At 64.4% G+C, this 113,210-nt stretch carries 108 protein-coding genes and 1 riboswitch (2 of these 109 running past the window's edge); of the genes, 61 read left to right on the forward strand and 47 right to left on the reverse strand.

Annotated features, from left to right (window positions below; translation table 11 throughout):
- Positions 1-1,356, reverse strand: partial view of a sugar ABC transporter ATP-binding protein gene (locus ACVJNE_RS08200; RefSeq protein ID WP_499564557.1) — the 5' portion only. 150 nt of this gene lie to the left of the window's left edge; the window shows 1,356 of its 1,506 coding nt (coding positions 1-1,356); its start codon is at positions 1,354-1,356; the stop codon falls past the left edge of the window.
- 162 nt (positions 1,357-1,518) lie between these two features.
- Here ACVJNE_RS08200 and mtnK point away from each other — a divergent pair, with 162 nt between their 5' ends.
- The 8 genes from mtnK (at position 1,519) to ACVJNE_RS08240 (ending at position 11,448) form a co-directional block, all read left to right on the forward strand.
- Positions 1,519-2,787, forward strand: a complete 1,269-nt coding sequence (gene mtnK / locus ACVJNE_RS08205; RefSeq protein WP_499564559.1) for an S-methyl-5-thioribose kinase — start codon at positions 1,519-1,521, stop codon at positions 2,785-2,787.
- On the forward strand, positions 2,784-3,875 hold the full coding sequence (gene mtnA / locus ACVJNE_RS08210; protein ID WP_499564561.1) for an S-methyl-5-thioribose-1-phosphate isomerase: 1,092 nt from the start codon (positions 2,784-2,786) through the stop codon (positions 3,873-3,875). Before mtnK ends, mtnA begins: the two co-directional genes overlap by 4 nt.
- Positions 3,876-3,955: 80 nt before the next feature.
- Positions 3,956-5,176 (forward strand): alpha-hydroxy acid oxidase, encoded by a 1,221-nt coding sequence (locus tag ACVJNE_RS08215; protein WP_499564562.1) that lies wholly within the window; start codon positions 3,956-3,958, stop codon positions 5,174-5,176.
- A 121-nt stretch (positions 5,177-5,297) separates the two neighbouring features.
- Positions 5,298-6,434, forward strand: coding sequence for an alpha-hydroxy acid oxidase (locus ACVJNE_RS08220; protein WP_499564564.1), 1,137 nt, complete (start codon positions 5,298-5,300; stop codon positions 6,432-6,434).
- Between the two features lie 76 nt (positions 6,435-6,510).
- Positions 6,511-7,773 carry an imelysin family protein gene (locus ACVJNE_RS08225; protein WP_499564566.1) on the forward strand — a complete coding sequence of 421 codons (1,263 nt, stop codon included), beginning with the start codon at positions 6,511-6,513 and terminating at the stop codon, positions 7,771-7,773.
- Positions 7,774-7,797: 24 nt separating this feature from the next.
- Complete coding sequence (locus tag ACVJNE_RS08230) at positions 7,798-9,306, forward strand: di-heme oxidoreductase family protein (RefSeq protein ID WP_499564568.1); 1,509 nt, start codon at positions 7,798-7,800, stop codon at positions 9,304-9,306.
- Positions 9,303-10,361, forward strand: a complete 1,059-nt coding sequence (locus tag ACVJNE_RS08235; RefSeq protein WP_499564570.1) for an imelysin family protein — start codon at positions 9,303-9,305, stop codon at positions 10,359-10,361. The genes ACVJNE_RS08230 and ACVJNE_RS08235 overlap by 4 nt, the downstream gene beginning before the upstream one ends.
- A gap of 13 nt (positions 10,362-10,374) precedes the next feature.
- Positions 10,375-11,448 carry a DUF1513 domain-containing protein gene (locus ACVJNE_RS08240; protein WP_499564572.1) on the forward strand — a complete coding sequence of 358 codons (1,074 nt, stop codon included), beginning with the start codon at positions 10,375-10,377 and terminating at the stop codon, positions 11,446-11,448.
- On the opposite strand, the gene ocd is transcribed toward ACVJNE_RS08240, so the two are convergent.
- The 3 genes from ocd to ACVJNE_RS08255 are packed head-to-tail and all read right to left on the reverse strand — an operon-like array spanning position 11,445 to position 14,740.
- Positions 11,445-12,503 carry an ornithine cyclodeaminase gene (gene ocd, locus ACVJNE_RS08245; protein ID WP_499564574.1) on the reverse strand — a complete coding sequence of 353 codons (1,059 nt, stop codon included), beginning with the start codon at positions 12,501-12,503 and terminating at the stop codon, positions 11,445-11,447. The two genes, ACVJNE_RS08240 and ocd, sit on opposite strands and share 4 nt — an antisense overlap.
- A 31-nt stretch (positions 12,504-12,534) precedes the next feature.
- The gene (locus tag ACVJNE_RS08250) at positions 12,535-13,848 is read right to left on the reverse strand and encodes a glutamine synthetase family protein (RefSeq protein WP_499564576.1); all 1,314 of its coding nucleotides are present in this window, start codon (positions 13,846-13,848) and stop codon (positions 12,535-12,537) included.
- Positions 13,838-14,740 carry a MurR/RpiR family transcriptional regulator gene (locus tag ACVJNE_RS08255; RefSeq protein WP_499564578.1) on the reverse strand — a complete coding sequence of 301 codons (903 nt, stop codon included), beginning with the start codon at positions 14,738-14,740 and terminating at the stop codon, positions 13,838-13,840. The genes ACVJNE_RS08250 and ACVJNE_RS08255 overlap by 11 nt, the downstream gene beginning before the upstream one ends.
- A 207-nt stretch (positions 14,741-14,947) precedes the next feature.
- Between ACVJNE_RS08255 and ACVJNE_RS08260 the strand changes: the two genes are divergently transcribed.
- From ACVJNE_RS08260 to ACVJNE_RS08330, 15 genes are all read left to right on the forward strand, one after another.
- Positions 14,948-15,769, forward strand: a complete 822-nt coding sequence (locus ACVJNE_RS08260) for an N-formylglutamate amidohydrolase (RefSeq protein WP_499564580.1) — start codon at positions 14,948-14,950, stop codon at positions 15,767-15,769.
- The gene (locus ACVJNE_RS08265; protein WP_444727034.1) at positions 15,759-16,403 is read left to right on the forward strand and encodes a cysteine hydrolase family protein; all 645 of its coding nucleotides are present in this window, start codon (positions 15,759-15,761) and stop codon (positions 16,401-16,403) included. Before ACVJNE_RS08260 ends, ACVJNE_RS08265 begins: the two co-directional genes overlap by 11 nt.
- A 64-nt stretch (positions 16,404-16,467) precedes the next feature.
- Complete coding sequence (locus tag ACVJNE_RS08270) at positions 16,468-17,784, forward strand: M20 family metallopeptidase (protein ID WP_368801601.1); 1,317 nt, start codon at positions 16,468-16,470, stop codon at positions 17,782-17,784.
- A gap of 35 nt (positions 17,785-17,819) precedes the next feature.
- Positions 17,820-19,055, forward strand: coding sequence for an ABC transporter substrate-binding protein (locus ACVJNE_RS08275; protein WP_499564582.1), 1,236 nt, complete (start codon positions 17,820-17,822; stop codon positions 19,053-19,055).
- 71 nt (positions 19,056-19,126) lie between these two features.
- Complete coding sequence (locus ACVJNE_RS08280) at positions 19,127-19,882, forward strand: ABC transporter ATP-binding protein (protein ID WP_173188233.1); 756 nt, start codon at positions 19,127-19,129, stop codon at positions 19,880-19,882.
- A complete protein-coding gene (locus tag ACVJNE_RS08285) occupies positions 19,879-20,613 on the forward strand; it encodes an ABC transporter ATP-binding protein (RefSeq protein ID WP_499564584.1) in 735 nt (244 codons plus the stop codon). Before ACVJNE_RS08280 ends, ACVJNE_RS08285 begins: the two co-directional genes overlap by 4 nt.
- A gap of 2 nt (positions 20,614-20,615) precedes the next feature.
- Complete coding sequence (locus tag ACVJNE_RS08290) at positions 20,616-21,491, forward strand: branched-chain amino acid ABC transporter permease (protein WP_499564586.1); 876 nt, start codon at positions 20,616-20,618, stop codon at positions 21,489-21,491.
- Entirely contained in the window at positions 21,491-22,453 is a 963-nt protein-coding gene (locus ACVJNE_RS08295; RefSeq protein ID WP_499564588.1) for a branched-chain amino acid ABC transporter permease, read from the forward strand. The genes ACVJNE_RS08290 and ACVJNE_RS08295 overlap by 1 nt, the downstream gene beginning before the upstream one ends.
- A gap of 161 nt (positions 22,454-22,614) precedes the next feature.
- Positions 22,615-23,337 carry a TetR/AcrR family transcriptional regulator gene (locus tag ACVJNE_RS08300; RefSeq protein WP_499564590.1) on the forward strand — a complete coding sequence of 241 codons (723 nt, stop codon included), beginning with the start codon at positions 22,615-22,617 and terminating at the stop codon, positions 23,335-23,337.
- Between the two features lie 30 nt (positions 23,338-23,367).
- Positions 23,368-24,438, forward strand: coding sequence for a C4-dicarboxylate TRAP transporter substrate-binding protein (locus ACVJNE_RS08305; protein WP_499564592.1), 1,071 nt, complete (start codon positions 23,368-23,370; stop codon positions 24,436-24,438).
- An 8-nt stretch (positions 24,439-24,446) separates the two neighbouring features.
- A complete protein-coding gene (locus ACVJNE_RS08310) occupies positions 24,447-25,019 on the forward strand; it encodes a TRAP transporter small permease (protein ID WP_499564594.1) in 573 nt (190 codons plus the stop codon).
- Complete coding sequence (locus ACVJNE_RS08315; RefSeq protein WP_499564596.1) at positions 25,016-26,335, forward strand: TRAP transporter large permease; 1,320 nt, start codon at positions 25,016-25,018, stop codon at positions 26,333-26,335. Before ACVJNE_RS08310 ends, ACVJNE_RS08315 begins: the two co-directional genes overlap by 4 nt.
- Positions 26,336-26,356: 21 nt before the next feature.
- A complete protein-coding gene (locus tag ACVJNE_RS08320) occupies positions 26,357-27,355 on the forward strand; it encodes an MBL fold metallo-hydrolase (RefSeq protein ID WP_499564598.1) in 999 nt (332 codons plus the stop codon).
- A gap of 8 nt (positions 27,356-27,363) precedes the next feature.
- The gene (locus tag ACVJNE_RS08325) at positions 27,364-28,113 is read left to right on the forward strand and encodes a glutathione S-transferase family protein (RefSeq protein WP_499564600.1); all 750 of its coding nucleotides are present in this window, start codon (positions 27,364-27,366) and stop codon (positions 28,111-28,113) included.
- The gene (locus ACVJNE_RS08330; protein WP_499564602.1) at positions 28,110-29,057 is read left to right on the forward strand and encodes a fumarylacetoacetate hydrolase family protein; all 948 of its coding nucleotides are present in this window, start codon (positions 28,110-28,112) and stop codon (positions 29,055-29,057) included. Before ACVJNE_RS08325 ends, ACVJNE_RS08330 begins: the two co-directional genes overlap by 4 nt.
- Positions 29,058-29,079: 22 nt before the next feature.
- On the opposite strand, the gene ACVJNE_RS08335 is transcribed toward ACVJNE_RS08330, so the two are convergent.
- On the reverse strand, positions 29,080-30,192 hold the full coding sequence (locus tag ACVJNE_RS08335; protein ID WP_499564604.1) for a Gfo/Idh/MocA family protein: 1,113 nt from the start codon (positions 30,190-30,192) through the stop codon (positions 29,080-29,082).
- Between the two features lie 8 nt (positions 30,193-30,200).
- Positions 30,201-30,902 carry a GntR family transcriptional regulator gene (locus ACVJNE_RS08340; RefSeq protein ID WP_499564606.1) on the reverse strand — a complete coding sequence of 234 codons (702 nt, stop codon included), beginning with the start codon at positions 30,900-30,902 and terminating at the stop codon, positions 30,201-30,203.
- A gap of 126 nt (positions 30,903-31,028) precedes the next feature.
- On the opposite strand from ACVJNE_RS08340, the gene ACVJNE_RS08345 reads away from it, so the two are divergent.
- Genes ACVJNE_RS08345 through ACVJNE_RS08355 form a run of 3 tightly spaced genes read left to right on the forward strand, consistent with a single transcriptional unit; the run spans position 31,029 to position 33,609 of the window.
- The gene (locus tag ACVJNE_RS08345) at positions 31,029-32,186 is read left to right on the forward strand and encodes an LLM class flavin-dependent oxidoreductase (protein WP_499564608.1); all 1,158 of its coding nucleotides are present in this window, start codon (positions 31,029-31,031) and stop codon (positions 32,184-32,186) included.
- Positions 32,186-33,079, forward strand: a complete 894-nt coding sequence (locus ACVJNE_RS08350) for an aldo/keto reductase (RefSeq protein WP_499564610.1) — start codon at positions 32,186-32,188, stop codon at positions 33,077-33,079. The genes ACVJNE_RS08345 and ACVJNE_RS08350 overlap by 1 nt, the downstream gene beginning before the upstream one ends.
- Positions 33,079-33,609: a flavin reductase family protein gene (locus ACVJNE_RS08355; RefSeq protein ID WP_499564612.1), complete on the forward strand. Its 531-nt coding sequence runs from the start codon at positions 33,079-33,081 to the stop codon at positions 33,607-33,609. Before ACVJNE_RS08350 ends, ACVJNE_RS08355 begins: the two co-directional genes overlap by 1 nt.
- On the opposite strand, the gene ACVJNE_RS08360 is transcribed toward ACVJNE_RS08355, so the two are convergent.
- On the reverse strand, positions 33,582-34,676 hold the full coding sequence (locus tag ACVJNE_RS08360) for a LacI family DNA-binding transcriptional regulator (protein WP_499564613.1): 1,095 nt from the start codon (positions 34,674-34,676) through the stop codon (positions 33,582-33,584). The two genes, ACVJNE_RS08355 and ACVJNE_RS08360, sit on opposite strands and share 28 nt — an antisense overlap.
- 117 nt (positions 34,677-34,793) lie before the next feature.
- On the opposite strand from ACVJNE_RS08360, the gene bglB reads away from it, so the two are divergent.
- From bglB to ACVJNE_RS08395, 7 genes are all read left to right on the forward strand, one after another.
- Positions 34,794-35,900, forward strand: a complete 1,107-nt coding sequence (gene bglB / locus ACVJNE_RS08365; RefSeq protein WP_499564615.1) for a beta-galactosidase BglB — start codon at positions 34,794-34,796, stop codon at positions 35,898-35,900.
- Complete coding sequence (kduI, locus tag ACVJNE_RS08370; protein WP_499564617.1) at positions 35,897-36,733, forward strand: 5-dehydro-4-deoxy-D-glucuronate isomerase; 837 nt, start codon at positions 35,897-35,899, stop codon at positions 36,731-36,733. Before bglB ends, kduI begins: the two co-directional genes overlap by 4 nt.
- Positions 36,730-39,267, forward strand: a complete 2,538-nt coding sequence (locus tag ACVJNE_RS08375; RefSeq protein WP_499564619.1) for a hypothetical protein — start codon at positions 36,730-36,732, stop codon at positions 39,265-39,267. The genes kduI and ACVJNE_RS08375 overlap by 4 nt, the downstream gene beginning before the upstream one ends.
- A 37-nt stretch (positions 39,268-39,304) precedes the next feature.
- A complete protein-coding gene (locus ACVJNE_RS08380) occupies positions 39,305-40,570 on the forward strand; it encodes an ABC transporter substrate-binding protein (protein ID WP_444727055.1) in 1,266 nt (421 codons plus the stop codon).
- 62 nt (positions 40,571-40,632) lie between these two features.
- Positions 40,633-41,607, forward strand: a complete 975-nt coding sequence (locus ACVJNE_RS08385) for a carbohydrate ABC transporter permease (RefSeq protein ID WP_499564925.1) — start codon at positions 40,633-40,635, stop codon at positions 41,605-41,607.
- Positions 41,607-42,659, forward strand: coding sequence for a carbohydrate ABC transporter permease (locus ACVJNE_RS08390; protein WP_499564621.1), 1,053 nt, complete (start codon positions 41,607-41,609; stop codon positions 42,657-42,659). The genes ACVJNE_RS08385 and ACVJNE_RS08390 overlap by 1 nt, the downstream gene beginning before the upstream one ends.
- Before the next feature lie 8 nt (positions 42,660-42,667).
- Positions 42,668-43,753 carry an ABC transporter ATP-binding protein gene (locus ACVJNE_RS08395; RefSeq protein ID WP_499564623.1) on the forward strand — a complete coding sequence of 362 codons (1,086 nt, stop codon included), beginning with the start codon at positions 42,668-42,670 and terminating at the stop codon, positions 43,751-43,753.
- On the opposite strand, the gene ACVJNE_RS08400 is transcribed toward ACVJNE_RS08395, so the two are convergent.
- Together ACVJNE_RS08400 and ACVJNE_RS08405 are read right to left on the reverse strand one after the other, a co-directional pair.
- Positions 43,735-44,628, reverse strand: a complete 894-nt coding sequence (locus tag ACVJNE_RS08400) for an alpha/beta hydrolase family protein (RefSeq protein ID WP_499564625.1) — start codon at positions 44,626-44,628, stop codon at positions 43,735-43,737. The two genes, ACVJNE_RS08395 and ACVJNE_RS08400, sit on opposite strands and share 19 nt — an antisense overlap.
- 77 nt (positions 44,629-44,705) lie before the next feature.
- Positions 44,706-45,590 (reverse strand): LysR substrate-binding domain-containing protein, encoded by an 885-nt coding sequence (locus ACVJNE_RS08405; RefSeq protein ID WP_499564627.1) that lies wholly within the window; start codon positions 45,588-45,590, stop codon positions 44,706-44,708.
- Between the two features lie 103 nt (positions 45,591-45,693).
- Between ACVJNE_RS08405 and ACVJNE_RS08410 the strand changes: the two genes are divergently transcribed.
- The 4 genes from ACVJNE_RS08410 to ACVJNE_RS08425 all read left to right on the forward strand — a co-directional run bounded on the left by ACVJNE_RS08410 (position 45,694) and on the right by ACVJNE_RS08425 (position 49,327).
- The gene (locus ACVJNE_RS08410) at positions 45,694-46,674 is read left to right on the forward strand and encodes an NAD(P)-dependent oxidoreductase (protein WP_499564629.1); all 981 of its coding nucleotides are present in this window, start codon (positions 45,694-45,696) and stop codon (positions 46,672-46,674) included.
- Between the two features lie 133 nt (positions 46,675-46,807).
- A complete protein-coding gene (locus ACVJNE_RS08415) occupies positions 46,808-47,335 on the forward strand; it encodes a Spy/CpxP family protein refolding chaperone (protein WP_499564631.1) in 528 nt (175 codons plus the stop codon).
- A gap of 41 nt (positions 47,336-47,376) precedes the next feature.
- Positions 47,377-48,075: a response regulator gene (locus ACVJNE_RS08420; protein ID WP_499564633.1), complete on the forward strand. Its 699-nt coding sequence runs from the start codon at positions 47,377-47,379 to the stop codon at positions 48,073-48,075.
- Positions 48,076-48,082: 7 nt separating this feature from the next.
- A complete protein-coding gene (locus ACVJNE_RS08425) occupies positions 48,083-49,327 on the forward strand; it encodes a sensor histidine kinase (protein WP_499564635.1) in 1,245 nt (414 codons plus the stop codon).
- On the opposite strand, the gene phnN is transcribed toward ACVJNE_RS08425, so the two are convergent.
- The 14 genes from phnN to phnG form a co-directional block, all read right to left on the reverse strand.
- Complete coding sequence (gene phnN / locus ACVJNE_RS08430; protein ID WP_499564637.1) at positions 49,280-49,903, reverse strand: phosphonate metabolism protein/1,5-bisphosphokinase (PRPP-forming) PhnN; 624 nt, start codon at positions 49,901-49,903, stop codon at positions 49,280-49,282. The two genes, ACVJNE_RS08425 and phnN, sit on opposite strands and share 48 nt — an antisense overlap.
- On the reverse strand, positions 49,900-51,039 hold the full coding sequence (locus ACVJNE_RS08435) for an alpha-D-ribose 1-methylphosphonate 5-triphosphate diphosphatase (protein ID WP_499564639.1): 1,140 nt from the start codon (positions 51,037-51,039) through the stop codon (positions 49,900-49,902). Before ACVJNE_RS08435 ends, phnN begins: the two co-directional genes overlap by 4 nt.
- 2 nt (positions 51,040-51,041) lie before the next feature.
- Entirely contained in the window at positions 51,042-51,761 is a 720-nt protein-coding gene (locus ACVJNE_RS08440) for a DUF1045 domain-containing protein (RefSeq protein ID WP_499564641.1), read from the reverse strand.
- A 77-nt stretch (positions 51,762-51,838) separates the two neighbouring features.
- The gene (gene phnE, locus ACVJNE_RS08445; RefSeq protein WP_173188186.1) at positions 51,839-52,696 is read right to left on the reverse strand and encodes a phosphonate ABC transporter, permease protein PhnE; all 858 of its coding nucleotides are present in this window, start codon (positions 52,694-52,696) and stop codon (positions 51,839-51,841) included.
- Positions 52,693-53,607 (reverse strand): phosphonate ABC transporter, permease protein PhnE, encoded by a 915-nt coding sequence (gene phnE / locus ACVJNE_RS08450; protein WP_499564644.1) that lies wholly within the window; start codon positions 53,605-53,607, stop codon positions 52,693-52,695. Before phnE (ACVJNE_RS08450) ends, phnE (ACVJNE_RS08445) begins: the two co-directional genes overlap by 4 nt.
- Before the next feature lie 4 nt (positions 53,608-53,611).
- Positions 53,612-54,463, reverse strand: coding sequence for a phosphonate ABC transporter ATP-binding protein (gene phnC / locus ACVJNE_RS08455; RefSeq protein ID WP_499564646.1), 852 nt, complete (start codon positions 54,461-54,463; stop codon positions 53,612-53,614).
- A 77-nt stretch (positions 54,464-54,540) separates the two neighbouring features.
- Positions 54,541-55,470 carry a phosphonate ABC transporter substrate-binding protein gene (gene phnD, locus ACVJNE_RS08460; protein WP_499564648.1) on the reverse strand — a complete coding sequence of 310 codons (930 nt, stop codon included), beginning with the start codon at positions 55,468-55,470 and terminating at the stop codon, positions 54,541-54,543.
- A gap of 174 nt (positions 55,471-55,644) precedes the next feature.
- Entirely contained in the window at positions 55,645-56,259 is a 615-nt protein-coding gene (locus tag ACVJNE_RS08465; RefSeq protein ID WP_499564650.1) for a DapH/DapD/GlmU-related protein, read from the reverse strand.
- On the reverse strand, positions 56,256-56,963 hold the full coding sequence (phnL, locus tag ACVJNE_RS08470; RefSeq protein ID WP_499564652.1) for a phosphonate C-P lyase system protein PhnL: 708 nt from the start codon (positions 56,961-56,963) through the stop codon (positions 56,256-56,258). The genes ACVJNE_RS08465 and phnL overlap by 4 nt, the downstream gene beginning before the upstream one ends.
- A 2-nt stretch (positions 56,964-56,965) precedes the next feature.
- On the reverse strand, positions 56,966-57,757 hold the full coding sequence (gene phnK, locus ACVJNE_RS08475) for a phosphonate C-P lyase system protein PhnK (RefSeq protein WP_499564654.1): 792 nt from the start codon (positions 57,755-57,757) through the stop codon (positions 56,966-56,968).
- The gene (locus tag ACVJNE_RS08480) at positions 57,747-58,598 is read right to left on the reverse strand and encodes an alpha-D-ribose 1-methylphosphonate 5-phosphate C-P-lyase PhnJ (RefSeq protein WP_499564655.1); all 852 of its coding nucleotides are present in this window, start codon (positions 58,596-58,598) and stop codon (positions 57,747-57,749) included. The genes phnK and ACVJNE_RS08480 overlap by 11 nt, the downstream gene beginning before the upstream one ends.
- Before the next feature lie 277 nt (positions 58,599-58,875).
- Complete coding sequence (locus tag ACVJNE_RS08485; protein WP_499564657.1) at positions 58,876-59,973, reverse strand: carbon-phosphorus lyase complex subunit; 1,098 nt, start codon at positions 59,971-59,973, stop codon at positions 58,876-58,878.
- Positions 59,974-59,977: 4 nt separating this feature from the next.
- On the reverse strand, positions 59,978-60,583 hold the full coding sequence (gene phnH / locus ACVJNE_RS08490) for a phosphonate C-P lyase system protein PhnH (protein WP_499564659.1): 606 nt from the start codon (positions 60,581-60,583) through the stop codon (positions 59,978-59,980).
- Positions 60,583-61,050: a phosphonate C-P lyase system protein PhnG gene (gene phnG / locus ACVJNE_RS08495; RefSeq protein WP_499564661.1), complete on the reverse strand. Its 468-nt coding sequence runs from the start codon at positions 61,048-61,050 to the stop codon at positions 60,583-60,585. The genes phnH and phnG overlap by 1 nt, the downstream gene beginning before the upstream one ends.
- A gap of 83 nt (positions 61,051-61,133) precedes the next feature.
- Here phnG and phnF point away from each other — a divergent pair, with 83 nt between their 5' ends.
- Positions 61,134-61,898, forward strand: a complete 765-nt coding sequence (gene phnF, locus ACVJNE_RS08500) for a phosphonate metabolism transcriptional regulator PhnF (protein WP_499564663.1) — start codon at positions 61,134-61,136, stop codon at positions 61,896-61,898.
- On the opposite strand, the gene ACVJNE_RS08505 is transcribed toward phnF, so the two are convergent.
- Positions 61,895-62,824, reverse strand: coding sequence for a sugar phosphate isomerase/epimerase family protein (locus ACVJNE_RS08505; RefSeq protein WP_499564665.1), 930 nt, complete (start codon positions 62,822-62,824; stop codon positions 61,895-61,897). The two genes, phnF and ACVJNE_RS08505, sit on opposite strands and share 4 nt — an antisense overlap.
- Before the next feature lie 230 nt (positions 62,825-63,054).
- Here ACVJNE_RS08505 and ACVJNE_RS08510 point away from each other — a divergent pair, with 230 nt between their 5' ends.
- From ACVJNE_RS08510 to ACVJNE_RS08550, 9 genes are all read left to right on the forward strand, one after another.
- The gene (locus tag ACVJNE_RS08510; protein WP_499564667.1) at positions 63,055-63,417 is read left to right on the forward strand and encodes a hypothetical protein; all 363 of its coding nucleotides are present in this window, start codon (positions 63,055-63,057) and stop codon (positions 63,415-63,417) included.
- A 122-nt stretch (positions 63,418-63,539) separates the two neighbouring features.
- Positions 63,540-64,877, forward strand: coding sequence for an extracellular solute-binding protein (locus ACVJNE_RS08515; protein ID WP_499564668.1), 1,338 nt, complete (start codon positions 63,540-63,542; stop codon positions 64,875-64,877).
- Positions 64,878-64,965: 88 nt separating this feature from the next.
- The gene (locus ACVJNE_RS08520) at positions 64,966-65,850 is read left to right on the forward strand and encodes a carbohydrate ABC transporter permease (RefSeq protein ID WP_421928198.1); all 885 of its coding nucleotides are present in this window, start codon (positions 64,966-64,968) and stop codon (positions 65,848-65,850) included.
- Positions 65,851-65,864: 14 nt separating this feature from the next.
- Positions 65,865-66,761 carry a sn-glycerol-3-phosphate ABC transporter permease UgpE gene (gene ugpE / locus ACVJNE_RS08525; RefSeq protein ID WP_499564671.1) on the forward strand — a complete coding sequence of 299 codons (897 nt, stop codon included), beginning with the start codon at positions 65,865-65,867 and terminating at the stop codon, positions 66,759-66,761.
- 13 nt (positions 66,762-66,774) lie between these two features.
- Positions 66,775-67,902 carry an ABC transporter ATP-binding protein gene (locus ACVJNE_RS08530; RefSeq protein ID WP_499564673.1) on the forward strand — a complete coding sequence of 376 codons (1,128 nt, stop codon included), beginning with the start codon at positions 66,775-66,777 and terminating at the stop codon, positions 67,900-67,902.
- A gap of 48 nt (positions 67,903-67,950) precedes the next feature.
- Complete coding sequence (locus ACVJNE_RS08535; RefSeq protein ID WP_499564675.1) at positions 67,951-68,787, forward strand: UDP-2,3-diacylglucosamine diphosphatase; 837 nt, start codon at positions 67,951-67,953, stop codon at positions 68,785-68,787.
- Between the two features lie 11 nt (positions 68,788-68,798).
- Complete coding sequence (locus ACVJNE_RS08540; RefSeq protein ID WP_499564677.1) at positions 68,799-69,860, forward strand: glycosyltransferase family 4 protein; 1,062 nt, start codon at positions 68,799-68,801, stop codon at positions 69,858-69,860.
- On the forward strand, positions 69,857-71,113 hold the full coding sequence (locus tag ACVJNE_RS08545; protein WP_499564679.1) for a BtaA family protein: 1,257 nt from the start codon (positions 69,857-69,859) through the stop codon (positions 71,111-71,113). The genes ACVJNE_RS08540 and ACVJNE_RS08545 overlap by 4 nt, the downstream gene beginning before the upstream one ends.
- A gap of 5 nt (positions 71,114-71,118) precedes the next feature.
- On the forward strand, positions 71,119-71,787 hold the full coding sequence (locus ACVJNE_RS08550) for a class I SAM-dependent methyltransferase (RefSeq protein ID WP_499564681.1): 669 nt from the start codon (positions 71,119-71,121) through the stop codon (positions 71,785-71,787).
- 3 nt (positions 71,788-71,790) lie between these two features.
- Here ACVJNE_RS08550 and ACVJNE_RS08555 read toward each other — a convergent pair whose 3' ends face one another.
- The 3 genes from ACVJNE_RS08555 to ACVJNE_RS08565 all read right to left on the reverse strand — a co-directional run bounded on the left by ACVJNE_RS08555 (position 71,791) and on the right by ACVJNE_RS08565 (position 74,664).
- On the reverse strand, positions 71,791-72,606 hold the full coding sequence (locus tag ACVJNE_RS08555; RefSeq protein WP_499564683.1) for an ABC transporter permease: 816 nt from the start codon (positions 72,604-72,606) through the stop codon (positions 71,791-71,793).
- The gene (locus tag ACVJNE_RS08560; protein WP_499564685.1) at positions 72,603-73,613 is read right to left on the reverse strand and encodes an ATP-binding cassette domain-containing protein; all 1,011 of its coding nucleotides are present in this window, start codon (positions 73,611-73,613) and stop codon (positions 72,603-72,605) included. Before ACVJNE_RS08560 ends, ACVJNE_RS08555 begins: the two co-directional genes overlap by 4 nt.
- Before the next feature lie 154 nt (positions 73,614-73,767).
- Entirely contained in the window at positions 73,768-74,664 is an 897-nt protein-coding gene (locus ACVJNE_RS08565; RefSeq protein WP_499564687.1) for a LysR substrate-binding domain-containing protein, read from the reverse strand.
- Positions 74,665-74,765: 101 nt separating this feature from the next.
- Here ACVJNE_RS08565 and ACVJNE_RS08570 point away from each other — a divergent pair, with 101 nt between their 5' ends.
- Entirely contained in the window at positions 74,766-76,631 is a 1,866-nt protein-coding gene (locus ACVJNE_RS08570) for an adenine deaminase (RefSeq protein ID WP_499564689.1), read from the forward strand.
- A 6-nt stretch (positions 76,632-76,637) separates the two neighbouring features.
- On the opposite strand, the gene ACVJNE_RS08575 is transcribed toward ACVJNE_RS08570, so the two are convergent.
- The gene (locus ACVJNE_RS08575) at positions 76,638-78,524 is read right to left on the reverse strand and encodes a bifunctional sugar phosphate isomerase/epimerase/4-hydroxyphenylpyruvate dioxygenase family protein (protein ID WP_499564690.1); all 1,887 of its coding nucleotides are present in this window, start codon (positions 78,522-78,524) and stop codon (positions 76,638-76,640) included.
- 116 nt (positions 78,525-78,640) lie between these two features.
- Positions 78,641-79,327 carry a TetR/AcrR family transcriptional regulator gene (locus ACVJNE_RS08580; RefSeq protein WP_499564692.1) on the reverse strand — a complete coding sequence of 229 codons (687 nt, stop codon included), beginning with the start codon at positions 79,325-79,327 and terminating at the stop codon, positions 78,641-78,643.
- Between the two features lie 125 nt (positions 79,328-79,452).
- Here ACVJNE_RS08580 and ACVJNE_RS08585 point away from each other — a divergent pair, with 125 nt between their 5' ends.
- Genes ACVJNE_RS08585 through ACVJNE_RS08610 form a run of 6 tightly spaced genes read left to right on the forward strand, consistent with a single transcriptional unit; the run spans position 79,453 to position 85,730 of the window.
- The gene (locus ACVJNE_RS08585) at positions 79,453-80,502 is read left to right on the forward strand and encodes an ABC transporter ATP-binding protein (RefSeq protein WP_499564694.1); all 1,050 of its coding nucleotides are present in this window, start codon (positions 79,453-79,455) and stop codon (positions 80,500-80,502) included.
- Between the two features lie 46 nt (positions 80,503-80,548).
- Positions 80,549-81,598: an ABC transporter substrate-binding protein gene (locus tag ACVJNE_RS08590; protein ID WP_499564696.1), complete on the forward strand. Its 1,050-nt coding sequence runs from the start codon at positions 80,549-80,551 to the stop codon at positions 81,596-81,598.
- Between the two features lie 22 nt (positions 81,599-81,620).
- Entirely contained in the window at positions 81,621-82,457 is an 837-nt protein-coding gene (locus ACVJNE_RS08595; RefSeq protein ID WP_499564698.1) for an ABC transporter permease, read from the forward strand.
- The gene (locus tag ACVJNE_RS08600) at positions 82,454-83,251 is read left to right on the forward strand and encodes an ABC transporter permease (RefSeq protein WP_499564700.1); all 798 of its coding nucleotides are present in this window, start codon (positions 82,454-82,456) and stop codon (positions 83,249-83,251) included. Before ACVJNE_RS08595 ends, ACVJNE_RS08600 begins: the two co-directional genes overlap by 4 nt.
- A gap of 1 nt (position 83,252) precedes the next feature.
- Positions 83,253-84,914, forward strand: coding sequence for an AMP-binding protein (locus tag ACVJNE_RS08605; protein WP_499564702.1), 1,662 nt, complete (start codon positions 83,253-83,255; stop codon positions 84,912-84,914).
- An 18-nt stretch (positions 84,915-84,932) separates the two neighbouring features.
- A complete protein-coding gene (locus tag ACVJNE_RS08610) occupies positions 84,933-85,730 on the forward strand; it encodes an enoyl-CoA hydratase/isomerase family protein (RefSeq protein ID WP_173188140.1) in 798 nt (265 codons plus the stop codon).
- A 67-nt stretch (positions 85,731-85,797) separates the two neighbouring features.
- Here ACVJNE_RS08610 and ACVJNE_RS08615 read toward each other — a convergent pair whose 3' ends face one another.
- The gene (locus ACVJNE_RS08615; protein WP_499564704.1) at positions 85,798-86,841 is read right to left on the reverse strand and encodes a class I SAM-dependent methyltransferase; all 1,044 of its coding nucleotides are present in this window, start codon (positions 86,839-86,841) and stop codon (positions 85,798-85,800) included.
- Positions 86,842-87,089: 248 nt separating this feature from the next.
- On the opposite strand from ACVJNE_RS08615, the gene ACVJNE_RS08620 reads away from it, so the two are divergent.
- Complete coding sequence (locus ACVJNE_RS08620) at positions 87,090-89,069, forward strand: putative bifunctional diguanylate cyclase/phosphodiesterase (RefSeq protein ID WP_499564706.1); 1,980 nt, start codon at positions 87,090-87,092, stop codon at positions 89,067-89,069.
- Positions 89,070-89,087: 18 nt separating this feature from the next.
- Here the strand turns inward: ACVJNE_RS08620 and ACVJNE_RS08625 are convergent, their stop codons facing one another.
- The 16 genes from ACVJNE_RS08625 to ACVJNE_RS08700 form a co-directional block, all read right to left on the reverse strand.
- The gene (locus ACVJNE_RS08625; protein WP_499564708.1) at positions 89,088-90,074 is read right to left on the reverse strand and encodes a TRAP transporter substrate-binding protein; all 987 of its coding nucleotides are present in this window, start codon (positions 90,072-90,074) and stop codon (positions 89,088-89,090) included.
- 12 nt (positions 90,075-90,086) lie between these two features.
- Positions 90,087-91,877, reverse strand: coding sequence for a TRAP transporter large permease subunit (locus tag ACVJNE_RS08630; RefSeq protein WP_499564710.1), 1,791 nt, complete (start codon positions 91,875-91,877; stop codon positions 90,087-90,089).
- Entirely contained in the window at positions 91,874-92,677 is an 804-nt protein-coding gene (gene thiD, locus ACVJNE_RS08635; protein WP_499564712.1) for a bifunctional hydroxymethylpyrimidine kinase/phosphomethylpyrimidine kinase, read from the reverse strand. The genes ACVJNE_RS08630 and thiD overlap by 4 nt, the downstream gene beginning before the upstream one ends.
- Positions 92,674-93,336 (reverse strand): thiamine phosphate synthase, encoded by a 663-nt coding sequence (gene thiE / locus ACVJNE_RS08640; protein WP_499564714.1) that lies wholly within the window; start codon positions 93,334-93,336, stop codon positions 92,674-92,676. Before thiE ends, thiD begins: the two co-directional genes overlap by 4 nt.
- On the reverse strand, positions 93,323-94,054 hold the full coding sequence (locus ACVJNE_RS08645; protein ID WP_499564716.1) for a hydroxyethylthiazole kinase: 732 nt from the start codon (positions 94,052-94,054) through the stop codon (positions 93,323-93,325). The genes thiE and ACVJNE_RS08645 overlap by 14 nt, the downstream gene beginning before the upstream one ends.
- Positions 94,051-94,989, reverse strand: coding sequence for an ABC transporter substrate-binding protein (locus ACVJNE_RS08650; RefSeq protein ID WP_499564718.1), 939 nt, complete (start codon positions 94,987-94,989; stop codon positions 94,051-94,053). The genes ACVJNE_RS08645 and ACVJNE_RS08650 overlap by 4 nt, the downstream gene beginning before the upstream one ends.
- A gap of 29 nt (positions 94,990-95,018) precedes the next feature.
- On the reverse strand, positions 95,019-95,762 hold the full coding sequence (locus ACVJNE_RS08655; RefSeq protein ID WP_499564720.1) for an ABC transporter permease: 744 nt from the start codon (positions 95,760-95,762) through the stop codon (positions 95,019-95,021).
- A gap of 125 nt (positions 95,763-95,887) precedes the next feature.
- A riboswitch (TPP riboswitch) is annotated at positions 95,888-95,990 on the reverse strand.
- Between the two features lie 137 nt (positions 95,991-96,127).
- On the reverse strand, positions 96,128-98,176 hold the full coding sequence (locus ACVJNE_RS08660; RefSeq protein WP_499564722.1) for a TonB-dependent receptor domain-containing protein: 2,049 nt from the start codon (positions 98,174-98,176) through the stop codon (positions 96,128-96,130).
- Between the two features lie 204 nt (positions 98,177-98,380).
- Complete coding sequence (locus ACVJNE_RS08665; protein ID WP_499564724.1) at positions 98,381-99,139, reverse strand: iron ABC transporter ATP-binding protein; 759 nt, start codon at positions 99,137-99,139, stop codon at positions 98,381-98,383.
- On the reverse strand, positions 99,136-100,119 hold the full coding sequence (locus tag ACVJNE_RS08670; RefSeq protein WP_499564726.1) for an iron chelate uptake ABC transporter family permease subunit: 984 nt from the start codon (positions 100,117-100,119) through the stop codon (positions 99,136-99,138). The genes ACVJNE_RS08665 and ACVJNE_RS08670 overlap by 4 nt, the downstream gene beginning before the upstream one ends.
- A complete protein-coding gene (locus tag ACVJNE_RS08675) occupies positions 100,112-101,089 on the reverse strand; it encodes an ABC transporter permease (protein WP_499564728.1) in 978 nt (325 codons plus the stop codon). Before ACVJNE_RS08675 ends, ACVJNE_RS08670 begins: the two co-directional genes overlap by 8 nt.
- Positions 101,086-101,985 (reverse strand): siderophore ABC transporter substrate-binding protein, encoded by a 900-nt coding sequence (locus ACVJNE_RS08680; protein ID WP_499564729.1) that lies wholly within the window; start codon positions 101,983-101,985, stop codon positions 101,086-101,088. The genes ACVJNE_RS08675 and ACVJNE_RS08680 overlap by 4 nt, the downstream gene beginning before the upstream one ends.
- Positions 101,985-102,275 (reverse strand): DUF2218 domain-containing protein, encoded by a 291-nt coding sequence (locus tag ACVJNE_RS08685; protein ID WP_499564731.1) that lies wholly within the window; start codon positions 102,273-102,275, stop codon positions 101,985-101,987. The genes ACVJNE_RS08680 and ACVJNE_RS08685 overlap by 1 nt, the downstream gene beginning before the upstream one ends.
- 101 nt (positions 102,276-102,376) lie before the next feature.
- Complete coding sequence (locus tag ACVJNE_RS08690) at positions 102,377-103,249, reverse strand: glucosamine kinase nucleotide-binding domain-containing protein (protein WP_499564733.1); 873 nt, start codon at positions 103,247-103,249, stop codon at positions 102,377-102,379.
- Between the two features lie 74 nt (positions 103,250-103,323).
- The gene (locus tag ACVJNE_RS08695) at positions 103,324-105,099 is read right to left on the reverse strand and encodes an NAD(P)-binding domain-containing protein (RefSeq protein ID WP_499564735.1); all 1,776 of its coding nucleotides are present in this window, start codon (positions 105,097-105,099) and stop codon (positions 103,324-103,326) included.
- Between the two features lie 40 nt (positions 105,100-105,139).
- On the reverse strand, positions 105,140-106,108 hold the full coding sequence (locus ACVJNE_RS08700; protein WP_499564737.1) for a MurR/RpiR family transcriptional regulator: 969 nt from the start codon (positions 106,106-106,108) through the stop codon (positions 105,140-105,142).
- A gap of 263 nt (positions 106,109-106,371) precedes the next feature.
- Here ACVJNE_RS08700 and ACVJNE_RS08705 point away from each other — a divergent pair, with 263 nt between their 5' ends.
- The 5 genes from ACVJNE_RS08705 (at position 106,372) to ACVJNE_RS08725 (ending at position 111,725) form a co-directional block, all read left to right on the forward strand.
- Entirely contained in the window at positions 106,372-107,205 is an 834-nt protein-coding gene (locus ACVJNE_RS08705; protein ID WP_499564739.1) for an ABC transporter ATP-binding protein, read from the forward strand.
- 7 nt (positions 107,206-107,212) lie between these two features.
- Positions 107,213-108,058 (forward strand): ABC transporter permease, encoded by an 846-nt coding sequence (locus tag ACVJNE_RS08710; RefSeq protein WP_444728351.1) that lies wholly within the window; start codon positions 107,213-107,215, stop codon positions 108,056-108,058.
- 73 nt (positions 108,059-108,131) lie between these two features.
- Entirely contained in the window at positions 108,132-109,295 is a 1,164-nt protein-coding gene (locus ACVJNE_RS08715; protein ID WP_173188118.1) for an ABC transporter substrate-binding protein, read from the forward strand.
- A 75-nt stretch (positions 109,296-109,370) separates the two neighbouring features.
- The gene (locus ACVJNE_RS08720; RefSeq protein ID WP_499564741.1) at positions 109,371-110,456 is read left to right on the forward strand and encodes a Gfo/Idh/MocA family protein; all 1,086 of its coding nucleotides are present in this window, start codon (positions 109,371-109,373) and stop codon (positions 110,454-110,456) included.
- A 57-nt stretch (positions 110,457-110,513) separates the two neighbouring features.
- On the forward strand, positions 110,514-111,725 hold the full coding sequence (locus ACVJNE_RS08725) for an amidohydrolase/deacetylase family metallohydrolase (protein WP_499564743.1): 1,212 nt from the start codon (positions 110,514-110,516) through the stop codon (positions 111,723-111,725).
- A 15-nt stretch (positions 111,726-111,740) separates the two neighbouring features.
- Here the strand turns inward: ACVJNE_RS08725 and ACVJNE_RS08730 are convergent, their stop codons facing one another.
- Positions 111,741-112,469, reverse strand: a complete 729-nt coding sequence (locus tag ACVJNE_RS08730; RefSeq protein ID WP_499564745.1) for a class I SAM-dependent methyltransferase — start codon at positions 112,467-112,469, stop codon at positions 111,741-111,743.
- Between the two features lie 195 nt (positions 112,470-112,664).
- Here ACVJNE_RS08730 and ACVJNE_RS08735 point away from each other — a divergent pair, with 195 nt between their 5' ends.
- Positions 112,665-113,210: the 5' portion of an SDR family oxidoreductase gene (locus ACVJNE_RS08735; RefSeq protein ID WP_368801683.1), read on the forward strand. 213 nt of this gene lie beyond the right edge of the window; the window shows 546 of its 759 coding nt (coding positions 1-546); its start codon is at positions 112,665-112,667; its stop codon lies beyond the right edge, outside the window.

A 113,210-nucleotide genomic window follows, 5' to 3' on the forward strand; every position in this document is an offset into this window, starting at 1 on the left:
GAACAGGAGCGTCGCCCTGCCCGCCGCGCCGGCGCGCAGCTTCGCCGCAATGTCGCGCCTTGCGGCGATGTCGACGCCCTGGAACGGCTCGTCGAGGATCAGCAGCGAGGAAGGCTGCGCAGTCCAGCGTGCTACCATCACCTTTTGCTGATTGCCGCCGGAAAGGGTCTGCATCCGGTCGCGCTCGCCACGGCAGACGATGCCGAGTTCCTCGATCTGCCGGCGGGCGATTGCGCGCTCGGCGCGCGGCTGCGACACGCCCAACCGGGCAAGGCGACGCAGGAACGGCAGGCTCACGTTCTTGTAGAGATTGAAATCGGCGACGATGCCGCTTTCCGCACGATCCTTGGCGACGAGAAAGACGCCTTCTTCTATGGCGTCGGCCGGCGAACGAGGGCGATACTCGCGCCCCTCCAGCGTCATCGTCCCGCCGAGCGGCCGGCGCACCCCGAAAAGCATCTCGGCAAGCGCCGTCTTGCCGACGCCGACAAGCCCGGTGATCGCGACCACCTCGCCGTCGCCGAGCGCAAGCGAAAAGGGTCTGGCCTGGTTTGCGATGCGCAGGTCCTTGGCTTCGAAGACCGTTCGCGTCGCGTCCTTCACCGATACCGTCGATAGATCCATAGCCCGGCCGAGCATCGCGTCGACCGCGCCCTCGTAGTCGAGCGGCTTGTCGGCAAAGACGCCCGCGATGACGCCGTCCCGCAGCGCGACGATGCGGTCCGCGATGCGGCGGATGTCGGACATGCGGTGCGAGATGTAGAGGATGGCGACGCCATGCTCGCGCAGCCGCTCGACCACCGCGAACAGCCGGTTGGCTTCCGCGCTCGACAGCGACGATGTCGGCTCGTCGAGGATCATAACCTTGGGCTCGTGCGCCATGGCGCGCGCGATGGCCACCATCTGCCGGTCGGCGAGCGAAAGCTCGGAGATGCTGGCGGAAAGGTTGACCTGCAGCCCAAGCCGGTCGGCGACCGCCTGCGCCTCGCGCCTGACGCGGCGCGGATTGAAAAGCAGCGGCGCGCCCTTGCCGGTGAGCCTGTCCATGGTCAGGTTCGTGGCGACGTCGAGGGCGGCCACCACGCCGTCATTGATGTTCTGGTGAACCGTCACCACCCCGGCGCGGATTGCCTCGGCGGGTGAGGCGGGGTCGAATGGCTCGCCCGAAAGGTGCATCGTGCCGCGGTCGCGCGCATGCACGCCGCTGATCACCTTCACCAGCGTCGACTTGCCGGCGCCGTTGGCTCCCATCAGTACGGTGACTTCGCCTGCGCGCAACTCGAGATCGACGTCGCTCAGCACCCGAATGGGGCCAAACGCCTTCTCCAGACCCGCAATGCGGAACATGGCTTCCATGGCCGCCAACTCCTCCCTGGCACCGGACGCTACGGCACTGTATCGGCAATTGTCAACATGATTGACAATTGCCAGTCTCGTCTCTAGCGTTTTCCCTCAGAGGCGGAGAACCGGCGTATCAAGACCGTATCCGCAACCATGCGCAGTGACGGGAGGAGTTGCATGGACGCCGCATCTTTCGAGGCGCTGAATGCCGAAACGCTGGGCCCGAGGCTGGGTGGGCTGGAGGCGCTGCGCGCCCGTCTCGGAGACGATTCGTCCGCATGGCGCGTCCGCGAGGTCGGTGATGGCAACCTCAACCTGGTGTTCATCGTCGACGGCGACAAAGGCAGCGTGATCGTCAAGCAGGCCCTGCCCTATGTGCGCCTTGTCGGGGAAAGCTGGCCGCTGCCGCTTAAGCGATCCTTCTTCGAATACCATACGCTGACGCGCCAGGCTGCCCGCGCGCCCGGCCAGGTGCCGGAGATCTTCCATTTCGAGGAGCAGCAGGCGCTGATCGTCATGGAGTTTCTGTCGCCGCACGTGATCCTACGCCGCGCGCTGATCGACAGCCGGATGCTGCCGCGCATTGCCGACGACCTGGCACTGTTCATGGCGCGCACGCTTTTCCGCGGGTCGGACCTTTCCATGCAGACCCGGGAGCGCAAGGCCGATCTGGCGCTCTTTGCCGACAATGTCGAACTGTGCGACATCACCGAGAACCTGGTTTTCTCCGACCCCTATTTCGACGCGGAGATGAACTCGCACACCTCACCGCAGCTCGACGGTCTGGTGGCCGAGTTGCGTGCCGACCGCGACCTCAAGGTTGCCGCGCAGCGCATGAAACACATCTTTGCCGCACGGGCGGAGACGCTCGTGCATGGCGACCTGCACACCGGCTCGATCATGGTCACGGAGACGGACACCAGGGTCATCGATCCCGAATTCGCCTTCTATGGCCCGATGGCCTTCGATGTCGGCATGCTCTTCGCCAATTTCTGGATGTCCTATTTCTCCCAGTCGGGTCATGAGCAGGAGGGCAATCGCGACGCGATGCGCGCCTACCTTCTGGATGTGCTGGAGCGCTGCTGGAACGGCTTCGTGGTCGAGTTTTCGCGCCTGTGGCGCACCGAGCGGAACGGCATCCTCTACCAGAAGAGCCTGTTCGAAGCGCAGGACGACCCGCTCGGCGCGGAGCAGGCGCTGGGCGAAGTGCTGCGCGAGATGTGGGTCGACCTGCTCGGTTTCGCCGGCATCGAGATTCACCGCCGCATCCTCGGTCTCGCGCACAACGCCGACTTCGAGACGATCGAGGATTCTGACATGCGGGCGCGATGTGAGGCGAAAGCGCTCAAGTTCGGACGGCAGATCGCCGTCAACCGTGCCCATCTGAACGGCATGAAGGAAGCCAATGCGCTTGCAGCGCTGATAGAGACGGGAGCGGTGGCGTGAGGGTCGGTGACAAGCATTTCCGTACTATCTGGCTCAACGACGATGGCAGAGCGGTCGACATCATCGACCAGCGTTGGCTGCCGCACGAGTTTCGGATCGTCAGCCTGTCGAGCGTCGAGGGCGTCGCAACCGCAATCCGCGACATGTGGGTGCGTGGCGCGCCGCTGATCGGGGTCACTGCGGCCTACGGCGTCGCCATCGCCATGCGCGCCGATCCGTCCGACGAAGCGCTGGAAGCGGTATGGCATACGCTTCACGAGACACGTCCGACGGCGATCAACCTGCGCTGGGCGCTTGATGAGATGACGCGGCTCCTGAAGCCGCTGCCCGTGGCTGAACGCGCCGACGCCGCCTATGCGCGCGCTGCCGAGATCGCCGACGAGGACGTCGAGCTCAACCGGTCGATCGGCTCGCACGGCCTGACGCTGATCCGCCAGATCGCCGCGTCGAAGAAGCCGGGTGAGAGCGTCAACATCCTCACCCATTGCAATGCCGGCTGGCTGGCGACCGTCGACTACGGCACCGCCACCGCGCCGATCTACATGGCCACGGAAGAGGGCATTCCCGTCCACGTCTACGTTGACGAAACACGGCCGCGAAATCAGGGCGCGCAGCTCACCGCATGGGAGATGGCTGGCCACGGCGTTCCGCACACGCTGGTCGTCGACAATGCCGGCGGCCATCTCATGCAGCGCGGCCAGGTCGACATGGTGATCGTCGGCACCGACCGCACCACGGCCAATGGCGACGTCTGCAACAAGATCGGCACCTATCTGAAGGCGCTGGCCGCGCGCGACAACGGCGTTCCGTTCTACGTCGCCCTGCCGTCGCCAACCATCGACTGGACGGTGAAGGATGGCCTCGCCGAAATCCCGATCGAGGAGCGTTCGGGCGACGAGGTGTCTCTGGTCTGGGGCCGCGCGCCCTCCGGCGAGGTGGTGCAGGTTCGCATATCGCCGGACGAGACCGAGGCGGCGAATCCCGCCTTCGACGTGACGCCGGCGCGGCTCGTGACCGGCCTCATCACAGAGCGCGGTATCGCCGAAGCCTCAGCCGAAGGGCTGAAGGGGCTGTTTCCCGAAAGCTGATCCGCCAGCAGGCCTTTTGCAGTTGCGGGGTGCGTCCGCCGGCGCGAAGATGGTTTTCCTGTCGTCGGGGGAAGAACTGCATGAGCGTGAAATATGACGGGACGCCCGCAACGGCCCCGCGCCGGTTGCGCAACATTCTGGCGCTCGACGATTTCGAGGTGGCGGCGCGCCGGCATCTGCCGAGACCGGTCTTCGGTTACGTCTCGGGTGCCGCCGAAACCAACGCGTCGCTGCACGACAACCGCGCGGCCTTTGCCGAGTTCGGTTTCCTGCCCCGCGCGCTGATCGACGTTTCCAGGCGCTCGCAGACGCGGGAGCTTTTCGGCACGACCTATGCCGCACCCTTCGGCATCGCGCCTGTCGGTCTTAGCGCGCTTTCCGCCTATCGCGGCGATCTGGTTTTGGCGCAGGCTGCCGCCGCCAGCGGCATCCCGATGATCATGAGCGGCACGTCGCTGATCCGGCTGGAGGAGATCGTCGCTGCCAATCCGCAGGCGTGGTTTCAGGCCTACGTGCCCGGAGAGGAGCGTTGGATGCTGGCGCTCGTCGATCGTGTCGCGCAGGCAGGGTTCGGTACGCTCGTGCTGACGGTGGACACGCCGGTCATGGCCAATCGCGAGAACAACATCCGCAACGGCTTCTCGACGCCCATGCGGCCGACGCCACGACTGTTCTGGGATGGCATGGTGCGGCCGCGCTGGAGCCTTGGAACCTTCCTGCGGACGATCGTCAGGCACGGCATGCCGCATTTCGAGAATGCGTCGGTCGAGCGCGGATCGGCGATCCTGTCGCGCAATGTCGTGCGCCAGTTCGGACCCAAGGACAGGCTGAGCTGGGATCATTTCGACCTCATCCGCAAGCGGTGGAAGGGGCGTTTCATCGTCAAGGGCATCATGACGCGCGAGGATGCGCGCATCGCGCTCGATCGCGGCGCCGACGGCGTGATCCTGTCCAACCATGGCGGCCGGCAGCTCGACGGCACGGCATCTCCGCTGCGTGTCCTGCCTGCGGTCGCCGAGGAGATCGGCGGCCGTATCCCGGTGATGATCGACGGCGGTTTCCGGCGCGGAACGGACGTGTTGAAGGCGCTGGCGCTCGGCGCATCGTTCGTCTTTCTGGGGAGGCCGTTCATCTATGCCGCAGCCATCGGCGGTGAGCCCGGCGTGCGCCACGCCTTTTCCATCCTTCACGACGAGATCGACCGGAACATGGCGCTGCTGGGCATCAACACACTGGACGAGTTGCATCCCCGCATGCTGATCCGGCTTGCGCGATCGGCGGAATCAGACGCTTCGGCATAGAGAAGACTTGCAGAGCGGGGCATCCGCAGGCATTTGGTTTCTTTGCCGGGGGCAAAAATTCCGGCATCCGAAATGCCAGCCGGCCGCAAGGCCAGATGTTCATCCGCATGCAGGCCACGCAATGTCCCATCTCCTCACCATCGCCGACCTGAAGGAACTCGCCAGGCGGCGCGTGCCGACCATGTTCTTCGACTACGCCGATTCCGGCGCGTGGACCGAAGGCACCTATCGCGCCAACGAGGAGGACTTCGCCGACATCAAGCTGCGCCAGCGTGTGCTGGTTGACATGACCGACCGCTCGCTGGAAACGACAATGATCGGCGAGAAGGTATCGATGCCCGTGGCCTTGGCGCCCACCGGACTTACTGGCATGCAGCATGCAGACGGCGAGATGCTGGCCGCGCAGGCGGCCGAGGCGGCCGGCGTTCCTTTCACGCTGTCGACGATGAGCATCTGCTCGATCGAGGATGTGGCGTCGGTGACGACGAAGCCGTTCTGGTTCCAGCTCTACGTGATGCGCGACCGCGACTTCGTGCGCAATCTGATCGACCGGGCCAAGGCTGCGAATTGCTCCGCCCTCGTGCTCACCGCCGACCTGCAGATCCTCGGCCAGCGCCACAAGGACGTCCGCAACGGCCTGTCGGCCCCGCCCAAGCTGACGCTTGCCAACCTGTTCGACATGGCGCTGCGCCCGCGCTGGTGTGCTGCGATGCTGGGTACGCAGCGGCGCACTTTCCGCAACATCGTCGGCCATGCAAAGGGCGTGGGCGACTTGTCGTCCCTATCGTCCTGGACCGCCGAGCAGTTCGACCCGAAGCTTTCATGGGACGACGTCGCCTGGATCAAGGAGCATTGGGGCGGCAAGCTCATCATCAAGGGTATTCTGGACGAGGAGGATGCCCGCATGGCGACGAAGACGGGCGCCGACGCGATCATCGTCTCCAATCACGGCGGCCGCCAGCTTGACGGCGCAAGGTCTTCGATCTCGATGCTGCCGCGTATCGTCGAGGCCGTCGACGGACGGATCGAGGTTCATGTCGACGGCGGCATACGCTCCGGTCAGGATGTCCTGAAGGCCATCGCCCTTGGTGCGCAGGGCACCTATATCGGCCGCCCGTTCCTCTACGGGCTCGGGGCCATGGGCCGCGAAGGCGTGACGCTGGCACTGGAAATCATCCGCAAGGAGCTGGACATCACCATGGCACTGTGCGGCAAGCGACGCATCACCGACGTCGACGGCTCGGTACTGGCGCGCTAGGAAACGCTTCATAAGCTGACCTTGATATTCATGTTTTAGCGTGAGATATAGCGGGCAACCACGGAGGATTACTGCCATGTCGTTCGCCCGCATTCTGCTTCTGACTGCTGCTCCGCTGGCGCTATGCGCGCAGGCGCAGGCCGCCGAGCCTGCCGCCATTCTGGATACCTATGCCGACATCGCGCTGGCCGGCTACGAAGACAGTCTGAACACGGCGCAGCAGCTGGACGCCGCGATCGAGGCGCTGGCCGCCGACCCGACCGAAGGCAATCTGACGGCCGCGCGTGAAGCCTGGCTTGCCGCCCGCGTGCCTTACCAGCAGACGGAGGCGTTCCGCTTCGGCAATCCCATCGTCGACGAGTGGGAGGGCCGCGTGAATGCGTGGCCGCTCGATGAAGGCCTCATCGACTATGTCGACCCAAGCTACGGCATGGAGAGCGACACCAACCAGTTCTACGCCGTCAACATCATTGCCAACGCCTCCGTCAGCGCCGCCGGCGAGTCCGTCGACGCCTCGGAGATCACGCCGGAACTGCTCCAGTCGCTTCAGGAGATCGGCGGCATCGAGGCGAATGTCGCGACCGGCTACCACGCGATCGAGTTCCTGCTCTGGGGACAGGACCTCAACGGCACGGACGCTGGCGCCGGCGCGCGGCCTGCCGCTGATTTCGACACTGCCAATTGCAGCAACGGCAATTGCGACCGTCGCGCGGCCTACCTGGCATCTGCCTCTGACCTGCTGATCGCCGATCTCGAGGAAATGGTCGCCAACTGGCAGACGGATGGCGCGGCGCGTGCGGCCTTGACCGGGGAGTCGCCCGAAGCCGGGCTGTCCGCCATCCTCACGGGTCTCGGCTCGCTGTCCTACGGCGAGCTGGCAGGCGAGCGCATGAAGCTTGGTCTGCTGTTGCATGACCCGGAGGAGGAGCATGACTGCTTCTCCGACAACACCCACAATTCGCACTACTATGACGTGCTGGGCATCTCGAACGTCTATCACGGCAGCTACAAGCGCGTGGACGGTTCCACTGTGTCGGGTGCCTCCCTGGCCGAATTCGTGCGCGAGAAGGATGCGGCGGTCGCCGACGAGATCGAGGCTGATCTTGCAGCGACCGTGGAAGCTGCGGCCGCGCTCAAGACGCGCGCGGAAGCCGGCGAGGCTTACGACCAGATGATCGGCGAGGGCAACGAGGAGGGCAATGCGGTGGTGCAGGCCGTCATCGACGGGCTGGTCAAGCAGACCCGCTCGCTCGAACGCGTGATCGCAGCGCTTGACCTTGGCGGTGTCACCATCGAAGGTTCCGACAGCCTCGACAATCCCGACGCCGTCTTCGAATAAGGCGCGGTTCGTAACCGCGGGACCATGCCAAGCTTTTCCGCCAGGGTCCTGACCGTCGCACTGCTGCTCATGCCAGCAACCGTCGCGGCGGCGCAGTCGTCCCGCGACGACCTTTCCGAGGCCGACCGCGCACGCGTCGAGGCCGTGACACGTCCTGCGACGGATTTCTCCCGGCCGGAGCCGTTCGAGCTGATGCAGGGCGGGGCAGGCACCACCAAGCGCGTCTCCGACGCCAACGCGCTTTCTCATCCCGGTGAGAATCTCGTTTTCGAGGATGAGCAGCGTTTTCTGGTCGGCAACGGACTTTTCCGCAAGGACTGGGTCACCGCGCCGTCGTCGACCATCGCTTCGGACGGGCTGGGCCCGCTTTTCAATGCACGCGCCTGCCAGGCCTGCCACATCAAGGACGGTCGGGGCCACGCACCGTTGGAGCCGGAAGGCAATGCGACATCGCTGCTCGTTCGGTTGTCGGTGGCGCCCGACGCCGGACAGCGGGAGCGGATAGAAAAGGGATTGCAGCCGGCCGCGCCGCATCCGGTGCTGGGTTTCCAGCTTCAGGACAACGCCGCCGCCGGACTGAACCCGGAGGGCAGGATTCGCATCGACTACAGCGAGGAACTCGTAAAGCTCGAAGGCGGCGAGATCGTCGCGCTGCGCCGCCCCCAGCTTTCGATAGTGGACAGGTCTCCCGACGCCGATCTGGACGGATTGAAGATGTCGGCCCGCGTGTCACCGCCAATGAGCGGCATGGGGCTGCTGGAGGCGATCCACGACGCCGATATTCTGGCTCTTGCCGATCCGGACGACATCGATGGCGACGGTATCTCCGGACGCCCCAACATGGTCGGCGACGGCAAGGGCGGGCTGGTGCTTGGCCGGTTCGGCTGGAAGGCCGTCGAGCCGACGGTCGAGCGCCAGACCGCGCATGCCTTTGCCGGCGACATGGGGCTTTCGACGCCGATCGCGTCCGACCATTGGGGCGATTGCACCGAACGTCAGCCCGAGTGCCGGTCGCTGCCACACGGGGCGCAATCGCAATTCGGCGACGAGGAGGTACCTCGGGAGCTGCTCGATCTCGTGGTGTTCTATTCCCGCAATCTGGCAGTGCCCGTAAGACGGCAGATCGACGCGCCACAGGTTCTGGCCGGCAAGAAGGCCTTTTACGAAGCCGGCTGCGCAAGCTGTCACGTGCCGAAATTCGTGACGAGCCGCAACGCCGGGCACAAGGCGCACCGGTTCCAGCTGATCTGGCCGTACACAGACCTTTTGCTTCACGACATGGGTGAAGGGCTGGCCGACAACCGCGAGGAAGGTTTGGCGGACGGGCGCGAATGGCGCACGCCACCGCTTTGGGGCATCGGGCTCGCGCATCAGGTGAGCGCCGAAGCGGGCTTTCTCCACGATGGGCGCGCCCGATCGCTGGTGGAGGCAATCCTGTGGCATGGTGGCGAGGCCCAGACTTCTCGCGATGCTTTCGCAAAGATGGAGAAGGCTGAGCGCGACGCCCTGATCGCCTTCCTGGAGTCGTTATGAGACGCGTTATTCTCCTGATGTTCCTGCTGTTGCCCGGTTTCGCCGCGCAGGCTGCCGATGGCGCAGGGACGCGGATCGCCGATCAGTTCGCGCGACCGACCTTGCAGGCGCTGGTGGATGCGGCCGAACGCAACAGCATTGCTGTCGATGCCCTGTGCGCCGAACCCGGCGTGGAAAGGCTGGAGGCTGCGCGGGAGACTTTCGACACGCTCGTCACCGGTTTCGGCCGTGCGAGCGTTCTGCGCTTTGGACCGTTGGCGGCCGAAAGCCGGATCGAGCGCCTTTTCTTCTGGCCCGACCCGCGCGGAATCGCGCTCAGGCAGGTGCAGAGCATTCTCGCGAAGGCGGATGACACTGCTGCCCGGCAGGAAACGCTTGCCGAAAAGAGCGCTGCCTTGCAGGGTATTCCGGCGCTCGAGTTCGTGCTGTTCGGCAGTGGCTCAGAGCAGCTTGCGAGCAGCCATGGCGCGTTCCGGTGTGCCTATGCCGCCGCTATTTCCCGCAATATCGGCGTGATCGCCGAGGAAACGCTGGACGGCTGGTCGCCGGATACCGCCTTTGCCCGGTCGTTCACCGCACCGTCCGCCGATGCCGAAATCTACCGGTCGGCACAGGAAGTGGACGGCGAGATCGTCAAGGCGATGTCGACGGCGTTGCAGTTTCTCGGCGCGGCGGAACTGCGTCCGCCGCTTGGCGAAACGCCGGAAAAGGCCAATGGCCGCCGCGCCCCGCTGTGGCGTAGTGACCTGACCTTCGCTCTGGCACGGGCACGCGTTGGCGGCGTGCAGGCGCTGCTCGACGCGAGCGGCTATGCCGAAACCGTTCCGTCGGACCAGGCCTATGCGCTCGACTCGCTGCGCTTCGAGCTGAACACGGCTTCTACGCAGCTTGGCGAGATCGGGTTGCCGGCGGAAGCGGCTTTCGCCGACGAGGCGGCGCGGGGCCACATGACCGTGGCGCTGCTGGCGCTCGACCACGCGCGGGACATTGTCTCCGAGGACCTTTCGGCGGCGCTCGGGCTGACCATGGGGTTCAATGCGCTCGATGGAGATTGACCGCAGACGATTGATGGCGCTGTTCGGCGGACTTCTGGTTGCGCCGGCAAACGTTCTTGCGGCACACGAAAGCGAGCCGCTTTTCCTCGCCGCCCGCACTGAAGCCGGCCGCCACGCCATCGCGGTATTTGACAGTGGCGGCTCGGAACTTTTCTCCATCCCCGTCGATGCGCGTGGTCATTCCTTCGCGATCGATGCGCGCAACCGGATGGCGGTCGCGTTCGACCGCGCGCCCGGCACCCACGCCGTGCTTTTCGACGTCGACAATCGCAAGGACCCGCTGCCGTTGGTGGCGGCGCCCGGGCGCCATTTCTTCGGACACGGCATCTTCTCGAGCGACGGCAAGTTGCTGCTCGCCTCGGAGAACGATTATGATGGAGGCCGCGGCGTACTTGGGGTCTACGACGTTGCGGCCGGCTGCCGCCGCATCGGCGAGTTCGCGAGCGGCGGGGTCGGTCCTCACGATTTGGTGCTGATGCCGGACGGGCGCACGCTGTGCGTCGCCAATGGCGGCATCCTTACCCATCCCGATTATGACGGCATCAAGCTCAATCTCGACGAGATGACGCCGAGCCTCGCCTATGTCGACCTGCACAGTGGCGAATTGGTCGAAGAGGTCCGGCTGGCGCCCGAACTGCACCGTCTTTCGATCCGCCACCTCGTGGTCGATGCCTTCGGTGCCGTCTGGTTCGGCTGCCAGTATGAGGGCGAAGCTGCCGACAGGCCACCTCTGGTCGGGCGTCACCGGCGCGGCGAGGAGCCTGTGCTGTTTGCAGGCCCGACCGAAACCCTGCGCGCGCTCGACAACTATGTCGGCTCGCTGGCCGTGGATCTGTCCGGCGAGATCGTCGCGACTTCGTCGCCGCTCGGCGGACTGATCACCTATTGGGACGCGGCCACCGGCCGCAATCTAGGGCAGACCCCACTCGCGGACGGTTGCGGTATCGCGCCGCTGCAAGACGGCGGCATCCTTGCGACCAGCGGGCGGGGCACGATTGCAGCGGTCGACATTGCGAAAAGCCGGCTTCGATCCATCGCGGAACAGCCTGCCGTCGGCTGGGACAATCACCTGCGCCGCATCGGCTAGAGGCGCGCAGCGGCTCGCTGAAGCATGCCGAAAAGGTCGCGCGGATCGTCGGGGTCGGCGAGCATGTCGAGTTCCTCGTAGAGCCCGGTCGGCCCAACGAGGTCGCGCACGTAACGCAGGCTCGAGAAATCCTCGATGGCAAAGCCGACGGAATCGAACAGCGTGATGTCACGTTCGCCGCGCCGGCCGTCGGCGGTGCCTGCAAGGACCTGCCAGAACTCGGTGACCGGATAGTCCGCGTCGAGCTGCTGTATCTCGCCCTCGATCCGCGTCTGCGGTGTGAACTCGGTGAAGATGCTGGACCGGAGAAGAATGTCACGGTGCAGCTCGGTCTTGCCGGGGCAGTCGCCACCCACGGCGTTGATGTGCACACCCGGCCCGACCATGTTGTCGGTCAGGATCGTGGCGTTGCGCTTGTCGGCCGTGGCGGTGGTGATGATGTCGGCTCCTTCCACCGCCTCTTCGCCGCTCCGGAAGATTTCGATCTCGAAGCCGAGCGGGGAAAGATTGGCCTTGCACTTCTCGCTCGCAGCCGGATCGACGTCGTAGAGCCGCAACCGCTCGATGCCGAGCAGGGACCGGAAGGCCAGCGCCTGGAACTCGGATTGGGCGCCGTTGCCGATCAGCGCCATCGTGTGAGATCCCTTGGGCGCGAGATGGCTTGCGACCAGCGCCGAGGTCGCGGCGGTGCGCAGCGCGGTCAGCAGCGTCATTTCGGTAATCAGCATGGGGTAGCCGTTGCCGAGATCGGCAAGCACCCCGAACGCCGTCACGGTCTGGCGACCGTCGCGCGTGTTCTTCGGATGGCCGTTGACATATTTGAAGCCGTAGAGCTCGCCGTCGCTCGTAGGCATCAGCTCGATGACGCCTTCATGGCCGTAGGAACCGACACGCGGCGTCTTGTCGAACTTCTCCCAGCGCCCGAAATCATCCCGGACATAGCCCGCCAGCTCCTGGATGAAACGCTCCGTTCCCGTTTTCAGAACCAGCTTCATCATGTCTTCGACACTGACGAAGGGCACCATGTTCAGGTTTCTGGCGACAAGCCCACTCATGCTTCACCTCGTTTCCGAATGCAGTTCAGGCTCAGTAGACCGTCTCATAGGCGGCGCAGATCTCCGCCTCGCTCTTGTCGTCCAGAAAGGCCATCTCGCTGCGCTTGTGCTTGGTGTAGACGTCGACGAAGCGCGGCGTGAACCAGCTCTTGACCACGTCGTTTCCAGTGAAGCGTTCGAGCGCTTCCTGCAGCGTCGTCGGCAGCCGGCTCAATCCGCGCGCCGCGAGCTCGCTTGCCGGCAGGAGGGACAGGTCTTCCTCCGTCGCATCCGGCACGTCGAGCTCTTCCTCGATGCCCTGCACGCCGGCATTGACGATTGCTGCGAGTTGCAGATGCGGACTTGCGGTGGCGTCGGCCGCGCGGAATTCGAAGTTGAACTGCCGTGCCCTGTCGATGTCACTCATCGCCGACACCGGGCAGATGCGCACCGATGCTTCGCGGTCCTGAAGACCGAGATTGTTGTAGGCCGCACTCCAGCGATGCGGGGTGAGGCGGCCATACGAGATGACGCTCGGCGCGACCAGCGCCAGATAGCTGTCGAGATATTTCAGCAGGCCCGCGACGAACTGGCCAGCCGGCTTGCTCAGCCTGTGGCGCCCCGACGGATCGTAGGTGGCGGGCTTCCCGTCGGCGTCGAGGAAGCTCATGTGGATGTGAACGCCATTGCCAACGCCGGCCGGATCGCGCAGCGGCGTGAACGTCACCTCCTCGCCGGCCTCGACTGCCACCGCCTGGATCAGCTCGCGGAGCGTTGCCGAATGGTCCGCGCTGGTGACGCCGCGCTGCGGCCCCATCGTGACCTCATACTGGTCCGCGCCGTATTCCTTCATGATCGTGTCGGGGTCGAGGCCTGCCGCGCGCATGGCGGCAATCAGCTTTTCCGCGAAGGCGCGCCGCTGACGGAAGCCCGCCATGGTGTAGGCGGTGCCCATCGGCATCGTCTTGCCCTTGAACTGGAACTCGTGCTCGAAGGCGCTGACCAGCGTGAGCCCGGCAGCCTTTTCCAGCCGTGCCAAAGCGGCCTTGAGGATGGAGCGCGTGCAGCAATCCCATGGCGTGCCGTCGGTATGGCGGATGTCGCCGAACACGAAGTCTTCCGAAAGACCGCTTTCTTCCGACCGCACGCTGACGCGCGTGGCGGCATCGGGGATGAGCACCATGTCGCCGAGCGAGCCGAAGGGGCTTTCCGCGATGGCGTCGAAGCAGGTGATCTGAACGTTTGTCGGCGCCCAGCCGATGCCGCGCTTCAGCCGTTTCTCGAACTCCGCGGCGGGAAACCCCTTGCCGCGCACCTTGCCCGCGATATCGGTCGCGCAGGCGTAGATCACATGCTCATTCTGCATCGGGTTCCGTACCTCCCCCTTCTTTCAGTGCATCCTGCAGCGAGAAGCGGATGCGGTCCCAGGATTCGATACGCTTGCGGGTCGCCGCCCAGTCCATCTCGGAGACGCGAACGATGATCGCCTCGACGAGGGTGACGAGGCACACCTGCGTGTCCCATGCTGTTTCAAGTTCGATCGGCACGGCGAAGACGTGCCGCGCATAGCTCGCAACCGGCGACATCCACTTGTCGGTGATGGCGACGATGGTGGATTGGCGCTGCTCCGAAATGAGATGGGCGAGTTGCGCGAGCTGGGGCTGGTAGCGGCGTACGTCGAAGACAATGACGATGTCCTGCTTCCGCATGCGCAGCACATATTCGGGCCAGAGTTCGGGGTTTCCGGGCATGTGATAGATGCGGCTGCGCATCTGGCGCAGATGGATCGACAGGAGCTGGGCGATGCTGTCTGTGACGCGGCCGCCGATAATGAAAACGTTGCGACTAGGGTCGGCGATGAGCTCGCAGACCTCGTCGAACTGCCGCTGGGGCATGTTCTCCGCCATATACGTCATCTGCCGTATCAGGCGGCGGGTATAGTCGGTCAGAAGGTGCGCGCCTTCGGGCGGCGCCTCGGTGATCTTCAGCTCGATCGGCGAGAGTTCGCGCTGCTTGAGCTCGCTGATGAGCTGGCGCTGGAAATCCTGGTAGCCGGCACAGCCGATCTTGGCGATGAAGCGCGTGATCGACGGTGCACTGACGCGTGTGCGTCGCGCAAGCTCCTGAATGGTCTCCAGCCCCCCATACGGGTAGTCGGCAAGGACGACGTTGGCGATCTTGCGCTCACTTGCCGTGAGCTGCTCCATCTCCGCGTTGATCCTGTCCTTCAGGCTGCCTGTTCCGGTGCCCTCGGTCATCGGCCCTCCTCATGGCCCCTCTGTCGCCGACTATAGGCATTTCGAAAATAATTTATCAATCCGAAAATTCTGATTGACTTTGACGAACTATTTTCGTTCCAATCCCGGTCATGTGATGCCCCGACCCATGCGTGGCGGCGGCCGGGAACTTGTCGTCCCGGCCGAGGGCGAAGCCTTGGTCGAAGTGACGGGATTGAACGAAGGCGCATGCTGCAGACTGGAAATACGGATGCCAGGGCGGATGGGAAATTGCTGGGTCCAGACGATCCGGTTCCCTTCGAAATCGCCAATGGCGAAGGCGCCAGCCGTGTCGTGTTGTTGTGCGAGCATGCGGGACGACAGGTTCCTGGCAAGCTCGGCGACCTTGGCATTTCCCAGAACGAGTTCGAGCGGCATATCGCCTACGACATCGGCGCCGAGGGGGTCGCAAGAGGTCTTTCGGTGGCTCTCGACGCGCCGCTTGTCCTCCAGCGCTACAGCCGGTTGGTCGTGGATTGCAATCGAGCCTTCGACTCAGTGGACTGCATGCCGTCCACGAGCGATACGACCCTAATTCCCGGCAATCGGGCTCTTTCGAAGGTTGAGAGGCTGGCCCGGTATGAGGAAATCCACGTTCCTTTCCATAGAGAGGTTAGCCGGCTTCTGGATCGGCATGGGCGCCGGCATAGAACGGCGCTGGTGTCCGTACACAGCTTTACGCCTCGGTTGATGAAAGACGGCATAGAGCGCCCGTGGCAGATCGGCCTGCTCTACAATCGAGACGACCGTCTGGCCCGCAAGCTGATGACCGCGATTGTCGGTCTGGACGACACCGTCAACGCGGCGTTCAACGAGCCTTACACCGGCAACGACCTGACCGACTACGCCATCCCTGTGCATGGCGAGAAGCGCGGCATCGAGCATGTTCTGATCGAGATACGCAACGATCTGATTGCCGATGCGGCCGGGCAGGCGCGATGGGCGGAATTTCTGGCGGTCGCCATTCGCGCTGCCGTGTCGATCAAGGGAGAGGCTGGAAATGCAGGATAATCTGACCCGCGAGGTGCCGCTTGTGCCGGCACAGTCGGCCATCCTTTTCATCGACGTTCAGAATTTTTCCGCGCGCCGCGACGGTGGCGAGTTCAGCGACGTGCCCGCCGAAGAGATGGAAGCCCGGTACGGCTACTATTTCAACCGGCTGGACAAGATCGCGATGCCCAACATGCGCAAGCTTCAGGCGGGCTTTCGCGCCGCCGGCATCGAGGTCATGTACACGACGATCGAAAGCCTGACGCTCGACGGTCGCGACCGCAGCCTCGACTACAAGATCACCGGGTTCAACGTCCCGCGCGGATCGTGGGACGGCAAGGTGGTCGACGAGCTTGCGCCGGGCGCGGACGAGATCGTGCTGCCCAAGAGCTCGTCCAGCGTCTTCGTCTCCACGCATATCGATTACATCCTGCGCAATCTGGGGGTCCGTCAGCTCGTGCTTTGCGGGCTTTTGACCGACCAGTGCGTGGAGTCGGCGGTCCGGGACGCCTGCGACCTCGGCTACCTGGTCACGCTCGTTCCCGACGCATGCGGGACCTACACGCAGGAACGACACGATTTTTCGCTGCGCGCCATCAAGGGCTACTGCCGCCAGATCAGCACCGACGAACTGCTCGCGGAGATCGCTGGCTGAACCAATCACCATGCCCGGAGGAAGTGCCGGACCCGTCGCCGAACGAAAGAAGAAGGGGAATAGGATGGCCGACAAGGAAACCGCAATCGAGAAAGTCTGGAAGCTCCTGGACGAGGAGGCCGACTACGTCGTCAAGCTGACACAGGACATCGTCCGCATTCCCTCGGTGAACCCGCGCTTCGTGACGGACGCCGAGCAGAACCGCGAAGCAGCCGTCCAGGATCGGCTCCAGCAGGAAACCGAAGCACTCGGCTTCAAGTCCGACCGTTGGGAAGTGTTTCCCGACCGCCCGAACCTCGTCGCCGACCTTCCCGGCGACGAAGACAAGAGCCTCATCCTTTGCGGCCATGTCGATGTCGTGCCGATCGGCGAGCGGTCGGAATGGACCGTCGAGCCCTTCGGCGGGCAGATCGCCGACGGCAAGCTTTATGGCCGTGGCGCCGTCGACATGAAGAGCGGTGTCGCAGCCTGCATCGCGGCGGCGCGCGCCCTGAACAAGGCGGGCGTCGATCTTCAGGGCCGGTTGTCGATCCACACCGTCGTGGACGAAGAGGCTGGCGGCTTCGGCGCAATGGACGCGGTCGCCAAGGGCAAGCTTGCCAAGGCGGCAATCGTTGCGGAGCCGACCTGGGGCGACGTCATCCCTTCAGAGGGCGGGCTTTTCTGGACCCGCGTCACGATCAAGGGCCGGCAGGGTCACGCGGGCCTGCGTTTCAACGAGGTATGGCCGCAGCGCGATCTTCCCGGCCGCACGCTTCCGGGCGTCAACGCGGTGGAGCTCTCGACGCGCTTCCTCGCCGCACTGCGCGAGTTTGAAAGTATCCGCTGCCGCACCAGCTATCATCCGCTGGTGCCGCCCGGCCTCAACACCATCAATCCGGGTGTCATTCGTGGCGGCGCGGGCCTCGGCGAAGACGGACTGCCGATCATCCTGACCAACCCGGCCATCATACCGGACGTGGTCGTCATCGATCTCGACTACAAGTTCCTGCCGAACGAAGACCCGGCCGAGGTGAAGAAGGAATTCGAGAGCTTCGTGCATCATTTCTGCCAGCAGGATCGCTGGCTGCGCGAGCACCCGATCACCGTCGACTGGGACTATTCGGGCCTGTACTTCCCGCCGATGGATACCGACGCGAACCATCCGGTCATCCAGTCGCTCGTCACCCACAAGACAAGGCTCGGCAAGGCCCCGGTTATCAAGGGGTTCGAAGCGGTCACAGATGCCGCCCACTATGCGGGCGCCGGCGTCGCGAGCGTCATCTTCGGGCCCAGCGGCGATGGCTTCCACGGCTACGACGAATACGTGGACATCGCATCGTTGCAGGAAGCCACCAAGACCATCGCGGCCGCCATCATCGACTGGTGCGACGTCCGCTGATTGCACAACGACAACACCAAACAGGGGAAATGGACATGAACACGATACGCAAGTTGGGACTGGCATTACTGGCCGCCTCCGCGCTTTCGGTGGCGTCGGCCCAGGCGCAGGACAAGGTGGCGAAGATCGGCGTTCTCGCGCCGATGACGGGCGGCGCGGCTGCCGACGGCAATGAGATGGTCAACGGCGCACGCCTTGCCGTCGAGGAGATCAACGCCGCCGGCGGCATTGCCGGCTACACCTTCGAGGTCGTTGTCGGCGACACGCAGGACCAGGCTGCCGACACGGTGACGAGCGCATTCGAGCGCCTTGCGGGCGACCGCGATGTCAATGTGATGGTGACCGGCTACGCCAGCGGCAGCAATTTCGAGATCGAGCTGATGGCGGAGCAGGAGATGCCCTACATCATCTCGGCCAACGCCGCGCAGACGCGCGACATCATCGCGCCGAGCCCGGACGACTTCCCGACCGTCTGGTCGATCTCGCCGTCCTACGATGCCTACGAGACGGCGATGGTGCCGGTTATCCAGCAACTGCTCGATGGCGGCGCACTGGAGTTGCCGAACAAGAAGGTCGCGCTGATCTCGTCCGACAATCCCTATTCCAAGACGATCATGGAAGGGCTGCAGAAGAACTTCGAGGAAGCCGGCTGGGAAGTCACTTCGGCCGATCTTCTGCCCTTCGGCGAGATCAACGACTGGCGTGCCTTCCTCGCTGGCGTGCGCCAGGCTGCCCCGTCGATCATCATCAACACCGACTACCTGCCGGGCAATGCTGCAACCTTCATGACGCAGTTCCTGGAACAGCCGACCGACAGCCTCGTCTTCATCCAGTATGCGCCGTCGGTCCCCGAGTTCCTCGACCTGACCAAGGACCGCGCCACGGGCGTCGTCTACAACATGCTTGGCGGCGTGCTGGATACGCCGCAGAACCCGCGCGCCGCCGAAGTGGTCGGCAAGTACGAGGCCAAGTATGGCGCCGTACCCGGCGTCTATGGGCCCGCACTCTACGAGCAGGTCTACCTTTACGCCGATGCGCTCGCCAAGGTCGGCGATCCGACCGACCGGCTGGCGATCGGCCAGGCGATCGGCGAGACCGAAAAGCAGATCGCGGCCGGCATGCTGCGCTTCGATCCGGAGACCCATCTGGCCGTGCAGGGCGAAGACGCGATCCCGATCCAGTTCTTCCAGATCTGGGATGGCAAGCGCGAGCTCTTCTACCCGGCTCGGTACGCCACCGAGGAATTCCAGACCCCGCCCTGGATGAAGTAGTTCATTCGGATGCGGCCGCGCGGGAAAAACCGCGCGGCCGCGGCGCTGAATTCCCCGGGAAGGAGGAACAGGTGGCTCAATCCACGCACGAGGCCCCCTTGCTCGAAGTGCGCAATGTCGAACGGCGCTTCGGCGCGCTGGTGGCTGTCAACGATGTGTCCTTTACCGTGCCGGCGGGGCAGGTCTTCGGCATCGCCGGCCCGAACGGCAGCGGCAAGAGCACGCTCTTCAACGTCATGACGGGCATTCCGTTCGGACCGAGCGGCGGCAAGGTGCTGCTCGAAGGCCGCGAGATCCAGCATCTGCGTCCGCACGAGATCAGCCGGGCGGGCATCGCGCGCACCTTCCAGAAGGACGCCGAGTTCGCGACACTGAGCGCTTTCGAGAACGCCTATGCCGGGGCGGTCTATTGTGCGGGCCTTTCGGGCGCTCAGGCGCGCGACGAGGCAGCCAAGGCGCTGGACGATGTTGGCCTGGGCGAGGAACGGCGCGACAAGGCAGCCGGAGATCTGACGGTCTTTGAACGCAAGCAGCTCATGATCGCTTCGGCGATAGCCGGGCGGCCGCGCATCCTGCTGCTGGACGAGCCGGCTGCCGGCCTCACCCGGCCGGAGGTCAGTGCGCTGGCCGAGCTGATCCGCACCGTCAACGGCCGCGGCGTTACAGTTCTTCTGATCGAGCATGTGCTGCCGCTGCTTCTTTCGGTGTCGCAGCATCTGATGATCCTCAACCACGGTTCGGTGATCGCATCGGGCAAACCGGCCGAGGTGGTGCGCGACCCACAGGTCGTCGAGGCCTATCTGGGCAAGAGGGAGGCAGCACTTTGACGAACATTCAAAGAGCCCTCGAGGTTGAGAACCTGCGCGCCGGTTACGATGCCTTCGACGTGCTGCAGGGCATGAGCCTGCATGTCGGCGTCGGCGAGCGTGTCGGGCTGTTCGGCCCCAATGGCCACGGCAAGACCACCCTTCTCAATGCCGTTTCCAAGCTCATCCAGCCGCGGTCCGGTTCGGTGCGTTTCATGGGCGAGTCGCTGGAGGCGCGCTCCGCACAGGAGATCGTCGCCATGGGTCTCGTCCACGTGTCGCAGGCCAACCGCATGTTCCCGGACATGGAAATCATGGAGACGCTGGAGCTCGCGGCCTACACGCCGCGCGCCCGGAAGGATCGCAAGGCCAACCTGGAGCATGTTCTTGAGCTTTTCCCGCGCCTTGCGGAGCGGCGGCGGCAGGAGGCCAAGACGCTTTCGGGCGGCGAGCGTCAGATGCTCTCGATCGGCGTTGGCCTGATGTGCGCGCCGCGCATGCTGATGCTCGACGAGCCGACGCTCGGCCTCTCGCCCAAGCTCAAGGACGAACTGGCCGAGGCGATCGGCAAGATCTCGGCAGACGGGATTCCGCTGCTGCTCATTGAGCAGGACATCGCCTTCGTGCTCTCGCTGGTCGACCGGATGTACCTCATCGACCACGGAGAGATCACGCGCGAAGTCGCGCGCGGCGGCGACGTCGACCATGACGAGATCATGGACATGTATTTCGGGGGGCACGTGTCGACATGACGATGGATATGATCAGCGCAATTCTTGTCAGCGGGCTGGTGCTGGGGTCGGTCTACGCCCTCATGGCCAGCGGCCTGTCACTGGTGTGGACGACGCTCGGCATCTTCAATTTCGCCCATGGCAGCCTGATGGCGCTGGGCGCTTATTTCGCCTGGACGATGACAGACGCGGCCGGCCTGAATCTTTGGCTCGGCGCTGGCGTCGCGATCGCCGTCGCCGGCATGGTCGGCGTCGGCATCCTGATCGAGCGAACCGTCATCCGCCCCTTCTACGACGACAAGGACATCCTGCTCATCACCGTCATGACCACGCTTGCGGTGATGATCTTCCTGGAGAAGGGCATCCAGTTCATGTGGGGAGCGCGGCTGAAGCAGCTCGAACCGCTGGTGCCGGGGCAGGTGAACCTGATCGGCACGACCATTTCGGCGCAGGAGGCGTTGATCATCGTGCTGGCGCCACTGCTGCTGGGCGCGCTGTGGGCGTTCCTGCGTTATTCCAACACCGGTCGCGGCATCCGCGCGGTCGGCCAGAACCCGGCCGCAGCGAAGCTGATCGGCGTGGATGTGTCGAAGCTTTTCATTCTGACCTTCGCCCTGTCTGCCGCGCTTGCCGGCCTCACCGGCATATTGCTTGGCTCGGTGCGTTTCATCACGCCTACCTTCGGCGCGGAGCCGCTGGTCAAGGCGCTGATCATCGTCATCTTCGGCGGGCTCGGTTCGCTCAGCGGCACCATCGCCGCCGCCTATATCATCGGCGTCGTCGAGGCTGCCTTGATCTTCTTCGTCGGCATCTACTGGGCGCCTTCCATGCTCTTCGCGCTCCTCATCGCGGTACTGATGCTTCGGCCGCAGGGCCTCTTCGGAAAGACGGTGCGCTGATGCCTGTCGCCTTCAACATGAAAACGCTCGCGGTCGCCGCTGTCCTGATCCTCGGCCTTCTGGTGCCTGTATTTGTCGAGGACACCTATGTCCGCCACCTGTTCATCATAGCGTTCATCTACGCGATCGTCGCCGCGAGCTGGGATCTGAGCCTCGGCTATGCCGGCATCTTCAACTTCGGCCACGTCGCCTTCTTCGGCATCGGCGTCTACGCGACAGGCCTGTGCGCCAAGCTGCTCGGCATCGATCCGTGGATCGCGATGCTGATCGGCGGAGTGGTGGCGTCGGTGGCTGCTGCCATCGTTGCCCTGCCGGTCGTGCGATTGCAGGGCATCTATGTCGTGCTCGTCACCTTCGCCTTCAGCCAGCTCGTGCTCCAGTTCGTCATCAGCCAGTCGCAGATCACCGGCGGAACGCAGGGTCTGGTTCGCGTGCCGACGATCGAGCTGTTCGGCTATAATTTCCTGCGCGACTACAAGTTCGGCTACTACTACGTCGCCTTTGCGCTGCTGGTGATTTCGACCCTGTGCCTGCGGTTCATCACCAGGACGGATTTCGGACTGTCGATCCGCGCCTTGCGCGACAATGAGGATTATGGGCTGGCGCGCGGCATCCCAATCGGATTGCAGCGCCTGAAGGTACTGGTGGCGAGCGCATTTTTCGCTGGCATCGCGGGCGGCTTCTTCGCCATCTACCTGCGCGTCGCCTCGCCGGAGGTCTTCAACTTCTCGACCATGGCTCTCATCCTGAGCATGGTTCTGGTCGGCGGCACGTCGAGCATCTACGGCCCCGTCATCGCGGCTCTGGCGTTGACCTTCATTTCCGAAGGGCTCGCCAATGTCGATGGCCTCGCGGAAGGCCGTTTCATGCTGGTCGCTATTGCCATGGTGCTGGTGCTGCTGTTCTTCCCCAAGGGGCTCGTTTCGGTCTTCGGCAAGCGGGCCGGAAAGTCGGGCGCCTGAAGACCGGAATTTCGGAATTCCTCTGACGACAGAGCTGCCGTGCGGATCGATTTCCGCCGGCGGTGAAATCGTTTCACCCGTCGCTCTGCGCTTTCTCGCCTTCGCGTACACGAAGGCCGTTGACTTGCGTCAAAATTCAAACATATGTTTGAAACATGGAATTGAAACAGTCGTTGGGCAAATCCGAGAACACGCGCTCCCGCATCCTCGATGCGGCAGCCTCGATGTTCGCCAAGAACGGCGTGGCCAACACGACGCTGCGGGAGATCACCCGCGCGGCCAAGGTCAACATGGCCGCGGTCAACTACCATTTCGGCAGCAAGGAAGCGCTTGCCAACGCGGTGTTCCGCGATCTGGCCGAGCGCGTCAACACCAAGCGGCGCGAGGAAATCGCAAGGTGTATCGAAGCTGCTGAGGCGGCGGGCAGTCTTCCGGGCGTCGACGATCTCGTCGATATTTTCCTGGAGCCTTATGTGGGCAGGGAAGAGCCGTGGACCTCCATGCTGCTCGTGCATCTGGTCATGCTGCATCGGGTGGAGCCGACGCAGTGGACGCGTGAGATCATCGCCAGCCAGTTCGATCCGCTCGCGCGCGAATTCGTCGACGCGCTGCATCTGGCGCTGCCGGACCGCGACAAGTCGGAGCTTTACTGGCGCTATTATTTCATGCCGGGAACGGTGATCTTCGCACTCTCGGATGCACCGCGCTCGAAGCGCCTGCTCAGCCTGTCGCAGGGCGAATGCGACACGGCCCAGGCCGACGTTCTGGCCGTGCAATTGCGCCGGGTGCTCATCAACATGCTGTCGGGGCCGCCGGGCGAGCCGGTCGCGCCGGGCCTGCAGGAGGCAGGTTCGGTCCGCGTGGGAGAGGCCGACCGCAACTGAAATCACGAACCAACTCTACGGGAGGAAGACATGAGAACTATTGCTGCCGTTTCGGCAGCCGCTGTCATGGCGGCTGCAGCGTCGTGGCCACAGGGCGCGGCCGCTGATGACTTTTCGTTCACCGTTGTGGCGGGTCACCCGCCGATCACGGCCGGCGTCGCCGCAATCCGCGACTTCTTCATCCCCGAGGTGAACCGTCGTCTCGAGGAAGCGGGCGGCAACCACACAATCACCTGGAACGAAGCCTACGCCGGCGCGCTTGCCGACGTGCAGGGCGTTCTGGAAGCTGTCGAAGGCGGCGTCGGTGATTTCGGTTACGTTCCGCACCTGTTCGAAGCCGACAAGCTTCCGCTCGAGCAGATCACCTATGTCACGCCATTTGGCTCGGCGGACCTGAAGACCATGATGCGCCTCGTTCGCGACCTGCACGACGAGGTTCCCGAGATGGCGCAGGCCTGGCGGGACAACAACCAGCTCATGCTCGCCGCCGTCGGCGTCGACACCTATCACCTGGCCACGACCTTTCCGGTCGAGTCCGTCGAGGACATCAGCGGGCGCAAGCTGTCCACCGCGGGGCTGCAGACCAACTGGCTGCGCGGTACGGGCGCTGTGCCGGTCGCCGGCGCGCTGCCGGACTACTACAACGCCATCCAGACCGGTCTGACCGAAGGAACCGTGACGTTCGGGTCGGCGATGGCGCCCTACAAGTTCTTCGAGGTCGCACCGCACATCACCAAGGTGAATTTCGGCGCCCAGTCGGCATCGGCGCTCACCGTCAATCTCGATGTCTGGGAGAGCCTGCCCGACGACCTCAAGGAGATCATCCAGCAGGTTGCGATCGAATATCAGGACTACGCCGCTGACAACTACACCAACAGCGCCGAAAAGAGCCTGAACATCGCCGCCGAGGGCGGTGCCGAGATCAAGGAAGCGTCCGACGAGATGCGCGCCGGTTTCGCCAATGCCATGCCGAACATCGCGCTTGAATGGGCGAAGTCGCTCGACGATCGCGGCGTTCCCGGCACCAAGGCGCTGGAAGCCTATCTGCGCCTGTCGGAGGAAGCCGGCATCAGCTTCTCCCGCGACTGGCTGGCTGAATAGGCATCGACATGAACAAGGATCTGTTCGCGGAGGACCCCTCCGCGACGGGTTCGCCTTTGCGGCGAACCTCACCTTTGGGTCGGGTAACCGAGGCGTTTTCGGCAGTCGGAACATTGATGATCGTGGGCATCATGGTCCTCATCAATTCCGACGTGGCGATGCGCTATCTCTTGAACCAGCCGATACCCGGCGTGGCCGAGATCGTTTCAGCCTCCATCGTCACCATCATCTTCCTGCAGCTCCCCGACTGCATCCGCAGTGATCGCATGATCCGTTCCGATATGTGGATCGAGCGGCTGACCCGCCAGCGTCCCGGTGTAGCCATGGCGATGGAGATGCTCTTCAACGCCGCCGGCACGCTGATGCTCGCCCTGCTTGTCTATTACGTCTATCCCAAGGTCGCGCGCGCCTACACGGCCGGTCACACGATCGGCGTCTACGGGGTCTTTCTGGCTCCCGTCTGGCCATTCTACGCGGGCGTCCTGTTCGGTGCGGCTCTGGCGACCGTGGAATATGCGGTGAAGACCATCCATTGCATGCGGCGGCTGATCTCCGGTCCGGCCTCGGGAGGCGCAGCATGAGCAATCTTCAGATTGGCCTGATGTCGATCGTCCTCATCCTCGTCCTGATCCAGTCCGGCCTGCATGTGGCGATCGCGCTGGCTGCAGTCTCCTTTTTCAGCGTTGCGCTCATCCGCGGCAATTTCGACGTGGCGGGAACCTTTCTGTCATTGGCCGCGCTCGAAAGTGTGGCGCGCTACTCGTTCGGGGTCATTCCGCTCTTCGTCCTGATGGGACTTCTGGTCGGCATTTCTGGTTTGGGCCGCGATGTCTTCGAGGTCGCCGGGCAACTGTTCCGGAGGCTGACGGGCGGGCTCGGCATTGCCACCGTTTTCGCCAATGCGATCTTCGCCGCGGTCAACGGGACTAGCATCGCGTCGGCTTCCGTATTCACGCGCATCGCCGTGCCGGAACTTCTGCGGTCGGGTTACACGCGCCGCTTCTCCGTCGGCGTGGTTGCCGGGTCGTCGGTGCTTGGCATGCTGATTCCGCCGAGCCTGCTGCTGATCCTCTACGGCATCATCGCAGAGGTCTCGATCGGCGATCTCTTCACCGCCGGCATCCTGCCGGGCATCGTCCTTTCCCTGCTCTTCGTGGCGACGATCCTGCTTCTGGCGAAATTCAGGCCAGGCTTCGTACTGGCCAAGCCTGAGGAAGGCGCCAGAAGCCTCGTCGCCGACGATCTTTCGCCATCGCAGATGATCGGCAAATCGGCGCCGGTCGTGCTTTTGATCGTCATCGTGCTCGGCGGCATCTATGGCGGGGTCTTCACGCCGACGGAGGCGGGCGCTGTAGGCGCGCTGGCGGCACTCGTCATCAGCGTCACGCGTCGCAGCCTGGGCTGGCGGCAGTTCTGGGGGCTGCTCGTCGAAACCGGCAGGGTAACGGCGGCAATCACCTTCCTGATCGTTGCCGCTCACATGTATGCCAGGCTGCTGGCGCTTTCCGGCCTGCCCAGCCAGATGAATGCGCTGATCCAGCATTACGAGCTGGGCCTGTTCGCGGTGATGGCACTATATCTGCTGGCCATCATAGCGCTTGGCACTATTCTCGATTCGTCGTCGATCATGCTGATCGTGCTGCCGCTGATCCTGCCGGTCATGACGGCATTCCAGGTGGACCTGATCTGGTTCGGCATCCTGACCATCATCGCCGTCGAGGTCGGCCTGCTCACGCCGCCGCTTGGCATCGCCTGCTTCGTCATCAAGGCCAATCTGGAAAAGCTCGACATCCCTCTCAACGTCATCTTCGCCGGCGCGTTTCCGTTCGTCGTCGCGATGCTCGTCATGATCGGTCTGGTGCTGCTGATGCCGCAGCTTGCGACCGCTCTTCTGTAAAAATACGAAAAGGCAATTCGCATGTCGCAACGCGCATTTCGCAAGGGTGTGGAGGATCTCGGCAACGGTCTCCTCGCCTATGTCCAGCCTGATGGTTCCTGGGGCTGGAGCAACGCTGGCCTCATCACCGACGGCGACCGCAGCCTGCTGGTGGATACGCTGTTCACGCTCGATCTCACGCGGGAGATGCTCGACGCCTTCCGCGACGCCACGCCGGCAGCCAGGCATATCGACACGCTGGTCAACACCCACGCCAATGGCGATCACACCTTCGGCAATCAGCTTGTCGAGGGCGCGCGCATCGTCGCCTCGGCCGCCTGCCTCGAAGAGATGCGGGAGCGTCCGCCGGAGCAGTTTCGCGACACCATGCAACGGTGGCGCGAGAACGGCGAGGCCGGCCGCTTCATGCATGAGGTGATGGGCGCCCATTTCGATTTCTCCGGCATCGTCTTCACGCCGCCGGACACGACCTTCAGTGGCCGGACGGATGTGATGGTCGGCGACACGCAGGTGGAGCTGCACGAATTCGGCCCGGCCCACACGCGTGGCGATATCGTCGCCTACATGCCGTCGGCGAAGACGGTGTTCACCGGCGACCTGCTGTTCTCCGAGGGGCATCCCATCCTGTGGGCAGGACCGGTCGGCAACTGGATCGATGCGTGCGAGGCGATACTCGGCTGGGATGTCGACATCGTCGTGCCAGGCCACGGCCCTGTCGGCGACAAGCAGGCGCTGCGCGCAATGCGCGACTATCTCGTCTACACCCGCGACGCGGCCAAGGCGCGTTATGAGGCCGGCATGAACTATGCCGACGCGGCCTGGGACATCGCGTTCGATGCATATGACAGTTGGCTCGACCGCGAACGTGTCGTGGTCAATGTCGCGCAGATCTATCGCGAGCTCTCCGGCGGCCGCATTTCTCCCGAGCGATCCGAGCTGCAGAAACTGATGGGACGGTATCGCGCCGGCGCTCGGTCCCCGAACGAGGCCCCCGCCTGCAACTGCGGCCACGACCACTAGGTGCATCGATGATCGAGCTTCTCAACAACGCCTATTCGACCTGCAGTCAGAAGGTGCGCCTGTGCCTTCACGAGAAGGGACTGCCCTTCACGGATACGCAGATCGACTTCCGCAAGAACGAGCATCTGGCGCCGGACTACCTCGCGCTCAACCCGAACGGTGTCGTGCCGACCCTCGTCCATGACGGGCAACCCATCCTCGATTCATCGGTCATCATGGAGTATCTCGATGAGGTATACCCGCAGGTGCCGCTGTCGCCTGACGGTCCGGTCGGTCGCGCCGACATGCGGGCTTGGCTGCGCTATTTCGAGGAAGTGCCGACGGCGGCGATCCGGGTGCCGTCGTTCTCACAGGTCTTCGTGCGCCACTTCGCCGACCTGACGGACGAGCAGTTCGGTGCCGAAGCCAAGGCGCGGCCTCTGCGCACTCACTTCTACCAGAAGATGGGCCGCACAGGTTTCTCAGACCAGGAGGTCGAGGCGTCCTTCAATGCGCTCGCGCAGACGATCGCGCGCATGCAAAAGCGGCTTGCCGGCAATGTATGGCTTTGCGGCGACGCGCTGACGCTCGCCGACATCTGCGTCTATCCGACCTTCGATCGCATGGCCGATCTCGGCCACGCGGCGATGTGGTCGGAGGCCTCTGACGTTGGTCGCTGGTTCGCCGCCATGCGCGCGCGGCCAGCTAACGCGGCAACCTATTACCAGGGAAGCCGCCTCTCACACCGTTATCCCGAATTGCAGGACGTGGCGCTATGAAGCTGGTTACCTTCAATCTCCCCGGTGAAGAACGCCAGCGCATCGGCGCGGTGCTCGATGAAAGCGGAGCCGTCTGCGAATTTGCCGCGTCAGCCGCTCCTCATTTCGGCTCCATGCTTGCGCTGATCGACGCTGGCGAGCGTGGGCTCGAGGAAGCTCGGGGGGTACTTTCGAAGCGGGAAAACGTTCACGAAGCCGGTGCAGTGCGCCTGCTCGCACCCGTCCCCGAACCTCGCCAGATGCGCGACGCCTTGTGCTTCGAAAAGCACCTCCGGCAGGCGCGCGCCAACCGCCACCTCTTCGGCTTCGAAGGGTTTCCGCGCGATCCGGCCAAGGTCGACGTGCCGGCGGTCTGGTACGAGCAGCCGATCTACTACAAGGCAAACCGCTTCTCGGTCGTGGGACCAGAGGTGGACGTGATCGTGCCCCGCGGCGAGACGCGCTTCGACTACGAACTTGAACTCGGCGTGTTCCTCTCACGCAAGGGCAAGGACATCCGCCCCGAGGACGCGTACGACCACATTTTCGGCTACTGCATCTTCAATGACTTCACCGCCCGTACCGCGCAGCTTCGCGAAATGACGGGCCAGCTCGGCCCGGCGAAGGGCAAGGATTTCGATACCGGCAATGCGATGGGTCCTTGGCTCGTCACGGCCGACGAGATCGAAGACCCGCACAATCTGACGATGGTCGCGCGGATCAACGGCGAGGAGTGGTCGCGCGGCAACTCCGGCGAAATGCACCACAAGTTTCCTGCCGTGCTGGCGCACATATCGAGCGATGAGACGCTTTATGCCGGCGAATTCATCGGTTCGGGAACCGTCGGCAGCGGTTGCGGGCTAGAGCTCGGCCGGTTTCTGAAGCATGGAGACTTGGTCGAACTCGAGATCGAGGGGTTGGGCATCCTCAGAAACAGGGTGGTCGATCGCAGCGCCGGAGTCTGACGTCTGCCGGCCTGCCAGGTAATCAGGACAACCGCGGGGCCAACGGATCGGCTACCGCGATGCCCTCGCGGGCCGAACGCTGCGCAGCCATGCCCATGGCCACGGCGCGCCAGCCGTCATCCAGCGTCACCTCGACACGACCCTCGCCCCGCAGCGCCGCGCAGAAACGCTGGTGCTGGTAGAAGGTCGAGCCGTTGTGGTCGCCTGCTTCCAGCAGAGTAGGGTCGACTGGCAATTCGAACGTGTAGGGCGTGTCAGGCCGGCGGGGGCTAACCGTAACCAGCGGCACAGGGGCAGGCCCGGCCTGCGGCGGCCAGAAGCGGGTTGGTCCGGGTACCAGGCATTCGATCTTGCCTCCCGCGCCCACCGCGCAAATCTCCTCCTGATAGCGGCTGCCATCCGCGAACATGCACAATTCCAGCATCGCGCGTGCGCCGCTTGCGAAGTCGACCAGCACATAGCCGTTGTCCCATATGTCCGGCACGTCGTCGCCATAGCGCTCGTCGAGATGGTTCACCGCCTGCCCGGCGGACGCCATTACCCGCACCGGCTCGGAGCGCAGGATGAGACGCATCAGGTCAAAAAAATGGCAGCATTTTTCGACGAAGGTTCCGCCCGAGGTCCGGTTGAACCGGTTCCAGGCACCCACCTTCTCCAGGAAAGGATAGCGGTGTTCCCGGATCGTCAGCATGCGGATGCCGCCGGTCGCAGTCTCAGCCTCGGCGATGAACTTGGCCACCGGCGGCATGTAGCGGTACTCCATCGCGACCCACACGGGCGCCGGATAGCTGGTGGCGAAAGCCCGCATGGCTTCGGCCTCGTCCTGATCGATAAAGAGCGGCTTTTCGACCATCAGCGGCAGCGCCCTCGTTGCGGCGATCTCACGCAACTGTGCCGAATGCAAATGGTTGGGGCTTGCAATGAGCACGCAGTCGAGTTCCGGACGAGCGAGCAGTTCCGGCAGCGAGCTGACAAGCACTGCCTTGGGTGCGAGCGAGGCGGCGACGGCGCGCATTGCCGCATCCGGCTCGAAAATCGCAACCACGTCGGCATCCGGCAGCAGCGCGATGTTGCGCAGATGCTCTCGCCCCATCATGCCGCATCCGACGACGCCGTATGAGATATGCCGGCCCATGCTTGTTCCTATCGCAGCCGCGCGACATAGCGCGCCTTGGTATGGTCGAACCAGGTTCGTGAAAATTCCGCGCTCGTGCCGTCTTGGGTCCAGCCGATGCGTTCAATGAAGCCAGCCGGCGCCCCGGCGGCCAGCCCGAACTCCGCCGGAGCCCATGGCGGCACGGCGTCGACGCCGACGCGATCTTCCGCGCGCGAAATCCAGATACCCAGCGCCTGCCGGTAGAACAGGTAGAGTGAATCGGAGAGGTCTTCCGCCACGATCGTCTCGACGCAGTCGCCATCGAGCCAGATTTCCTCGACCGCCGCCGGCCTGCTGCCGAGGCTCCGTAGCCGGCGGATTCGATGCGCCTCGCTACTCGTGCCGAAACGCGGCATGTCGGCGGTCTTTGCCAGCCGCTCGACCGAAATAACGCGCGCTGTCGGCAGTCCGCCGCCTTCGGTCAGTTCAAGCCGGAAGAGCGCATAGATGCTGTCGACGTCCGGTCGCGAGCGGACATAGTTGCCCGAACCCTGCACGCGCTCCAGCAGACCCTTGGCATGCAGGTCGGCGAGCGACTTGCGCAGCGTTCCGACGGCGACGTTGAGGTTTGCCGCCATCTCGCGCTCGGGTGCGAGCTTTTCCCCGTCGATCATGCGCCCGGCCGCGATCTCGCGGATCAGCATTTCGCTGATCTGCTGGTGAAGCGGCAAGGCGTAGCGGTCGGACATGGCAGCACAGCAAAAATTGATACACTATTGATTTACATCAATGTGAGTGTTACGCAATAGGAAATTGCAGCCGATCGCAAAGCAGCCTCAACGCTCGGTCCTTCGCTGCAGGAAAGGGATGAGACGATGACCGTCGTGCCGGTGACATCCGCCGATCTCGAAGCTTCTGAAGTTTCCTGGTTCTCGGCGCTCTGCTCGGACGATTATCGCTATCTGGGCGTTCCCGACGGCAGCCTGCGGTCGAGCTGGGAACATTGCTCCACGATCGTCACCCGTGCCGAGGCGCTGGGTTTCCGCAACATTCTGTGTCCCTCGTCCTATCAGGTGGGGCAGGACACGCTTTCCTTCGTCGCCGGCTGCGCACCCATCACCTCGAAGATCAACCTGCTTGCGGCCATCCGCTGTGGCGAGATGCAACCGATCATGCTGGCGCGCACGGTGGCGACGCTCGACCACATGCTGAAGGGTCGGCTAACGCTCAACATCATCTCGTCAGACTTTCCCGGCGAGACTGCCGACAGCAGCTTCCGCTACCAGCGTTCGCGCGAGGTGGTGCAAATCCTCAAGCAGGCCTGGACGCGCGACGAGATCGACCATCAAGGCGAGGTCTACGATCTGGCCAAGGTTTCGGCCGATCCCGCCAGGCCCTATCAGCAGAACGGCGGCCCGCTGCTCTATTTCGGCGGCTATTCACCCGACGCCCTCGAACTCTGCGCCGAGCACTGCGATGTCTATCTGATGTGGCCCGAAACGAAGGAGCAGCTTGCCGGACGCATGCGCGCCGTCAACGAGCGTGCCGCAGCGCATGGCCGTACGCTCGATTACGGGCTGCGTGTCCACATGATCGTGCGCGACACCGAGGCCGAGGCGCGGGAATATGCCCGTGAACTGGTCTCGAAACTGGATGACGAGCAGGGAACCGCCATCCGCTCGCGCGCGCTCGACTCGACATCGCTGGGCGTGGCGCATCAGGCGAAGAACCGCGATGCGGCGGATGCGGAAGGCTTCATTGAGCCACATCTGTGGACGGGCGTGGGGCGCGCCCGCTCGGGCTGCGGCGCGGCTCTCGTCGGTTCTGCGGATCAGGTACTCTCGGAAATCGAGGCCTATCGCAAGATGGGCATCCGCGCCTTCATCTTCTCCGGCTATCCGCATCTCAAAGAATGCGAGGCGTTCGGCAGGCTGGTTCTGCCGCATCTGGAAACCTGCTCGCTGCCGCATGTCTACGACCGCGTGCCGGCCGATGTGCCGGCAACGCCGCTCGGAACGGGGGAGCGCCGCTGATGGAACGGGTGAAACTGGGCGAAGGGCTGGAACTGTCGCGCATCGTCTACGGCATGTGGCGGCTGGGCGACGACCGCGATACCTCGCCGGCGCGCGTTCAGGCCAAGATAGAAGCTTGCCTGAAGCAGGGCATCACCACCATAGACCAGGCCGACATCTATGGTGGCTATACGGCGGAGGGTCTGCTGGGCGCCTGCCTGAAAGCGGCACCCGCGCTGCGGGACCGGCTGGAGATCGTCACCAAATGCGGCATCGTCGCGCCGATGGGCCGCTACGCCGACAGGCGCGTGAAACACTACGATACGTCGGCTAATCACATCCGGCAGTCCATTGACGAATCGCTTCGCGCGATGGGCATCGAGCGCATCGATTTGCTGCTTGTTCATCGGCCGGACCCGTTCATGGATCATCACGAGACCGGGGCAGCGCTCGACGAGGCCGTTCGCTCGGGCAAGGTCCGTGCGGTGGGCGTGTCGAACTTCCGCCCGCACGACTGGACTCTGCTCCAGTCGGCGATGAAGGTGCCGCTGGTCACGAACCAGATCGAACTGTCGCTCGTTGCCCATGATGCCTTCGTCAACGGCGACGTGGCGTTCCTGCAGGAGCGGGGCATCGCGCCGATGGCATGGTCGCCTCTCGGTGGCGGCCGGCTGGTGCGCGAGACGCAGGGTCCGCTTGCGGAACTGCTGGCCGGGCTCGGCGAAAAATTCGGCGTCGATGCGGGTGCGGTCGCGGTTGCCTGGCTGCTCGCCCATCCGGCGCGGGTCCTTCCGGTGCTCGGCACCAACGATCCGGCCCGCATCGCACGGCTTGCCGATGCCCTCACCGTTCCGATGGACCGCGAAACCTGGTTTGAACTCTACACCGCCGCGCTCGGCAGGGAGGTTGCCTGATGTATCACTTCGCCGACAGCGATCACGGCCGACCGATGAAAAGCTTTGTCCCCGGCCCGGAACGCCAGCGTGAATTCAGGGATGCGCTTGGCCGCTTCGCGACCGGAGTAACCGTGGTGACGACGGACACGCCGGAGGGTCCGGTCGGCATTACCGCCAACAGCTTTTCTTCCGTGTCGCTCGACCCGCCGATCGTGTTGTGGTCGATCGGTCGCCATTCGCGGCGCTTCCCGGCCTTCGCTCAATGCCGCGACTTTGCCGTTCACGTGCTGGGCGCGGACCAGCTTGAGCTTAGCCGCCGCTTCGCGCGTGCTGGCGAGGCGTTTGCCGGGCTCGACCATGACCGCAGCGAGGCGGGCGTACCGCTGTTGAAAGGGTGCCTCTCCCGGTTCGAATGCGCCCGGCTGGCAACGCATGACGGAGGCGACCATGCGATCGTCGTGGCGCGGGTCGTCGCCGCCAGCTTCGCGGAAGGCGAACCGCTTCTTTTTGCAGGCGGTGGCTACGGCCGGTTTGACCGGTTCGCGTGATGCTTCGCGCCGCCCCAAGTGTCGGCACCGGCAGGGGCAGGCCCCGTCGATTGACGCTCGACGATGTGGCAGGCGAATTCGATGCGGCGGGGTGGCGTGCGCTGGCTGCCGAGGTCGTCAAGCAGCAGGTCCAGCGCTGCAGCGCCGATCTCACGCATGGGAATGTGCATCGTCGACAATGGCGGGTTGTGAAATGCGGCCTGTGGCAGGTCGTCCATGCCCATCACCGAGACATCGCCCGGCACGCCCAGGCCCGCACTTTCAAGCCCCATCATCGCCCCGACCGCGAGGCTGTCGCCGGCGGCAAGGATCGCGGTGAAGTCGCGTCCGCCGCCTGCGATGCGTTGCGTGATCGCCTCGGCCGCGAGTTCTGGCAGCCAGTCGGGTACATCGACGACGAGATCGGCGGAAGCCTCCAGCCCGTGCGCGCGCAGCGCGTCCTGCCATCCCTCGTATCGCCGCTCGATCGTGCGACGGCCGCGCCGCATCAGGAACAGGATACGTTCGTGCCCCCGGGCAATCAGGTGTTCCGTCGCCAGCCGCGCCGCCGACCTGTTGCAGGGCGTGACGCTCGAGTGTCGCATCTCGGGATCGTCACCGTTGACGAGCACGATGGGCTTGTCGAAATCGCTGGCGAGCGTCAGCACGGATTCGTCGTCGAGCGTCAGGAACAGGCAGCCGACTACTCCGTCATCCGCCCTGGCATCGGCGAGCAATGCGGCTTCCTCCGCCGTGTTGGCTATGGCCCGCGAGACCACTTCCACGCCCAGGGACTTGGCCCGCTCTGCCAGTCCCTCCAGCACATAGAACGTGAACTGGTTGCGCACATAGTCGAGCATGGCCGCGCTGGAGGCCGCGAGAATGACCTTGCGGCCGGCAATCGAGGTCGGAACCGTGTAGTTGAGCCGGCGCGCCGTCTCAAGGATGGTCGCGCGCAGGTTCGGGCGCACGCCCTTGGCATTCGCGAGCGCGCGCGATGCGGTGCTGACCGAAACGCCGCATTGGGCGGCAACGTCTTCGAGGCGCACCCGCCGGCTGGGCGTTCCACGTTTTCCCTCCGACACCATCGCGGTACGCGCTCCACTGCTCCAAGAAGGTTTCACTGTGCAAATAATTTTCAGATTGCGCAAGTCTTTGCAATGTGGAACCTCTGTCGCGGGTTCCGCAAGCATTCGGGAGGAGCAGTGGCCCCCTCGGCAGGATTGATACGTTCGCATCTGGAGCGGCTGGTGGGCGGCATGACGGCGCTGCGCCACGACGGACGCTTTGACGAGCCGAATCTCGACGGTAGCGCGGGCGATTACATCTCCTTCAATTCGTGGGAATGGCCGCAGGGTGTCGGGCTCTACGGCATCGTGCGCCTGTGGATGCACACGCAGGACCCTGCGCTGCGCTCCATCGTCGAGGACTGGTATTCAAGGCAGATCGAGCAAGGCCTGCCGCCGCTTAACGTCAATACGACCGCGCCTATGCTGGCATTGTCCCTGCTGTGGCGCGAGACCCGCGACCCGCGATGGGAGAAACCGCTGGCCGCCTGGGCGGACGAGGTGGTGAGCCGCCTGCCGCGCACGCCGGAAGCGGGTTTCCAGCACGACGTTTCCGACAGGATCAACGATGACGAGCTGTGGGACGACACGCTTTTCATGGTCGCTCTTTTCCTGGCTTCCTACGGCCAAGCGGCCGGCAAGCCCCATTTGGTGGTCGAGGCGCAGCGTCAGTTTCTCATCCATGCGCGCTATCTGGCCGACCCGCACAGCGGGCTCTGGTTCCACGGCTGGACGTTTGCCGGCCGGCACAATTTTGCCCGCGCGTTGTGGGCGCGGGGTAATGCCTGGATCACGGTCGGCATTCTCGACTTGATCGAACTCGGCGGCATCGACGAGCCCGTCCGCTCCTACCTGCTCGGCGTCCTGACCACCCAGATCGAGGCGCTGCTGAACTTGCAGGCGCCTTCCGGTGCGTGGCGCACCTTGCTGGACGACGCCTCGTCGTATGAGGAAATGTCGGCGACGGCGGGTTTCGGCTACGGCCTGCTCAAGGCGGCGCGCCTTGGTCTCGGCCCGCGCGGCTGCGGCGAGGCGGGATTGCGTGCGCTAGGCGCAGTACTCTCGAACATTGACGACGATGGCGTGCTCGGCAACGTGTCCTATGGCACGCGCATGGGGCATGATCTTCAGTTCTATCGCGACATCCCGATCCAGCCGACGGGCTACGGGCAGGCGCTGGCGATTCTCTGTCTGACGGAGGGTGTCATCCATTACGAAGCAGAGAAAGAAGGCAGGGCGGCATGAACATGCGCGTACTCTACGGCGCCGGTCCCGGTGACATCGATGGCTACGGCACGGAGCGGCTGCGTGCCGAATTCCTGATCGAAAATCTGTTCATTCCGGGCGAGATCGCCTTCGCCTATACCCATGTGGACCGCATGATCGTCGGCGGCGCCGTGCCGCGTGAGGCGCCGATTTCATTCGGCGACGGTGCCGAAGTCGGTACGCCGCTCTTCTTCACCGCCCGCGAAATGGGCATCGCCAATCTCGGCGGAAACGGCACCGTCACGATCGACCGCAAGCGCTTCGATGTCGGCAACCGCGACATCGTTTATGTCGGTCGCGGCGCGCAGGAAGTGGTGCTGGAAAGCGCCGATTCAGCCCAGCCTGCATGGTTCTACATGAACTCGGTTCCCGCTGGCGCCGACATCGAGCATCGCCTGATCCGCAAGGAAGAAGCCAAGCCACTGGAACTGGGCGACGAGAACCGTGCCAACAAGCGGCGCCTGGCAATGTATATCCATCCGGAGGTCTCGCCCTCCTGCCTCCTTCTGATGGGCATCACCGACCTTGCGCCCGGCAGCGTCTGGAACACCATGCCCCCGCACCTGCACGAGCGGCGTATGGAAGCCTATCTCTATTTCGATATGGCGTCGGAGGACCGCGTCATCCACTTGATGGGCCGGCCTGACAATACGCGCCACCTCATCGTTGCCAATGGCGACTGCGTAATCTCGCCCGCATGGTCGATTCACATGGGCAGCGGTACCGGCCCCTATGCGTTCGTTTGGGGCATGACTGGCGAGAACCAGGCCTACAACGACGTCAATCCGGTCCCCGTGGAGATGCTGCGATGAACGCACCGGGGCATGTCGGAGGCGATTTTGCCCTGCGCCGGCCGCTCGAGGCCGGGTCCCCTGTCGTCTACTGGCAGCTCGGCAATACGGCCGAGCAGCGCTACGACGTGCCCGACCAGCCCATGAAGGGGGAGATGGACCCCTTCTTCTTCCTGACCAAGCACAAGAACTTCATCCCGCACGAATATCCCTGCCGCGCGCAATTCGCCGCCGAGCGCCGTGGCACACGTCCGCTTCCCGTCGGAGCGTTCGACGCGGCGCGCACTTGGCTTCCGTTCGGTTCGCCGCGTGTCGATCTTTCAGGTTTCTGGTTCCGCCCCACCGTAATCGGCACATGGGCGTGCACGGCGCTTGCGGCTTCCACTCCCGGCCGCGCCCGGCTGCGCCTGCGCACCTGCGGTGGGGCGGTTCTTTTCGTCAACGGAACGGAAATCGGCTGGATGGCGCCCTACGGCCGCAACCTGGAGGCCGAAGCCGATTTCGAGGCCGATCTCGTTGCCGGCGACAACGAGATCCGCATCTGGTTCGACGATCTGGCCGAGCGCGATGCACGCTATTATTTCCAGCTCGACTATCTGCAAGGTCCGGCGGCCGAACAGGCCCTGCCCGTCGCCGTCGAAGGTACGCTCGCCGCGGCCATCGAACATGCGTTGGCAACGATGCATTTCGAGCGCCCCACCTACACGGGTGGCGAGGTTGCATTGATAACTCCCGCGTCTCTGCCGGTGGCAGCGGATGTCTCGATCACGGTCGAAGGCGACTTCATGTCGATCGAAGAACCGGTGTCGTTCGCGCGCCGCATGGAGACAGGCGAGACCCGGCTGGCCGTCGCCGGGACGGACGAATTGCCCGCAGATTTCCGCCATTTCACCGTCGCGCTTTCCGTCGGCGGGTTCAGCGCGTCACGGGTTTTCGGTGTCGAGATTTGCCACGCGGACCGGCAAGGCGCCGCCCCAGCCGCGCTGTCGGGCCGGGTCGACGAGGCGCTGGACGAGGTGGCCGAACGGGCTGAGGCCGACACGGTTCGGGCGCTCGCGCGCCTTGCGACGGGACGAGGCGGGCCCGAAACCGAAGCGATGATAGCCGCAGCACTGCCTGCGATCGAGGATTGCCACGACTGCGCCGATTTCATTCTCGTCCCGCTTCTGTGGTGTCGCCATTCATTTGCCGACCAACTGTCGGACGACCTGTGCGGCCGCATCGATAGCGCCATTCTTGGCTATCGCTACTGGATGGACGAACCGGGCAACGACGTTCAGTGGTATTTTTCCGAAAACCACGCGCTGCTCTTCCACACGGCGGCCTATCTTGCCGGCCACATGATGCAGTCTGAGCGCTTCGTTCGTTCGGGGCGCACCGGGGTGGAGCAATCGGCGGTCGGTCTTTCGCGCGTGCGTGCCTGGCTCGACCATTTCGAACAGTGGGAAATGGCCGAGTTCAATTCGGCTCCTTATTTCCCCATCGATCTGAAGGGCCTGACGATTCTCTACGCGCTCGCGCCCGACAAGGGCGTTCGCAGCCGCGCCGGCGCTGCGATCCTGCGCCTTCTGGAAATCGTCGCGCGCTCGGCGCATCGGGGCGTGCTGACCGGCGCCCAGGGCCGATCCTACGAGCACACCTTGCGCGCCGCACGGTCACTGGAATTGTCTGGTATCGCGCGCATGCTGTGGGGTCATGGCAACTACGGCATGCGGTTCCACGCCTTGCCGCAACTGGCGCTTTGCATCCGCGATCATGGCCTGGTGGTTCCGGAGTCCCTTGCCGCCATCGCCTGTTTCGAGCGCGACGATGATCAGGAATGGTGTTTCGCGCAGGGTCAGGATCGCATCGCCAAACTCTACCACTACAAGACTAGCGCATGGGCCATGGGCACGGCGGCGGCCTATCGCTGGAACGAGTGGGGCTATCAGGAAACGGTGCTGCATCTGCGGATGGGCGGCAACCCGGACGCGCAGGTCTGGATCAACCATCCTGGGGAGACGATCCATTCCGGTTATGGACGCCCGTCCTACTGGGGCGGCTCGGGAACCTTGCCGCGCGTGCAGCAATATCGCGGCCTCGCCGTTATGCTTTTCGATTGCGCGGCCGAACAGCCGGATTTCACCCATGCCTGGTTTCCCGGAGCCGCGTTCGACGAGGCGTGGGTGGATGGCGGGCGCGCGCTTGCGCGCGGCGGCGACGGCCTGCTCCAATTGAAAACCGACACTGGGCTGCACATCGTCGAGAGCGGACCGACTGCCGGCAACGAACTGCGCGCGGACGGCCGCAAGACGGTATGGATCGTGCGGCTGGGAGATGTCGGCAGGCATGGCGCGCTCGAGACCTTCGGAAAACGCTTTTCCACTTTGCAGCTTCGTCGTGAAACCGACGGCCTGCTGCTGGTTGACGATCCGGAGTATGGTGAGGTCCGATTCCATCGGGATGGACGGGTGGGGGCGGAGGGCCGGATCGTCTACCCGGCAGAATGGACTGTTAAGGGAGAAGCCGCCTTCCATGAGGCCGGGGCGCTGCCGGGCGCAGCTATAGACAAGTAAACGCGGATAGGGAGCCGCACCAAAGGAGGAGACTACGATGCAGAGCAGAAAGATTGTGCTGGCCCTGACGGCAGGCCTTATGTCGTCGACGGTCGCATTTGCCGGCGACGTGCGCGTCATGTGGTATTCTGACGGCGTGGAAGGCGAGGTCATCCAGGACCTGCTCAACCGCTTCATGGAGCAAAACCCCGACATCAACGTCATCCTGGACAACGTCGCCTATCAGGTGATCCAGGAACAGCTTCCGATAGAGCTGGAAGCGGGTCGTGGCCCCGACATCGCCCGTGTCACCAATATCAAGACGCTGGCCGATCACTGGCTCGACCTGACGCCCTATCTGGCGGACCCCGAATACTGGCGCACCAACCTCGGCGCTCAGTTCGACTGGATGCGGCCGGATGGCTCCGAGATCATCCCGGGCTTCATGACGCAGCTAACCCTGACCGGCGGCTTTGCCAACAAGACGCTGTTCGAGCAGGCGGGCGTCGAGATCCCCGGACCGGAAGCGACGTGGGACGAGTGGGTCGAGGCGGCCGGCAAGGTGCAGGACAGCCAGCAGCTCAACGCGGCCTTCGCAATCGACCGAAGCGGCCACCGCATATCGGCGCCCAACGTGTCCTACGGTGCCAACTATATTGGGCCAGACCGGCTTCCGGCCCCGGTCGATGAAGGCACCAAGACTTTTGCGCGCAAGCTGGTCGAGTGGACCGAAAGCGGCCGCATGAACAAGGACGTCTGGGTGTCCGCTGCCGGTACGACCTACCGGGCGGCAGCCGACGACTTCATCAACGCCCAGATAGCCTACTACTATTCGGGTAGCTGGCAGGTCGCCAACCTGTCGACGAAGATCGGCGATGCGTTCGATTGGGTGGCGACCGGCTCGCCCTGCGGCACGGTTGCCTGCTCCGGCCTGCCCGGTGGTGCCGCCCTCGTCGGGATCAAATACACCAAGAACCCCGAGGAAGTCGGAAAGGTGATGGATTACCTCGCCAGCGAGGACGTTGTGCGCGAGTTCACCGAGCGCACGCTGTTCCTGCCGGCTCACAAGGGCGTCATCGCCGGCGAGATCGACTTCCAGAGCGACGATCCCAACGTCAAGGCCGCGCTGACCGCTTTCGTCAAGGCAACCGGCCAGGTGCATGAAAACGCCAACGCGCTGCCGGCCTGGAAGTGGGGTACGCCGGTCTATGGCGCACTGGTGACACGCATCAGCCAGGCGATGGCGGGCGAACTGTCGATCGACGATGCCTTCACCCGCATCGACGAAGACATCAAGGCGCAGGTCGCCGAAGCGTCGAAGTAGCGAGAGCCATCGTGACGGCGAAGGCCAGCACGACGATCGCAAGAAGGGCCGGCGCCATCATCATGGCGCCGGTAGCCCTGCTTGCGCGCGCCTTCGATCCACCGTTGCGCGGCCTGCAGAAGCTTGGCGGCACCAATGCGATGGCCGCCTTCTTCCTTGCCCCGAACATGCTGATCTTCGGCGTGTTCGTGCTGTTTCCCCTTGCCGTCAACATCGCCTATTCCATGACCGGCGGAAACGCGCTGTTCCTGACGAACCGAGAATTCGTCGGGCTGGACCAGTATGAGCGCCTTTTCGACTGCGGCAACTATCTCGACCGGCAGACCTGCCGGGAAGACCTGTTCTGGACTGCGGTCTGGAACACTTCGGCCTTCGTCGTCCTGCAGGTCTCGCTGATGGTCGGCGTGGCGCTGGTCACCGCGCTGGTGCTCAATCGCGACCTCAAGGCGCGCAGCTTCTGGCGCGCCGTCTTCTTCTTTCCGGTGCTGCTGTCGCCGGTGGTGGTGGGCCTGATCTGGCGCTGGATCCTGCAGCGTCAGGGTCTGCTGAATTTCGGCCTCTACGAACTGGGCTTCGAGCCGGTCAACTGGCTGGTGGAGCGCAACTGGGCCTTCGCGGCTGCCGTCGGCGTATCGGTGTGGGCGCATGTGGGCTTCTATGCGCTCATTCTGCTCGCCGGGCTGCAGGCCATCCCCAAGGAACTCTATGAAGCCGCCGAGATGGATGGCACCAGGCCGGGCCGTGTGTTCTGGCGCATTACCCTGCCATTGCTGATGCCGAACCTGCTTGTCGTGCTGGTGCTGACATTGATCCGCGCCGTGCAGATATTCGACGAGGTCTACGTGCTGACGGGCGGCGGCCCGGGGACGAGTACGCTGTTTCTTACCCAATATATCTACGAGGTCGGTTTCGCCTCGCATCTGCGCAATCCCGGCCTGGCTTCCGCCGCCTCGATCCTCATGGGGCTGGTGCTGATCGTGCTGACGCTGTTCCAGCTCGGCATCGTGCGTCGCAACGACAGGCGGGGAGGCAAGTGATGAGCAGGGTCTCGAGCTTCCTTCTCCGCCGGCGGGGCGGCACCCGCTGGGACTGGACCGACGTCTTCACCTGGTTCTGGCTGATCGGCGGCTTCATCCTGATGTTCGGCCCGGCCGCCTGGCTGGTGAACTCCTCTTTCAAGACGCCTGCCGCGCTGGCGGAATTTCCACCCACGCTGCTGCCCTATGTCACCGAACTCGTCCAGGTCGACGGCTACGACAATGCGCTGCCGCTCTATGAAGTGACGGACGAGAACGGCGATGCGCGCGTGCTGGCCGAGGTGCGGCGCATCGGCATCGTGGCGCAGATGGTCGATCCCGCCAACCCGCAGGAAATCATCAAGGTCAATATCCAGGACAGGACACCCAGGCGCACGGTCTCCTTTGCGACCGAAAACTACGTCGAGCCGCTCGTGGCCAACGACTTCCTCCGCTATCTCTGGAATTCGGTGTTCGTGACGGTGATGGCGACGATAATCACGCTGTTGACCAATTCGATGGCGGCCTTTGCCCTGTCGAAATATCAGTTTCGCGGACGCTCGACGGTGATGATGCTGATCGTGGCCACGCTGATGGTGCCGCTCTCCGTTATCATCGTGCCGCTCTATTCGGTCATCTCGGCGATGGGCCTGTTCAACTCGCTCTGGGGTGTCATCCTGCCGACGGTGGCCACGCCGACCGGCGTGTTCATGCTGCGGCAATATATGCTCACCATTCCGGACGAGCTGATCGATGCGGCGCGCATGGACAAGGCCTCCGAATGGCAGATCTACTGGCGCATCGTGCTGCCGCTGACCGCACCGGCGCTGGCGGTGCTCGCCATCTTTTCCGTGGTCTGGCGCTGGAACGATTTCCTTTGGCCGCTGATAGTGCTGTCGCGGCGCGAGCTCTACACGCTGCAGGTCGGCCTCAACACCTATGCGGGCGAACTCAACGTCCAATGGCACTTCATTCTCGCCATGACGGTGGTGACGATGATCCCCGTCGTTCTGGTGTTCATCTTCCTGCAGCGTTTCATCACCACCGGCATTGCCGGCGCCGGCCTGAAGTAGGAGGGCTCATGAGCCGTATCACCCTAACCGGCGTATCGAGGTCCTTCGGGCAGGTGCAGGTGCTGCACGACATCGATCTCGACATTCGCGACGGCGAACTGGTCGTCTTCGTCGGCCCGTCCGGTTGTGGAAAGTCGACCCTTTTGCGTCTGATCGCCGGGCTCGATCGGCCCACCAAAGGCACCATCGCGATCAACGACGAGGACGTTACGCGCGTGGCGGCGGCCGATCGCGGACTGGCAATGGTGTTCCAGTCCTACGCGCTCTATCCGCATATGAGCGTGCGCCAGAACCTTGCCTTCGGGCTGGAGAACGCCCGCATGCCGCGCGCCGAGATCGATCAGCGCATCACGGAAGCAGCCCGCATGCTCGAAATCGCCCCCTATCTCGACCGCCGCCCCGGCCAACTCTCCGGCGGCCAGCGCCAGCGTGTCGCCATCGGCCGGGCGATCGTGCGCAACCCGACCGCGTTCCTGCTCGACGAACCGCTGTCCAATCTCGACGCCGAACTGCGCATTTCCACGCGCGCCGAGCTTGCCGCGTTGCATGAGCGGTTGTCGGCGACGATGATCTACGTCACCCACGATCAGACCGAGGCGATGACGCTCGCCGACCGCATCGTTGTCCTGCGCGCAGGCCGGATCGAGCAGGTCGGCACCCCGCTCGAGCTTTATAATCGTCCGGCCAACCTGTTCGTCGCTGGTTTCATCGGCGCGCCGCGCATGAATTTTTTGCCGGCGAAAATAGGTGGGACGAAAGACGGTCGCACGCGGCTGAATCTCGAAGGCGCCGGTTCGCTCGAGGTGGAAGCGGTTGCGGCTTCGGCTGGCGACGAAATAACGCTGGGGCTTCGCCCGCATCAGCTGCGGCTGGTGGACGGTGGCGAGGGCATGACGGCCGAAGTGTCGCTGGTCGAGGCCCTAGGCTCCGAGACGGTGGTGCACACGCGCACGGCGGGTGGCGAAAGCCTGCTTGCGGTTCTGTCGGGCCAGCACCAGGTGGAAGCAGGCGAGACGGTCCGCTTCAGCCTCGATTCGACCGACCTGCACCTTTTCGACAAGGATGGCGTCAGGCTTCAGCCGGCCGCGAACTGATCGGCGAAGAAGGCAAGGACCGCCGCGCGCATAGCCGGGCTCTCGCAATGCCCGGTTTCCGGTTCGCGGTGCAGGCTCAATCTGTCGGAAGCACCGGCGGCGGCATACGCCGCGCGAGTTTGTGCCAGCGCGATGTCGACTGCCGCCGGCGGCGTCAGCGGGTCCTGGTCGCCGATGCAGATCAGTTGCGGGCGGGGTGCAACAAGCCCGGCGATCTCTCCATTGGAGGCCTGCCCCAGCAGGCCGGGGACGGTCAGGTAGATGCCGTGCAGGTCGTGCGCTCCGGTCTCGATCAGCGCGCCGAAGTCGGCATAGCAGCACAGATGCGCCACGCAGGCGATGCGCGGATCCACAGCGGCCAGCCAGTAGCCGAAGGTAGCGCCCATCGAGATGCCGAATGCGCCGATGCGCCGCGCGTCGACGTCCGCGCGGGCGGCCAGCCAGTCGAGCGCGGCCGCCTGCTCGCCAAGCATCTGCCCGGCCAGCGACTTGCCCTGCCACAGCAACGCTTTCGATAGTGCGCTTTCGGTGACGGTCGCGCGCTCGCCGAAGCACGGCATGTCGATCGCCAGCGTCACGAACCCCATAGCGGCAAGCGCCGGGCCGAGCGGCGATTGCAGGGCAGGCCGCCCGTCCAGCAGTTCATCCGCGCCGATGCCGTAGCGCCCACCATGGGCGTGGAGATAGAGTATGGCTGGCGCATGCACGGCGTCCGGTGGCCGCGTCACCAGTCCGCGCACCGCTTCGCCGGCATGCGTCTCGAAGACGACGTTCTCGACGAAGAATCCGTCCGCCTTGGATGTCTCTCGCGACACCTCGCGCAATCCATGCTGTCCGATCTCGAACGATCGTTTCAACGCGTCTATGTCGGCCAAGAATATGCCTCTGCCCTCGTCCCCGTAGATTCAACCACGTACCACCGTTTCCGGCGACTGAAATCGTGAGGGCGGGCTCATATTGTCAGCTTCTCGATGAGGAAATCCGCGACGGTACGCACGGAAGGCAACTGGCCGCGCCGGTGCGGCATCAGCAGTGTCGTGGTGACACCCGGCGTACTCCAGCGCGGCAGCACGCGTTCTAGCCGACCTTGCTCGACGCTCTGCCGGCAAAGCTTGGTCGGCAGGCATGCGATGCCGAGACCTGCCGCTGCGGCTTCCAGCAGGATCATCGATTCGTCTGCGAAGAAACGTGCCTGCGGCAAGGCCTCTGCCGCTCCGTCTTCGCCCTCGAGTTGCCATGAGGGTTGGGAAGGGACTGTAAGCAGCCCGTCATGCCGGCTGATCTCGTCCGGGGTTCCCGGTCTGCCGCGCGCGTCGAGATAGGCAGGAGAAGCGACCAGCCATCCCGGATCGGTCCCGAGCTTCCGCTGCACCAGGCCGGAATCCGGCAATGGCGAAAAATGCGAGCGCAACGCGATGTCGAAGCCTTCCTGCACGATGTCGACAAACCGGTCTGTCGCCGAGGCGAGGATCGTGATCCGCGGGTAGGCCCGCGCGAGATCCGGCAGCACGGGAGCTAGCGAAATCTGCGCCGTCGGCACCGAGGCGGTGATGCGCACGGTTCCGCTCGGCTCGGCCATCCGCCCGCGCACCAGCCCTTCGGCTGTTTCCGCCTCGATCACCATTGCGGACGCGTGCCGATAGAGGTCCTGCCCGAGTTCGGTCACCGTGAACGAGCGCGAGGTGCGCTGGATGAGCCTGACACCGAGGCTCCTTTCCAGCTCGCCCACCCGCTTGGAGAGCGTCGATTTCGGCAGGCCCAGCGCACGCCCCGCCGCAGCGAAGCTGCCGTGGTCGACGACACGGACAAACAGATGGAGATCGTTGAGATTGAGCATCGGCGTCCACGGATATGCACGGTTGGTCCATGAATAGCGGACTGGCGCTCTATCGTCCACAAAACCATGTTGCAGACTACGACAACCTTTCAGGAGCCGGACGATGTTTGAACCTCATGACGATCATTCGACTGCAACGCCCAACCCGCCAGATCCGGAGCCTGCCGATACTGGACCGGGCCAAGGTCACGGTAGGTCAGGGCACGGGATTTCAGTGCTCGGCCTTGGCGCGATGGGTGCGGCGCTCGCAGAAGCCGTCCTCGGGGCCGGGCGAAAAGTCACGGTCTGGAACCGCTCTGCCGAAAAGGCCGCCCCGCTGGCCCGCCGCGGCGCGGAGGTCGCCGGTTCAGCCGCCGAGGCGATTGGCGCAGCACCTTTGGTCATAATCTGCCTTCTCGACTATGCCGCCGTTCGCGATGTGCTGTCGGGCGCGGCAGTGCAACTGGCCGGGCGCACGATCGTCAATCTCACCAACGGCACTCCGCAGGAGGCGCGTGAGATGGCTGCCTGGGTCGAGGATCAAGGCACGAGCTACATCGACGGTGGCATCATGGCGGTACCGCCGATGATCGGCAGCCGCGACGCATTTATTCTCTACAGCGGCACCGCAGAAGCGTTCGACGACTATCGTCAGACACTGGAGATCCTGGGGACTGCGCAGTTTCTTGGGCCGGATGCAGGCCTCGCGCCGCTTTACGATCTGGCGCTGCTGTCGGCCATGTACGGCCTGTTCGGCGGCTTCCTTCACGCCACCGCGCTGGTTGGCAGCGAAAAGGTTGAAGCGGGCCGGTTCACCGAGATGCTCGTGCCGTGGCTGAATGCGATGACCGGCGTGCTGCCCGACATTGCCCGCCAGATCGATGCGCGGAACTACGCCGCCGCCGACGGTTCCAATCTGGCCATGCAGGCGGTAGCGGTCGAAAACATCATCGCGACGTCGCATGCCCAGGGCGTGGACTCGGGCCTGATCGTGCCGATGCGGGCATTGATGGCCCATCGCATCGCCTGCGGTTTCGGCGGCGACGATATTGCGGGCCTTTACCGCGTGGTCGCCTCGCGCAAGCGCGACGACAATTGTGGCTGACAGCGATTAGGCGGGCGGCGTATCCGCCATGGCGCTTTACATTTCTTCACAATCGCCGGCAAAGGCGGAAACAGTCCCGGTCTAGGTTGTCCGTGCCGCCGCTGTCGCGGCCGCTCAACGGAAGGAACGGACGATGGAACGTGACGAGCAGAAGATCGAGATTATCGAACCGGCATCGAAAGGCAGACGGTTCGCGCGCGGCCTGATGGTCGCCGGTGGCATTGCCGCTGTTGCAGCCGGAGGCATCGGCGTGGCGACTGCCACGGGCGTCGCTGATGGGATGGGTCACTACGTCGTCAAGACCGGCATGAACCATGGCATGGGCTTCGCCGGTCATGGCTTCGCCCGCGCACTCGATGCGGTCGACGTCACGCCCGAACAGGAAGAAAAGATCTGGGCGATCATCGACGAGGCGCGCGCCGAATTGCGCCCGATGATGCGCGATTTCCGCGGCACGCGCGAAGCCGTGGCCGAGCTCATCGGCGCTGCCACGCTCGATCGCGAGGCCGCCGAGACGCTGCGCGCGGAACGCATCGCCATGCTTGACGACGCGTCGCGGAAGATGACCGCCGCGCTGATCGAGGCCGCCGAAGTGTTGACGCCAGAGCAGCGCGCCAAGCTGATCGAGAATTTTGAGGAGCGCAGATTCGGCCGCCGGTGATAGGATCGGCCGGCAAGGCCGAACCGGAGACAGCACGAAGCATGGCGGACGAAATTCTGATCGTCGACGACGACACGCGGCTCTCCGCCATGCTGTCCGATTACCTGACCGGCAACGGGTTTTCCGTGCGTTCCGCCCCGACGGCCGGTGCCGGTCTCGCGCAACTCACGCGCGACCCTCCCGACGCGGTGATCCTCGACGTGATGCTGCCCGATTTCGACGGCTTCGAGACTTGCCGGCGCATCCGCGCGGTCTCCGACGTGCCGATCCTGATGCTCACCGCGAAGGGCGAGGAGACGGATCGCATTGTCGGGCTGGAACTTGGGGCCGACGATTATCTGCCCAAGCCGTTCAATCCGCGCGAACTTCTCGCGCGCGTCCGGGCGATCCTGCGCCGCCGGACCGGTGCGGTGCCTGAGGGCAAGGTCCTGCGCTTCGGCCGGCTGGAGATCGATCCGGCCTCGCGCATGGCGCGCGTCGACGGGCGCGATTGCTTGATGACGGGTCATCAGTTCGACCTTCTCGTCGTACTCGCCGAAAATGCGGGGCGCACGCTCACGCGCGAGCAGCTCGTGGATCAGTTGAAAGGGCAGGCATTCGATGTCTTCGACCGCTCGATTGACGTCCACATCTCGCGCATCCGGGCCGCGATCGAGGACGATCCGAAAAGTCCGCGCCGCATCGTGACCGTCCGTGGCGCCGGTTACGTCTTCGCGCGCAGGCAGGATGACGATGGGTAGGCGAGTCATGCGTCACAGTCTTTTCCTGAAGGTCTACCTCACCGTGCTGGCGAGTCTCGTCGTCCTGGCGCTGGCTAGCGGCATGTTCATGCATATGAGCGACGACGAGGACGAGCGCGGCTGGAGCGGACGGCGCGACGCCGTGTTGGCCGCATTGCTGCCGGCCGATGCCGACCCTGCCGAGACCCGCATCGTGGTGCGCCGGCTGGGTGAGGCTTTCAAGGCCGACATTGCCGTGTTCGACGCTGACGGCGACACCATCGCCACGGTGGGAGAACCGTTGACGTTTCCTCGTGAGCAATCCTGGCAGTCCTATCGCAAAGGCAAGCTCCGTCATTTCGTCACCCGCCTGCCGGACGGTCGCGTGCTTGCGGCGCGGGTCGGCATCCCGTTCGGCCCATCCCGTACCAATGCCCTGGTCTGGCTGGCGTTGATCGCAGGTGTCACGGCCATCGCCGCGTGGCCGATCGTGCGGCATCTGACGCGGCGTCTGGAGCGTTTGCGCCATGGTGTCGAGGCGTGGGGCCAGGGCGATCTGGCATTGCGCGTGCCGGTCAAGGGCGAGGATGAGGTTGCGGCGGTATCCGCCACCTTCAACAGGGCGGCGGAGCGAATCGAAAAGCTGATCGCCGCGCACCGCTCGTTGCTTGCCAATGCCAGCCACGAGTTGCGGTCACCATTGGCGCGGCTTCGGATGGCGATTGATCTCTACGAGCAGCAGCCAGGAGAAGCGCGCAAGGAAGAGATTGTCCGCAACCTAGCCGAGCTGGACGAACTGGTTGAGGAAATCCTGCTGTCGAGCCGGCTCGATCACAATCAGCCGGTCGACCTGTCGCAAGGCGTCGACCTGCTTGCGCTAGCGGCGGAAGAAGGAGCGCGAAACGGCATCGGCGTGACCGGGGATGCTGCGACCGTCAAGGGCGATCCCCGGCTTCTCGCACGGCTGGTGCGCAACCTCATGCAGAATGCCCAGCGCCACGGCGCTGCGCCGTTCGACGCGCAAGTGCGCAAGGTGGGCGAAACAGTGGAACTCTCGGTGAGCGACCATGGCGACGGCATCGCCGACGGCGAGGGCGAGCGGGTGTTCGAGCCGTTTTACCGCCCCTCCGGGCGAGCGGAGGCGGCCGGTGGTTGGGGCCTCGGGCTAGCCTTGGTGAAACAGATCGCCGAACGCCACGGCGCCACCGTCAGGCATGAACGCCCTTCAGATGGAGGCACCCGCTTCGCGGTCTCGTTTCCCGCCGCGGACTAGCAGGTCCCGCTCCCGCGCTGCTTCGAGGATCCGTATGAACCGCGCGGCGGCGTGTTCCAGCGCGCCGCTGTTGTCGACGACATGGCAGTCTGCGTCGAGTGTTCCATATTCATCGTTGCGTCGGATGCGGCTGGCGATCTCGTCGGCTGTTTCGCGCCCGCGCGCTGCGAGACGTGCCGCAAGCACGTCCCTCGATACGGTGATGAGGACCGGCAACGTGTTCGGGTAACGCTGGCGGATCGCCGCGACCACGCCCCGCGAGACGTTGGCCACGACCACGCCGCCGTCGAGGATGGTCTTATCGATACTCACCGGAATGCCATACGACAGGCCATGCGAGCGCCATGCAAGGGCGAAGGCGCCGGCGGCCTCAGCTTCGGCGAAGGAGGCCGTGTCCAGCGTATCGTGGTCTTCGGCGTCCGGGCTGGCCGGGCGCGTCACGACTCGCCGCGCGAACAGAAAGCCGGGGCGACCTGTGAGATGATGCCGGGCGCGGGCGATGAGCGAATCCTTGCCTGCGCCGCTCGGGCCGACCACCGGCACGAAGACGCCGGGACCGAACGGCTCGCCGTTCATGCGACGCGCCTGCCCTCGCGCCAGACACCGCGCACCACCGGCACGCTGCCGTGCCAGCGCACGCGCAGCAGGTCGGCTCGCTTGCCCGGCGTGATCTCGCCGCGGTCGCTCAAGCCAACCGTTTCAGCCGGCCGCCGCGTCACCAGTGCCAGCGCCTGCGGAAGGCTGATCGTTTCGACATCTTCGGCGAGCTTGAAGGCGCCATGCAGCAGGCTTGACGGCACGTAGTCGGACGAGAGCACGTCGAGCAGCCCCGCCTCGGCGAGGTCTCGCGCGGCAATGTTGCCGGAATGCGATCCGCCGCGCACGATGTTGGGCGCACCCATCAGCACGCTCATGCCGGCCTCATGCGACGCGCGCGCGGCGTCCAGCGAGGTCGGGAACTCCGCGAGCCTGACGCCATCGTCGAGCGCTTCGCCCACATGGTCGAGCGTGGCGTCGTCATGGCTTGCGAGGGTGACGCCGTTGGCGCGGCAATGCTCTGCAATCGCCTTGCGGTGCGGTGCGGAGAAACGCGCCGACTGCTCCTGGCGCATCGCAACGTACCGCGCGAATGCTTCGTCGCTCAGGCCGCGCTTGGTCTTGTAGTAAACCGCGTACTGATCCATCGTCTGGAACTGCCGCTGGCCCGGCGCATGGTCCATCAGCGAGGCGAGCCGCACGCGCCCCTCGGCGCGGAAAGACTCGAAATCGCTCAGCACGTCCGGCGTCGAGACCTCGCAGCGCAGGTGGATGAAGTGTTCCGCGCGCAGCCTGTCTTCCCGCTGCGCCTGGTCGATGGCGTCTGCAAGCTCCCGCATCTCGCCTTTCGCGAAACCGTCGGTGCCCTCCGACCCCATGCGCAGGCAATCGAAAACGGTGGTGATGCCGGAGGCGGCGATCTGGGCGTCGTGCGCCTGCACCGCCGCAACGGCGTTCCAGCGTACGCCCGGGCGCGGCGCGTAGTGCCCTTCGAGATGATCGGTATGCAGTTCCACGAGGCCGGGTACGAGGAAGTCGCCTTCGAAATCTTCCCCAACCTGGCTGCTGCCTGCATCGAACCCCGCGATAACGCCATTCGCGACGTTGAGGTCTCCTTCGATAGTCTCGTCGGCAAGGACGATGCGGGCGTTCCGGAAACTCGTTTCGGCAGGCATGTTCAGGCGGTCTTTCTTTGCGTTTCGCTTTCGGGGACGATGTCGAACTGATGGAAGGAGCGCACCACGAACGGGGCCCCGGGCTCCGTCTCCAGGAAGAGCGCGAGCGAGCCGACTTCCAGCGGCTCTTCCAGCACCGGTCCGAAATGCTCTACGATGGCGCGGTGCACGCGCATTGCCTCGGCCTCGTCGACGCGGCCGGTCAGCGTCATGTGAAAGCGGAAGTCCTCGAACACGTAGGGATAGCCCCACTGCATGAGGTTCCGCAGTTGCGATGGCGAAAGATGGGTCGCACTGCGCCGTGTCCGTTCGGCTTCGCTCAGCGGAGCGCGGAAACGGTCGAACGCCACCACCACGTCGCGCGCGAGACCGTTCAGCGCCTGACTGGGCGTCTCGGGGACAAGCGCGAAGAAACCGTCGAGCCGGGTGATAACCACGCGCGCCACGCAGAACGCGTCCTGCGCCTCGCAGAAGGCGTCCAGTGCGGCGCGCAGGCCATGCTCCGTCTCGCCATCCGCAAGGGTGAAGGGCGCCAGGATCGTGCCGTGGAAGCCGTAGCGCCGCGCTGCCGCCGTATGATAGGCGACCTCGGCCGCCGGCAGCCTGCCGATGGCGCGAGGCGGCGTACTCTCGCCGGTGAAGGCGCAGCGTCCGAGCCAGCTTGTCGCAAGCACCGTCAGCGGGTCACGCTCGGCCGGCGTGTAATAGATCGCATAGCGCATGGTCGCTTCCTGCCCTGTCACACATCGAACCGTGCTTTAGGCGAGTCACGTGACAAGTTGACGACTGTCCGTCGGCTTCAGTGAGATGTCTCGCCGATGAACCGCTCGCGAATCTTCCGCGACAGCCAGTCGATCACGAAGATGCAGACGAGCACGTTGAGAACCACGAACGCGACCTGATCGAACAGGTTGGCGCGGAAGCGCTCGATGATGATCATGCCGATGCCGCCGGCGCCGACGAGGCCGAGGATCGTTGCGCTGCGGGTGCTGGATTCGAAGAAATAAAGCGACTGCGAGATGAACACGGGCAGCACCTGCGGCAGGTAGCCGTAGCGCACCACCTTGATCGGCCCTGCACCGGTGGCGCGAACGCCCTCGACCTGCTTGCGGTCGATGTTCTCGATCGCTTCCGAGTAGAGCTTTGACAGCGTGCCGGTGTCGGAGACGAAGATGGCGAGCACACCGGCCAGCGGTCCGAGCCCCACGGCCCGGACGAACACCAGACCCCAGATGAGCTGGTCGACGCCGCGCAGCACATCGAGCATGCGGCGCACCAGGTGGCGAAGCGGGCCGAAGGGCATTGTGTTGCGGGCTGCGAAGAAGCCGATGAACAAGGCTGCAAGGGAAGCAAGCATCGTGCCGAGAAACGCCATAGCGAGCGTCTGCGCGATGCCGGTATAGATGTCGGCGTAGCGCCAGGTCTCCATGTCCTTCCAGGTGAACATGGCCGCGATCAACCGCCAGACCCGGTCCGACGCATAGGCGAATTTCCAGACGTCGAAATACCAAAGCGAGCCGATGACGTAGCCGATGACGCCGACCCATACGGCCCATTGGACCAGCTTTCCTCGCCACGAGCCGAAAGCCTGCGGGTGCATGCGTCGGACGCTGGCGATCTCGTCCGGGCCGATGCCGGCCAGAGTTGCGGCGGTCATGCGAAATGTTCCTTGCCGATGAAGTGCGTGCGCAGGCGCTCCGACAGGAGGTCGATGAGCGTGACGGTCAGCACGACGAGCAGGAGAACTGCCACGACGCGGTCGTCGGAATAAAGACTGATGACGCGATTCAGCTCCGCGCCGATGCCGCCCGCGCCGACGAAGCCGACGATCGACGAGGCGCGCACATTGATCTCGAAACGCAGCAGTGCGTAAGAAATGAAGTTGGGCATCACCTGCGGGACGACGCCGTAGCGCATTTCCTCGAACCAGTTGCCGCCCACGCCGCGAATGCCTTCCACGGGCCGCATCGAGGCGTTCTCGTTGACCTCGGCAAAGAGCTTGCCGAGCGCGCCGGCCGTGTGGATCGCGATTGCGATGACGCCGGCCAGCGGGCCGATGCCGACCGCAAACACAAGCACCAGCGCGTAGAGAATTTCCGGCACGCCGCGACAGATCTCCATGAAGCGGCGCGAAAGCAGGAAGACGACGCTATTGGGGGCGAGGTTGCGCGCAGCCGGGAAGCACAGCAGGAACGCGCCTGCCGCTCCAATGAAGGTCGCGGTCAGCGCCATGAGGATGGTTTCAAAGATCAGCCGGATATAGGTCCAGAAATCCGAATACCAGTAGACGATCGATCCAGGCACGGCGCGACCGTTTTCGCCACGTGGCAGAAAAAGCTTGTCGAGCTCTAGGTTCGGCATGATCGTGCCGAAATATTCGAAGATGCGCGGCAGGCCCGAGGCAAGCCGATCAGGATAGAAACGTGATACGTAGACTGAGGCGGCGATCGCGGCCAGAAACAGTATGAAAAACAGCGCGTTCATCGCGCGCTTGCTGCGTAGCAGTTCGGCGCGGTGCCGTTCGAACTCGGCAATCGTGTCGTTGCCGGAAGACGTGATGGCGGCCATTGGGTCAGCTCGCCGCCAGGCCGAGTTGCGCGTTCTTCGCCAGGTCGCGCTCGGTCAGGCGCTGCTTGGCGGGCATGCCGCCCAGCGACGTCGAGGTCAGGCCTTCGGCAAAAGCGTCTTCGGCTTCCGCGCCATAGATCTCGCGCGCCATGCCCTGCGTCAGCTTCTCGGGCGTGCCGTCGAAGACCAGCACGCCATCCTTCAGGCCGATGATGCGGTCGCAATAGGAGCGCGCGGTGTCGAGCGTGTGCAGGTTGCAGACCACGGTGATGCCGTCCTCGCGGTTGATTGTGCGCAGTGCGTCCATCACCACCTTGGCGTTGAGCGGATCGAGCGAGGCGATGGGCTCGTCGGCAAGCAGGATACGCGGCTCTTGCACCAGCGCGCGGGCGATCGCCACGCGTTGCATCTGGCCACCCGAAAGCGTGTCGGCCTGCTGGAGCGCGGTATGCGCCATGCCGAGCCGGTCGAGCGCGCGGATCGCGAAGGCGCGCTCCGAAGCGGTGAAGAGCTGAAGCATCGAGGCGACGAAGCCGTGATGATAGAGCCTGCCGGTCAGGACATTGGTCAGCACGTCGAGGCGGCCGACGAGGTTGAATTGCTGGAACACCATGGCGCAGGTGGCACGCCATTCGAGCAGCGCGCTGCCGCGCAGCGCGGTCACGTCCTTGCCTTCAAAGGTGATGCTGCCGCCGGTCGGCTCGGCCAGCCGGTTGACCATGCGCAGCAGCGTCGATTTGCCGGCACCGGAGCGCCCGATGACGCCGACCATCTGGCCCTGCGGTATGGAAAGCGAGACTTCGGAGACCGCATTGCGGGTCTTGAAGCTCTTGGTGAGGTTCTCGGTCGTCAGCATTGGCGGCTCCGTTCGTCCGGCCTGAATACGAGGCGGCCGCCGTCCTGGTGGACGGCGGCCGGAGATGTCGGACAAGTTTAGCGGGAGCCTTCGAGCTCGCGGCGGCGCATCTCGACGACGTTGGTGAAGAACTCGTGATCCACGCGCTTGAACCCCTGGCCTTCGCCCTGGGACACGTCGACGTAGCACTGGTAGTCGGTCTCGTTCAGCGTCTCCATCCAGGCGATGGCGATGTCCTTGGCTTCCTGCGGCGCGTCCTTGCGCACGACCCACGGGCCGTTGGGGATCAGGTTTGACTGCCAGATGATGCGCAGGTCGGACATGTCGAGCAGGCCCTTGTCGACCATGGAGCGCAGCGCGCCGCGGCTGAAGCCTTCGGACTCCTCGCCGACACCCGAGGTCCAGGTGACGCCGGCGTCATACTGGCCGTTGAGCACGGCGACGACCGCCTGCTCGTGCCCGCCGCCGAAGCCGGTCGAGGAGAAATATTCCTCAATGTTGATTTCCTGGGCTTCCAACTCGGCCTTCGGGACGAGATAGCCGGACGTCGAGTTCGGGTCAGCGAAGGCAAGCGACTTCCCGCGCATGTCGTCTATGCTCTCGATTCCGGAATCGGTACGAGCATACATCATCGCAAAGTAGCCGTCCGAACCGTCGTTCTCGAGCGCGACGAAGATAGGCTCAACGGCGTCGGGATCCTGGAGATAAATGCCTGCATAGGCGGACGCGCCAAGCTGGGCCGCGTCGAGCTGACCCGCAACCAGGCCCTGCATGACGCCGGCATAGTCGGACGCAGGATAGAGCTCAATCGGCACGCCGAGTTTTTCGCCAAGCTGCTCGACCATGCAGTCGTTCTTGCGCAGGCGGTCGGCTTCGTTTTCGCCGCCGAGAAGGCCGACGCGGAAAGCGGGAAGGTCGGACTTCCAGTCCTGGGCGATCGCCGGTGTCGCGAGCGCGGAGGCGAGAATGGCAGCGGCTGCCGTGGTGCGGGTGAGAAGGGTAAACATGTCGGGCTCCAGACGCTTTGGAGGGTGAACTTTTCAAGCGCGGTCCGGACTTCTTCCGGCCTGCTGGCCCTGTCCCCTAATGGTCTTTCGCGACAGCTCGATTACGCTTTTTCTGCGGTTTTGTGACGGTTCACAGTTTGTGTCCGCGCGCCTGCCCGCAATGCGCGCAGATGCCTAGCCGGCGTGCTTTTCGAGGAATTCTTCGGCGGAAAGTGAACGGAAATCGTCGAGCGTCGCCCGCAGGCGCTCGTGATCCCAGTCCCACCAGGCGAGCGCGCGGAACCGCTCGGCAATGGCGTCGGGAAAGCGCGCGCGGATCGGCCGCGCGGGCACCCCGCCAACGATGGTGTAGGGCGCGACGTCTTTCGAGACGACCGCGCCGGCACCGATCACCGCCCCGTCGCCGACCGTCACTCCCGGCAGGACGGTCGAACCGTGGCCGAGCCAGGTATCGTGCCCGATCGTTACCGCATTCGCCCGCCGCCACGTGAAGAACTCGTCCTCATGGGCGGCATCAGGCCAGTAGTCCGAGGCCCGATAGGTGAAGTGGTGCAGCGTCGGACGCCATGTCGGGTGGTTTGTGGCGTTGATGCGCACGGCTGCCGCGATGTTGGAGAACTTGCCGATCGTCGCGCACCAGATGCCGCAATCCTGCATGACGTAGGAGTAGTTGCCGAGCGTCGATTCGTGCACGCGGCTGCGGTCGGCGATCTCCGTGTAGCGGCCGAGCATGCTTTGCGTCACCTCTGCGCTTGGGTGCACGAGGGGCGTTTCCGAAAGTCTGGTCACGACACGCGCCTGTTCATCGCAAACTGGGTCACGTCGATGATGCGGTCCGCAACCGCCTCGCGCACGTCTGCATCGTGAAAGATGCCGAGCAGCGCAACGTCCGCCTGCTTCTTCTCCGCGATCAGTGCGATGACCACCTCGCGATTCTTCGCGTCGAGCGAGGCCGTGGGTTCGTCCAGCAGCAGAACCGGATGGTCTGTGATGAAGCCGCGCGCGATGTTGACCCGCTGCTGCTCGCCGCCGGAAAAGGTCGCCGGTGGCAGCGACCACAGCTTTTCGGGCAGGTTCAGGCGCGACAGCAGTCCGGCCGCCTTGTCGCGGGCCTTGGCCGCCGCCACGCCGCGCGCGGTCAACGGCTCGGCGACGATGTCGAGTGCCGCAAGGCGCGGGAGGGTCCGCAGGAACTGGCTGACATAACCGATCGTATGGCGCCGAACGCCTAGCACCGTGCGGGGGGCGGCTGCGGCGATGTCGACCAGCCGCCCCTGATGCTGGACGATGATCTGGCCCGTGTCGACCGAGTAGTTGCCGTAGAGCATCTTGAGGATGGAGCTCTTGCCGGCGCCGGACGGCCCGCCGAGCACCGCGCATTCGCCGGCTCGCAGCGCGAAGGAAACGCCTTCCACGACCGGCAGCTCGATGCCGTCGCGCAGATGCATGGTGAACGTCTTGGCGAGTTCGGAAACAACCAGAGGTGTCGGCATCGTCACACCTGTAGGATCGAGGAAACGAGAAGCTGGGTGTATGGCGCGTGCGGATCGTCCAACACGCGGTCGGTCAGCCCGTGCTCGATGACGCGACCGTCCTTCATCACCATCATCCGGTGGGAAAGCAGCCGGGCGACGGCGAGGTCGTGCGTAACCACGATCGCTGACAGGCCGAGATCGGCGACCAGTCCGCGCAGGAGGTCGAGCAGGCGGGCCTGCACGGAGACGTCGAGGCCGCCGGTCGGTTCGTCCATGAAGACGAGGCGCGGATGGGTGACGAGGTTGCGCGCGATCTGCAGGCGCTGGCGCATGCCGCCGGAAAAGGCGCGCGGTTCGTCGTCAACGCGGTCGGCGGCGATCTCCACCCGGCCGAGCCAGTCGGTGGCGGTGCCGCGGATGCTGCCGTAGTTGCGCTCGCCCACCGCCATCAGCCGTTCGCCGACATTGGCGCCGGCAGAGACCGTCATGCGCAGGCCGTCTGCCGGGTTCTGGTGGACGAAACCCCAGTCGGTGCGCATCAGGAAACGGCGTTCCGCCTCGCTGAGGCGGTAGATGTCGCGCATCTCGCCGTCGCGCATGCGATAGGAGACGTTGCCCGACGACGGGATCAGTCGCGTTGCGAGGCAGTTGAGCAGTGTCGTCTTGCCAGAGCCGGATTCGCCGACGACGGCGAGCACCTCGCCGGGCCACAGCTCGAACGAGATGTCCTCGCAACCCACCCGCGCGCCATAGAATTTCGACAGGCCTGAAACGCGCAAAAGCGGTTCGTCGTGGTTGATTTCACTGGTCATCGCGCCGCTCCTCGCAATGGTCGGTATCCGAGCAGACGAACATCCGCCCGCCCTGGTCGTCGAGGATCACCTCGTCGAGATAGACACCCTTGGCGCCGCACAGCGCACAGGGTTCGGTGAAGCTCTGGATTTCGAAAGGATGGTCCTCGAAGTCGAGACTGACGACGTCGGTGAACGGCGGCAGCGCGTAGATGCGCTTCTCGCGGCCGGCACCGAAAAGCTGCAGCGCCGGTGACATGTGCATCTTCGGATTGTCGAACTTCGGCGTCGGTGAAGGGTCCATGACGTAGCGCCCTTCTACCTTCACCGGATAGGCATAGGAGGTGGCGATGCGGCCATGCCTTGCGATGTCCTCATAGAGCTTGACGTGCATCAGCCCGTATTCCTCGAGCGCATGCATCTTGCGTGTCTCCGTCTCGCGCGGCTCGAGGAAGCGCAGCGGCTCGGGAATGGGCACCTGATAGACGAGGATCTGCCCCGCCTTGAGCGGCTTTTCAGGGATGCGGTGCCGGGTCTGGATGATCGTGGCATCCGCCGTGTGCGTGGTGGCCGCGACATTCGCGACCTTCTGGAAGAAGGCGCGGATCGAGACAGCATTGGTGGTGTCGTCCGCGCCCTGGTCGATCACCTTGAGCACGTCGTCCGGACCGATGATCGAGGCGGTGACCTGCACACCGCCCGTACCCCAGCCATAAGGCATGGGCATCTCGCGCGACGCGAACGGCACCTGATAGCCTGGGATGGCGATCGCCTTGAGGATGGCGCGCCGGATCATCCGCTTGGTCTGCTCGTCCAGATAGGCGAAGTTGTAGGCGGCGATAGAGCTTGGATGTGTGTTCATTTCACAACACCCCTATATGATAGGCTGAGCGTCGAAATATGGAGGGCGGGATGCTGATCGAAGGCTGGATACGGTTGGGCGTCGTCGCGCTCGCAATGGTCGCGGGTATTCTCCTTGTGCTTCGGCCGCGTCGCAGCGGGAGCCAAAAACGGCCAGGAAAATCGGCCGCGGCGCCCACGGAATACAGCCAGGTCGACCAGTATCTGGGAAGCACAGGTGGGACTAATCACCATACGGATCATTCTGGTGCCGGACACGGGCACGGCAGCGATTAGGTTCATTCCGCTGCCTCCTTGCGTTCGGACGCAGCGTCGGCCTGCTCGGCGCGCATCCGGCGTATGAGGTCCAGTTCGGCCTGGAAGTCGACATAATGCGGTAGCTTCAGGTGCTCGACGAAGCCGGTCGCCTGTACATTGTCGGAGTGCGATATGACGAACTCCTCATCCTGCGCCGGTGCTACGACGTCTTCGCCGAACTCGCTGGCGCGCAGCGCCCTGTCGCACAACGCCATCGCCATCGCCTTGCGTTCCGACTGGCCGAAGACGAGGCCGTAGCCGCGCGTGAACTGCGGAGGCACCTTCGACGAGCCCTTGAACTGGTTGACCATCTGGCATTCGGTCACGCGGATCGAGCCCAGCGGCACGGCAAAGTCCAGCTCGGGCACCTCCAGTTCCAGCTCGACCTCGCCGATGCGGACCTCGCCGACGAAGGGGTGCGAGCGCGCGTAGCCGCGCTGCGTGGAATAGGCGAGCGCCAGCAGGAACCCTTCGTCACCGCGTGCCAGCGCTTGCAGCCTCGTGTCGCGCTCCAGCGGAAACTCCAGCGGCTCGCGTGTGATGTCGCCCGGCCGATGGTCTTGCGGCAGCTCGCCGTCGGCTTCGATAAGCCCTTCATTGGCAAGGATCGCCGAGACCCGCATGACGGCTTCCATAGGCTCGCTCCGCTGTTCCGGCTCCGGAACGGAAGCGTCCCCCGCGAGCTCGGGGTCGAGCAGTCGGTGGGTGTAGTCGAAGGTAGGCCCAAGAAGCTGGCCGCCGGGCAGGTCCTTGTAGGTTGCCGAAACGCGCCGTTCGACCAGCATCGCGGCAGTGTCGACAGGCCGTGTGTAGCCGAAACGCGGTAGCGTGGTGCGGTAGGCGCGTACCAGGAAGATGGCCTCGATCATGTCGCCGCGCGCCTGCTTGACTGCCAGAGCGGCTAGCTCACGGTCGTAGAGCGACCCCTCCGCCATCACGCGATCGACTGCCAGTGCGAGCTGTTCGACGATCTGGTCGAGGCCGATCGACGGCACCGAACGGTCGCCGCGCCGGCGGTCGTCCAGCAGCCTGTGTGCGTTGCGGATGGCGGTCTCGCCGCCTTTGACTGCGACATACACGGGCTCAATCCTCCGCCGGTGAGATACGGGTGGTGCGCGGCAGGCAGGCAAGCGCCTGGGGCGCCGCAAGCACGAGGTCGACCCCACGCGGGAAACGGCCGCTGTTCTGCCGCCACTGCTCGACGAAGTGGCGCGGCATCGGTGTCGGCGCCAGTGTTGCTACGGTTTCGATGCCTGGGCCTTCCAGCCGCAGCGGCGCGCCGCCGTCGAGGCTGTCGACCTGCAGGATCAAGGTTACCGAGCGATCGGGGTAGTCCTGGCTGCCTTGCGCGAAATTCTCGAGCGCGATTAGCGTCGCTGTGTCTGCGACCAGCGCGAAATGTGCCTCCGCCGGCGTGCTTGCCAGCGGCGCTCCGGTGTGAAAGCCGAGCCATGCCGTGACGGCCGCAGAGCCCTTCAGGGCCGGGTCGAGCCAAACCGGCGTGTCGTGGTCGCACAATGTGAGGGCTACTGTTGCGGCGGTTGCCGAAAGCGGCGCGGGTGGCATCGCTGTGCGCGCGAGCGGGCTGGCAGTACCCGGCCGCGCCATGGCGTCCATCACCGCGCGAAACGCGGCCTGCGCGTCGAGCACGGGTTCTGCAAAACCACCTTCGATGTGCGATGCGTGCATCAATCCTCTCCTCGCGCGACGGTGAAGAAATCCACCTTCGTTGCAGCAGTCTCCGCGCGGCGCCTGTTTTCCTCGGCAGCATTCAGCGCCCGCAGCGGAGCCAGAACCCTCTCTTCCAGCTCGCCGGCCTTGTCGGCGCGCTGGAGGAGGGCGTCGACGGTCGCTGCAAGCCGCGCGCGCTCGCCGTCGCGGCCGAGCAGATAGGCATGGCCGACCTCACCGGTGGAAAGACGCACGGTTGCCCGCGTCACGGTCGCTTCCCCGACGTTGAAAGGCGCGCCGCCGCCGCCGATCCGTCCGCGTACCGCCACCAAGCCGGTTTCAGGACCGCGCAGCGTTTCCGCTTCGGCGGCTATCGCCGCTTCTTTCCAGCAGCGATGGAGCTGGACCGCCGGAACGGCAGCGAGCACAGCCATCGCCGCGCGTCGCGCTTCGCCGAGGTTGCCGCTCCGGTTCACATGCCGCATTGCCGAAATCTCCAAATTCATCTATTGTTATAGACAATTATACAACTTACCATGCATCCGTAGCGGGGCAGGATGACAGGGCGATGACAGAGACCATCGAGGCACCGTCGCCGGCGGCGGCGATGGAGCGTGGCAGCGGTGTGGCCCTGTGGCGGCAGATCGCCGACCGCATAAGGCAGGGCATTGCCGAAGGCACGTTCGAGGAGGGCGTCCGGCTGCCGTCCGAGATCGCGCTTGCAGAACGCTTCGGCGTTAACCGGCATACGGTGCGCGGCGCAATCGCGGCGCTGGTGCGGGAGGGTGTACTGCGCGCCGAGCAAGGGCGGGGCACTTTTGTCCAGCACGCTCCTCGGATTTCTTATGCGCTTGGCCGGTACACGCGCTTTTCAGCCAACCTGCAAGGCCAGGTTCGCAAAACGAAGGGCCGGCTGCTTGCCAGTGCGACCGTGCCGGCCGACGGTCGGATCGCCGCCGCCCTCGGTCTCGACGCCGGCGCGTCCGTTCTGCGGCTCGACACGCTCAGCGAAGCTGACGGCCACCCGGTCTCGCGGGCGACGAGCTGGTTCGACGCGATCCGCTTCTCGGGCATGGAAGACGCTTACGCAAAGACGGGCTCGATCACCGCCGCCTTCGCCCGCTGCGGCATTGATGATTATATGCGCCGTTCGACCGTCGTGTCGGCACGCCATGCCGACGCCACGGTGCTTGCCGACCTGTCGCTGTCGGCCGGTGCCATCGTGCTCGTCACGGTGGCGATCAACGAGGACCCGGAAGGGCGCGCGATCCAGTTCTCCGAGACCCTGTTTGCCGCCGACCGTGTGGAGCTGGTGGTGGCCGAGGGGCTCTAGGCCGCTTCGGCCTGCGCGGCGGTACGGGCCGCACTAGCCAGCCGCTTGGTGGCGTCGACGGTTTCCTGCGCCGCATACCAGTAGCGTTCGTTCAGCTCGATGTTGAAGAGAACGCCTTCCGGGAACGTGCATTCGGCGACGATCCTGTCCCAGGGAATCTCGCCCCAGCCGACCGGCAGGTGCAGGTCGCCATGGCCGTAGGCGACGCGTTCGCCATCGGTAAACATCCAGATGTCGTCCTGCCTGCCAAAGCTGTCATGGATGTGCAGGTGGCGCGACCACGGCGCCAGCGCCTTCACCTCTTCGACGAAATCGTCACGACGCCCGTCATAGTCGAGCTTGAGCCATGCATGGCTGAAATCCAGCGTGGCAAGAACGTTGGGATGATTGATTGCTGCCAGTTCTGCCGCCAGCCGCTTCGGCGAGGAAGCAATGCCCTTGCCTTCGTAACCCGCAAACAGCGTTTCGACGCACAGGATCAGACCGTGCTCGGCGGCGATGTCGCCACCGCGCGACAGCCATTCGCGCTGGCGGTCGTAGGCCGCTTCGACGCCTTCGCCCTGCTGCTGCGGCACCAGCCCCGAATGGATGACGTAATGCTCTGCACCGACCTCGGCCGCCACGTCCAGCGAAGCCTTCAGCACCTCCATGTGCCGGGGCAGCCGCCAGGCCTCATCCATGAAATTGATCGCCAGCGGGCCATGTACGGAATAGGCGACATCGCGTCCGGCGCAGGCCTTCTTGAGCGCTTCCATCTGCGGGCGGCGGATCTTGCCGCCGACGACGATATCCATGTCGTAGGTGGGCAGTTCGATCGCTTCGACGCCGAGAGCCTCGATCATGTCCAGTTCGTCGGAGAAGTCGCTGAGATCGTTGGCTCGTTTGTGGGCCGAAATGCCCGTGCCGGTAGCGCCGTTGGCAAGCATGTCTGGTGGTCCTGGTTCGCGGGATTGGGTGAGGGCGATATGCCCTGTGACCATACCATGATCGGCGGCTTTTATGACGCTCGTCTGACGGCATGCCCGGAAATCCGCTCGCAGCAGCCTGTCCGGCATTTGTCGCAACCGTGATCGGCAGGGGCTCGACTTGAGCCGGCGAATGTCATTTCCTTGTCATTCAGCCGTCACATGCGGCGGTGATTCCCGGAGAATTCGCGATGTTGCGTCATCTCTTGCTTTGTCTCCTGATAGTGCTGCCGGGCGCGGCATCGGCATCCGACCTCACGCATGGCGATATCGAGGACGAGCTGGTCGGCAGGCAGATCGCCTGGTGGGAGTCTGAAGGATGGCGTCATGGTCACCTCTTCCTGCTGCCAAACGGCGCTGCCGAGATGACCGTCGAGCGGCCGCAGGCGCAGCACGATGTCGGGCGCTGGTCGCTGCGCGGCGACCAGGTCTGCACCCGCTGGGGCGAGGCGCGCTCGGGGATCGAGAAGTGCTATCGGATCAGGCGCGGCGAAGACGGAATTTTTGTCACCACTGGCGGCAACGTCTTCGAAATCCGCGAGCTCGGGGTCTGACGTCCAAAGTTCATAAAACGGTCGCGGGACTGTAATCGCGCCAATACAAAACTGTCATTGACCGCCTCTAGGGAAGCGGCAGCGGGATCGACCCCGCGCCAATCTTCCTCTGGAGGCTGATAATGAAACGGTATTCCCTTCTCGCCGCGGCCGCATCGGTCATCGCGATGGCGTCGGGCGCTCACGCTCAGGAGCGCACCAAGTTCGAATTCTGGTATGGCCTGACCGGCCAGCTCGGCGAAGTTATGGCCAAGCAGTGCCAGCTCTTCAACGAGAGCCAGGAGAAATACGAGGCCGTATGCGTCGGCCAGGGCGGCTATGACAAGGCCGAGCAGAACACGATTGCCGCCTACCGCGCCAAGCAGCACCCCACCCTCGTCCAGATCTACGACGCCGGCACGGTGAACTTCATGCTCTCCGGCGCAATCTATCCGGCCAACAAGTTCGCCGAGGACTACAAGATCGATGTCGACTGGGATGCCTATTTCCCGGGCATTGCCAACTATTATGCCACCTCCACCGGCGAGATGTGGTCGTTCCCCTATAATTCGTCGACCGCCGTCCTCTACTGGAACAAGGACCAGTGGGCGAAGATCGGCAAGTCCGAGGCGCCCAAGACCTGGGCCGAATTCGCCGCCGACCTGAAGGCGCTCAAGGAAGCCGGCGTCGAGTGCGGTTTCGCTTTCGACTTCGACACCTGGATGAACCTCGAGCAGTTCTCCGCCATCAACGGGCTGCCGATCGCCACGCTCGACAACGGCTATGGCGGTCTCGGCGCGGAGGTCGTCTTCCATCAGACGGCGTTCGCCGATCATATGAACAACTTCAAGGACTGGATGGACGCGGGCTACGCCCAAATCCAGACCAGCCAGGTTGGCAAGAACCTGATCCAGTCCTTCGCAGACGGCACCTGCGCGTCAACCACCAGCTCCATTGCCAACCACGGCGTCGTCGGCTCCACCAAGGCTGAAGGCATGAACTGGGATGTCGCGATGCTGCCGGTCCTCGAAGAGGGCAAGCGCACCAACTCCATCGTCGGCGGCGCGTCGCTGTGGATCATGGAAGGCAAGACGCCTGAGGAGTACGAAGCCACCGCCGCTTTCGTGAAGTATGTCACCGCTCCCGATACCGGCGAGAAGTACATCGCCGAGAACACCGGCTACATCCCGGTCACCACGGCGGGCTTCGAGCTCCTGAAATCGGAAGGCTTCTACGACAAGGAAGGTTATGCGGGCCGCGAGATCGCGATCGAATCGCTCACCGCGTCGGACGTGACCCCGCTGTCGCGTGGCATCCGCCTCGGCAACTTCACCTCGATCCGTGCCGAAGTCCGCGCGGAGCTGGAAGCTGCCTTTACCGGCCAGAAGGACATGGAGACCGCCCTCAGCGATGCGGCCGACCGTTCCAATCAGATTCTACGCCGCTACGAGCAGACCTATCGCGGCGCCGACCTGCCGTGATCTGACACCGGTTCAAAGCACCGATCGGGAGGCGCCGCCGACGCGGCGTCTCCCTTCCAACACTTGAGACAAGCGGGAGCATGCCGTCTTGGAAAAGCGTGTCACCTTCTCGAACACATGGCTCGCCGCGGCGCTGATCCTGCCGCAGATGCTGCTGGTCTTCGTCTTCTTCTACTGGCCCACGGGTGAGGCGCTTTACTGGGCCTTCACGCTCGAGCGCCCTTTCGGCGGTGGCAACGAGTGGGTCGGCCTCTACAATTTCGAGGGCGTCTTCGGCGATCCCAAGTACTGGAGCTCGGTGCGGGTCTCCATGATCTTCGCCATCGCGGCCACCGTGCTGTCGCTGGTGATCGCCGTGCTGATGGCGCTGTTCGTCGACCGACGGTTGCCCGGCCATCAGGTCTACAAATTCACCTTCTTCCTGCCTTACGCACTTGCGGCCCCGGCCGTCGGCCTCGCCTTCCGCTTCATCTTCTCGCCGGATGCGGGTTTCGTCTCCGCCATCAATCAGTTCTTTCCGGGGCTGTGGAACCCGGCGCTCGATGGTTTCGACGCGCTGCTTCTCATCATCCTCGCGCAGGCCTGGAGCCTCGTCGGCTATAATTTCATCTTCTTCCTGGCTGCGCTGCAGTCGATCCCGCGCACTATGAGCGAGGCCGGCGCCATGGATGGCGCGGGCGTCATGCGGCGCATGTGGGACCTGCAGCTTCCGCTGATCACGCCGACGCTGTTCTTCCTGGTCGTCATCAACATCACCGACAGCTTCGTGAACTCGTTCGGCATCGTCGACATAACCACTGGTGGTGGCCCGGCCCGCGCCACAGACCTCATGGTCTACAAGATCTACACCGACGGGTTCCAGGGCAAGGACTACTCGCTGGCTGCCGCCCAGTCGATCGTGCTGATGGTCCTCATCGTCGCCCTCACCTTCATCCAGTTCCGCTTCATCGAGCGGCGCGTCCACTACACCTGACGAGGGCCGCGACCATGATCGAACGCACTCCCGTTCTCGACTTCATCACCCAGGCGATCCTCGTTCTGAGCCTTGTTGCGCTGCTGATGCCGCTGTGGGTCGTGTTCGTGGCTGCCAGCCACGACTACCAGACCGTCAACCAGGTGCCGATGCCGTTGTGGCCGGGCTCTCACCTGTTCGAAAATCTCTCGGCAGCATGGGCGGCCGGCAATTTCGACCGCGTCATGCTGAATTCGGTGATCGTTGCCGTTGGCGTCACGGTCGGCAAGATCTGCATAGCGGCTCTGTCTGCCTTCTCGATCGTCTATTTCAGCTACCGCCTGCGCATGCTCCTGTTCTGGCTCATCTTCATCACGCTGATGTTGCCGCTGGAAGTACGCATCGTGCCGACTTACGCGGTCGCGGCCAATGCGCTGGGTCCGTTCGAGGCGATCCTAAACGCCATCGGCATCAGCATCCGCCTGCCCGAGTGGAACCTTCTCAATTCCTATTCCGGCCTGATCCTGCCTCTGGTGGCGACGGCAACCGGAACGTTCCTCTACCGCCAGTTCTTCATGACGATCCCGGACGAGCTTGCCGAGGCCGCCAAGATGGACGGGTCGGGGCCGCTGCGCTTCTTCTTCGAAGTGCTGCTGCCGCTGTCCAAGACCAACATGGCCGCTCTGGCGACCATCATGTTCGTCTGGTCGTGGAACCAGTATCTGTGGCCGCTGCTCATCGTCACCGACCACGCCAACTACGCCACCGCCACCATGCAGTTGCAGAAGGTGGTGCCGGGTCCGCTGTTCGGCGCGCCGCCGATCTGGAACACGGCGATGGCTGCCAACCTGATCGTGCTTACGCCGCCCGTGCTCGTCACCATCCTGCTGCAGCGCTGGTTCGTGCGCGGCCTCATCTCAACCGACAAATAGAGTGTCATCGACCATGGCCGAAATAACCCTTCGCAACGTCCGTAAATCCTACGCCAAGACCGAGGTCGTCCACGGCGTCGATCTCGATGTTGCTGCCGGCGAGTTCATCGTCATTCTCGGCCCGTCCGGCTGCGGCAAGTCCACGCTTCTGCGCATGGTGGCCGGCCTCGAGAGCATCACCGAGGGCGAGATCGAGCTTGGCGGCAAGGTCGTCAACCAGCTCGAACCGCGCGAGCGCGGCTGCGCCATGGTCTTTCAGAACTACGCGCTCTATCCGCACATGACGGTCGGCCAGAACATCGGCTATTCGCTGAAGATAGCCGGCGTGCCGCGCGCCAAACGTGACGAGCGTGTGGGCAAGGTCGCCGCCTCGCTGGGGCTGGAGGATTTTCTCGATCGCAGACCGGCGCAGCTTTCCGGCGGCCAGCGCCAGCGCGTGGCCATGGGTCGTGCGATGATCCGCGAGCCGAAGGTCTTTCTCTACGACGAGCCGCTGTCGAACCTCGACGCCAAGCTGCGCGTCGCCATGCGCATCGAGATCCGCAAGCTGCACCAGAGGCTCGGCACGACGACGCTGTTCGTCACCCATGACCAGGTCGAGGCGATGACGCTCGCCGACCGTATCGTGGTGATGAACAAAGGCGTCGTCGAGCAGGTCGGCTCGCCCTCTGAAATCTACCGGCGGCCCGGGACCACTTATGTGGCCAATTTCATCGGTTCGCCCGGGCTCAACCTCATCGCTGCCACGGCCGATCCCGACAAGGGCAAGGTGACTTTGCCGGACGGCCAGCAGCTTTCCTACGACACCAAACGCTGGCCCGACGTCGGCTACGGACCGGTTACCGCCGGCTTCCGGGCGGAAGCCGTCCGGCTGGCGGCCGGTGGCATTTCCGGCTCGTTCGAGTTCGCCGAGGAGCTCGGTTCCGGCAAGCTGATGCACTGCAGTTTTTCAGGCCACACGCTGATCGCGCACGCTTTCGGCGACAAGGCTTTTCAGCAAGGCGCGGCGGTGTCGTTTCAGATAGATCCGTCGGCGGTCCACCTGTTCGACGCCGAAACCGGCAAGCGGCTGGCGGAGGCTGATGGGAGCGCCATGGCTCCCGAACCCCGCAAGGCTGTTGCTGAGACATTGTCCGTTTAGTCGGCTCACGTCATCCACCTGTCATTGGAATCTGGTGAAAGGTGCCGCATGGAAGCGCCCCGGCAAGATGATTCGAACGGCTCCGATCGGCCTCGCCACTATCGCAGCCTGTTTCTGTCCGATATTCACCTTGGCACCAAGGGCGCCCAGGCCGACGCTCTGCTCGAATTCCTAAAAGAGCACGACGCCGATACCATCTACCTCGTCGGTGACATCGTCGACGGGTGGCGACTGAAGTCCGGCTGGTACTGGCCGCAGTCGCACAACGACGTTGTCCAGAAGCTCCTGCGCAAGGCACGCAAGGGCTCGCGCATCATCTATGTGCCGGGCAATCACGATGAGTTTCTGCGCGATTTCTACGGCACCCATTTCGGCGGCATCGAGGTCTGCGAGACCACGGTGCATGTCGCGGCCGACGGCAAACGTTACCTCGTCATTCATGGCGACGTATTCGACATGGTCGTGCGCCACGCCAAGTGGCTCGCCTTCCTCGGCGACTGGGCCTACGAGATCGCTCTTGCCGTCAGTACACGCATCAACTGGGTTCGGCGCAAGCTCGGCTTTACCTACTGGTCGCTATCGGCATGGGCGAAGCGCACGGTCAAGAACGCGGTCAATTATATCGGCAACTTCGAAGAGACGCTTGCCGCCGAGGCGGAGCGGCAGGGCGTCGATGGTGTCATCTGCGGCCATATTCACTCCGCAGCCATGCGCGACTTCGACGGCTTCACCTACATCAACACCGGCGATTGGGTCGAAAGCTGCACGGCGCTGGTGGAGCACGAGGATGGACGCATGGAAATCATCCACTGGTCCGAGGTGAGCGAGACGCTCAACGCGCGTCGGGCGGCGGCCATTCCATTCCGCCGCCATCGGGCGGCCTGAGGCTCACGCCGTTGCGTATCCTCATCGTCACCGATGCCTGGCGGCCGCAGATCAACGGCGTCGTGCGCACGTTGGAGAAGCTTGGCGAAACGCTTGGCGAGATGGGCGTGGACGTGGAATTCCTCACGCCGCTCGGTTTCCACTCCATACCCATGCCTTCCTATCCCGACATCAGGCTGGCGCTGGCGCTTCCCGGCGAAGTGGCGCGACGCATCGACGATGCTGAGCCTGACAGCATCCACATTGCGACCGAGGGTCCGCTGGGCTTTCTGGCGCGGCGCGTGTGTCTGTCGCGCGGTATCCCTTTCACCACCAGCTATCACACGCGTTTTCCCGAATTCCTGCGTGCCCGGCTCCCCGTGCCCGAAAGCTGGAGCTACCGGTGGCTCCGGCGCTTCCACAATGCCGGCGCCGGCATGATGGTCGCCACGCCCTCGCTCGGGCAGGAACTCTCCGAGCGCGGCTTCGACAACATCCGCCTGTGGTCGCGTGGGGTCGATACGTTGCTGTTCAACCCAGACCGCCGGCGCGATCTCGGATTGCCGGGGCCGATCTTCCTGAATGTGGGCCGCGTGGCGGTCGAAAAGAACCTGCCTGCGTTCCTCGATCTCGACCTGCCGGGCAGCAAGGTCGTCGTCGGCGACGGCCCGGCCCTGGAAGCGCTGAAGGCACGGTATCCCGACGTTCACTTCCTGGGCGTTCGCACCGGCGACGAGCTCGCTGCGATCTACGCATCGGCAGATGTCTTCGTATTCCCGAGCCGGACCGACACCTTTGGCAATGTGATCCTCGAGGCGCTGGCGAGCGGCTGTCCGGTCGCGGCGTTTCCCGTCACAGGTCCTCTCGACATCGCCAGCGACGGCCATGAAGGCGTGGTTGTCGATGACGACCTCACCAGGGCCGCGATGACCGCGCTTGCCGTTCCCCGCGTGGCCGCCCGCGCCAAGGCGGAAACCTATGACTGGCGTGAATGCAGCCAGCAATTCCTCCGGAATCTCCCAGCAGCCCGGCATTGCCTGCCCGCCGCAACACTCAGGCTGCCGGCGTCGATGACAGAAGGTATCTCCCGATGAATGCCACCGCCGCATATCGGCAAGCTTCGCCCACGGGTTCGAAAAAGCGCGCCGGCGCACGGTTGCAGCAGGCTGTCCGCCGCAACTCGCTGCTGTCTCCCGCCGGCCTTTCCGAATACGTCTTCGCGCGCCTCTTTCACGGGCTCGTCTACGCCCAGATATGGGAGGATCCCGAGGTCGACATGGCGGCGCTGGAGATCGGCCCCGGGCATCATCTGGTGACCATAGCTTCCGGCGGCTGCAACGCACTGTCCTACCTGCTGGCGGACCCGGCGCGGATAGAGGCAGTCGACCTGAACCCCGCCCATGTCGCGTTCAACCGCCTGAAGCTTGCGGCGCTGGCGACGCTCCCCGACTACGAGACCTTCCACCGGTTTTATGGCAAGGCCGACGATAGCGCCAATATCGAGGCCTATGGCCGCTATCTCGCACCGGTTCTCGATGCCGAGACCCGCGCCTATTGGGAGGGCCGCACCCTTTCGGGCCGCAAGCGTATCTCGATCTTCCGCCGGCGTCTCTATCGCCACGGCCTGCTTGGAAACTTCATCGGCTGGGGTCATCGCGTGGCGCGCCTCTACGGCGCGGATCCGCGTGGCCTGCTGCAGGCGCGGACGCTGGAGGACCAGCGGCGCTTCTTCGACAGCACCATCGCGCCGTTGTTCGACAAGCGCCTCATCCGCTGGGCGACGGGCCAGAAGTCATCATTGTTCGGCTTGGGCATCCCGCCGCAGCAATACGACGCGCTTGCGGGCGGCAGCGACATGGCGACGGTGCTGCGCGCGCGCCTCGAAAAGCTCGCCTGCGATTTTCCGCTGTCGGAGAACTATTTCGCCTGGCAAGCCTTCGGCCGCGGTTATGGCGAGGGTGATTGCCCGCTGCCGCCCTATCTGTCGCGTGAGAATTTCGAGGCCGTGCGTGCCCGCGCCAATCGCGCCTCGGTGGTCAATGTCTCGATCACCGAGCTGCTGGCGGCCAAACCTGCCGCGTCGGTCGACCGTTACGTTCTGCTCGATGCGCAGGACTGGATGTCCGACGAGCAGTTGAACGCGCTATGGGCCGAGATAACGCGCACGGCCAAGCCCGGCGCGCGGGTCATTTTCCGCACGGCCGCGGCGGACAACCTGCTGCCGGGCCGGGTCGAGGACGCCACGCTTTCGCGCTGGGATTATCGCGAGGCGGAATCGCGTGCGTTCCACGCGCGCGACCGCTCCTCGATCTATGGCGGTTTCCACCTTCACGTTTTCCGGGAATGAACGCCATGGATGCACGCTCCGACCACGCGCTGCTGATGGACCGCATCTACCGCTATCAGCGGCGGTTCGGCATCTATGACGCCACGCGCAAATATTATCTGCTCGGCCGCGACCCGATGATCGCTTCGCTGGCGCCGCCGGCCGGGGGCACGGTGCTTGAGATCGGCTGCGGCACGGGGCGTAATCTCGTGCAGGCGGCCCGTCGCTACCCCGAGGCTCGTTTCCACGGCATCGACATATCGAGCGAGATGCTCGCTGCCGCCGGCGACGCGATTTCCTCCGCCGGGCTGCGCGGTCGTGTGCGGCTGGCCTGCGCGGACGCCGCGACATTCGACCCGCGCACGACCTTCGGCAGCGAGAGCTACGACCGCATCTTCATTTCCTATGCGGTGTCGATGATCCCGCAATGGCGTGCCGTCATGGCCGAAGCGTCCCGTCGCCTTGCGCAGGGCGGCGAACTGCATGTCGCCGACTTCGGCGACATGGCAGGGCTTCCAGCCTCGTTCCGCTCGGCCGTACATTCATGGCTGCGGTTGCATCACGTCGCACCCCGCAAAGACCTGTTCGAAACGGCAGCGGGCATCGCCGAAGCCGTCGGCGGCGCGACGCAGGAGCGGCGCCTGCACCGCGGGTTCTCCTGGATTTCGGTGATACGCCGTCCGGCGGCTGCCTGATCGTCAGCGCCTGCGGTAAAGCCAGAGCGTGACCGGCGCCAGAAGCACGGTCAGTGCCACCGGTGCCGCGAGCGCCAGCGCAATCTGCGTGGCGTCGCTGTTGCCGCTCATCAGCCCGCGCATGGCGGTGGTCATCAGCGAAACCGGGTTCACGTCGACAAAGGCGCGCAGCCAACCGGGCATGGTTCCCGGATCGACCATGATGTTCGACGCGAACACCAGCGGAAACAGGAAGGTGAAGCCGAACGTCATCACCGTCATCGGCGTGCGTACCAGCAGGCCGAGCACGATAAAGACCCAACCCATGCCGAAGCCGATGGCGATGAGCAGGGCGAAGGCTGCGACCACGCCGACGATACCTGCTTCCGGGCGATAGCCGAGAATGAGCCCGATGGCGAGGATGATGCCGCCGGCAATCAGATGGCGCAGTATGTCGCCGACCATCAAGCCGGCAAACGGCGCCAGCGACCAGATCGGCAGCGAGCGGAATCGGTCGAAAAGCCCCTTCGACAGGTCCGTCGAAAGCCCCATGCCCGAATAGACCGCATTGAAGACGACCGTCTGGACGAGAATGCCCGGCAGGAAGAACTGCAGATAGTCGCCGGTCGAACCCGCCAGCGCGCCACCGAACACGAAGGTGAACAACAGCGTGAACATGATGGGCGTCATCACGAGGTCGAAGAGCTGCTCCGGCACATGCTTGAACTTCAGCACCGCACGCCAGCCGAACACCAGCGCGTTGGAAAGCGCCGACGGCTCCTTCGGCCGCGCGACCAGCCGCAGGATCTGCGCGAGGGCTGCGGGAGACGTCTCGCTCATGCCGGTTTGTCCGTGTTTGCGTGTTGGTCGGCCGGTCCGCCGGTCAGGGCAAAGAACACTTCGTCTAGGCTTGGCGAGCCCATCGAGAAGTCGGCGGGCTCGATCCCGGCTTCGATGAGCGCGGAGAGCGCTTCGCTGGCCGCCTGGGCCGATCCCGCCATCACCGAGAGCCTGCCGCCCTCGACGCCGCGCTGGACCGTTCCGCCAAGCTTCTCCGCCAGCAGCCGCTCGGCCTGGTCGAACTGGTTCGGATCGGCGAGCGCGATATGCAGGAAGCCAGAGCCCGTCGCGGCCTTCAGCTCGCGGCTGGTGCCCTCGGCGATCTTCCTGCCGTGGTCGATGACGACGATACGCGCTGCAAGCTGGTCCGCCTCGTCGAGATATTGCGTCGTCAAGAGCACGGTGACGCCGGTCGCCGCCAGCGCCCGGATGATGCGCCAGACGCCCTGCCGGACCTTGGGGTCGAGGCCGGTCGTCGGCTCGTCCAGGAACAGCACGCCGGGCGTGACGATCAGCGAGGCGGCGATGTCGAGGCGCCGCCGCATGCCGCCGGAATAATCCTTCACCTGTTTTCCGGCTGCGTCGGCAAGGTCGAAGGCAGCCAGCAGCTCGTCCGCGCGCGCCTTGGCCTGTCCGCCCCTGAAACCCCAGAGGCGCGAGATCAGAACGAGGTTTTCGCGTCCGGTCAGGTCTTCGTCGAGCGAGGCGAACTGCCCCGTCATGGCGATCGAGCCGCGCACGGCCTGCGGTGCGCTGACAAGGTCGTGGCCCATCACCGTGGCCGTGCCGGCATCGGGCTTGGTGAGCGTAGCCAGCATGCGCATCAACGTGGTCTTGCCCGCGCCATTGGGTCCGAGAATGGCAAAGATCATACCGCGCGGCACGTCGAGATCGATGCCATCGACGGCGCGAAGCGTGCCGAAGGATTTCGCCAGCCCACGCGTTGAAATGGCGAGCGCTGGTTGCTGGCCGGACAAGATCGCTCGCGCGGAGGGCGTTTCGTTCACTGTCTTGCTTCCATGTTTCAGGTGCCGGCGTGCTGCGACCTCGGGTGGCGGGCCGGGCGCACGCATATAGCAGCTTAGATGTGCCTTTTGAACGGCGCCGCCCGGCGCGCAGCGCAGCCAACTGACAACACCCTGACGGGAGGCCGGCGGGTGGTCAGCGCCCCGCGGCGTCCTGCATGGCCAGCTTGAGTTGGGCGACGAAGTTCTCGGCGTAGCTGGACAGGGCCGCGTCCTTGCGCATGCCGACGAAGGTCTGGAACGTCGTCTCCTCGGCAATCGGAATGACCGCGATCTCGTCACTGCGCATGTCGGCGACGGTGAAGATGTCGAGCACGGCAACGCCGAGGTTCTGCTTCACCAGCGCACAGACGGTCGTCCCGAACCTGGCGCGGATGGCGATCTCGTAGTCCAGCCCCTCGCGCGCGAAGATGCCCGCCATGATGCCGCCGAAGGGGTCGTTCGGGTCGATGCCGATCAGTTGGTACTTCACGATGTCGGCCGCCTTCACCGCCTTCTGCTGCGACAGCGGATGGCCGGGGGCGGTGATGCAGACAAGATGCCCCCTGGCCAGCGGCTCGAAAGTGAGCGACGGATGCTCCAGCCGATAGCTCATCACCGCCAGCTCGCCCTTTTCGAGCAGCAGGAAATCGATCGCGTCTTCCAGCTTGATGACGTCGAAGCTGATCCGCAGATCGGGATGAAGCGCATGCACGCCGGCAATAGCGCGCGGTACCATCACATTGGCTATGCTTGGCACGGAGGCGATGGACAGCTCCGCGCCCTTGCCCCGCTCGAGCTGGTTGATGGAGAATTGCAGGTCGCCGAGCTTCTTGTGAACGTCCTGCAGCAAGTCGAAGAGCGTTCGAGCCTCGGGCGAGGGTACGTAGCGGCCGCCCTTGCGTACGAAGAGCTTGATACCCAGCACGGATTCCAGATGCTTCATTGTCCGGCTGACGCCGGGCTGCGCGACGTTGAGCATGCGCGCGGCGCCGGCGACGCTGCCGGCAACCATCACGGCGCGGATGACTTCGATCTGGCGCAGGGTCAGCATTGCGCCGCGACAATGCCTCGCTGCGGCTCGCCAGTCCAGCGCCTGCGGTCGAAACATTGTCCCATTGACAGGTGACGGGCACGCAAGGACATAAGCGGCGCATGACCCAGGCTTCCCACGACATCTCACTCGACGCTGACACCGAGATCGCCATCCGGCAGAACCTGACGCTCGTCGCTCTCGGCAAGCGGCCGGCCGACGTGGCGCTGCGGGTCGGTCGCCTGCTCGACGTTCACACCCGCACATGGCTTTCCGATCAGGAGGTCGTCATCAGCGGGCGGCGTATCGCCTACGTGGGCGATGCGGGCACCTGGCCGGGCCAGGTCGCGAAGCGGGTCCACGAGCCCGATCTGGCCGCGGTCCCGGGGCTCGGCGAGGTTCACAAGCACATCGAAAGTTCGCATCTGACGCCCGAGTGGGAGGCAGCACTCGTCCTGCCGCGCGGCAACACCTGGACCTGCGAGGCCAGCCACGAATTCTCCAACGTCAACGGTGCCCGCACGCTCGACTTCTGGCTGGCAGCGCGGCGTGCCGGTTCGCCGCTCAAGATATTTCCGCTGCCGGGCTCGGCCGTGCCGCCCACGGGCTACGAGCATGGCGGCGGATGGCTCGGCTATGACGAGCAGCGCGACTTCCTGCGCGAAAGCCTGATGGTGGCCGGGCTGGACGAGGTGATGGACTGGCCGGCGGTCTGGAATCCCGACAACCCGTCCTACGGCCGGCTATGGGGCATGATCCGCGCGACCTTCGAGCAACGCGGCGTCGTAGAGGGCCATGCGGCGGGCATTCGCGACATGCCAACCATCAACGCCTTCGCTGCCGCCGGGCTTGCTTCGGACCACGAGGCGTGGACCCTCGAGGAGTTCTGGGACAAGCTTTCGCGCGGCCTGTTCATGGAGTTGCGCCCGCACACGCTTCCCGAGGTCGTAGCAGGCCTTCTGGACAAGGGGCTCGCCGACTGGTCGCAGGTTTCGCTGACGACCGACGACCGCAGTGCCTCCGACACGCTCGAACTCGGTGCGACCGATCACAACGTTCGGCTGGCGATCAAGGCGGGGCTTGCCCCGGAGATCGCCGTGCAGTGCGTGACGATCAACCCGGCCCGCCACATGCGGCTGACCCCTTGGGTCGGCTCGCTCGCGCCGGGGCGGTATGCCGACATCGTGCTGTTGTCTGACGTCGCGGATTTCGAGATCGCAAAGGTCTGGGCCGACGGCGCTCAGGTTTCCGAGGGCAAGACCTACCTGCCCGACGTGCCGAAAATCGACTGGCCGGACTGGGCGGCGGATACGATCAATATCGGCAGGACGCTGGAAGCGGAGGATTTCGCCATACAGGCCGCGCCCGGCCGTGCGACGATGACGGCGGCCGTGCTGCGCCCGTTCCACTGGGCCGACGATTTCCTCACCTTCGAGTTGCCCGTACGTGACGGTCTGGTGCAGCGCGACGAAAGCCGAAACATCACCAAGTTCGCCATCGTCGATCGCTTTTCGGGCACCGGCGCGGTCTCGAAGATGTTCTGGCTCGGCTGTGGTCCCCGCACGCCCGAGACCGCGCTCGCCTGCTCGATGGCGCATGACAAGCACAATGTCTGGTGTGTCGGCTCGTCGGATGCCGCGATGGCGAAAGCCGTCAACGCACTGGCCGAAAACAGGGGCGGGTGGGCGCTGGTGCGTGAAGGCGAGGTGGTTGCCCGCGTCCGCTACGAGATCGCGGGGCTGATGTCGTGCCGCCCGGCAGAGGCGCTGCACGAGGAGATGCAGCATCTCTATGCCGAGGGCGCAAAGGTCGACTGGATGTACGAGCCGACCTTCCATCCGCGCTGGCTGCCGGGTTTCCCCGAGCGGCTGGCATTCGCCACGCTGACCTGCGCGCCGTGGCGCTGGGTGCTGGTGGCGCCTAGCGAGCATGCGCCGCAGGGCCTGGTCAACGTCCAGACGGGCGAGACGCATCCCGTCGTGTTCTGACGGGCATCAGCGTCGGGGCATGCCCTTCGGGCCGAGCGCGCGCTGTTGGGCAGCGATCCGGAACTGGGCATTCGGCGCGCCGTAGCCCTGATAGCCGTTGCGCCGTTCGACCACTTCGAGAAACAGGCCCTCGCCGAAGAGCGGGCTGTAGAGCTGGAAATACTCCCCGCCGTCGATGTCTCGGTCGTAGAGAATGTTGGCCTCGCGCAGCCGGTCGGCCAGCTCCGGGGCAAGACCCAGCCGCGCCTCCAGATCGTCATAGTAGTTGCGCGAGATCTGCAGGGTGGCAAAACCCGCGGCCTTGATCGCCTCGGCCGTCGCGAAGATGTCGGCGCTGGAGAATGCGAGATGCTGGACGGATGAGCCGAAGCTTTCGGCAACGAAGCGGCCGGCCAGCGTGCGTCGGCTCTCCGCACCGTTGAGCGTCAGCCTGAACCGGCTATCGAGACCCTCCACAACCTGGCTGCGCACGAGACCAGCGGGATCGACGACGTCGACGACGGGGGATTTTCGTGTCGCGAAGATCGAGGTGTAGAAGAGCAGCCAGCTCAGCATCTCGTCGGTGTTCATGGTCTGCGCGACGTGGTCGATTCGCCGTAGGCCTGCGCCGGCTGCTGTCGGCTCCATCGTTTCGAACTCGATGTCCCAGACGCGCGACAGTCCCGACGGCTCGTCGATGAAGTAGAGAACGCTGCCGCCGACGCCGCGAATCGCCGGGACTTCGAGTTCGCCCGGCCCGCGCGGTTCGAAAAAGACTTCCGCCCCGAGCGCGGTCGCGCGTTCCACGGTCGCCTTTGCGTCTTCCACGCGCAGTCCGATCGCATAGGCGGAAAGGCCGTGGACGGTATGCGACGAGTGCGCGAAGCCTTCCTTGCCGGTGTTGATCACGATGTTGATGTCGCCTTGGCGGTAAAGGACCACATCGCGGTTGCGATGCCGGGCGGCGAGCGTGAACCCCATCGAGACGAGAAGCTTTGCAAGCCTTTGCGCTTCATCCTCGTTTGCGGCGAACTCGACGAACTCCACCCCTTCCACCGCCACCCGGTCCGGCATTGGCGGCAGTTCGACCGGCACCGGCTCGCTGCGCCGCACCTGGTCCATGAGGTAGATGAGCGACCTGTGTCCGTCGGCAGCGATGGAACGGGCCGAGCCGCCGCGAAACTGGTCGTTGAAAATCTCCAGCGAGACCGGCCCGGCATAGCCGGTCGCGGCGACCGCGCGCATGAAGTCGGCCACCGGCAGGTCGCCCTCGCCGGGCATGTTGCGGTAGTGGCGGCTCCACTGGAGCAGGTCCATGTCGAACTTCGGCGCATCGGCGAGTTGGACGATGAAGATGCGGTCTCCGGGGATCGACCGGATCGAAGCGACGTCTATCTCGCGTGCCAGCGTGTGGAATGAATCGAGGATCAGCCCGATATTCGGATGGTCGGCCCTGCGCACCACCTCCCATGCGTCGCGATGATCGTTGATGAAGCTACCCCAGGCGAGCGCCTCGTAGCCGACCCGCAGGTCCCGCTTCGCAGCGCGTTCGCCAAGCTCCCGGAAGTCGGCCGCCGCGCGGTCGATGCCGCCAAGCGCGACCGGCGACACGCTGGAGCAGATCAGCATCAGGTCGGTCCCGAGCTCCTGCATCAGATCGAATTTGCGCTCTGCGCGGTCGAAAGCGCGGCTCCGCTGCGGTTCGGGCAGCCCTTCGAAATCGCGGAAAGGCTGGAACAGCGTGATCTCGAGCCCGTGGTCGCGCACCATCCGGCCCACCTCCGCCGGCGACTCGTCGAAAGCGAGAAAATCGTTCTCGAATATCTCGATGCCGTCAAAACCTGCTTCCGCAATCGCGGCGAGCTTCTCCTTCAGGTCTCCGCTAATCGAGACCGTGGCGATGGATGTCTTCATGTTCGACCCGTGGCTTGTGCGCGCGACCGCGGCTGCGCGCTGACTCCCCATCCCATCAAGTGGGCGAGCACGAAATGAAGTCAAATACCAAGAATGGGAAGAATCATAACATGACGTTATAGTTCGGCAGCATTGACCCTGGACGTCCCGGCGCTCGGTGCATCGGCATAGAGCGCTGCGTACCAAAGGCGTGAAACCGTCGACGCCACCATGTCGGGATCGTCTGCAAACTCCACCAGCGGCGGATTCGTGCGGCCGTAGATCTTGAGCAGCAGTTCGTCGACCATGCTGATCAGGCAGTAGGTACGCAACCGCAGCTCCGGCAAATCATCATCGTCGATCTGCACACTCCTGCGCAGCCGCCGGATCATGCGCTCCGACATGCCCCGGTCCGCAAGCCGGCCGACCTGGGCAATCATCTCGTCCTCATCCTTGAGATGAAAATGGCAGCGCATCAGTCCGACATTCTGCCGGAAACAGTAGACGTAATGGCGGTTGCCGATCTCGATGGCTTCGAGGTCCGAGGCCTCTCGCGGGACGGGTGGCCGTGAGGTGCGGATGAAGTCGAAATAGTCGGCAAGCGTCTTGGCGATGACCTCGCGTTTCCCGGCGAAGTAGCGGTAGAAGGTTCCGTGCGCCAGCTTTGCCTGCTCGGCGATCATGTCGACAGAGACGGAGTGATAGGCCTTGGTGCGCAGCAATGTCGCCGTCGCAATCTCGATCTGCAACTCGGTTCTGACCGTTTTCCTGTCGTTGCGAGCGTTCGCAAGCTTCTGCTCGAGAAACTCGACGTAGTCGTGCATGGCCTTTCGCCTCTTCAGTTGTCTGACCAGCCATAGCAACGCCGACGCCCGTTCGCAAAGCCGCTTGACAAAAAATGACAATGCCGTCACTTTTTGAATTGAGGGATGGAGAGACCGATCTGACCATGGCAACCAAAGGTTCATCGATCGAGTTCAGAAGCGTGCGGAAGACCTACGGGAGCTTCGTCGCGCTCGAGGATTTCTCGATGACTGTGGCGCCCGGCGAGTTCATGACGCTGCTGGGCCCCAGCGGCTCCGGCAAGACCACGGCACTCAACTGCCTCGCCGGTTTCATCGACATCGGCGATGGCGACATCCTCATCGACGGCGTCTCGATCGCCCGTGTGCCGACGGAGAAGCGCGGCATCGGCATGGTCTTCCAGAACTACTCGCTGTTCCCGCACCGTTCGGTCATGGGCAATGTCGCCTTCCCGCTCGAAATGCGCGGCATGGCGCGCGACGAGGTCAGGCGGCGTTCGCTGGCGGCGCTGGAGATGGTGCGCCTCGATGGGCTCGCGGATCGGATGCCCCACGAACTTTCCGGCGGTCAGAAGCAACGCGTGGCCTTTGCGCGCGCGGTGGTGTTCGAGCCAAGCGTGTTGCTGATGGACGAGCCGCTCGGCGCGCTCGACCTCAAGCTGCGCGAGACCCTGCAATTGGAGATCAAGCAGTACCAGCGCCAGATCGGCTGCACCGTGATCTACGTAACCCACGATCAGGGCGAGGCGCTGACGCTTTCCGACCGCCTGGCCGTCATGGACAAGGGCGTCATCCAGCAGCTCGGAACACCACAGGAGCTCTACGACCAGCCCGCATCGCGCTTCGTTGCTTCCTTCATCGGCTCCAACAACATCCTCAAGGTTTTCCGCTCGGAGGGCTCGACCGTGAGCATCGAGGGACTGGGCGCGATCGAGATGACCGGCCGCGAGCCGCCGAGCCGCGGCTACGTCGCGCTGCGGCCCGAGCACATCAGGCGTACGCCGAACGGGCGGGCAGCCGCGACGCTGGAGCAGGCGGTCTTCTTCGGAAATGCCATCCGCTACGTGCTGCGCGGGACGGACGAGAAGGAAATCTCGTTCACCGAACCGCGCAGCGGCGCGGTCGACGTACCGGCACCTGGTACCGAGGTCCGTTTCGATTTCGACGACAGTAGCCTGACTTATCTCCCGGCCTGAGCCGGGGACGCATGGGGAACTCAACAAAGCTTCAAAGGAGCGTCACATGGTGAATCTGACGAGACGTGCATTTGGTATCGGCGCAGCTTCCGTAGCGCTGGGGGCGTTGAGCGCGCGCATGGCCGCCGCTCAGGACGTGACGATTGTGGTCAACGGTTCGGGCGGCTCGCTGGCCGAGGTGCTGAAGAAACTCTTCGAGGATCCGTTCACCGAGCAGACCGGCATCAAGGTGCGCGCGACCGCGCCCGTCTCCCTGCCGAAGCTCAAGGCGATGGTGGAGTCCGGCAATGTCGAATGGGACCTCACCGAATTGAACGGCGATGACGTCGTGCTTGCGACGAAGGAAGGATGGCTCGAAGAGATCGACTATTCGATCGTCGATCCCGAGAACGAGCTTCCCGAGATGGCCAAGCTGCCCACCGCCATGGTGCGCGCATCCTACTCGACCGTTCTTGGGTTCCGGACCGACCGCTTCCCCGAAGACAAGCAGCCGAAGACGTGGGCGGATTTCTGGGACGTTGAGAACTTCCCCGGACCACGCTCGCTCGAGAACTCACCCAAGTGCAATCTCGAATTCGCGCTTCTCGCCGACGGTGTTCCGCTCGACAAACTCTACCCGCTCGATGTCGACCGGGCTTTTGCAAAGCTGGACGAGATCAAGGACCACATCCCGGTCTGGTGGGACAATGGTGCCCAGCATGTCCAGCTCCTCGTCGATGGCGAGGTCAATATGACGTCCTGCTGGAACGGCCGCATCACGCCGCTCAAGAGCGAGGGCCGCCCGGTCGAAATAAGCTGGGCCGGCGGCGCATTGCTGCTTTCCTACCTCGGCATCCCCAAGGGAGCCAAGCACCCCACGGAAGCGATGCAGTTCATGAAATTCCGCATGGACCCCGTCGCCTCCGCCGAATTCGTGAAGGTCATGCCGTATCCGGGTTTCGTGCCGGGCATGATGGAGCTGCTGGAGCCGGAATTCGTGGCAACGCTGCCGACCGCGCCTGAAAACGCCGAGCAGCAGTTCGCGTTCAATTCGAGCTGGTGGGCCGAAAACCTCGAAGAGGTCCAGAACCGCTGGAACGAATGGCTTCTGATCTAGACGGCGTCCTCCCAAGATGACCATGAGAAGGCCGATCATACTTTTGCTGCTTGCACCGGCTGTGCTGCTGGTCGGCCTTCTTTTCGTGGCGCCGCTGGTCGGCGTGATGAGCCTTACCGTCCATGACGGCATCGGGTTTACGGCTGACCCGATCCGCGAATTGCTGGATTCGCGTGTGGCTCTGGTTGTGCTCGAGCGCACCTTCATGCTGGCGGCGTCGGTGACGGCGATCTGCCTGCTGCTCGGCTATCCGGCCGCCTACTTCATGAGCAGCCTGCGGCCCCGGGTGCGCGCCTATCTGACCTACCTGATCCTGCTGCCCTTCTGGGTCAGCATCCTCATCCGCACCTACACCTGGATCGTGATCCTGGGGCGCGAGGGCATTGTCAACACCGGCCTTGGGGCACTTGGCCTGGCGCCGGTCCAAATCCTCTACACCAATGTCGCCGTGCACATCGGCATGGTCCAAATCCTGTTGCCGATCGTCATCATCACCTGCCTGGCGTCCATGCTCGACATCGACAAGGACCTGATGAAGGCGGCCCGCTCGCTGGGCGCCTCGCCTGCGCAGTCGTTCTGGAAGGTGTTCTTTCCGCTCAGCGTCAGCGGCGCCGCGACCGGCGGCCTGATCTGCTTCATCCTGTCGCTGGGCTTCTTCGTGACGCCGGCCCTGCTTGGCGGTCGGCGCAGCATCATCATCGCCAACCTGATCGACCTTCAGGTGCATCAGACACTCAACTGGGGTTTTGCGGCAGTGCTCGCGACCGCCCTGCTGGCGATCACGCTCGCCTGCCTCGGCGTGTTCTGGCTGCTCATGCGCCGGCGGGTGGAATTCAGCGGCGCGGGGCTGGGTCGATGAAACGACTGCTGGCCGTCTATTTCTTTCTTCTGGTCGGGTTCCTCATCCTGCCCCTGATCTTTCTCGTGCCGATCTCGCTGTCGGCCAGCCAGTTTCTGGAGTTTCCGCCCACCTCGCTGTCGCTGCGTTGGTACGCGGCCTTCTTCGAGGACCCGACCTGGGTCGGCGCGGCGATCCTCAGCTTCCGCGTCGGCATCGGCGCGACCGCCCTCAGCCTCGTCGTCGGCACGCTTGCCTCGATTGCGCTGGTGCGCGGCAACTTTCCCGGCAAGAGCGCGCTGACGGCGATCTTCATAGCGCCCTTGATCCTGCCGACAGTCGTTCTGGCGCTCGCGCTCTATATCGTGTTCCTGCGCTGGCAGCTCGTGGACAATGTCTTCGCACTCACCTTGGCGCATGCGATCGTGGCGCTGCCCTATGTCGTCATGATCGTCTCGGCGAGCCTGCGCCGCTTCGACACCACCATTGAGCGCGCCGCCCGCGTGCTGGGCGCCGGGCCGATCAAGGCATTCATGCTGGTTACGCTGCCTTATCTGGTTCCGTCGATGTTCGCGGCAGGCATTCTCGCCTTCTTCGCGTCCTTCGACGAGCTGATCATCACGCTCTTCGTTTCGGGCGGTGCGCAGACGCTGCCGGTCCGCATCTGGAACGATCTCGGCCTGAAGCTCGACCCGACGGTGCCTGCCGTCGCCGTGATGCTGACCATGCTCAGCATCGTCGGCATGGGCATCGGCGAAGTCATCCGCCGCCGCAACGAACAACGCTATCAATCCGCAACACCTCCCGAGGCCTGACATGACTGCAACCGCGCCCGCCCCCGGCAGCGACTGGGCAACCCTTTCCGGCGACGTCGAAAGGCTGGTCGCCGAGATCGAGGCAACCAGACTGCCGCCGAACATCTGGTCGCTTGTCGACGGTGCGGTCGCAGCCAATGGCGAAAAGCCGATGTGGACCTTCTTCGAGGAAAGCGAGGGCGGCACCGCGACCTATGACGAAGTCAGGGCACGGGTAGAGCGCACCGCGGCTGCCCTCTACGAGGCTGGCGTTCGCAAGGGAACCCACGTCGCCGTCATGCTCCCGAACATGCCGCAATTCCCTGCCACATGGCTGGCGATTGCCCGGCTTGGTGCCGTGATGGTGCCGGTAAACATCAACTATACCGGCCGCGAGCTGCACTATGTGCTGACCGATTCGGATGCGACCTTTCTGGTTATCCATGGCGACTGCCTCAAGGCCTACGAGGCCCTTGGCAGCGACGCGCCTCTTGCGCCGGAAAACCTCCTCGTGGTGGACGGCGATGCCGGTTCGGGACGCTCGCTCGCAAGCCTTCAGCACGAGGCGCCGGCGCTGCCGGCAGACCTGCCCCAGCCGGCGATCGATGACCTCGTCAACATCCAGTACACCTCAGGCACGACGGGCTTTCCCAAAGGCTGCATGCTCACCCATCGCTACTGGCTCACGCTGTCGCTCGTGGCCGGCATGCGCGGCGGGGCGGACGAGCAGGCGACCAACATCCTTGTGGCCCAGCCCTATTTCTACATGGACCCGCAATGGCTGACGCTGATGGCGATGCGCGCCGGCGGCCAGATATTCGTTGCCCGCCGCGCAAGCTCGTCCCGCTTCATGGACTGGGTCCGCAAATACGAGATCCACTACTGCCTGTTTCCCGAGATCGTCTACCAGCAGCCGCCCGATCCGCTGGACGGGCAGAACAGCCTCAAGCGGGTATCGATCTTCGGCTTCGACCGGGAGCGCCATGCCGATCTCGAGCGGCGCTTCAACACCATTGCGCGTGAATCCTTCGGCATGACGGAGGTCGGCTCCGCGCTGTTCCTGCCGCGCGAGGCGACCCACATGGTCGGTTCGGGATCGTGCGGGCGGCCGTCGCCGTTTCGCGAGGCCAAGATCGTCGACGAGCACGGCGAGGAGGTGCCCGCCGGCACGGTCGGCGAACTGTGCATCCGCGGTCCCGGCATCATGCAGGGCTACTACAAGAAGCCGGAAGCAAACGCATCGTCTTATTTCGGCGACTGGTTCCGCACCGGCGACCTCTTCTGGAAGGACGAGCAGGGCTTCCACTATATCGTCGGCCGTCTCAAGGACATGATCCGCCGTAGCGGCGAGAACATTGCCGCCCGCGAGGTTGAGGCGGTGCTGCGCGAGCATCCCGCCATCCTCGAAGCCGCCGCCGTCGGCGTGAAGGACACGGCGCGCGGCGAGGAGGTGAAAGCCTATATCGTGCTGCGGCCTGGCAAGTCACCGGATGACGCGCCGCCCGCCGCGATCTTCGAACACTGCGCCACGAGGCTCGCCGCGTTCAAGATTCCGCGCTTCATCGAGTACCGGGACGCGCTGCCCAAGACCCCATCCGAGAAAATCGCCAAGCAGAAGCTGGTGGCGGAGAAGGCCGACCTCAGGTCGGGCAGCTTCGACCGCGTTGCCGGCGCCTGGCTCTGAACCACGAGAGGTTACCGAATGCCGATAGAATACGAACGCAAGGGCAAGATCGGATATTTCACCATCCGCAACGGAAGCGTGAACCCGATGACGCCGGCCATGCACAAGCAGCTCTACGGCCACATGCTTGAGTTCCTGGCGGACGACAATGTGCATGTGGGTATCATGCAGGGGGCCGGCGACCGGGCCTTTTCCGCCGGCGATGACATCAAGACGCCCTACGCCAAGTTCGACACACCGATGGCCGAGCTGGAATATTACCTGGCGCCGAAGCATCGCATGGAAACCAAGGAGCCGGATACGTTCAGCTGGTCGCGCGACGTGCTCGCGCTCGATCGTTTCAAGCCGATCATCGCGGCCGTGCGCGGCTACTGTTTCGGTCAGGGCATGATCTATCTAAGCCACCTGACCGATATTCGCGTGGCCTCCGAGGACGCAAAATTCGGTTTCCCGGAAATCGCTTATGGCATGGGCGGCGCCGGCGGTTCGACGCGTCTGTCGCGTTTCATTCCACATACCGTGGCTATGGAGATGTTGCTGACCGGCGATCCGCTGGATGCGCAACAGGCGCTACGCGCCAACCTCGTCAACGCGGTGGTGCCGGCCGATCAGGTGCTTGCCAAAGCGGAAGCTTACGCCGAACGCATCGCACGCCACCCGCTCGTTGCACTGCGCGTCGAGATGGAAGCTTCGCTGCGCGGCATGGACATGTCGCGTCAGGGCGCGCTCGACCATGCCAAGAACCTCTACCGGATGCAGCGTCTGGCCTATGGCGGCGAGGAGCGGGTGAAGGAATTTCTCTACAAGCAGGATTAGCCGGCTTGCCGGTACCATCTGAGCGCCGCGGCGAAAGGTTTCGCCGCGGCCTCTGGGCGCAAAAGGCTCAACCGGCGTGCTTGCGTACCACGCCGTAAACGATGTTGCGGTTGGTGCCGTAGAAAACCTCCGCATCGACGGTGTTCTTGTCCACGGACCCGTTGATGATGTCCCACATGTCGTCGGCCGAGCGCAGGATCAGCGGCCAGTCCATGAAGGTCTCCATGTAACCGTCTGTCGTGATCTCGTCGCTGAAATTGGCGAACAGGAACTCGCCGCCCGGCTTCACGAACTCCATCGCGCGCTGCATCAGCCGGATACCGACCGCACGCGGCAGATAGTCGTACAGACCGGACGCATAGACGAGATCGAACGTGCCGAGATTGTAGGCGCGGCGCAGGATGCCCTTGACCGACCCGTCGATTGCCTCCACCGCCGTGCCCGCCAGGTCGCGGTTGACGATACCGACGCTGATGGGGTCCTGATCGAGCCCCACCCAGCGCTTCAGCTTCTTCTGCGCCAGCGCGCTCGACAGTTCTGCTTCGCGAAGATGTCCGCAGGCGATCGCAAGAACCTCCGCGTTCTCGACGCGTTCGGCGGTTGCATCCACCGTTCGCGCAAGGATGTCACGCCGCTCGCGACCTGCGGCCGAACTCGCCGCTTCGCTGGTGTAGGCGTAGATTTCTCGCCCAAGCTCGGTGGAGGAGGCGACGATCTCATCCGCGCTCGGATGCTTGTAATAGATGTCGAGCAGGCTGGCGTCGCCCGAATAGCCGCGCGGTTTGTCGAAAGACCAGCGGGTAAAGGGGTCCTGTTTGAGGAATGCGGAGACGGGATGTTCCTGCGCCAGCGGGATGAGCTGCTGCCAGACGGCGGGGCTTACCTGGTTTCGCAATTCGTGCAGGCGGCCGGCCAGACGATCGACGATCGTTGCCGCAGGCTCCCCTGCCTCGAAGCCTTGACGCGCCAGATCGAGCATCAGCGCAAGCTGCGCGGTCTTTTCTCCTACAACTGCGGCATCGGCGACATCCGCCGCTGGCGCGTGCTTCTTGATGAGCTGGGAGGTGATGAGACTCTGCTCATCAAGCTTCAATTCGGAGCCTTGCGCCACGGTAATCCCCTTCAATGCTACCAAATGGAGTATAGACGGATTGGCCACGATGCGAAACAATTTCATCAATTTTGTTTAAAAGCTTATGGTTTAGCATCCACTGGCCGACGGCTCCGGTGTGTGGTTCTTAACCCTTCATTAGCGTAACTTGATGTTTTCGGTTGGTGGGCCGGGCGCGCGGACGGGGGAATTAAGACATCCCCAGCAACTGCGCTGTTATTGGAAGCGATTGTTGCGAAGGAAGGTGCATGCAACTATCCGCCGATATCGCCCGAAAGGTCGTTGAAGCGCGGTCGCGCCCACGTTCGAGCTTGGCTGACCCCAAGCTGATGAATTTGCTGTTGCAGCGCAATGCCGGTGAAAACCGGCATATCGTGCGCTGGGGCATGTGGGCTGCTGTGCTCAGCTACATGGCCTACGGTGTGTTCGACTGGTTTCTGTTTCCCGACATCGCCGCCAGACTGGTGATCGCCCGCACTGCCGTTGGGGTCATATTCCTCGCAGCGATCGAGATGGGTGTCCGGCGTGGTATATCGCTCGCAGGACTCCACCTGATTGCGGCTTCGGCCATCGTGACCGGCGCTGTTGCGTGGCTGCTCCTCGCGCTTGGTACCGCGCATCAGGAGGCTTTGTCCTACTTCATCGTCTTCGGCATCGTCTTCGTGCTTGGCGCCAATCTGTTCTTCAACTTCCGTTTCATGCTGTCGGCGATCTCCTCGACGATCATCGCGGTGGTTTTTGTCGCGGCGACACTGTTCGTCCTGCAGTCCGACCTTGCTTCGCGCATCGTGGTCGCCGCTCTGTTCGTAAACTGTCTCGTTTTCTCCTTGTATCTGTCGTGGCGTCTCGGGGTTGAGAGGTACTGGACTTTCCTTGAGGCCTTACAGGCTAAGACCCAGGAACAGGCGGCGATCGAAAAAGGCCAGGAACTGGTCGAAATCGCCAATACTGACCCTCTGACCGGATTGAGGAACCGCCGCGCGATCGCGCGCGACTTCCTGGAGCTTTACCGAGAATGGTCGAGGGAGAACTATGAGATCGGCATCATCCTCGTCGATGTGGATCACTTCAAGCGGTTCAACGATCGGCTTGGCCACCAGGCCGGCGACGATTGCCTGATCCGACTGGCCCAGGCCTTCGTGGAGACGGCCGAAGCCAACGATGCGATCGTCGGACGCTATGGCGGCGAGGAGTTCATCGTGCTTTGCCGCGTTGTCGACACGACACGTCTGCGTGAGGTCGCGCAGGAATTTTGCCGCGCGGTCGAGCAGTTGCGCATCTATCACCCGGACCGTGGAGACGGCATCGGCATCGTGACCATCAGCGCCGGCGCATCGCTGACATCCACCGAAAATGGTGCCGAGTTCCGGGCGATCCTGCAGGAGGCCGACCGCGCCCTCTACGTCTCGAAATTCGCCGGCCGGGCACGGGTGACGATCTACGATCCGCGCACTGTGGGTGTCGACCGCTCAAGCGAGAACCTGACGGATCTGTTGAAGCACGCCGTTGAAAGGCAGCTTATCTCCGTGGTTTACCAGCCGATATTCGAGCTCGATACCGGCCGGTTGCTCGGACACGAAACGCTCATGCGGCTGCGCGAGGTCGACGGGCGCGCGATCAGTCCCGATGTCTTCATCCCTGCGGCCGAGCAGAGCGGCGCGATCGTCGATCTGGGTATGTGGGTCATCGATCAGGCCTGCGCCGACATGGCGCGGTCCGGGCTCGGCACCGTGATTGCGGCGAACATCTCTGCCGTTCAGCTCAAGGCCCCGAATTTTTCCCTGCGTGTCGCGGAAATTCTGAACAGGCATGGCCTCGCGCCGCATCAGCTTGCCCTCGAGGTCACCGAGAGGATCGATCTCATTCCCGAGCCGCAGGTCTCTCGCAACCTCGACCACCTCCAGAACCTCGGCGTGCAGATGTGGCTCGATGATTTCGGAACCGGCTATGCCGGGATCGGCTGGCTGCGCCGATTTGAATTCGACATCGTCAAGATCGACCGCAGCTTCCTCAACGAATGCCAGACGGCGCAAGGTGTCCGCATGCTGCATGGCATGGTCAGCCTGTTGCGCAGCCTCGGTCGCACCGTGCTTGTCGAAGGCGTCGAAACCGAAGAGCAGAAGCAGTTGCTCAGGCGACTCGGCGTCGATCTGGTTCAGGGGTATCTGATGGGTCGGCCCGAACCAATCAGCGAGGTTCTGCGCGGCCGGCGCAATCTTGTCGCCTAGCGGCAAGCACCGACCTCCCTATATCCCGGCAATTTCCTCGATGCGTTCCAGGCCACCGGCCTGTTCGGCGAAGAGCGTCCATATCTCCCGCGCGGGCGCTTCCCACGCCGGCCGATCCGCAATCGTATGAAAGTGGGCGCCGGCTGCCTTCGTGACGTCCATGGACCTGCGCTCGTCCTGCCGCATCAGCGCGTTGAAATGTTCCGCGCCTGCCTCGGCGGCCCGTTGGAGTACGTCCCGCCTTTGCGGGTCGAGTTCCTGCCAGAAACTGTCGGCGAAAATCACCGCGCCGACCGCCCTGATATGGCCGGTCAGCGTCACGTGTGGCGCGACCTCGTTCAGGCGGAAGCCGGCATAGGCCGAGATCGTCAGGTCCATCGCATCGACATGCCCGGTCGATAGAGCGTTGTAGGTCTCGGTGATCGGAAGTGCGATCGGCAGCGCGCCGAAGCGTTGCCATAATTCCGCGTGCAGGCGGCTCTGGATGACGCGGATACGTTTGCCATTCATCGCGCCCGGCTCCAGCAGTGGCCGGGGCACCAGCAGATGCCGCGCGCCATAGTCGATAAAGGCCGGTGCGATCAGGCCCTCCCGCTGGAGTTGTTCCTTCAGCCGACCTGCCGTGGCGCTCCGCAGCGCCGCAGCAAGATGCGCGTCGTCGCGAAACAGGAACGGCAGATCGAACAGGATGCATTCCGGCACCCAGGCCGTCAGGTTCGACAAGGTCGAAAGGCTTGCCTGGATCGACCCCAGCCGCATGCCTTCCACGATCTCCTTCTCACCGCCAAGCGCGGCGTTGGGGACGATGTTGAAGGTGAATGCCCCGGGCATCTCGGCTTCGACCAGATCGCGGATGTGGTTCCAGACCAGCGTTTCCGGTTTGTCGTCGCCGAGCAGCGACGCCACCACCAGCGGTGTCTGGGCTGCGGCGCGTCCGGTGACGGCCGGCAGGGCAAGCGTGGCGGAAAAGCCTGCGAGTAGCGAACGGCGCGTGATAGTCATCATGGGCTCCCTGAACTAGAAGAAATACGCCTGAGCCGCGATGCCGAGGCTCATGGTCAGCAATGCGCCGGCCAGCGCCGCGAGATAGGGCGGCATGGCCGCGAATATTCCGGCTGAAGGGTGACCGGTGGTAGCGCCGACGACCTGAACGAGGATCCCGACAGGTGGTGTCAGCCCGCCGATCATCAGGTTGACCACGAGCAGGACGCCGAAGGCGACCGGGTCGATGCCGGCCGCGATCGCCACCGGCAGCAGGATGGGTCCCAACAGCAGGATCGCCGCGCCGATGTCGAGCACGAGCCCTGCCGCGAGCAAAAGCAGGTTGGCGGTTGCCACAACGATGAAGGGGTTCTCACCAAGCGCAAGAACCAGACGGGCCGCGCCCGCGGCCACCCCATCCGTTGCCAGGAGAAACGCAAGCGGTGTTGCCGCGCCGATGAGCAGGATGATGCCTGCCGTCTCGACCCCCGCCTGTCGGAAAGCGGACGCCATTGCGCCCCAGCCAGTCTTTGAGGCAATCGCGGCTGCAAGCGTGTAGGCGGCAGCAAGGGCCGCCGCTTCCGTCGGACTGACGATGCCGAAACGTATGCCGATGACAACGATGAGTCCCAGCCCGAAAAAGGGTGCAGCGCGTGCCGCAAGCAGCCATATGGAGCCGCGCTCGTCGTTTGGTGACGGTGCCTGAGGGGACGAGGAAAGGTGAATGGCTGCGGCGAGTGCCACGGCCAGCATCGCGCCGGCGACGAGCCCACCTGAAAGCAGTGGTCCGACGGGAAGGTTCGTCGCGGCCGCCAGGATGAAGAAGGCGATCGACGGCGGCACGATATTGTCGAGCACGGCCGTGGCGGCAATGATCGCGCATGCGCAGTCCGGCCGGTAGCCTCGCTCGACCATCGGCCGGAAGAAGGTCTTGGCGCTGAACGCTGCGTTGGCGATGGACGAGCCGGAGGCGCCTGAGAAGGTGAGGCTCGTCAGAAGCACGGTCTGCCCGAGACCCGCGCGCCGTCCGCCCACCAGCGCGGCTGCAAACCGCACAAGTCCGTCCGCCATGCGCGAGCCGACAAGCAGCGCCCCGGCCAGCAGGAAGAACGGTATCGCCAGCAGCAGCGACCGGCCCGCGCCCGACAGGATCTGCGCCGCAAGCGCAGGCTCGGTCAGCGGGCTCGCGAAGGCAATCGCCACGAACCCGGCGAGAATGAAGATATGCGGCAGTGGCGCGGCGACCAAAATTCCTGCCAGGATCACAAACAACGCAGCCAGGCTCGGCGGCATGACCGCAAGCGTCAGGCCTGAGGTAACACCTGCCCAGCCGAGCACCGCGAGTGCAGCGGAGATAATGAACCGGCGAAGTTCGCCGCGATGAAGCAGTTGCAGGCATCGCAGGATGATTGCGACCGCCCCGGATACGGCAAGCCCGGCCGGCCTTGTCCATTCCGCCAATCCGAGCAGCGGGGACGTGCCGCCAAGCTGAAGCGCGGCCTGCCACCCGGCCGACACGAGCACAAGCGACGCCAAAAGCACGATCGTCTCCGAGAGCACCTGCCTCACGCTCTCGAACGCAGGCGATGGGGCGAAGAAGTCGACCCGTAATGCGGAGGCATGCCCGGCAACGGGCGGAAATCCGAGGCACACAAGCAACAGCAGCAACCAGCCGCTTGCCTCTTCCGCTCCCAGGAAGCCGCTCGACAGCAGATAGCGCTGGAATACCGTGACCAACACGAGGGCAAGCATCGCAAGCAGGACGAGTCCGCAGACAGCTGCCAGCCCACGCTCCAGAAACCGTGCGATGGCCGCCGCCTGCTTCATCGGGTCTCCCACCAATGGTGGAAATGATGCACCGGCCCGTTCCCGCGACCGACATGCAGCCGATCGGACGCCTGCAAGGCCTTTTGCAGATAGGCCTTTGCCTGTTCCACCGCACCTTCGAGCGTCAGTCCGCTAGCAAGCCCCGCTGCGATCGCCGCCGACAGGGTGCAGCCCGTGCCGTGCGTGTTGGGCGTCTTTACGCGTGGCGCCGCATAACGCGTCGTTCCCTTGTTGGTGACGAGAATATCGACGCTCTCCGCGCCGTTGCCGTGCCCACCCTTGACCAGCACCGCCCCGGCTCCGCTTTTCAGGATCGTCTCGGCCTGCGCGGTCATATCGCGCTCGTTTTCGGCGATGCCGGTGTCTGCCAGCAACGCGGCCTCGGGCAGGTTGGGCGTCACGAGGGCCGCGATAGGCAGCAACTGGTCCCGCAACGCTCCCACCGCGTCGGCCGCCAGCAGCCGGTCGCCGGAGGTCGCAACCATCACCGGGTCGAGCACCGGCCGCACCGCGCGCTGGCTCAGCCGTTCGGCGATCACTGCGATGGTTGCCACGCGCGAGACCATGCCGATCTTGGTGGCGCCGACCGCGATGTCGTCAAAGATCGCGTCGATCTGGTGCCCGACCATCTCCGGCGAGATGTCCTCCACCGCGCGCACGCCGAGCGTGTTCTGCGCGGTGATGGCGGTGACGACGCTGGTGCCGAACACGCCGAGCGCGGAAAAGGTCTTGAGATCGGCCTGGATCCCCGCTCCGCCGCCGCTGTCCGATCCGGCGATGGTCAGCGCAATCGCATTCATGAGCTTTGCCCTCCCAAGGTATCGTCCACTGCCGCGCGCAGCGCTCGCGCGGCCTGCGCGATGTCGGCGGCGCGAAAGATTGCGGAGATGACCGCGACCCCGGATGCACCGGCGGCGACGGCTTCACGGGTGCGTTCCACGTCGATCCCCGCGATCGCACCGACGGGCAGGTCGGCGCGTGCCGCGGCAATCTTCCGCCGCAGGGTCGTAAAGCCGTCGAGACCGACAGGCGGGTCCGGATTGTCCTTCGACAGCGTCTCAAACACGCCGCCGATGCAGGCATAGTCGATGGGCGCGTCGATGGCGGCATCGGCATCGGTTGCATTCTTCACGGTCAGCCCGATGATCGCATTCGTGCCGAGAAGCTGCCGCGCGGTCGCCGCCGGCATGTCGTCCCGGCCGAGATGAACGCCGTGCGCTCCGGCAGCCATCGCAACGTCAAGCCTGTCGTTGACGACGAGCGGTACGCCGCTGCCGGCTATGGCCTCGCGGATCGCGATAGCGTTCTCGATCATCGCCCGGGTCGAGGCATGCTTGTCGCGATACTGGATGATCGTCGCGCCGTTTGATGCCGCGATGGCCGCAAGCTCCGGCAGCGGTCCGAGAGCGCAGAGTGACCCGTCGACGATCGCATTCAGCCTGTAATCAACTCTGGGCATGAGCCACCCTCGCGCGTGTCGTGATTTCTGCCGGACCGATCCCGTCGAGCGCATCGAGAAACGCCGGCTCGAAGCTGCCCGGCCCTTGGGCTGTCTTGCCAGCGATCTCCGCTGCGACGCCGACAACCAGCATCGCCGCCGCGGCTGCCTGAAACGCGTCCCGTTCGATTGCCAGGAATGCGGCGATGATCGCGCCCGACAGGCATCCCGTGCCCGTGACCTTCGCCGTCAGCGCATGGCCGTTTTCGATTGCAAGCGTCTGCTTGCCTTGCCTCACCAGATCGCTCGCGCCGGTACGGACGCTCACAACGGTGTCTGGCACCGACAGCAGGACGAACTCGCTCGCATTCGCCCGCATGACCGTGGGACCGCGTGCCAGAAGCTCCTGTGCGAATGCCGCGCGCGGGGGCGAATAATCGCAATGCGCAGGGTCGAGCACCCACGGCTTTGCCTTGTCGTGAGCCGTATCGAGCGCCAGCCGGATCGCCTGCCGGCGCTGCTCGTCCAGCGTGCCGAGATTGACCACAAGCGCGTCAGCCTTGGCGACGAAGCCGGATACCTCGTCGACGGAGGACGTCATCGACGGTATCGCGCCGAGCGCCGACAGCCCGTCCGCCACCAATTTCTGGACGACCGTGTTCATGAGGCAATGCACGCGTGGGGTGGCGCCGCGCAGGCGTTGCAGCATCTCGGCGGCTTGTTCGGGAAAATCGCTCATTGCAGTTCCACGGCGATCGCGTCGACAGTTGGCGCTGCCTCGATCAGTCCGCTTTCCACCATGAATGCGCCGAACCGCTGATAGCGGGTGCGGTCGAGCGCCATCGGCCGCTTGGCGAAACGCGGCAGCGTGTCGATCCACGCCTGCCGGTTGAGCGCATCGTCGAGGTCGGGGTAGGCGCGGATGAAGAGCTTCCAGCTCTCCTCAGGATGGTTGGTCAGGTGGATCGCGCCGCGCTCCACTGCCTGCAGGAAGCGCGGCAGCCGGTCGTCGTCGGCAAGGTCAGGCCGGGTAACGAAGATCAGCTCGTCATAGACCGGGACGCCGTGCTCCTCGGGAAAGAAGGCGCGGCCTTCATGGCCTTCGAGCTGCATCTGGGTGAGCTCGAAATTGCGAAATCCCCCGATGGTCGCGTCCACCTGCCCGCCGATCAGCGACGGCGACAGCGAGAAGTTGACGTTGATGAGCTCGACGTCTTCTAGCCCGACACCGGCGCTCTCCAGCATCCGTCCCAGCATCGCATCCTGAAAACCCGATACGGAGTAGCCGATGCGTTTGCCGGCGAGATCGGCGATGCTCTCGATCGGGCCGTCGGCCAGCACGGTCACGGTGTTCAGTGGCGTCTCGACCAGCGTCCCGACGCGGATGAGCGGAACACCGGCGGCATGATCCAGATAGAGGTTCGGCTGGTAGTGAATGCCGATGTCGGCCTGTCCAGACGCGACAGCGCGCGGCACGATGGAGGGATCGGAGGGCGGCAACAGCTCGACGTCGAGCCCCGCTTCCTCGAACAGACCAAGCTGCTGTGCAACGACAAGCGGAGCGTGGTCGGGATTGACGAACCACTCCAGCAATACGGTCAGGCGCTCCTGCGCTTGCGATTGTCCTATCGCGGCGAGGCTGAGGGCTATGGCCAGAAGGATGGGTCTTGTCATGGTGGTGTTGGCTCCTGAAGGTTCGGTCGTCATGCTTCCCTTGCCCACGGCACGAGAAGCGGCGCCAGCGCGTCGACCAGTCCGCGCAGGGCAAGGGTGAGGGCTGCGACGATGGTCATCGCGGCAAAGACGATGTCTGTCTGAAGCCGCGCATTGGCCTGGATCATCACGAAGCCGAGGCCGGCGGAGGCGCCGACCCATTCGCCGATGATCGCGCCCAGCGGCGCAAGCGGGGCCGCGACCCGCAGGCCGGAAATCAGTGCGGGCAAGGCGAGCGGCACCCGGATCTGGAACAGCGTTTCGAGGTTGCCGGCCTGCGTCAAAGCGGCGGCGTCGAGCACATCGGGGTCGGTGCGCCGCAGACCGTCGGCAAAGGCAGAGGCAACGGGAAAGAAGATGATCAGCGTGGTCATCGCGACCTTGGACGCCATGCCGAAGCCGAACCACAGCACCAGCAGCGGCGCGATCACGAAGACGGGGAAGGCCTGCGCCACCAGCACCAGCGGCCAGGCGACCGCGCCGAACCGGGGCAGCGCGACGATGCCCAACGCGGTGACGATGCCCAGGGCGGTGCCAGCCGCGAAGCCAATAGCGATCTCGGCCAGCGTCACGGCCGTGTTGGCAAGGAGATAGCTTCTCTGGCGCCATAGCGCCTCGGCGACGTCGAGCGGACCCGGCAGGATGTAGCGGGGCGGTTCGAGCACAAGCACAAGCGCCTGCCAGGCGACCAGCAGGACGACGACAGTGCGCAGAACCGTCGACAGTGGAGACATGAGCCTTCGCGCTCAGGTCGACGGATCAGGCGGACGTTCGAACAAGAATGGCTGCATGGCGATCTCCCGATGGTCATCATGGAGATCCAGGTGAAGCGAAGAAGAGATCAGGATTGCCCCGATTGGCGGGACCCTTTTTCCGTTCCTACGCCGGCATGACCCGGATCAGGTTCAAGGGTCCGGCTCAACGCCGTCTCAGCACCGTGCGGTGCACCCCTCGGAATGGCTGCAACCTATGCAAGGCCGCGGCGCTCGTCAACTCGGCCAGATGCGGCGTCCGAAGGGGCCAGAACTGAAAGAGCGGCGGCACCTTTCGATGCCGCCACTCCTCAGGCAGTCGATTTCGTTGTCTGTATAGGTCGATCCTAGAAGCGGACCCGAGCGTTGAAGCGGAACGTGCGGCCGGGCTCCAGATGCGGCATCACGCCGTCGAAGTCCTGGCCGTAGCTTGCGCGGCTCGTATAGGCCTCGTCGAAGATGTTTCGCGCTTCGGCCCGCAGCGTGATGTTCTGCATCTGCGGCGGCGTGTATTCGACGAAGGCGTTGACGACCTCATAGGCCGGCAGGGCCACTTTCGGCGATCCGGGATCGCTCGGGTGACGCACCAGGGTACGATCGTTCGCAAGTCCGAATTCCGCGTCGGCGCCGATAGTGACCCCGTGGTTCTCGAAGGTGTAGCCGGCTGTCAGCATGATGATCTCGCCGACGGGGGTCGTCAGGTAGCGGCCGACTTCGGTATCCGCTGGAATGCCGTCGACGTCGGCATAGACGTTGACGTATTTGGCGCGCACGAAGCCCGGACCCCAGTCATAGCCGGCGCCGATTTCCCAGCCCCACGAATCCAGATCGTAGGAGCGGTTGGGGTCGGCCGAGGGGAACCGCGCATTCCGAATGTCGGTCTGGAAGATGCCGGCCTCGACGGTGAACCCGTCGAACCGCGCTTCGAGACTGCCGGTCAGGTTGACGGATGTCACCGGTTCCGGGCCGGATCCGTAGGTCCAGGTCGTGCGGTGGATGAAGTTTTCCGCCAGCGGCACGCCGCCCCAAACGCGCGCAGCGCCCGCCTTTACGGTTAGGAAATCGGGCAGCAGGTCGTATTCGCCGGAGATGTTGCCGCCGACGCCCGCATTGGTCCAGTCCGATCCGTCGACGCCGGTGAACCACTGGTGGTCGGCACGGCCGCCGAACGAAATACGCGTCCGGTCGAACGGCTCCAGCCGCGCCTGCGCGTACGCGCCGATATTGGACGCGCGCTCCGTGGTCAGTTCGGGCGGAACGGCATCGTAGTTGAGATGCGCCTTGTCGTTGTAAAAGTCGACGCCGGCGGTCACGCTGCCGATGTCGAAGGCGAACTTGTTCTCGACCTTGCCGTTGAAGCTCGCTGTGGTGCCGATTGCCGGGGCGACGATCTCGCCCGTCCTGAAATCGTAGAACGGCGTCTCGACCTGCGTGCGGCTGTAGGCGAGCACGATCTTCGGGTCCCACATGTCGACGGGCGCGACCATGTCGTAGGTGAAGACGGTGTTCTGCCTGTTGAGCTCGTAGCGGCGTATTTCCGGCTCAAGACCGCGGTTGAAATAGAAGTTCGCACGATAGGGCCGCATCTCGTCGTCGCGCACCTGTTCGTGGCTGATCTCGAAGCGATGGCCTTCTTCCGTCTCGTAGGCGAGCTTGCCGAGCCCGCTCAGCAGGTCGGTTCCGGTGCCTGGCATCTCCTGGCCGTTGCCGGCGGTGAAGTTGCCGCCATTGGAGTAGTTCAGGTAGCCGAGAAACTCGAACCCGTCCTTTATGCCATAGGCGCTGATTCCGGTCGTGTAGGTCTCGCTGTTGGTATCGAAGGTGCCGCTGATGAAGCCGCCGAAATTGCGGCCCGGCTCCAGCAGGTCGACGGCATCGACCGTCTCGAAACCCATCGAGCCGCCAAGTGCCGCCGGTCCCGCATCGGCCGGAGCGACACCCGGCTGAACGGTCACGGCCTTCAGCAGCGCGGGATCGAGCAGGTAGGTGCCGTTGTGGTGGAAGACCTTGTTGTTCTGGCGCGAGCCGTCGACGGTGACCGCGAGGTTTGTCTCGTCGACGCCGTTGACGAAAATCTTCTGCGTGCTGGGGATGGCGCCGCCAACCGCTACGCCGGGCTCGCCGGAAAACACTTCCTGAAGGTCACTTGGCTGCTTCTTTTCAAGCTCGTCTTGGGTGATGGCGATCACATTCGTGCCGACCGTGCCTTCCGCTCCGGCGCCGACATCGAGGCGAGGCAGCAGCGTCGCACCGTTTGCGGTCGGTACGGCTTCTTCCGTCGCAGGCGCATCCTGGGTGGCAGTGTCATCCTCGCTCTGGGCGAAGGCCGCGGAAGCACTTGCAAGAAGTGCAAGTGCGGTGCCGGCAAGAAGTGCGCGGTCGAAGAACGACGTCATGTCTGAAACCCCCAGAAAATGCCCCAATCCATGGAAGCGGATAAAGCCTGCGTTGCCGGCGCCGGACAACGGAAGCCGCTGCAATGCACCGCCCGGAAGCTTTCCTAGGGTTGCTGCCGCCAAATGGCAATAAAGATGACAAAAATTCTCCACATTATATGCGATTTGGCGAAGCTGTGGCGTTCACGCAACGTGCGATCACTGTCAGCGGTGGTGCAGCACCACCGGCTGGCCATCCACGGTAGCGATCTCCATCCGGTAGCCGAAGATCTGCTCGAGCCTTTCAGGCACCAGCACCTGATCGGTGCGGTCGAAGCTGACGAGCCTGCCGTCACGCAGGGCGACGATGCGGTCGGCATAGGTGGCGGCATGGTTGATGTCGTGTAGCACAATGACGATGGTCTTGCCCTGTCGGTCGGCGAGGTCGCGCAATATCCGCATCAGCTCGCGCGCGTAGAACATGTCCAGATTGTTGAGCGGCTCGTCGAGCAGCATGCAGTCGCAACCCTGGCAATAGGCCATCGCCACCATCGCGCGCTGGCGCTGCCCGCCCGACAATGTCTCGACGAACCGGTCCGCAAGTCCGATCAGGTCGAACTCCCGCAGCGCGTCGTCGATGAGATGGCGGTCGTCGTCGGTCAGCCGGCCGCGGCTGTGGGGAAACCGTCCGAAGCCGACCAGCTCCCCGACGCGCAGGCGGCTGGAGACGAGCGTGTCCTGGCGCAGGATCGCGACCGTGCGTGCCAACGCGTCCGACCGGGTGTGCGCGACGGATTGTCCGGCGATGGTGATCCTGCCGGTCTCAAGCGGCAGCAGCCGCGCCATCAGCGACAAAAGGGTCGATTTGCCCGCACCGTTGGGTCCGACGAGGGCCGTCACGCCGCCAGGGGGAATCGAAAGCGATATGTCCTGCAGGACCGGCGTGCCCTGCCGGGCAAAGGAGACGTCTTCGATCTCGATCATTGGCGCCTCCGCGCAAACAGCAAGGCCAGGAACACGAGCCCGCCGACGAACTCCACGATAACGCTGATGACGACAGCGCCGCCGAAGCCGGCGCGACCGATGAGCTGCGCGCCGACAAGCATCACGACGCCGACGCCGCAGGCAGCCGGAAACAGAACGGCGTGGCGTCGCGTGCCGCAGATGCGCTCGGCCACCGCCACGACCAGCAGTCCCAGAAAGGCGAGCGGCCCGACCAGCGCCGTCGCGCTGGCGACGAGGCAGGCAACGAGGAGAAGGTGAGCGGTGACAGTGCGGTTCCAGTCGAGGCCGAGGCCGACCGCGGCTTCTCGCCCGAGCGCGACGACGTCGAGCGTATGCCGCGTCCGCCATGCGGCCAGCGTTCCGAGCACGGTCACGGTGGCCCCTGCGGCAAGCAGCGCTGGATCGAGTGACTGGAAATTGGCAAAACTTGCGCCTTGCAGCACGGCGAAGTCATTCGGGTCGATGAGCCGCGAAAGCAGCGATGAAAGGGAGCGGAACAGCAGGCCGAGCACCACGCCCGTCAGGATCATCATCAGCATCTCGGAGCCGCGGCGTAGCATCGGCACGAACAGCGCCGCCGAGGCTGCCATCATCAGCACCGCCTCGCCGCCGAACTTCCACGCCGGATCGAGCGCGGCGTAACCGAAGCCGCCCAGTGCGAAGACGAGCGCCGTCTGGCAGAACAGGTAGAGCGCATCGAGGCCCATGATCGAGGGGCTGAGGATCCGGTTGTTGGTAATCGTCTGGAACACCACCGTCGACACAGCGACAGCCACGGCCACCTGCACCATGCCGACGAGCTGCGTCAGCCGCAGGTTCAGGACGAAGCCGATATTGCCGCGCAGGCCGGTGAACAGGAATACGCAGGCGAGGATCGCAGCCAGCGACCAGATTATCACCAGCCGCCAGGGGACCTGGCGCGGCGCCGTCCGTCGAATGGCGTCCACAAGCTCAGCCATGGCGCGGTCTCAGGTGAAGCACGGCCAGGAAAGCCAGCGCGCCGACGACGCCCAGCACGGTGCCGACGGGGACTTCATAAGGAAAGCGCAGCAGCCGGCCGATGATGTCGCAGCCAAGCACCAGCGTTGCTCCCGAGATCGCGACCAGCGGAATTGTCTGACGCAGATTGTCTCCGACGATACGGGAGACCAGTGCCGGCACCACGAGGCCGACGAAGGGAATGATGCCGACGACGACCACCGTCAGCGCGGAGATCACCGAAACGATCACCAGCCCGAGCTGCAGCATGCGCGCATAGTCTATGCCGAGGCCGATGCTGGTCTCGCGCCCGAGCGACACGATGGTCAGCCGGTCGGCGACCCACCACGCAAGCGCGACGAAGGCAAGCGCGATCCACAGAAGCTCGTAGCGCCCCCGCAGGATTCCGGAGAACTCTCCATTGTGGATCCAGACCTCGACGAGCTGAAGCAGGTCGGCCTGCCAGGCGATATAGGTGACGGCAGCACCGACCACGCCGCCATAGATCAGGCCGAATAGCGGCACCAGGAACGGCTGCGTCGGCGGCAGCCGGTGCGCCAGCGAGAGAAAGACCGAGGTCGCGCCGAGTGCCGCGATGCTCGCGACAACGGTCTTCACCAGAATGGAAGCGCCCGGCGCCAGGATGGTGACGAGCAGGATGCCGAGGGCCGCACCCTGCGCCGTGCCGGCCGTTGTCGGCTCCACGAAACGGTTGCGTGCAAGCGTCTGCATCACCAGCCCGCCGATCGCCAGACCGCTGCCGGCGAGGATCGCGGCGAGCGTACGCGGCAGTCGGCTGGCAAACATCAGCGCGACCGCGTCCGGATCGGAAACCAGCGTTCCCGGATTCAGCGTCCCCACGCCGACGAAAAGGCTCGCCACCGCCAGCGCGGCAAGAACGGCCAGACTGCCCGCGAAGGGCCCGCAGAGCCCCCGCGACAGCGCGCTCATGATGGCGAGAAGGCGCGGGTGATCGTATCCAGCACCCGGATCGTCGACGCGACGCCTCCGGCTGCTATGTAGAAGTCGGCGGCAGGCAGGTAGACGATCTGGTCCTTCTGCCAGGCGGCGGTCGCCGCCACGAGCTCGTTGTCCAGCGTTGCCCTGGCGTTCTGCTCTCCGGAACCGATCGCCGCGGCGCGGTCGAGCACGATCAGCCAGTCCGGGTTAACCTCGCGGATGAACTCGAACGAGATCGCTTCACCATGATTGGCGACTTCGATCGCTTCGACAGCCGGCGGCAGCCCGAGCTCACGGTGCAGCCAGCCGAAGCGCGACGCTACGCCGTAAGCCGTGACCTTGGTTCCGCTGGTCATCAGGATCAGCGCCTTGCCCCTGCCGGCAACCGCTTCGCGTGCGCTGGCCAGCGCGCCGTCCAGTTCCGCCAAGAGTCCGGCCGCTTCGTCCTGCTTGCCGAACAGTTCGCCATATGTCGTCACGCGGGCGCGCGCTTCGGCAATGAGGTCGTCGCCGAACAGCGTCATGTCCACGGTGGGAGCGACGCGCGAGACCGAATCGAGCTGGGTCGACGAACGGCCGCCGACGATCACAAAATCCGGCGCCAGCGCGCTTAACGCCTCGAGATCGGGTTCGAACAGTGTTCCGACCGTTTCGGCGCCGTCGCCGACATGCCGCAGCGCATCGATGTAGAGATTGTCGGGAACGCCGGCGATCTCGACGCCGAGCCCGTCCAGCGTATCAATCGCGGCAATGTCGAAGACCGCGATACGCTCGGGACGTTGCGCAATCTCGACGGGTCCCTTTGCCGTATCGATCTCCATCGCGCCGGCAGCGGATGCGAAACCTGCGAAGATTGCGGCAAAGAAGGCGGCAGCGGCGTGTCGCATCAGGCCGCCACGCTCCATGCGAGCGGTCCCAGATCTTCGCGGAAGGCGAAGCGGAGGAGGTGCGATTCGATAACCTGCTGCGTTTGCATGCGCTGTGCGTCGTCGGGCGACTCGATTTTGATGCGGAGCTCGGTGTCGTTCGCGTCGAGGCGTGCCGTTCCGCAGACAAACTGGCATTCGCCTTCATGCGGCGTGAACGAGACAGGAATCTTGTGGGCGAAATGCTTGCAAAGCTGCTGCAGGTAGCGGCTTGCCTTTTCGGTGGCGACCGTTGTCTGGGAAGAACTCATGCGAACCGGCTTCTATATTATGACATTTGCACTCCAGTTAAACCGTCGCGTCTGCCATGACAAGAAGGGATCGTCGCCGAAAGTTATGCGCCAACGCGCATTCAGGCCTGCTGTGAGGCGAAGGTCTCCACAGCGAGCTCCACGGCGCCCGCTAGTGCATTGCCGCGCACAGGCTTGAGAATCCGAAGGAACGTCTCTGCCAGCCGGTGCTCGTAGTTCGGCGCCAGCCCGCCCGTCAGGCACAGGTGCTGGCATCCGTCCCAGACAATGGCGCCGAGTGCAGCATTCACGTCGGCTACCGCACCGGCCACAACAGCCATGGCGATGGCATCGCCCCGGTCCGCGCTTTCGAAGACGAGCGGCGCATAGCGGGCAAAATCTGCCGGTCGCGCGGTGGAACCGAATGCCACGATCCTGTTGGGGTCGTCGCCATAGTCGCGCATCACCGAGCGTGTGAGCTCCGATTCGGGCACCACGCCGTCGTAAGCGAGCAGCGTCTGTTCCATGAGCGCCCGCCCCAGGCGTGCGCCGCTGCCCTGGTCCCCAACCACGAAACCCCACCCGCCGGCGCGCAGCATCTTTCCGTCGCGCCGTCCGCCATAGACCGAGCCGGTGCCCAGCACCGCCATCACGCCGTCGTTGGGCCCCAACGCGCCGCGCACGGCAATCACCGAATCTTCGACGATGCGCGTGTCGCGAAACGGCAGGCCGGCAGTCAGGCTGCTGTGGTCCGGCTCGACGTTCGCGCCGGCCAGCCCGAGATAGGCGTGGATCGACGACAGCGGCGTATCGGCGATACCGCCGGCGGCCAGTGCGGCGCGTGCGGCGTCCACCACGCTCGCCATCGCCCCTTGCGGGTCGGTCGCCATGTTGGCGGATCCGGCCGTCGCCCGGCCCAGGATGGTGCCGTCGAGGGCGGCGATTGCCGCCCTGCACTGTGTCCCGCCCCCATCCACCGCCAGGATATAGGACATTCGATGCTCCGTTCTTCTCGGGGCGGAACGGCGGTGGTCCAGTCGAGACCGCCGCGCCGCGTCCGCTTTTGCCGCTATTGTAGGGGCGTCGAATATACCGGGGTAGGGATACTTTCCATCCGTGCCTTGATCTGCAGCGCGACAAATTTCGAGAAAAACCGCGACAGCGCGAGGTTGCCGCCCTGGAACCACAGGTTTTCCTGTGCGACCGGCTTGTACATGTTGCGCAATTCGCCATGCCACGGGCCGGGATCGTTGCGGGTGCCGGAGCCGAGCCCCCAGCAGGTACCGATCTCATCGGCGATCTCGCGCGACACGATCTTTGCCACCACCTCGTGCATCGACTGGAAGCCCGTCGACTGGATGACGATTTCGGCCTCGATCTCGCTCCCGTCGGCAAAGCGGATACCGGTCGGCGTCAGCCTGTCGATCTCCACGCCCGCTTTGATGCCGATCTCGCCGTCGATGATCAGTTGCGATGCGCCCACGTCTACATAATAGCCGGAGCCGGTACGGTAGGCCTTCATCATCAGCCCGGTCTCGTCCGGCCCGAAATCGAGTAGGAAGCCGGTCGCTTCCAGCTTGCGATAGAACTCGGCGTCGCGTGCACGGATGCGGTCGTAAAGCGCCTTCTGCTTCGGCGGCTGCAGGGCGAACGGCGTCGCGGCAGCGATCATATCGGCCTTGTCGACATCGATCCCGCGTGCGACCGCTTCCTCGGAATAGATGTCGAAGGCCATGTCCATCAGGGTCTGCGAGCGCACCACGGTGGTCGGCGAGCGCTGCACCATGGTGACGTCGGCGCCGGCCTCCCAAAGGTCGACTGCCACGTCGTGGGCCGAACTCGCCGCGCCGATCACCACCACCTTGCGGTCGCGATAGGCGGAGCCATCCGAATACTGGCTCGAATGGATCATTTCGCCGCCGAAGCTGTCGGCGCCCTTGAGGTCCAGCATCTTCGGCGGCCCATAGGCGCCGGTGGCGAAGACGAGCTGGGCGGGCCTCAGCGTGATCGTTTTGCCGTCGCGCCGCAGCTCGACCGTCCAGCGCTTTTCGGCTTCGTCGAACTGCGCAGAGACGCATTCCGTGCCGCCCCAATAGGTGAGCTCCATCACCTTCACATACATTTCCAGCCAGTCGCCCATCTTGTCCTTGGGCGTGAACACCGGCCAGTTCTCGGGAAAGGGGATATAGGGCAGGTGGTCGTACCAGACGGGGTCGTGCAACACGAGCGAGCGGTAGCGGTTGCGCCAGGAATCGCCGGCCTTCGCGTTCTTTTCGACGATCACCGTGGGCACTCCGAGCTGTTTCAGGCGCGCGCCGAGCATGATGCCGCCCTGGCCGCCGCCGATGATCAGGCAATAGGGGTCGGTCCCGTTCCCGTATGCGGCTTCTTCGGCGGCCCGCTGCTCGGCCCAGGTCGCCCGGTTGCGGTCCGCGCCGTGGCGAACGCCGTTGGCGCGGCGCGGCCCAAGAGGTTCCTCGTGCCCGTCGAGCGATTGCAGCGTCATCAGCATCGTCCGGCACTTGCCGTTTTCGAGCGTGAAGATGCCGCTCCCGCGCCCCGCGGCCGTGGCAAAGGTGAACCACGCCTCTATCGGTTCAGAGCCGGCAGCCTGTGTCACGGCCCAGTCGCGCGGGCCGGTGGCGGCAAGCGTCGCGTCCAGCATCGCGGCGATCGCAGGCTTGCCTTCCATGGTTTTCACGTTCCAGGTGAAGGCGACCAGATCGCGCCAGTAGCAATCCTCGGCAAACAGTTCCAGCGCGCCCGCCACGTCGCGACGCTGGAGCGTGCCCGCCAGTTGCGCCAGCCAGGCCGATGCCTTTGCCGCGGGTGCTGTGTCGTGCATGAAGTCCCTCCTGAAATGCCGGTCGTGCCGGCGCGCAGACTCAGTCTCCGAGCGGTTCGGAGGCGCTGCCTTTGCGATGGTTGACGACGGTGTATTTGATGCGCCTCAGCGTCTCGCGCGCATCCGCGTCCAGCCTGTAGCCGACTGCGGTGGACAGAAGATCGATGATCGCCAGAAACGCATAGCGCGAGGCGGTGGGCTTCAGCGGGTCCGGAAATTCGGGAATGGCGGTGGTCAGCGCCAGGTCGACCTCGCCTGCAAGATCGGTGGCCGGCGCCGTCAGCGCGAGGGTCTTGGCACGGTAGTGCTTGGCCAGCGCGACCGCCTCGATCACCTCGCGCGTCCGTCCAGTGCTGGAGATGGCGATGACGAGATCGTTGGGCTTCAGCGTCGAAGCCATCATCTTCATCACATAGGGGTCGGAGTGGGCGGAAACGACGACGCCGTAGCGAAACAGCCGGTTCTGGGTTTCCTGCGCGAGCGCCGTCGAGCTGCCGCCGAGACCGAACACCAGCACCTGATGGGCGTTGGCAACGAGTTCCGCCGCCCGCATGACGTCGGCCGGGTCGAGGCTGCGCTCCACCACCGCAAGCGCGTTGCGCGCCTCGCCGAACACGACGTTCCAGAGCGGCGAGCCATCCTCGCCGGACTCCGGGCGCGGCAGCGGCGAGAGGTAGAGCCGTCCGACCACCACGCTCTGCGCCAGCTTGAGCTTGAAATCGCGCACACCTTCGCAGCCGATGGCCCGGCAGAAGCGGGTGACGGTCGGCTCGCTGACGTCCGCGCGCCTGGCGATCTCCGCGTTCGATGCGTCGACCGAGAAGGTGACGTCAGCGAGAACCACGTCGGCCACGCGCCGTTCGGCGGGTCGTAGGTCGCCGTAGAAATCCTTTATCTGGGAAAGGATGTCGGGCACCGGCCGCAAATAGGGTTCGGAACCGGCCTCGTCCGGCTTTCCATTGATGCTTCGCTCCTCGTCGAGCGGCTGTTCCATCTCTGCGTCCGTCATGAGCGTCCTTCGCCTGGCCGTTCTTCGGTGCGGCCTTTGTACATGCCTAGAAGCGTTGCCGTCTCAGAAAATTGATGGAACTATGTAGGAAAGTTACGAACTGAACAAGAGCAAAACCTACGGCTTACGTAGGGTTTCAAACGTGATGCGCTGCATAATGTTTGTCGCTTGACTCGGAAAGTCGGATAGTTACAGACTGCGAGAAAGGGGTGGGTAAGATGAAAATGCCCGCCTCCTGTCGACAAGGGACTGCGCGAGGCGGAATGACGGCTAAGCAATCCACGCAACCCAAGCTCCGGGTGTCCGGTGCGACCAAGGTCTACAATACGAGATCGGGCGATCTGACCGCCATCGACCGTTGCTCGCTCGACGTCATGGACGGCGAAATCGTCGCCATCGTCGGTCCGTCCGGTTGCGGGAAGACCACGCTTCTGTGGTCGATGTCGGGCTTGCACGGCCTTACCTCGGGCGAGGTGCTGCTGGACGGAGCGCCCGTCACGGGACCCAATCCCGAGATCGGCCTGGTCTTTCAGGAAGCCAATCTGCTGCCCTGGCGCGACCTCGACGCCAACATCAATTTCCCCTTTGAGATCAAGGGCACCAGACCGGACCGTGCGTGGATCAATGAGCTGCTGCACCGGGTCGGGCTCGACGGTTTTGGCGGGCGCTATCCCCGCGAGCTTTCGGGCGGCATGCAGCAGCGCGCCGCGCTCGTGCGTGCGCTCTCCTACAAGCCGTCGCTGCTTCTCATGGACGAGCCTTTCGGCGCACTCGACGCGTTCACTCGCGAGGAGATGAACCGGCTGGTCGAGGAGATATGGATGGATACGCATACCACCATCGTCCTCATTACGCACTCGATCGAGGAGGCGATCTTCCTGTCGGACCGCGTGGTGGTGATGAGCCCGCGCCCGGGGCGTGTGGCCTGCATCCACGAGATACCGTTTCCCAGGCCGCGCTCGCTCGACATCATGGCGAGCAGCGAGGTCTTCAACCTGATGAACACGATCAAGATGGAAATCGTCGGGTCGCGGCAGAGCCGCTATCCGCGGGGCGGGACGGCCGCGTCGCCGCAGCCGGCCCGGGCAGCCGAGTGAGGATGCAGTGAGCGAGACCGACGCCATTCCCGAATTCAAGTCCAAGGGCGCCGGCGCCAGCGATGTTGGCATCACCAACATGTCCGCGCTTACCTCCGGCCCCGGTATCAAGTCGGTGCGCGAGGTCGTGGCGATCGTACTGGTGGCGGTCATCGTCATTGGTGGCACAGAGGCTCTGCTGAACATCTTCGCCGTGCCGCAATATGTGTTGCCCAAGCCGAGCCAGATCGCGGTTGCACTGGTCACCGAGTTCCCGCTGATCGCCCCGCATCTCGGCCATACGCTGGTCGAGCTCTTTGGCGGCTTCGCGATCGGCGCGTCGGTCGGCCTGATTCTGGCGGCTGTCATCACGCAGTTTCCTTTCGCCGAAAAGATCGTGACGCCCTACATCCTGCTTCTGGTCACGACCCCGATGCTGGCGCTGGTGCCGCTGCTGATCCTGCGCTTCGGCTTCGGCTACGAGCCCCGCATCATTGCGGTGGCGCTCGCATCCGGCCCGATGGTGATGATCAACGCCGCGACCGGTTTCCGCCGCGTCGACCAGGCCAAGATCGCGCTGGCGCGCTCCTACGGCGCCTCCACCTTGCAGATATTCTGGAAGGTGCGTGCGCCGATGGCGCTGCCGATGATCTTCGTCGGCCTGATGGTCGGTTCGATCTTCGGCCTGCTCACGGCCGTGGGCGCCGAAATGGTCGGCGGCGGCTTCGGCCTGGGCAACCGCCTTACTTCCTATTCGTCGATGATCCAGATGCCGCAATTCTTCGCGGTAGTCCTGATCCTCTCCATTCTGGGCATCCTCATCTACGTCTTCTTCTTCCTGATGGGAAAGAAGTTCGCGAGCTGGGAAGCCTGATCGAAATCCGGTGCCGGGAGGATTGGCGCCGGGAACGGGAACAACGCAACGTTCCATCAACAGGGGAAAAGCAATGAACAAGCTCTCGATGTCAGGCAATCTCAGTCGCCGCACCTTCCTGCAGGTCTCAGCAGCCGGCGTCGTCACCGCCAGCTCGCTGGGCACGCTTGGACGTGCTGTCGCGGAACCCTATTCGAAGTTCACCTGGATCTCGCCGCGCGGCACCCTCGAGGTGCTCGACGACTATCCGTACTGGATCGGCAAGAAGATGGGCTACTTCGACGATCTCGGCGTGGAGACCGACATGCAGCCCGGGCCTTCCGACGGCACGGCGACGGTGAAGTTCGTCGATGTCGGCCAGGCCGACATGGGCTTTCCGTCTCCGGGCGTCTTTTCCTTCGCGCTCGAAAACGGCATGAAGCTCAAATCCGCCTTCCATATGGGCGCCAAGGACACGTTCAGCCTGGCGTTCCGCAAGGGCGAGGGCACCAACGATCTCAAGACGCTCGAAGGCAAGACGATCCTTCTCGGGTCCGCCGCATGGCAGTCGATCGTCGATCCGATGCTCGCGGTGCAGGGCGTCGACGTCAGCAAGGTGAAGTATGTCGAGGCGGGCTGGCCCACCTGGGCCACCGCGCTCAAGGCTGGCCAGGGCGACGCCGCGCTGGGCTGGGAAGGCCTGCGTGCCGAGTGGATCGGAACCGGGCTCGATTTCGAATACTGGCTCGGCGTCCAGCATTCGCCGCTCTTTGCCAACACCTTCGTGGTGCGCGCGGCCGATCTGGAGGACCCCGACAGGAAGGCCTTCCTCGACAAGTATCTGCGTGCCTGGGCGATGGGTCTCGAGTTCGGCTACCAGAACCCCCGCGCTGCGGTCGAGGCCGTGTTCGAACAGTTCCCGACACTGGCCAGCAATATCGGGCCGGAACTTGGCGTCACCTCGATCCTCCAGCAGATCAACGTCTTCCGTGGCGACATGGACAAGCGCGCTGGCTGGGGCGATCACGACATGGCCGCCTGGCAGACCTTCTTCGACGAGATCCACAAGCTCGGCCAGATCAGCTCGCCGGTGAAGGCTGAGGATGTGTGCTCCAACGCCTGCATCGAAGCGGCCAACGACTTCGACCACGACAAGGTCAAGGCCGATGCCGATGCCTACGAGTTGACCGAGGCTTTCGCCGCGATCGACGTCGAGAAGGTGAAGGCCGGTCTCTATGCGCAGGCAGTGCCGGGCTGAAGACGGCATCGAAGGAAGTTCGGCGGGCGGCATATGCCGCCCGCGCCACAAGGCACGTAGATTTGGGAGGGCGGCATGGCCGACGCGGTTAAGGTTCTAGTGGTTGGGCTTGGCAATATGGGTGCGTCGCACGCCAGCGCCTACCATCGTAATCCGGGTTTCGAGATCGTCGGCCTCATGAGCCGTTCGATCAAGTCGAAGCTGATCCCGGACGAACTCAAGGGCTATCCGCTCTTCGAGGATTATGACGAGGCGCTGAAGGCAACGAAGCCCGATGCGGTTTCGATCAACAGCTGGCCGAACACCCATGCCGAATACGCGATAAAGGCGATGAACGCCGGCGCGCACGTCTTCATGGAAAAGCCGCTGGCGACCAACATCGAGGATGCCGAGGCGGTGGTGAAGCTCGCGCGCGAGAAGAACCGGAAGCTGGTGCTGGGCTACATCCTGCGCGTTCACCCGAGCTGGATGAAGTTCATCGAACTCGGCAAGACGCTGGGCAAGCCGCTGGTCATGCGGCTCAACCTCAACCAGCAGAGCAATGGCCCGGCCTGGAGCTGGCACAAGAACCTGATCGACAGCCTCATTCCGATCGTCGATTGCGGCGTGCATTATGTCGACGTGATGTGCCAGCTCACCGAGGCCAAGCCCGTGCGCGTGCACGGCATCGGCGCCAAGCTGTGGGACGATGCCGCCAAGCAGAACTACGGCCATCTTCACGTGACTTTCGATGACGGGTCGGTCGGCTGGTACGAAGCCGGCTGGGGACCGATGATGAGCGAGGAAGCCTTCTTCGTGAAGGACGTCGTCGGCCCGCGCGGCGCGGTTTCGATCGTGCCCGGCCATTCCGAGGGCAAGGACCAGCTTGCGGACATCTCGGATTCGGCCGACATCGACCGCCATACCAAGACCGACGCGATCCGCTACCACCACGCCGAGGTCGGCCCCGACAAGAACTTCGTCAAGAAGGACGAGATGTTCAACATGGAGGACGAGCCCGGCCACCAGGACCTGTGCGACCGCGAACAGGAATTCTTCCTGAAGGCGATCCGCGAGGATCTTGACCTGAGCGAGTCCATGGACGCGGCCGTCAACAGCCTGCGCATCGTGCTCGCGGCGGAGCAGTCCATCCACGAAAAGCGGGCCATCGAACTCGCGTGAGTTGATGACCAAGGTCAGAGCAGGCGCGATGCCGGCCCCAGCAACCGGAGAAACCCGATGAGTGAGCCGGCGGCCGCCCAGGCCTTCGACCTTGTTCTTGCCGGCGGTCGTTTGCTCGACGAGCGCAACGGCGTCGATGGCGTCATGGATGTCGCGGTCAAGGATGGCCTCATCGCCGCAGTCGGCGAAAACCTCGCTGTAGGCGCGCGCCGTGTCGAGGACGTGAGTGGTTCGATCGTGGCCCCCGGCCTCATCGACATCCACACCCACGTCTATCACAAGGCGACGTCGCTGAGCGTCGATCCCGGCTTCATCGCCCGCCGCTCGGCGGTGACCACGATGGTCGATGCCGGCAGTGCCGGCGCCGGCAACTATGACGGCTTCCGCGACTATGTGATGGCGCATTCGCCTTATCGGATATTCGCGTTCCTCAACATCTCCTTTCCCGGCATTTTCGGCTTCGACAAGGGGCTGTTCATCGGCGAGGCGACGCTGCGCGAGATGCTGCCGGTCGACCGGTGCGCCGCCAAGGTCGAGGCAAACCGCGACCGCATCGTCGGCGTCAAGGTGCGGATCGGCGGTCCCGTGACGGGCGAGCTTGGCCTTGGCGCACTGGAACTCGCGCTCGAGGCGGCCGACGCCGTCGGCCTGCCGTTGATGACCCATATCGGAACCGCGCCGCCGAGCTACGCCGATGTCGTCTCCATGCTGCGGCCCGGCGACATCCTCACCCACTGCTATCGACCGGAGCCGAACTCCGCGCTTGGGCCGGACGGCAAGGTGATGCAGGCGCTGCTGGACGCGCGCGAGCGCGGCGTGATCTTCGACATCGCGCACGGCATGGGCGCATTCGGCTACGATACGGCCGAAGCCGCGCTGCGGGACGGTTTCCTGCCAGACCTCATTTCCTCGGACGTGCATGTGATCGCGGTCGAAGGCCCCGGCTACGATCTCCTGCACACGATGAGCAAGCTGCTCAATTGCGGCCTGACGCTGCCGCAGGTCATCGGCATGTCGACCAGCCGCCCCGCGCTCGCGATCCGGCATCCAGAGCTTGGGCATCTCGGTGTCGGCGCGCCTGCCGACATCACCGTCCTTCGCCAGGTCGACAGCGACTACGTCTTTGCCGATGTCGAGGGCAAGACCCGTCAGGGTTCGACGCTTCTGCAGCCAATGGCCGTCTATCTGGGCGGTCGTGAGATGGAGGTCGCGCGTCGCCCCTTCGAGGAGCCGTTCCTCCTCGGCGGTCACGGCCGCTGCTCGTGCTGATGCGGGCTGAACCGCTCAGCACTGCGCGGCTATCATCAGCATCATCGGGCGTTCGAGCTCCTCGGCAAGCGCCGGCTGTTCCCTGACTTGTTCCGCCGAAGGCGCGAACTCGGCGACCCGGCGGATCGAAAAGCCTGCTTCGATCAGCGTGTTCAGGGTCGTTGCCATGGTCCGGTGATGCTTCACAACGCCCTTGGCAAACCAGTCGGTCCGCCGTTCGCCCTCGATGGCGTAGCGGTTGACGGGCCACGTCTTGCGGCCGTCCTCGTCCTGGATCCAGTGCGGATGCGTGGCGGCCATGAAGATCGGATGCTCTATTGTGAAGACGAACCACGACCCAGCGGTGAGCGCCCCATGCACGGTTCGCGCAAGGCGCGCAAAATCCTCGACGTAATGGAAGGTCAGCGAGCTGAACGCGAAATCGCATGACGCTTCCGGCAGCTCCAGGTCGTCGAGGTCGGCAATCACATAGTCGATGGCGGCATCGTTAGTATCGGCTCGGGCGCGGGCGATCATGTTGGTAGAAACGTCGTAGCCGCGCACGCTGGCGGCCCCGTTTTCCCGCATCCAGCGTGAAACCCAGCCAAACCCGCAGCCGAGATCGATGGCGCGCTTGCCTGAAAGGTCTGGAATCATCCCCCTCACCACAGGCCATTCGGGCGCGCCCGCGAGCCCGCGAGTCTGCCGCGGAAGTTGCGAATAGCCGCCGAAGAAGTCGGCGTTGTCATAGATGTTCTGCGCCATGGTTGTTTCCCGGATCGGCTCGAACCGGCTGCTTTGCACACGCGGTCCTGCCCGGCAAGCGAGACACGGCAGCTCATGCTCATCGATCGTCCACGTATGTGGATGAAAGGTCGCCAATATGACGGATTTCAACCGGGCGTCCACGTTGCCACATAGGTCGCGGATCAACCGCGCAGCAACATATGAGGCAAGGCAATGCGATATCCTGAGAAGAATGCAGTCATTATCGGCGGGAGCCATGGCATGGGGCTCGCCACCGCCCGGCTGCTGGCCGCGGAAGGCGCCAGCGTGCTGATCACCAGCCGCAATGAGCAGAACCTGCAGTCAGCGCTCGCCGAACTCGGCGGCAAGGCGCACGCCGCCCGTTCCGACATCGCCGACATGGGCGATATTGCCCGGCTGGGCGACACTGTGCGCGACAAGCTCGGCACGATCGACCTCCTGCATGTCAATGCCGGGCTCGCGGAACTGGAACCGTTCGAGCAGGTGACGGAGGCCTCTTACGACCGCCAGTTCACCATCAACACCAAAGGCGCGTTCTTCACGATCCAGCGACTGGCGCCGTTGATCCGCGAGGGCGGCGCGATCGTGGTGACGTCATCCGTCGCCGACGAAGGCGGAGAACCCGGCATGAGCGTCTACAGCGCTACCAAGGCCGCGTTGCGGTCCTTCGCCTCGGGCCTTGCAGCCGAGCTTCTGCCGCGTGGCATACGCGTCAACGTGGTCAGCCCCGGTTTCATC

This window comes from Mesorhizobium sp. DxT, assembly GCF_058448885.1.

Coding starts and splice junctions, on each gene's coding strand:
- mtnK (WP_499564559.1), top strand. CDS start 1,519: ATGGACGCCGCATCTTTCGAGGCGCTGAATGCCGAAACGCTGGGCCCG.
- ACVJNE_RS08215 (WP_499564562.1), top strand. CDS start 3,956: ATGAGCGTGAAATATGACGGGACGCCCGCAACGGCCCCGCGCCGGTTG.
- ACVJNE_RS08220 (WP_499564564.1), top strand. CDS start 5,298: ATGTCCCATCTCCTCACCATCGCCGACCTGAAGGAACTCGCCAGGCGG.
- ACVJNE_RS08225 (WP_499564566.1), top strand. CDS start 6,511: ATGTCGTTCGCCCGCATTCTGCTTCTGACTGCTGCTCCGCTGGCGCTA.
- ACVJNE_RS08230 (WP_499564568.1), top strand. CDS start 7,798: ATGCCAAGCTTTTCCGCCAGGGTCCTGACCGTCGCACTGCTGCTCATG.
- ACVJNE_RS08235 (WP_499564570.1), top strand. CDS start 9,303: ATGAGACGCGTTATTCTCCTGATGTTCCTGCTGTTGCCCGGTTTCGCC.
- ACVJNE_RS08240 (WP_499564572.1), top strand. CDS start 10,375: ATGGCGCTGTTCGGCGGACTTCTGGTTGCGCCGGCAAACGTTCTTGCG.
- ocd (WP_499564574.1), bottom strand. CDS start 12,503: ATGAGTGGGCTTGTCGCCAGAAACCTGAACATGGTGCCCTTCGTCAGT.
- ACVJNE_RS08250 (WP_499564576.1), bottom strand. CDS start 13,848: ATGCAGAATGAGCATGTGATCTACGCCTGCGCGACCGATATCGCGGGC.
- ACVJNE_RS08255 (WP_499564578.1), bottom strand. CDS start 14,740: ATGACCGAGGGCACCGGAACAGGCAGCCTGAAGGACAGGATCAACGCG.
- ACVJNE_RS08260 (WP_499564580.1), top strand. CDS start 14,948: ATGCTGCAGACTGGAAATACGGATGCCAGGGCGGATGGGAAATTGCTG.
- ACVJNE_RS08265 (WP_444727034.1), top strand. CDS start 15,759: ATGCAGGATAATCTGACCCGCGAGGTGCCGCTTGTGCCGGCACAGTCG.
- ACVJNE_RS08270 (WP_368801601.1), top strand. CDS start 16,468: ATGGCCGACAAGGAAACCGCAATCGAGAAAGTCTGGAAGCTCCTGGAC.
- ACVJNE_RS08275 (WP_499564582.1), top strand. CDS start 17,820: ATGAACACGATACGCAAGTTGGGACTGGCATTACTGGCCGCCTCCGCG.
- ACVJNE_RS08290 (WP_499564586.1), top strand. CDS start 20,616: ATGGATATGATCAGCGCAATTCTTGTCAGCGGGCTGGTGCTGGGGTCG.
- ACVJNE_RS08295 (WP_499564588.1), top strand. CDS start 21,491: ATGCCTGTCGCCTTCAACATGAAAACGCTCGCGGTCGCCGCTGTCCTG.
- ACVJNE_RS08305 (WP_499564592.1), top strand. CDS start 23,368: ATGAGAACTATTGCTGCCGTTTCGGCAGCCGCTGTCATGGCGGCTGCA.
- ACVJNE_RS08310 (WP_499564594.1), top strand. CDS start 24,447: ATGAACAAGGATCTGTTCGCGGAGGACCCCTCCGCGACGGGTTCGCCT.
- ACVJNE_RS08315 (WP_499564596.1), top strand. CDS start 25,016: ATGAGCAATCTTCAGATTGGCCTGATGTCGATCGTCCTCATCCTCGTC.
- ACVJNE_RS08320 (WP_499564598.1), top strand. CDS start 26,357: ATGTCGCAACGCGCATTTCGCAAGGGTGTGGAGGATCTCGGCAACGGT.
- ACVJNE_RS08325 (WP_499564600.1), top strand. CDS start 27,364: ATGATCGAGCTTCTCAACAACGCCTATTCGACCTGCAGTCAGAAGGTG.
- ACVJNE_RS08330 (WP_499564602.1), top strand. CDS start 28,110: ATGAAGCTGGTTACCTTCAATCTCCCCGGTGAAGAACGCCAGCGCATC.
- ACVJNE_RS08335 (WP_499564604.1), bottom strand. CDS start 30,192: ATGGGCCGGCATATCTCATACGGCGTCGTCGGATGCGGCATGATGGGG.
- ACVJNE_RS08340 (WP_499564606.1), bottom strand. CDS start 30,902: ATGTCCGACCGCTACGCCTTGCCGCTTCACCAGCAGATCAGCGAAATG.
- ACVJNE_RS08345 (WP_499564608.1), top strand. CDS start 31,029: ATGACCGTCGTGCCGGTGACATCCGCCGATCTCGAAGCTTCTGAAGTT.
- ACVJNE_RS08350 (WP_499564610.1), top strand. CDS start 32,186: ATGGAACGGGTGAAACTGGGCGAAGGGCTGGAACTGTCGCGCATCGTC.
- ACVJNE_RS08355 (WP_499564612.1), top strand. CDS start 33,079: ATGTATCACTTCGCCGACAGCGATCACGGCCGACCGATGAAAAGCTTT.
- ACVJNE_RS08360 (WP_499564613.1), bottom strand. CDS start 34,676: ATGGTGTCGGAGGGAAAACGTGGAACGCCCAGCCGGCGGGTGCGCCTC.
- kduI (WP_499564617.1), top strand. CDS start 35,897: ATGAACATGCGCGTACTCTACGGCGCCGGTCCCGGTGACATCGATGGC.
- ACVJNE_RS08375 (WP_499564619.1), top strand. CDS start 36,730: ATGAACGCACCGGGGCATGTCGGAGGCGATTTTGCCCTGCGCCGGCCG.
- ACVJNE_RS08380 (WP_444727055.1), top strand. CDS start 39,305: ATGCAGAGCAGAAAGATTGTGCTGGCCCTGACGGCAGGCCTTATGTCG.
- ACVJNE_RS08385 (WP_499564925.1), top strand. CDS start 40,633: ATGGCGCCGGTAGCCCTGCTTGCGCGCGCCTTCGATCCACCGTTGCGC.
- ACVJNE_RS08390 (WP_499564621.1), top strand. CDS start 41,607: ATGAGCAGGGTCTCGAGCTTCCTTCTCCGCCGGCGGGGCGGCACCCGC.
- ACVJNE_RS08395 (WP_499564623.1), top strand. CDS start 42,668: ATGAGCCGTATCACCCTAACCGGCGTATCGAGGTCCTTCGGGCAGGTG.
- ACVJNE_RS08405 (WP_499564627.1), bottom strand. CDS start 45,590: ATGCTCAATCTCAACGATCTCCATCTGTTTGTCCGTGTCGTCGACCAC.
- ACVJNE_RS08410 (WP_499564629.1), top strand. CDS start 45,694: ATGTTTGAACCTCATGACGATCATTCGACTGCAACGCCCAACCCGCCA.
- ACVJNE_RS08415 (WP_499564631.1), top strand. CDS start 46,808: ATGGAACGTGACGAGCAGAAGATCGAGATTATCGAACCGGCATCGAAA.
- ACVJNE_RS08420 (WP_499564633.1), top strand. CDS start 47,377: ATGGCGGACGAAATTCTGATCGTCGACGACGACACGCGGCTCTCCGCC.
- ACVJNE_RS08425 (WP_499564635.1), top strand. CDS start 48,083: ATGCGTCACAGTCTTTTCCTGAAGGTCTACCTCACCGTGCTGGCGAGT.
- phnN (WP_499564637.1), bottom strand. CDS start 49,903: ATGAACGGCGAGCCGTTCGGTCCCGGCGTCTTCGTGCCGGTGGTCGGC.
- ACVJNE_RS08435 (WP_499564639.1), bottom strand. CDS start 51,039: ATGCCTGCCGAAACGAGTTTCCGGAACGCCCGCATCGTCCTTGCCGAC.
- ACVJNE_RS08440 (WP_499564641.1), bottom strand. CDS start 51,761: ATGCGCTATGCGATCTATTACACGCCGGCCGAGCGTGACCCGCTGACG.
- phnE (WP_173188186.1), bottom strand. CDS start 52,696: ATGACCGCCGCAACTCTGGCCGGCATCGGCCCGGACGAGATCGCCAGC.
- phnE (WP_499564644.1), bottom strand. CDS start 53,607: ATGGCCGCCATCACGTCTTCCGGCAACGACACGATTGCCGAGTTCGAA.
- phnC (WP_499564646.1), bottom strand. CDS start 54,463: ATGCTGACGACCGAGAACCTCACCAAGAGCTTCAAGACCCGCAATGCG.
- phnD (WP_499564648.1), bottom strand. CDS start 55,470: ATGTTTACCCTTCTCACCCGCACCACGGCAGCCGCTGCCATTCTCGCC.
- phnL (WP_499564652.1), bottom strand. CDS start 56,963: ATGCCGACACCTCTGGTTGTTTCCGAACTCGCCAAGACGTTCACCATG.
- phnK (WP_499564654.1), bottom strand. CDS start 57,757: ATGACCAGTGAAATCAACCACGACGAACCGCTTTTGCGCGTTTCAGGC.
- ACVJNE_RS08480 (WP_499564655.1), bottom strand. CDS start 58,598: ATGAACACACATCCAAGCTCTATCGCCGCCTACAACTTCGCCTATCTG.
- phnH (WP_499564659.1), bottom strand. CDS start 60,583: ATGCACGCATCGCACATCGAAGGTGGTTTTGCAGAACCCGTGCTCGAC.
- phnG (WP_499564661.1), bottom strand. CDS start 61,050: ATGCGGCATGTGAACCGGAGCGGCAACCTCGGCGAAGCGCGACGCGCG.
- phnF (WP_499564663.1), top strand. CDS start 61,134: ATGACAGAGACCATCGAGGCACCGTCGCCGGCGGCGGCGATGGAGCGT.
- ACVJNE_RS08505 (WP_499564665.1), bottom strand. CDS start 62,824: ATGCTTGCCAACGGCGCTACCGGCACGGGCATTTCGGCCCACAAACGA.
- ACVJNE_RS08510 (WP_499564667.1), top strand. CDS start 63,055: ATGTTGCGTCATCTCTTGCTTTGTCTCCTGATAGTGCTGCCGGGCGCG.
- ACVJNE_RS08515 (WP_499564668.1), top strand. CDS start 63,540: ATGAAACGGTATTCCCTTCTCGCCGCGGCCGCATCGGTCATCGCGATG.
- ugpE (WP_499564671.1), top strand. CDS start 65,865: ATGATCGAACGCACTCCCGTTCTCGACTTCATCACCCAGGCGATCCTC.
- ACVJNE_RS08530 (WP_499564673.1), top strand. CDS start 66,775: ATGGCCGAAATAACCCTTCGCAACGTCCGTAAATCCTACGCCAAGACC.
- ACVJNE_RS08535 (WP_499564675.1), top strand. CDS start 67,951: ATGGAAGCGCCCCGGCAAGATGATTCGAACGGCTCCGATCGGCCTCGC.
- ACVJNE_RS08545 (WP_499564679.1), top strand. CDS start 69,857: ATGAATGCCACCGCCGCATATCGGCAAGCTTCGCCCACGGGTTCGAAA.
- ACVJNE_RS08550 (WP_499564681.1), top strand. CDS start 71,119: ATGGATGCACGCTCCGACCACGCGCTGCTGATGGACCGCATCTACCGC.
- ACVJNE_RS08555 (WP_499564683.1), bottom strand. CDS start 72,606: ATGAGCGAGACGTCTCCCGCAGCCCTCGCGCAGATCCTGCGGCTGGTC.
- ACVJNE_RS08565 (WP_499564687.1), bottom strand. CDS start 74,664: ATGCTGACCCTGCGCCAGATCGAAGTCATCCGCGCCGTGATGGTTGCC.
- ACVJNE_RS08570 (WP_499564689.1), top strand. CDS start 74,766: ATGACCCAGGCTTCCCACGACATCTCACTCGACGCTGACACCGAGATC.
- ACVJNE_RS08575 (WP_499564690.1), bottom strand. CDS start 78,524: ATGAAGACATCCATCGCCACGGTCTCGATTAGCGGAGACCTGAAGGAG.
- ACVJNE_RS08580 (WP_499564692.1), bottom strand. CDS start 79,327: ATGCACGACTACGTCGAGTTTCTCGAGCAGAAGCTTGCGAACGCTCGC.
- ACVJNE_RS08585 (WP_499564694.1), top strand. CDS start 79,453: ATGGCAACCAAAGGTTCATCGATCGAGTTCAGAAGCGTGCGGAAGACC.
- ACVJNE_RS08590 (WP_499564696.1), top strand. CDS start 80,549: ATGGTGAATCTGACGAGACGTGCATTTGGTATCGGCGCAGCTTCCGTA.
- ACVJNE_RS08595 (WP_499564698.1), top strand. CDS start 81,621: ATGAGAAGGCCGATCATACTTTTGCTGCTTGCACCGGCTGTGCTGCTG.
- ACVJNE_RS08600 (WP_499564700.1), top strand. CDS start 82,454: ATGAAACGACTGCTGGCCGTCTATTTCTTTCTTCTGGTCGGGTTCCTC.
- ACVJNE_RS08605 (WP_499564702.1), top strand. CDS start 83,253: ATGACTGCAACCGCGCCCGCCCCCGGCAGCGACTGGGCAACCCTTTCC.
- ACVJNE_RS08610 (WP_173188140.1), top strand. CDS start 84,933: ATGCCGATAGAATACGAACGCAAGGGCAAGATCGGATATTTCACCATC.
- ACVJNE_RS08620 (WP_499564706.1), top strand. CDS start 87,090: ATGCAACTATCCGCCGATATCGCCCGAAAGGTCGTTGAAGCGCGGTCG.
- ACVJNE_RS08625 (WP_499564708.1), bottom strand. CDS start 90,074: ATGATGACTATCACGCGCCGTTCGCTACTCGCAGGCTTTTCCGCCACG.
- ACVJNE_RS08630 (WP_499564710.1), bottom strand. CDS start 91,877: ATGAAGCAGGCGGCGGCCATCGCACGGTTTCTGGAGCGTGGGCTGGCA.
- thiD (WP_499564712.1), bottom strand. CDS start 92,677: ATGAATGCGATTGCGCTGACCATCGCCGGATCGGACAGCGGCGGCGGA.
- thiE (WP_499564714.1), bottom strand. CDS start 93,336: ATGCCCAGAGTTGATTACAGGCTGAATGCGATCGTCGACGGGTCACTC.
- ACVJNE_RS08645 (WP_499564716.1), bottom strand. CDS start 94,054: ATGAGCGATTTTCCCGAACAAGCCGCCGAGATGCTGCAACGCCTGCGC.
- ACVJNE_RS08650 (WP_499564718.1), bottom strand. CDS start 94,989: ATGACAAGACCCATCCTTCTGGCCATAGCCCTCAGCCTCGCCGCGATA.
- ACVJNE_RS08655 (WP_499564720.1), bottom strand. CDS start 95,762: ATGTCTCCACTGTCGACGGTTCTGCGCACTGTCGTCGTCCTGCTGGTC.
- ACVJNE_RS08660 (WP_499564722.1), bottom strand. CDS start 98,176: ATGACGTCGTTCTTCGACCGCGCACTTCTTGCCGGCACCGCACTTGCA.
- ACVJNE_RS08665 (WP_499564724.1), bottom strand. CDS start 99,139: ATGATCGAGATCGAAGACGTCTCCTTTGCCCGGCAGGGCACGCCGGTC.
- ACVJNE_RS08670 (WP_499564726.1), bottom strand. CDS start 100,119: ATGGCTGAGCTTGTGGACGCCATTCGACGGACGGCGCCGCGCCAGGTC.
- ACVJNE_RS08675 (WP_499564728.1), bottom strand. CDS start 101,089: ATGAGCGCGCTGTCGCGGGGGCTCTGCGGGCCCTTCGCGGGCAGTCTG.
- ACVJNE_RS08680 (WP_499564729.1), bottom strand. CDS start 101,985: ATGCGACACGCCGCTGCCGCCTTCTTTGCCGCAATCTTCGCAGGTTTC.
- ACVJNE_RS08685 (WP_499564731.1), bottom strand. CDS start 102,275: ATGAGTTCTTCCCAGACAACGGTCGCCACCGAAAAGGCAAGCCGCTAC.
- ACVJNE_RS08690 (WP_499564733.1), bottom strand. CDS start 103,249: ATGTCCTATATCCTGGCGGTGGATGGGGGCGGGACACAGTGCAGGGCG.
- ACVJNE_RS08695 (WP_499564735.1), bottom strand. CDS start 105,099: ATGCACGACACAGCACCCGCGGCAAAGGCATCGGCCTGGCTGGCGCAA.
- ACVJNE_RS08700 (WP_499564737.1), bottom strand. CDS start 106,108: ATGACGGACGCAGAGATGGAACAGCCGCTCGACGAGGAGCGAAGCATC.
- ACVJNE_RS08705 (WP_499564739.1), top strand. CDS start 106,372: ATGACGGCTAAGCAATCCACGCAACCCAAGCTCCGGGTGTCCGGTGCG.
- ACVJNE_RS08715 (WP_173188118.1), top strand. CDS start 108,132: ATGAACAAGCTCTCGATGTCAGGCAATCTCAGTCGCCGCACCTTCCTG.
- ACVJNE_RS08720 (WP_499564741.1), top strand. CDS start 109,371: ATGGCCGACGCGGTTAAGGTTCTAGTGGTTGGGCTTGGCAATATGGGT.
- ACVJNE_RS08725 (WP_499564743.1), top strand. CDS start 110,514: ATGAGTGAGCCGGCGGCCGCCCAGGCCTTCGACCTTGTTCTTGCCGGC.
- ACVJNE_RS08730 (WP_499564745.1), bottom strand. CDS start 112,469: ATGGCGCAGAACATCTATGACAACGCCGACTTCTTCGGCGGCTATTCG.